Genomic DNA, 111,202 nt, shown 5'->3' with positions numbered 1-111,202 from the left:
GCAGGCTGGCACGAGCGCAGGCTCGCCGGAATTGCCGGCGGCGATCAGCACGTTGCGGATGAAGCGGTCGCGGCCGATGCGTTTGACGGGCGATCCGGAAAAGAGCCCGCGGAAGCCCGCATCGTCGAGTTCGATGAGATCGACAAGCGCCGGCGCCTTCAGGTCGTCCCGCGCCTTGAGCTTGGCTTCGGACGCCTCCTGCGCGAACTTGTTCCATGGGCAGACGGCCAGGCAATCGTCGCAGCCATAGATGCGGTTGCCCATCTTTGCGCGCAATTCGCGCGGGATCGGGCCCTTGTGCTCGATGGTGAGATAGGAGATGCAGCGCCGTGCATCGAGCTGGTAGGGCGCGGGGAAGGCGTCCGTCGGACAGACGTCGAGGCAGGCCCGGCAGGAGCCGCAATGGTCCGTCTCGGGCCGGTCGGCCGGGATTTCGGCGGTGGTGAAGATCGAGCCGAGGAAGAGCCAGGAGCCCATCTCGCGGCTGACCAGATTTGTGTGCTTGCCCTGCCAGCCGATCCCCGCCGCTTCCGCCAGTGGCTTTTCCATCACCGGGGCGGTGTCGACGAATACCTTCACATCGTCCCCGCATTTTGCAGCGAGCTTGCCGGCGATCTGTTTCAGCTTGCCCTTGACGACGTCGTGATAGTCCCGGTTCCGCGCATAGACGGAGATCGCCGCCCGGTCCTTCGCCTGCAGGACGGCGAGCGGATCTTCATCCGGCCCGTAGTTCATGCCCAGCATGACGATGGAGCGCACCGCGGGCCATAGCGCCCGCGGCCGGGCGCGGCGCATGGCCGTTTCCTCCATCCAGCCCATCGTGCCGTGACGCCCTTCGCGCAGGAAATGCGCGAGCCGCCCCGGTGCCGCCGGCGCGGCATCGGGCGTGGTGAAGCCCACCACGTTAAAGCCCAGCGCGCGCGCCTCCCGCTCAACGAACGCGCGTAGCCGTTCCGATTCGGCTCGCGCGGCACGCATCAGAAGTCCAGGTCCGCGTAGTGCGAGGCGGGCGAGAGCCCCCGCACGCGGTCAGCAAGAAGGGAACGGAAGGAGGGCCGCGACTTCATGCGGCTGTACCACTCGCGCGCCGCCTCGAACTCGCGCCAGTCGATCTCGCCCATATAGTCGAGGATGGAGAGTGCGGCGGCGGCGGCCGTATCGGCATAGGAAAGGCGCGGTCCCGCGAGCCAGTCGCGCGTGGCGGCGAGCCAGTTTGTGTATTTCAGGTGCTGGCGCACATTGCCACGGGCGGCGCGGATCGCCGCCGAATCGGGCGCGCTGCCTGCCTCGCCGCCCATCAGCGGCTTCAGAACGCGCTCTCGCACCAGGTGGCGCGTGACGTCCGAATCCATCTTCACCAGATACCAGTCGACCAGCCGCCGGATCTCGGCCCGTGCGATGGAATTTTCCGCCATCAGCCGCCTGTCGCGCTGGAACGCTCCGCGGGTCTCGTCGAGATATTCGCCGATCACCGTCGCGCCGACGATGACATGGTCGCTTTCGGCCAGAAGCACGGGGATGGTGCCCGCCGGATTGAGCGCCAGAAACTCCTTGCGCTTCGCCCAGGGGCGCTCCTCGATGAGCGCGATCTCCTCGCCATATTCCCCGAAGGCCAGGCGCACGAACCGGCAGGAAGCATATAGCGGATGGTGGAACAGCGTCAGCATAACACAGTTTGTGATCACCAAAGGCTCTGGCCATTCGCGGGCCGGAACGATAATCCTCGACAAGCCTGATTCCCAGGCCCTCCACCCGAGCTATAGGTGGAGACGACGTGCCTGACAAGCAAGCTCGCCCGGGGAGATGTCGTGCCGGAACAAACCATTGCGGAAGCGCTCCTTCTCGGCGTCTTGGAAGGATTGACCGAGTTCATTCCCGTCTCCTCCACTGGCCATATCCTGCTGGCTGGCCATTTTCTTGGCTTCCAGTCGACAGGCAAGGCCTTCGAGATCCTCATCCAGCTCGGCGCGATCCTGGCGATCCTGAGCGTCTATGCCGCACGCCTTTGGAAAATGGCGGTGGATCTGCCGCGCGACCCGGCCACGCGGCGCTTCGTCATGGGCGTCCTGCTGGCCTTCCTGCCCGCGGCCGTGATCGGCGTCCTGGCCTACAAGATCATCAAGACCGTCCTGTTCGAGACCCCCACCTTGATCTGCATCATGCTCATCCTGGGCGGCGTGGTGCTTCTATGGGTGGATCGCTGGGCGAAAAAGCCGGTCTATACGGACATCACCCACTTTCCCCTGGCGATGTATTTCAAGATCGGGCTTTTCCAGTGCCTGTCGATGATCCCCGGCACCTCGCGCTCCGGATCCACCATCGTCGGCGGCCTGCTCCTGGGGGCGGACAAGCGCGCGGCGGCGGAGTTTTCCTTCTTTTTGGCCATGCCCACCATGGCCGGTGCCTTCGCCTACGATCTCTACAAGAACTACGCCCTGCTCACCGCCGCCGACGTCAAGATCATCGCCGTCGGCTTCATCGCCGCCTTCATCGCCGCGGTGATCGTCGTGCGCTCGCTGCTCGGCTATGTCTCCCGGCGCGGCTACGCATTGTTCGGCTGGTGGCGGATCCTCGTTGGCATGGTGGGGCTCGTCGCGCTGCTGCTGCTCGGCTAGCGGCGCACCGCCATCAGGAGGCCCTTTTCGGCTGGCTAAAGGCCAATCCTGGTCCATGGTCGAGGTGATGATCTTGTTATTCAGGCAAACCTTTATTGCAGGTGGGGACGCACGGCGCAGGCTCAAACGGTTCGGCATCTATGGCGGCTTCCTTGTGCTTTCCTGTTTGGCCTATCTCGGTCTCCTGCAGCTGACGGGCAATTTCCACACCGTGATTGCCGGGGAACTCTACCGTTCCGCCCAGCCGAGCGCGCACGCCATTGCGGAATACCGGGAACGGTATGGCATTCGCACCATCGTCAATCTGCGTGGCGAGAGCGATTCCGCATGGTACACCGATGAAATGTCCACGGCCGCGCGACTGGGAATCACGCATATCGATTTTCCCATGTCCGCCTCCCGGCAGGTCTCGCTCGAGCAGGCCGACGCGCTGGTCGCGACCTTGCGAAACGCACCCAAGCCGATCCTGATCCATTGCAAGGCGGGCGCGGACCGCACCGGCCTCGCGATCGTTATCTACCTTCAGCAACTTGCCGGTGTGGATGAGGAAGCGGCTGAGTGGCAGCTTTCGCCCTTGTTCGGGCATGTCGGCATTCCCTGGCTCTCTCCCACCTATGCGATGGACGAGAGCTGGGAGTCGCTCGAGGAGACCTATGTCTATGCCGCAAACCGCTGACTGCGACCGGATTTGAGCCACAGCCCAAGCGCTATCAGAGGGTCAGCAGGCCGCGCCGCACCAGGTCGACCGCGAGAAGCGTCAACCCGATCCTGAACCAGCGGCGGAAGCTTTGTTCGGGCAGCTTTTCCAGAAGCCGGCTGCCGTAGACCGTCCCGAGATAGCCCGAGGCGATCATGGCCAGCACAAGCGGCAGCCAGCGTGCGAAGGCGAAGCCGGCGATGGCGAAGGCGATCACCTTCAGTACGTGCTGTACGGTCATGCCGGCCGCGTGGGTGGCGATCAGCGCCTTGCGGTCGTCGGGTATGATCTGCGCGAAGAACGCCGACAGCAGCGGCCCAGTGGCGCCGACGAACATCGTGGCGAGCGCGAGGACGGCACTGCCCACGGCCATCCCGGCATGGCCGAGCCGCGCAGCACCGGGAAACTTCATCCAGGTGACGACGATCACGAACAGCCCCAGCACCAGTTTCAGCACCGCGTCGGGCAATTGCACCACGAAATACGCACCCGTCGCCGCGCCGACGAGGCTTCCCGCGATGAAGGGCAGCGCGATGCCATGCCGGATATGTGCCCGCTGATGCCAGGCGCGGCCCGTGTTTGAACCGAGCTGCACGGCGCCGTGCACGGGAATGAGGGCGGCGACGGGCAGGAAAAGGCCGAGCAGCGTCAACATGGCCACCCCGCCGCCGATACCGAAGGCTGCCGTCAGGGCGGAGGTGAAGAAACTGGCGAGGATAAGCAACAAGGCCGCCGGAAAGCCGAGGCCGTCCGGCAGAAGGTTGGTGACGATATCCAAACGCCGCCCGCCCTCACATCTGCGGCAATGTGAACTGCCCCGCCGGGCGGTAGGTCCAGAGATAGGTGGGCAGGATGGCCTGGATCGCGTGGCGCGCGATGCCGAGCCCTTCCAGGGTGAGGCCCTTGTCTGCAGCCTCCGCCGAGACGACATTGTCCACCTCGAGCATGCGCACCTGGTCGAGAGTCAGGAGCGGCTTGGGCAGAAGGCCGAGCACGCGCGCCTGCAGCCGCGCGATCGGCCAGGGAACGGAGACGAGCAGCCGCTTACGGTTGATCACCTCCAGCATCTCTTCCATGCACTGGCGGAAGGTCAGCACCTGCGGCCCGCCGAGTTCGTAGATCGCGCCGCCCTTCAGATCGCCGTCCACGGCGCGCGCATGCGCCTCGGCGACGTCGCTGACGTAGACGGGCTGGAATTTGGTGTGCCCGCCGCCGATGAGCGGGAGGACCGGCGAGAAGCGGGCCATATTGGCAAAGCGGTTGAAGAACGTGTCCTCGGGCCCGAAGATGATGGAGGGGCGCAGGATGACGGCATTCTTCACCGTCTCCAGCACCGCCTGCTCGCCTTCGGCCTTGGTGCGCCCGTAGGCGGAAGGGGAATCGAGGTCCGCACCGATGGCGGAGCCCTGGGTGAGACCGGCACCGGCGGCGCGCGCGGCCTCCGCGATGGCGCGGGCGCCGAAGCTTTGCACTGCGTCGAAACGCTGGCGTCCCGACTCGTGCAGGATGCCGACCAGGTTGATGACGTGATCCGCACCCTCGACCGCGCGGTCGACCGACCAGCGATAGCGCAGATTGGCCTGCACGGTGTGCACCTGGCCCATATTGCCGAGCGGAAGCACGTGGACGGCCGTATGCGGGTTGCGGCAGGCCACGCGAACGCGGTAGCCCCGACGCGTGAGCGCCTGTACGACGTGGCGGCCCAGGAAGCCGGAGCCACCGAAGACGGTGACGAGCTTGGGTTTCTGGCTGATGGTGGCCATTCTTGCGCCTCGGTCTCCGATTATGCTCTTCTCCCGGGCTTCATAATCGCCTTTCGCGCCAAAGGCAAAGGGCGGGGGACATTGGCCGCCATCCCCAGCCCGCAAGAGCGGTGAAACTTGGAAAAAGGCGTTGGAACGCCTATATCTTAGGACTAACGGCCGCTGATTCGCGGCAGACCAAAAGCCTTTTTCAAGGCGCCTCCTGTACGAAAGCGTTTGATGAGCGACACGCCCGAAATTCTCCCCGGCGAAGCGACCGAATACGGCGCCGAATCCATCAAGGTTCTCAAGGGCCTGGATGCGGTCCGCAAGCGCCCCGGCATGTATATCGGCGACACCGACGACGGTTCCGGCCTGCATCACATGGTCTACGAGGTGGTGGACAACGCCATCGACGAGGCTCTGGCCGGACACGCCACGCGGGTTACTGTCGCGCTCAACCCCGACGGCTCCTGCACGGTCACCGACAACGGCCGCGGCATCCCGACCGACGTGCATACGGAGGAAGGCGTTTCGGCGGCGGAGGTCATTATGACCCAGCTCCACGCCGGCGGAAAGTTCGACCAGAATTCCTATAAAGTCTCAGGCGGCCTGCACGGCGTCGGCGTTTCGGTGGTCAACGCGCTGTCGAGCTGGCTGAAGCTGAAGGTCCGCCGCAAGGGCCAGATCCACGAGATGAGCTTCACCCACGGCGTACCGGATGGGCCGTTGGCCGTCACCGGCGATGCGGGTGAGGAGACCGGCACCGAGGTGTCCTTCCTGCCCTCGACCGAAACCTTCACCATGACCGAGTTCAACTACGGTACGCTGGAGCACCGCCTGCGCGAGCTCGCCTTCCTCAATTCCGGCGTGCGCATTCTCCTGACGGACCGCCGGCATGCCGACGTGAAGGAGGAGGAATTCCTCTATGACGGCGGCATCATCGAATTCGTCAAATATCTGGACCGGGCGAAGAAGCCGCTGATCGACGAGCCCATCGCCATTCTCGGCGAGCGGGACGGGATAACGGTCGAGCTCGCCATGTGGTGGAACGAGTCCTATCACGAGAACGTGCTCGCCTTCACCAACAACATCCCGCAGCGCGACGGCGGCACGCACATGGCCGGCTTCCGCGGCGCGCTGACGCGCCAGGTCACCTCCTATGCGGATGTCTCCGGCCTGATGAAGAAGGAGAAGGTCTCGCTCACGGGCGACGACTGCCGCGAGGGGCTGACGGCGGTCCTTTCCGTCAAGGTTCCGGATCCGAAATTTTCATCGCAGACCAAGGACAAGCTGGTCTCCTCCGAGGTCCGCCCCGTGGTCGAAAGCCTCGTCAACGAGGCGCTTGGTACATGGCTGGAGGAGCATCCGGCAGAGGCCAAGGTGCTGGTCGGCAAGGTGGTGGAAGCGGCTGCCGCGCGCGAGGCCGCGCGCAAGGCGCGCGAATTGACCCGGCGCAAGGGTGCGCTCGACATCACCTCGTTGCCCGGAAAGCTCGCCGATTGCCAGGAGCGGGATCCCGCGAAGTCCGAGATCTTTATCGTCGAGGGTGATTCGGCCGGCGGCTCGGCCAAATCCGGCCGCTCGCGCAAGAACCAGGCGATCCTGCCGCTCCGGGGCAAGATCCTCAACGTGGAGCGCGCGCGCTTCGATCGCATGCTGTCTTCCGACATGATCGGCACGCTGATCACGGCGCTCGGCACCGGCATCGGCAAGGACGAGTTCAATCCCGAGAAGCTGCGCTACCACAAGATCATCATCATGACGGACGCCGACGTCGACGGCGCCCACATCCGCACGTTGCTTCTCACCTTCTTCTTCCGCCAGATGCCGGAACTGATCGAGCGCGGGCACCTCTATATCGCCCAGCCGCCGCTTTATAAGGTCACGCGCGGCAAGTCGGTGCAGTACATCAAGGATGAGGCGGCGTTCGAGGAGTTCCTGATCGACACCGGCCTCGAGCAGGCTTCGCTGGAACTTTCCACAGGCGAGGTGCGCTCCGGCCACGACCTGAAGCAGGTGATCGAGGACGCGCGCGCCGTGCGCTCGCTGATCAACGGTCTCCATACGCGCTACAATCGCGCGGTGGTGGAGCAGGCGGCCATTGCCGGCGCGCTCAACGCTGCGGTGCTGGCCGACCCCGCGCGCGCGAGCGCGGCGGCTGACCACGTGGCAAACCGCCTGGACATGATCTCCGAAGAGACCGAGCGCGGGTGGCAGGGTCGGTTGAACACGTCCAATGACGGCACGGGGGGATATCTCTTCGAGCGAACCGTACGCGGTGTTCGCGATGTCGTCGTTCTGGATGCGGCGCTCATCGGCTCCGCCGACGCGCGCGCCATCGACCGTCACATTCCACGCCTGCAGGAGATCTTCGAAAAGCGACCGGTGCTGAAGCGCAACGACAAGTCCGAGTTCGTCTCGGGGCCGCTATCGCTGCTCGAAGCCATCTTCGCCACCGGCCGCAAGGGCTTGACCATGCAGCGCTACAAGGGGCTCGGCGAGATGAATGCCGAGCAGCTCTGGGAGACCACGCTGGACCCCGAGGCCCGTTCGCTGCTGCAGGTCAAGGTGAACGACGCCACCGATGCCGATTCCCTTTTCTCGCGCCTGATGGGCGACGAGGTGGAGCCGCGGCGCGAATTTATCCAGGACAACGCCCTCTCGGTCGCCAACCTGGACGTCTAGACCGCACCATCGGGGAGGGAACAAGGGCCGCGCCGCCGTCGTTCGTCCGGCAACACCGGAGAACGACGGAGCTTCCAGATGGCACATGATGAAGAGCGCGTGTGGGAACTGGTCGAGAAGATCGGCATCTGCATGCTGATAAGCCGCGACGGCACCGACCTGCGCGCGCGGCCGATGGCCGCCTATTTTGATCGCGATGCCCATTTGCTTTATTTTCTCACTGACGCAGAAAGCCACAAGGAAGAGGAGATCGCCCGGGATCCCCATGTGGCGCTCGCCTTCGCCGATACCAGTGACCAGAACTATCTGTCGATTTCAGGGACGGCCGAGGTCTCCAACGATCGCGACCGCATCCGGCAGCTCTGGTCGACACCGGCCAAGGCCTGGTGGGACAATCCCGACGACCCATCGATCCGCGTCCTCAAGATCACGCCCAAGGACGCGCAATATTGGGAAGGTCCGGGAACGGTAGTGAGCTATATCAAGATGGCCGCCGCGGCGGTGTCCTCTGCGAGACCCGACATGGGCGAGAACCGCAAGGTGAACCTGTAGAGCACGAGGCTGGGCGAGCGGTCGCTCCCCGTTGTCGTCAGGTGCGCGGGGAGGAGCGGATACGCACGGAAAAGATGCAGTCACTCGGTATCGCCGTCGCTCGCCTTCTTTCTCTTCCATCTCTTCAGCAGCGTGAAAGCCACTGGTGCCGCCGCGACAACCAGCGTGATACGGACCATGTGATGCACGGCGACGTACGCGATTTCCGCGTTCATGGCCAACGCCACGAGACTCATCTCGGCAAGCCCGCCCGGCGCGTAGGCGAGAAGCACCTGCTCCAGGCTTTGGCCGAACCAGGCATGGAACGAGACGGCGAACAGCATGGTGATCGACAGCATTATCAGCGTCGCGCCGAGACTGAGCAGGATGGAACGCCCGATGAGGCCGGGACGGACGCCGACGAAGCGGCAGCCGACGATGGTGCCGAGAAAGATCTGTGCCACGACGATCAGCTCGCTCGGCGGCGGCGAGTGGGTGACACCTCCCAGATGGATGAACGCGCTCACCAGCATCGGACCGACCAAAGTCGGGGCCGGTAGCCGCAGTTTCAGCCCGAGAAAGAAGCCGACCACGCCGGCTGCCGCCAGCACGAAGAGATCCGTCGCTGGAATCACCGAGAAGGGTGTGCCCGCCGATGCGCGGCCGGCGGGATCATAGTCCACCGTCAGCCGGAACCATGCCGCCATCAGGAAGACCACGATGATGATCCGGCTGGCATGCGCGAGCGCGATCCGCCGATCGTCGCCCCCCATATCCCTGCCGATGAAGGTCATTTCGTTGAGCCCGCCCGGCGTGCCGGCGAAATAGGCCGTTACGGGGTCGAAACGGCCGACATAGCGGTAATAGGGAATGACGAAGAGGGCGGAGACGAAGAGATAGACGGCGAGCATCCCGAGCGACAGCAGCCAGTCTCCGAGATGATTGAGTATGGCCGGCGAGAAGCCCGACCCCAGCATCACCCCGATCACCACCACCACATAGGGGCGGACGGGGGCGGGCGGCGCGATTGGCAGGCGAAGGAGGGCGGCGACCGTAACGAAGACGATGGGACCCAGCATCCACGGCAGCGGCAGCGTCAGCCAGTTGAAGATGATCCCGCCCACCGTGCTGATGCCCAGTGCCAGCGCGATCCGCGGCAGGCTGACGGCGCGTTGCACCGCCTTGCGCCACCTGCTCGCCTCGCTGCTGTCGCTACGCTTCTGCATCCGCTCTCAGCGTTCGAGGCTGCTGACCGGCGGCTCCGGCTTCACGCCCACGAGCGGCTTAAGGGTTCGTGCCCCGTTCACTTCCCACCGCCGGTGCGCGGCCAGCCGCAGGAAAGTCTTGCAGAGGTCGGTGCGCGGCGCACAGGCCCGCACGTCGAAAAGATGTTCGTGAGGGCTGAAGGGCGCATTGCGATTCGTCATGCCGGCTATTTTTCGTTGTTTTCCCCCGATCGCAAGTCCTGTTTGGGCGTCCCGTTCTTCTGCCCCGTCTGATCTGCGCGGGGCATGGTCTCCAGCACGATGGCGCGCCGGTCCGCTCAGGCGTTGCCGATCAGCATGCCCGCGCCGAAGACGAGCGCGCCGCCCAGCACCACCTGGAAGATCGCGCGGCTCCAGGGTGTTTCCATATAGCGCTTCTGGATGTAGGCGATTGCCCACAGCTCGAAGAAGACGATGACGATGGCGATCGTCGTCGCCGTCCAGAAGTACGGGATCAAATAGGGCAGGGCGTGTCCCAGCCCGCCCAGCGTGGTCATGATCCCGGTGGTCAGCCCCCGCTTGACCGGCGAGCCGCGGCCGGAGATGACGCCGTCGTCCGAGGCCACTTCGGTGAAGCCCATGGAAATGCCAGCACCGATCGACGCCGCCAGTCCCACCAGGAAGGTCTGCCAGGTGTTGCCCGTGGCAAAGGCCGCGGCGAAGATGGGCGCCAGCGTGGAGACGGAGCCGTCCATCAGCCCGGCGAGCCCCGGCTGTACATAGGTGAGGATGAACTGGCGCCGTTCCGTGTGCTCCTCTTCCTGGCGTGCGTCTTCGCCCAGGTGCTTTTCCGAAAGGTGCTCGGTCACGGATTCGTGCTTCTGCTCCGCCGCCGCGAGATCGCCGAGCAGCTTGCGCGTGGCCGCGTCGCCGGCGCGTTTCGCCGCCTCGGTGTAGAAACGCTGCGCTTCCTCCTCCATGGTCGCGGCCTGCGCGCGCACGTGGTCGAGCCCCAGCGGCCGCACCAGCCAGTCCGGCCGGCGCTGGTAATAGCCGCGCACATGCTCGCGGCGGATAAGCGGAATGCGCTCGCCGAAGCGTTTCCTGTGCAGCGCGATCAGCGATGCGCGGTGGCTGTCCTCCTCTTCCGCCATCTCCTCGAACATCGCCGCCGAATGGGGATAGTCCTCGCGCAGGCCGTCGGCATAGGCGCGGTAAATGCGCGCGTCGTCTTCCTCCGAGGAAATCGCGAGCGCCAGCACCTCTTGCTCGGAAAGAGACGAAAAGGCGCGGCGGTTGAAACCGAAAAGGCGATTGAACATGATGCGGAGGGTCCAGTTAGTTTAGAATAATTCTAAATTATGGCCTCGCCTGAAACGCGTCAAGGATATCGGGACAGCCTCAATCCAGCGTCTGCCTGAAGCGCATCAGCGCGATCGCGGCATAGGCGAAGATGAACAGCGCCAGGATGCCGGTTTCCAGCGCCACCGCCGGCAGTTCGGCGCCCTTCAGCATGATGGCGCGGATGATGCGCAAGAAGTGTGTAAGCGGAAAGATCTCGCCGAGCCACTGCGCCCACTGCGGCATGCCGCGGAAGGGGAACATGAAGCCGGAAAGCAGGATGGAAGGCAGGAAAAAGAAGAAGGTGAGTTGCAGCGCCTGCATCTGGGTGCGCGCGACGGTGGAGATCGTATAGCCGAGCAGCACCAGCGCCAGCACGAAGATCAGGATGGCCGAAAGCAGCAATCCCATGCCGCCCATGAACGGCACGTCGAAGAGAAGCCGCGCCGCGCCGAGCACGACGATCACCTGCACCGCGCCGACTGCGAGATAGGGCAGGATCTTGCCCAGCATGATCTCGAGCGGGCTCGCCGGCATGGCGAGCAGGTTTTCCATCGTCCCGCGTTCGCGCTCGCGGGTGAGCGCGATGGAGGTCATCATGACCATGGTCATCTGCAGGATGACGCCGAGCAGCCCTGGTACGATGTTGTATTGCGAGATGCCCTCGGGGTTGTAGCGGCGGTGGACGACCACCTCTAGCCCGCTTGCCTGGTCCTTCCCGGTCGCCACGCCGCGCTCGCGCAGGAGCGCCTGGCTTGCCACCGTGTCGAGTGTCGAAATGGCGCCGCTGGCCACCGAGGGATCGGTGGCGTCCGCCTCGATCAGGATCTGCGCGCGCTGGCCGCGGTCCACCTTGCGTGCAAAGTCGGAGGGGATGGTGACGACGAAGACGACGTCTCCCCCGGTGATCAGCGCTTCCGCTTCGGCTGCGCTGTCCACGATGTGGTCGAAGCGGTAATAGCCGGTCAATTCCAGCGCCGAAACCATGGCGCGGGTGTAGTGATCCTGGCTCATCGTCACGAGTGCGGCCGGCAAGGCCTTCGGGTCGTTGTTGATGGCATAGCCGAACAGCACGAGCTGCATCAGCGGCACGCCGAGCATCATGCCGAAGGTGATGCGGTCGCGCCGCATCTGGATGAACTCCTTGAGAAGCATCGCGCCGAGCCGGCCGATCGAAAAGAACCTGCTCATCCCATATTGTCCGTCGCGTTGGCCATGAACTGGATGAAGACGTCCTCCAGGCTGGTCTCGCCACGGGTTACAGAGACGCCCGGCCGGCGGGAGATCTCATCCAGCGCGCTCCTGAGAGGCCGTTCGTCCGAGCCCACCACGTGCAGCGTCGCCCCGAAGGGCGCCACCTGCTCCACGCCCGGCAGGCCGGCAATTTCCCGGGCTATGCGCTCGAGCCCCGGCCCCTCGACGATGAAGGTCGTCAGCCCCGCATCGCGCACCACGTCGGCAACCGTGCCGCTCGCCAGCATCTTGCCGTAGGAGATGTAGGAGATGCGGTGGCAGCGCTCCGCCTCGTCCATGTAGTGGGTGGAGACGAGCACGGTCAGTCCGTCGGCGGCAAGCCGGTGTATCTCGTCCCAGAAGTCGCGCCGTGCCTTGGGATCGACGCCCGCCGTCGGCTCGTCGAGAAGCAGAAGCTTCGGCTTGTGCATGATGCAGGCCGCCAGGGCCAGCCGCTGCTTCCAGCCGCCCGAAAGCGTGCCGGCGAGTTGGTGACGGCGCGTCGTCAGGCCGAGCTCTTCCAGTGTCCTGTCCACGTGTGTCGTGATGGGTTTCAGACGGTAGAGCCGCGCCACGAAGGCGAGGTTCTCGGCAATCGTCAGATCCTCGTAGAAGGAGAAACGCTGCGTCATGTACCCGACCTCGCGCTTGATCTGCAGCTGCTCGGTCCTGAGATCATGACCCAGCACCTGGCCGCTGCCCTCGTCCGCCGTCAGAAGGCCGCACATGAGGCGGATCGTCGTCGTCTTGCCCGAGCCGTTGGGGCCCAGAAAGCCGACGATCTCGCCGGGATCCACGGTCATCGACACATGGTCGACGACCGTCTTGTCGCCGAAGCGCTTGACGAGGCCTTGGACGTCGATGGCATGCATTGTCCGGTTTCCTCGGTGTGACGGCGGCGCAGGCGGCAGCCGCCGGTCACGTTTCCTCTTTGAGCAAAATCACATCCACGATCTGGCCCGGCTGCAGCCGGTCGGCCGCTTCGCCCTCCGGTCTGGCTTCGATCAGGAAGACGAGCTTCTGCCGCGTCTCCAGGGAATAGATCACCGGCGGCGTGAACTCGGGGTCTGGGGAGACGTAGGAGACGCGGGCGCGCAGCCCCGCCGGGCAGCCGTCGCAGCGCACCGCGAGCAGCGAGCCGACCTCGACGGCGGAGAAGGCGGGTTCCGGCAAATAGAGTTTCAGCTTCACCGCCCCGTCCGGCAGCATGGAGATGACCGGGGCCGACGGCCCCGCGACGTCACCGGCCGTGCGCACCACATCGTCGATGCGGCCGGCGGCCGGTGCCTTGATCTCGCGTTCCGAAAGCCGCCAACGTGCCTCCTCCAGTACCGCCTCGGCCTGGTCGCGCCGCTTTTCGGCGGCGTCGATTTCCTGCGGGCGGGCAGGCAGTCGCGCGACGGCGAGGTTGGCCTGCGCCTCGCCCACCCGCGCCTCTGCCAGCGTCAGATCGGTTTGCGCCTTGTCGAGTTCTGCCCGGGTGGCGATGCCGCGCTGGTTGAGGTCCTGCGTGCGTGCCAGCACGCGCTCAGCTTCCGCCGCCTGCGCCTCGGCCGAGGCGAGGACCGCTTCGAGGACGGCGATCTCCTCCGGCCGCTTGCCCTCTTTCAGATTGGCAAGCTGGGCCTCCGCCTCGGCGAGCGCGGCCTTGGCCTGAGCAACGGCGATCTGCGCGTCCGTCCTTTCCATCATCGCCACCGTCTCGCCTTCGCTGACGCGGGCGCCGCGGCGCGTTGTGACGGAGCGCACCTGGCCCGTTTCGGTCGGCGCGAGCAGCACATATTCCCCTTCGACATAGCCGACCGCCAGGGGCTTCGGCGCCGCGCAGGCGGCGAAAAGCGCGGCGGCGAAGGGAATGGCGCAAAGCATGCTCATGACGTCCCGCGCCTCCGCGCATTGATGATGGTGGAAAGATTGCCGAGGGCGACCTCGACGATGGCCGCCGCTTCCCGCTGCCCGATGTCGCGCCATTCCATGCGCCGGCGTACCGCTTCGCGGGCGATACGGAAGTAGATGACCTGGCCGATCAGCGTGAAGACGGTGATCCTGGTGCGCTCGCTTTCGGCCGGCTCGCCGGTCGCCGCCTCCCAAAGCACGCAGAGCCGCTTGTGCACGGGCTCGAACACGCCCGCGTAGATCGTGTCGAGTGCCGCCGTCGGCTGGGACAGCTCCCGCATGACGAACTGGGCCACGTCCTCCGCCTCCGGCCGCTGGACGATGAAACGCACCATCGCCTCCACCACCTGCCGCAGCACGGTTGCCGACGCTTCCGGCGAGGCCAGCCGGGCATCCGGCGCCGCCGTATCGTCCAGCGCCACTTGGGCGATGCCCGAGATCGTCTCCACGATATAGTCCGCGCAGGCGTTGCGCAGTCCTTCCTTGCCGCCGAAATGGTAGGCAATGGAGCCGATATTGGCACCGGCCTCGGCGGCGATCTCGCGCGTGGACGTGGCCTCGAAGCCCTTATGTCCGAACAGCCGGAGCCCGGCGCGAACCAGGGTTTCGCGCGTTCGCTCCGCGCCGCTGGGGCGGCCCTTTGCCTTTTGTGCTGACTGGTGCGGTCGTTCGATCATGGAGCATGTATTAATCAATCGATTGATTAAATGCAAGGGCGTCGTTTTCCCTGAGGAAAAGACCCCAAGCGCCGGGACCGGTCCACATATATCCGGTAAGCCGATCCGCGAGGGCGTGGCGCGGAAATGGTGCGGCCGCTCCCCAGGTGCCGGATCTTGTGGCCGACGTCCGAAGGCAGTATGCGGCCGGGCGCGCCGGCGTTATTATCCGGGCTGCAATTTTCGCGGAGCAGAGCTTATGAACGGGGTCACCGTCGTCGATCATCCTCTTGTCCAGCACAAGCTGACGATCATGCGCGACAAGGAAACCTCGACTGCGGGGTTTAGGACGCTGTTGCGCGAGATCTCGCTGCTTCTGTGCTACGAGGTTACGCGCGACCTGGAATTGACCACGCGCACCATCGAGACGCCGCTTGCCACGATGCAGGCGCCGACACTGGAAGGCAAGAAGCTGGTCTTCGCCTCCGTCCTGCGCGCCGGCAACGGTCTGCTCGACGGCATGCTGGATCTCGTTCCCGCCGCCCGGGTCGCCCATGTCGGTCTTTACCGCGATCACGAGACACTGGAGGCGGTCGAATATTTCTTCAAGGCGCCGGGCGACCTGGGAAACCGGCTCGTCATCGTCGTCGACCCCATGCTGGCGACGGCCAACTCGGCCATCGCGGCCGTCGAGAAGCTGAAATCCCAGGGCGCTACGAATCTTCGCTTCCTGTGCCTGCTTGCCGCGCCGGAAGGCATCGAGCGTTTCTGCGCCGCCCATCCCGACGTCCCGGTCTTCACCGCTTCCATCGACGAGCGGTTGGACGAGAACGGCTATATCCTGCCCGGGCTGGGGGACGCCGGCGACCGCATGTACGGCACGAAATAACCGTTACCTTTCGCTAACCATTTCGTGATGCATCGGGACCGCCTTAAGGCCGCGGTGAGGCTTCACAGGCAATTTGGCATCGGAAACGGAACGACCGATGCTGCGCAACTTTGTTCTTCTCGGGCTCGTCGCGGGCGCTTTCGCCTCGATCCCCCTGATTTACGAGCAGAACCAGGACGCGGTCCTGGCTGCGCTGCGCGGGCTGCTTGACGAACAGGCCCGCCAGGAGAACGCTGTGCCTGCTGCCGCCGCGCCACCAACGCCCCGGAAGACGGCGGTCCTGTCGGGCGGCAAGGTGCGGATCCCTGCCGACGAGCGCGGGCACTACCGGGCGACGTTCAGGCTGAACGGCCGGCAAATGGATGCCCTGGTCGACACCGGCGCGACCTTCGTCGCTCTGAACACCGCTGCCGCCCGCCGGATCGGGTTGCGGCTTTCGCCATCCGATTTCCGCTATCGGGTGGAGACCGCCAACGGAACGGCCGCCGCCGCCCGCGCCGTCATCGACAGCCTCGAGATCGGTCATATCCGGATGCGGGAGATTCCCGCCGTCGTGCTCGAGGATACCGCTTTGCGCGGCACGCTGATCGGCATGAGTTTCCTCGGCCGCCTCGCCCGCTTCGAGATGGAAGACGGGGAACTGCTCCTGGAGCAATGACCGCCTATCGTCGATATCATCCGTCGGGCGCGACCTTGCGCAGGACCGTCGGACGCCGGCGCGGCTTGTCCGGCACGATGGTGAAGGTGCCGCGAACGGCGGTGACGGCCGTATCCGCTTGAGCGCGCGTGCGCGCGTGGACGACCGCCAGCGCTTCCCCGCGCGCCACGGCGCTGCCGACGGGCAGGATTTGTTCGAGACCCACGGCGTGGTCGATGCCGTCCTCGGGTTTGCGGCGCCCGCCGCCGAGCTCGACCACGGCGATGCCGAGGGCCCGCGTGTCCACCTTGCCGACGAAGCCGTCCCGGTCGGCCGTGACGGCGACCTGCACGGGCACGCGCGGCAGGTGTTCGCGCGCTTTCTCCGTGAAGTCGGCGGGGCCGCCGAGGGCGTGCACCATCCTGCCGAAACACACCGCCGCCTGGCCGCTGTCGAGCGCGGTGCGCGTGCGGTCGTAGGCCTCACGGGTGGAGGTGGCGATCCCGGCCGAAAGCAGCATCTCGGCGGCGAGCGCCAGCGTGACCTCTTCGAGCCGCCGGTCGCGCGACCGTCCGGTGAGGAAATCCACCGCGTTCAGGACCTCGACGGCGTTGCCGGCGCAGGAGGCGAGCGGCTCGTTCATGTCGGTGATCAGCGCACTGGCCGACAATCCGGCGCCGTTCGCCACCGCGACCAGGCTATCGGCCAGCCGCCGCGCTTCCCGCGGGCTGGCCATGAAGGCGCCGTTGCCGGACTTGACGTCGAGCACCAGCGACTTGAGCCCCGCCGCCAGCTTCTTCGACAGGATGGAGGCGGTGATCAGCGGGATCGATTCCACCGTGCCGGTGACGTCGCGCACGGCGTAGAAGCGGCCGTCCGCCGGCGCCAGCGCGCCCGTCTGGCCGATGATGGCGCAGCCGGCTTCCCGCACGGACCTGGCGAACAGTGCCCCGTCCGGCTGACTTTGGTAGCCGGGGATCGAGTCCATCTTGTCGAGCGTGCCGCCCGTGTGCCCCAGTCCGCGCCCGGAGATCATCGGCACATAGGCGCCGCAGGCGGCCACGATCGGCGCCAGCATCAGCGAGACGTTGTCGCCGACGCCGCCGGTGGAGTGCTTGTCGGTGACGGGTCCGGGCAGTGACGACCAGTTGAGCACCTCGCCGGAGTCGCGCATCGCCAGCGTCAGTGCGACGGTCTCCTCCCGCTGCATCCCGTTCAGGAAGACAGCCATGGCGAGGGCGGCGACCTGCCCCTCACTCCAGGCACCGGAAGCCAGCCCGGCGGCGAAGTCGGCGATCTCGGCCCCGGAAAGTATTTCGCCGTCGCGCTTCCTGCGGATGATTTCCTGCGGCAGCGGCATGGTCACGATACCGGGAAATGTGTGTGCCCTTGGGCGTGAAGGAGCATTGTCCGGTCAATCCCGCTATGCATCCACCAGCCCCTCCGCGAACAGGCACCGTAGCACCCTGGCAAGCTTCTCCCCGCCCACCGGCGCCATGTCCTTCGTCTCCTCGTGGGAGAGCTCGCCCACCGCCATGCCGGCGCCGAGATTGGTGATCACCGAGCAGGCGGCCACCTTGAGGCCGAGAAAACGCGCCAGGATCACTTCCGGCACGGTCGACATGCCGACGGCATCGGCACCGAGCGTGCGCGCCATGCGGATCTCGGCGGGCGTTTCGAAGCTGGGACCGGAAAACCACATGTAGACGCCCTTGTGGAGACTCACGCCGGCCTTTTCAGCCGCCCGTTCGAGCGCGGTCCTCAGACCCGCGTCATAGGCCTCGCTCATCCCCACGAAGCGGCGGTCCGTCTCCTCTCCGATCAGCGGGTTCATGCCGGAAAAATTGATATGGTCTTCGATCAGCATCACCGAGCCGGGCGGCATGTCCGCCGTCAGCGCGCCGGCGGCGTTGGTGAGGACCAGATGCTCGACGCCGATCCCCGCCAGAGCCTCGAGCGCCGGGCGCATGGCGGCGGCATCGCCCCGCTCGTAATAGTGGGCACGCCCGGAGAGCATGAGCACCGGCCGGCCCTCCATGTATCCGGCGACGAGCGCGCCGGCATGGCCGGTTACGCCGCTTTGCGGAAAGCCGGGCAATTGCGCGTAAGGGATGCGCACCGGCTTTTCCACCGCATCGACCAGGCCGCCGAGCCCGGAACCCAGCACCAGTGCGACCCGGGGAGCAAACCCCTCCAGCCGCTCCGTCAGGAGGTCCACGGCTTCCTTCACCGGTTCGCCTCCAGATCGAAGGCGCGCGGGAAGACCGTCGCGAACGGCACCGTCTCCACCACGCCGCCGATGTCGCACAGATGCAGCCTGGCATCCGCGGTGACGAATTCCGCCAGCCTCTGCCGGCACCCCCCGCAGGGCATGATCTTCGGCATCTTTTCCGCCACTACGGCGATTTCCGCAACCTTGCCGCCGCCCGCCATGATCATGTGGCCGAGCGCCGTGGTCTCGGCGCACCAGCCTTCCGGGTAGGAAGCGTTCTCGATATTGCACCCGGCATGGATCGCGCCCGTCTCGGTGCGCAGTGCCGCCCCCACGGGAAAGCGGGAATAGGGCGCGTAGGCGCGGTCCATGGCGTTCCTTGCGGCCTGAAAGAGGGCTTCGGTGTCCATCAGCGTTCCTTCACATAAGGCACGCCGCCGGCGCGCGGCGGGATGGCCCGCCCGATGAAGCCGGCGAGCAGCACGACGGTCAGGATGTAGGGCAGAGCCTGGATGAGTTGCACCGGCACCTGTCCGATGAGCGGCAGCGGCGTGCCCTGGATGCGGATGGCGAGGGCGTCGAGAAAACCGAACAGCAGGCAGGCGAACATGACCGGCACCGGGCGCCACTTGGCGAAGATGAGGGCGGCAAGCGCGATGAAGCCGCGTCCCGCGGTCATGTCCTTAACGAAGCCGGCGTTCTGCGCCAGGGCCAGATAGGTGCCCGCAAGTCCGGTCAGGACACCCGTGCAGATGACCGCGCGATAGCGCAGCCAGGCGACCGAAATGCCTGCCGTGTCCACCGCCGCCGGATTCTCCCCGACCGCCCTCAGCCGCAGCCCGAAACGGGTGCGGAAAAGCGCCCACCATGTGAACGGCACGAGGAGGAAGGCGATATAGACGAGCAGCGAATGGCCGGACAGGAGGTCGGAATAGATCGGCCCCAAGACCGGCACGCTGCTCACCGCCTCCGCGAAAGGCAGGTGAAGGGCGCCGAAGCGCCCTTCCGCCCCGAGAAGCGGTGTACGGCCGCCCTGGGAGAACCAGGCCTGGCCGAGGATCACCGTGGAACCGGCGGCAATGAAATTGATCGCCACGCCGGAGACGATCTGGTTGCCGCGATGGGTGATGGAGGCGAAGCCGTGCACGAGAGCGAAGAAGACGGAGACCAGGACCGCCGCAACAAGACCGGCCCAGGCCGAGCCGGAGACCGCCGCCGCCGCGCCCGCGGCGAAGGCTCCGGCCAGCATCTTGCCCTCGAGCCCGATGTCGAAAACGCCGGAGCGCTCGGAATAAAGGCCGGCAAGGGCTGCAAAGAGCAGCGGCACGGACAGCCGCACGGTGGAATCGAGCAGGAGAACGAGCGTGTTGAAGGTCTCCATCAGGCGCGTTCCCCTTCCTTGACGGCCGCGGGGTCGTCCCCGCGCTCGAAACGCGCAAAGAGCGCCCGCAGGCTCGGCCGGAACATGTGTTCCAGCGCCCCGGCGAACAGGATCACAAGCCCCTGGATGATGACGATCATGTCGCGCGAGATGCCGGGCATCTCGAAGGAAAGCTCCGCGCCGCCCTGGTAGAGCATGCCGAAGAGGATCGCCGCCGGCACGATGCCGGCCGGATGGGAACGTCCCATCAGCGCCACGGCGATGCCGACGAATCCGGCGCCGGTGACGAAATCGATCTGCAGGCGATAGAGCTCGCCCATCACCGGATTGAGCGCCATCATGCCGGCCAGCGCGCCGGAGATCAGCATGGTGAGAATGATGATGCGCACCTCGCTCACCCCGCCATAGCGCGCGGCCCTAGGGCTGTGGCCGCGCATCCGGATCTCGTATCCGAGCCGCGTGCGCCAGATGAGCAGCCAGACGAAAAACGCCGCGGCGAGCGCCAGAAGGAAGGACAGGTTGAACGGGGAGGAGCGCACCGAAAGCCCCAGCGCTTCCAGAAGCCAGTTGAGCTTCGGCAACTGCCCGCCTTCCAGAAACGCGCGTGTTTGCGGTGTCTGGCTGGCGGCCGGCCTGAGCACATTGACCAGGAGATAGACCATCAGGCTGGCGGCGATGAAATTGAACATGATCGTCGTGATGACGATGTGCGAGCCGCGCCTGGCCTGGAGATAGGCGGGAATGAGCGCCCAGGCGCCGCCGAAGAGGGCTGCGCCGAGTATGGCCAGCGGAAAGGTCAACCACCAGGGCAGGATGCCGTCGAAGGCGAGGCAGGCGAGCGCCACGCCCAGCCCGCCGACATAGGCCTGCCCCTCGCCGCCGATGTTGAACAGGCTGCAGTGAAAGGCGACGGCCACGGCAAGCCCGGTGAAGATGAAGCTCGTCGCGTAGTAGAGCGTATAGGCGATGGCCTGGCCGCGCCCGACCGCCCCGTCGATGAGAATGACCGCCGCGCGCAGCGGGTTCTCGCCGATCATGAGCACGACGAGCCCGGAGACGAGGAAGGCGACGAAGAGATTAATCAGCGGGATGAGGCCGTAGTCGGCCCAGGCGGGCAGCTTGGCGTAGGGGGTGCTCATTCCGCTGCTTCCTTCTCCGCAACGCCCGCCATCAGCAGGCCGAGCTCGTTCTCGCCGGCGTCGGGCCCGCGCTCGCCGACGACGCGCCCGCCGCACATCACGATGATCCGGTCGGAAAGCGAGCGGATCTCGTCGAGCTCGACCGAGACGAGAAGCACCGCCTTTCCCTGGTCCCGCATATCGATGAGCCGGCGATGGATGAACTCGATCGCCCCGACATCCACGCCGCGTGTCGGCTGACCGACAATGAGCACCTGCGGATCCTGCTCCATTTCGCGCGACAGCACGATCTTCTGCTGGTTGCCGCCGGAAAAGTTGGCGGTCTTGAGCCGCGCATCGGCCGGGCGGATATCGTATTTGGCGATCTTGTCCTCGGCGTCGCGGCGGACGGCCTCGACATCGAGAAGGGGTCCCTTTCGGTATTTGTCCTGCCGGTGATAGCCTAAGATAGCGTTCTCGCTCTCCTCGAAGGGCAGGACGAGGCCCATATGGTGCCGGTCTTCCGGCACATGCGCCATGCCGCGCCGGCGCAGGTCCGCCGGATCGGCCGCGCCGGTCAGGTCCACCGGCCGACCGGCCAACGCTACCGTTCCGGAAACGGCCGTGCGGATGCCGGTGATGGTTTCCAGAAGCTCCGACTGGCCGTTGCCGGCCACTCCGGCGATGCCGACGATCTCGCCCGCGCGCACGTCGAAGGAAACATCCTCGACCATGGTGACCCCGCGCGCGTCCTTCACCGTCAGGTCCTTGACCGAAAGAAGCACCTCGCCCGGCCTGGCGGGGCCCTTCTCGACGCGCAGGAGAACACGGCGGCCGACCATCAGCTCCGCCAGTTCTTCCACGGTGGTCTCCCCGGTCGGCCGCGTTGCGACCAGCGCGCCCTGGCGCATTACGGAGACATTGTCGGTGACCGCCATGATCTCACGCAGCTTGTGCGTGATCAGCACGATCGTCTTCCCCTCATCCTTGAGCTGGCGCAGGATGCGGAAGAGATGGTCGGCCTCCGCCGGGGTCAGCACGCCGGTCGGCTCGTCGAGGATCAGAATCTCGGCGCCGCGGAACAGCGCCTTCAGGATCTCCACCCGCTGCTGCAGGCCGACCGACAGGTTCTCGACCACCGCGTCCGGATCGACCTCCAGCCCGTAATCGCGCTCCAGCCGCTCCAGCTCCGAGCGCGCCTTGGCGATGGAGGTCTTCAGGAGCGGCTCGCCCTCCGCGCCGAGGATGATGTTTTCGAGCACCGTGAAATTGTGCACCAGCATGAAGTGCTGATGCACCATGCCGATGCCGCGGCGGATGGCATCGCTCGCGGAAAGGATCTCGGCACGCTCGCCCTTGACGTAGATTTCGCCGCGGTCGGCCTTGTAGAAGCCGTAGAGGATCGACATCAGCGTCGATTTGCCGGCGCCGTTCTCGCCGATGATGCCGTGGATGGTTCCCGGCGCGATGTTCAGGTCGATATCGCGGTTGGCGCGCACCGAGCCGAAGCTCTTTGTGATGCCCTTGAGTTCGATCGCGGCTTTGGCCATGCGCAGGCCCATTTCCCCGAGTTTTTTATCGTTTGGTCAAATCGGTACCACGCGGATTTCCGCCTGCCAACCGGCTCCAGCTTACACTCGACAAAGCCTGGGGGAATTGTCAATTTTCAAGCGAGGCTGCGCCGTGCATCCATTCGGGCGCGCAACGGTGCTGTAAGGTTTCGAATCCGGCACCGTGCTTTCGGCCGACTGCTGTATTCAAGGAGATCGCGAGATGAACGAGGACAGGCTGGAGGCGCTCGAAATCCTGGCGGCCGAACAGGAAAAGATGATCGAGGAGCTGTCGGCCCAGTTCGCCCACCAGTGGGCGGCGATAGACCGGCTCCAGAAGAGGCTCGATGCCTTGACTGAGCGGTTCCTGGCGCTGGAGGAGCGGGCCGCGCCCGACACCCCGGTGACGAAACCGCCGCATTGGTAGGCGACCGGTGCCGCGGTCAGAAGCGAAGGCGTGCCATGGTGAGGACGTCCACGTACTCCCCGTCTGTGAAACCCGCCTTTACATGCTTGCCTTCCACCTCGAAGCCGTGGCGGCGGTAGAGCCGGATAGCCGGTTCATTCCCGGCATAGACGGTGAGTTCAATACGCTTCAGGCCGCGCCAGTTGTCCGCGACATCCAGCAAGGCCTGGAGGATGGCTGAACCGATTCCGCGCCCGACGAAATCATCCGCCACGCCCATGACGATGTCGCCAACATGCGCCATCCGTGCCCGTTTGCGGGTCATCAGGCTGCCGTGGCCCACGATATGGTCGTCCACTTCTGCAACCAACCAGGTATTCTCCCCTATCGAACCGGCAATCCGTTTTTCCCAGTATTCGACTGGTTCGAACGGTGAGCATAGTGTCCCGTGCCGGTAACCCGGCATGTTCGCGATACGACAAAGCGCGGCAGCATCGCTCGAACGGATTGCGCGGAGATTGGGGGCAAGGCGGTCAGATCCGATAGGCGGCATGGTCGGTGTCCCCGACGGTTTCAAATTTTCAAAACCCGAACTCTGCCTCTATCGAGAAACGTCCGCAAACCGATTCTACACCTCTCCGCTCTGATCGGATGGACCGGCGGTGAACAAGAAGGCCGGCAACCCTGCAGGTCCGCTTGTCAGCCTCGTTCGGCGGCACCCTTACCCGAGATGCGATTCTCCCGGCGAAGCCTGAGACGAAAAGGCCCCGCGTACCTGAGGCACGCGGGGCCGTTGTCTTCGCGCAGCAGTATCGGAGGGCCTAGTCCTCCTTGTTCTCCTGCTGCTTCAGCGCGGCGCCCAGGATGTCGCCCAGCGAGGCGCCGGAGTCGGTGGAGCCGTACTGGGCCACCGCTTCCTTCTCCTCGGCGATCTCCAGCGCCTTGATCGAGACGTTGAGCCGGCGCGTCTTCTTGTCGAACTGGGTGACGCGGGCGTCGACCTTCTGGCCTACCGCGAAGCGCTCGGGGCGCTGTTCGGCACGGTCGCGCGAAAGGTCGGCGCGCTTTATGAAGGTGTCGAGATCGTGCTCGACCAGCCGCACGTCGAGGCCGGCATCCTTGACGCCGGTGACCTCGCAGGTGACGACCGCACCCTTGCGCAGGTCGCCGGAGGCGACCGCCTCGCCGACGGCATCACGGCCGAGCTGCTTGATGCCCAGCGAGATACGCTCCTTCTCGACATCGACGTCGAGCACCTGGGCCTGCACCGTATCGCCACGGTGATACTCCTCGATCACCTGCTCGCCCGGACGCGTCCAGTCGAGGTCGGACAGGTGCACCATGCCGTCCACGTCGCCGTCCAGCCCGATGAACAGGCCGAACTCGGTCTTGTTCTTGACCTCGCCCTCGACCTGGCTGCCGACGGGATGGCTGCGGGCGAACGCCTCCCACGGGTTCTCCAGCGTCTGCTTGAGGCCGAGCGAGATGCGGCGCTTGACCGGATCGACCTCGAGCACGACCACCTCGACCTCCTGCGTGGTGGACAGGATCTTGCCGGGGTGCACGTTCTTCTTGGTCCACGACATCTCGGAGACGTGGATGAGACCCTCGATGCCCGGCTCCAGCTCCACGAAGGCGCCGTAGTCGGTGATGTTGGTCACGCGGCCGGTCACCTTCTTGCCCAGCGGGTACTTGCCGCCGATGCCTTCCCAAGGGTCGGCCTCGAGCTGCTTCATGCCGAGCGAGATGCGGTGCGTCTCCTGGTTGATGCGGATGATCTGCACCTTCACCGTCTGGCCGATATTGAGGATCTCGGTCGGATGGTTGACGCGGCGCCATGCCATGTCGGTGACGTGCAGCAGGCCGTCGATGCCGCCGAGGTCGACGAACGCACCGTAGTCGGTGATGTTCTTGACCACGCCCTCGACCACCTGGCCTTCCTCGAGGTTCTGCACGATCTCCGAGCGCTGCTCGGCGCGGCTCTCCTCGAGCACGGTGCGGCGCGAGACGACGATGTTGCCGCGGCGCTTGTCCATCTTGAGGATCTCGAAGGGCTGCGGCGTGTGCATGAGCGGCGAGACGTCGCGGATCGGACGGATATCCACCTGGCTGCGCGGCAGGAAGGCGACGGCCCCGTCCAGATCGACGGTGAAGCCGCCCTTGACCTGGTTGAAGATGACGCCCTCGACGCGCTCGCCGTTGTTGAACTTCTCTTCCAGCTTGATCCAGCTTTCCTCGCGGCGGGCCTTCTCCCGGGAAAGCATGGCCTCGCCCAGCGCGTTCTCCACGCGCTCGACATAGACCTCGACCTCGTCGCCCGGCTTCAATTCGCCGTCCTTGGCCCTGGCGCCGAACTCCTTGAGCGGCACCCGGCCCTCGACCTTCAGGCCGACATCGATGATGGCCATGTCCTTTTCGATGGCCGTGACAGTACCCTTGACGACACTGCCCTCGGCGACGTCGCGCTCGGTGAACGATTGTTCGAGAAGGCTCGCGAAATCGTCGCGAGACGGATTGAGTTGTGACATTGATGCTCCTGAAAAGGCCCCTTTACGGGGCAGGCGCCGGTGGTTCGCGTTGCGTCAAGCCTGCCGTGCATCCGGGCTGTCAGGCCCAGGCCGCCTTCAAGCGGCAGATCCGGCGCAAGGGGATGCTGGCAGGCCGGTTCATTTATCCATGCAACCAAACGGGCCACAGTCACCAGTCTGGTTGCATACAAGCCAAAAAGCGCCTTTCGCCTCCCCGCGGGAGCCGTCAGCGCTTCTCAGTCCGCGTTTCTCCTGGCAAGCACCCCGTCGATAAGCGCGGTGGCCGCCTGAAACGCGGACTCTATATCCATTTCGCTGGTGTCTAGCAAGTGCGCATCCGCCGCCGGCTTCAGCGGACTGTCGGCGCGGCCCATGTCGCGCGCGTCGCGCCGTTCCACATCGGCCAGCACGTCGGCGTATTCGGCCGTGCCGCCGCCGTCGACGATCTCACGCCAGCGGCGCTCTGCGCGCACCGCCGCACTTGCCGTGACGTAAAGCTTTACATCCGCATCCGGGCAGACAACCGTTCCAATGTCGCGACCGTCGAGCACGGCGCCGGGCGGACGGCGTGCGAATTCACGCTGCTTTTCGACAAGCGCGCGGCGCACCGCGGGCATCACCGCCACCTTGGAGGCGGCCTCGCCCACCTCGTGGGTCGAAAGGACAGTGCGGTCGAGCGCGCCGGGATCAAGTGAACGCGCGGCCCTCTCGGCCAGCGCCTCGTCATCGAGGGGTTCGCCCGCGTCGGCAAGCGCCTTGGCGACCGCGCGGTAGGTGAGGCCGGTGTCCAGATGGTTCAAGCCGTAGTGGGCGGCGATCCGGCGCGCCAGCGTCCCCTTGCCGGAGGCGGCCGGACCGTCGAGCGCGATGGTCAGTCCTGAAGCCCCGCTCACGTCACACCTTTCGGAGTTTCGATCCCTGCGCCCATGCCGGTCATCAGGTCCATGAATTCCGGGAAGCTGGTGGCGATCATCGTCTGGTCGTCGATGGTGACCGGCTTCTCCGTGGCAAGCCCCAGCACCAGGAAGGCCATGGCGATACGATGGTCGAGATGGGTCTCGACCTCGCCGCCGCCAAGGCCCTTGCCCTCCGGCCGGCCGCGCACGGCCAGGAAGTCCTCGCCCTCCGTGCAATCGACGCCGTTGGCTTTTAGGCCGGCGGCGACGGCCGCAAGGCGGTCCGATTCCTTCACCCGCAGCTCCTCCAGCCCCTGCATCAGGGTTTCCCCTTCGGCGAAGGAGGCTGCCACCGCGAGCACCGGATATTCGTCGATCATGAAGGGCGCGCGCTCGGCCGGCACCGTGACGCCTTTCAATTCAGAGGCGCGCACGCGCAGGTCCGCGACTTCCTCCCCGCCAGCCGAGCGGCGGTTTTCCAGCGCGATGTCGGCACCCATCTGCTGCAGCGTCAGGATCAGCCCCGTGCGGCTGGGGTTCATCAGCACGTTCTCGATCGTCACGTCCGAGCCCGGCACGATCAGCGCCGCCACCAGCGGGAAAGCGGCCGAAGACGGGTCGCCCGGCACGGCGATCTCCTGTCCCGTCAATGTGCCCTGGCCCTCGAGGCGGATGTAGCGGGCGCCCTGGCTGTCCGTTTCCACCTCGATCGCGGCGCCGAAGCCGGCCAGCATCTTTTCCGTATGGTCGCGCGTCATCACCGGCTCGACGACGGTGGTCACGCCCGGCGTGTTGAGCCCGGCCAGAAGCACGGCGGACTTCACCTGCGCAGACGGCATGGGCACGCGGTAGGTGATCGGCGCGGCATGTTTCGGTCCGCGCAGGATGATGGGCAGCCGGTCGCCCTCCCGTGCTTCCAGCACCTGCGCGCCCATCTGCCGCAGCGGGTCGAGCACGCGCGCCATCGGGCGCTTGGAAAGGGAGGCATCGCCGATGAAGCGCGTCGTCATGTCGTAGGTGCCCACGAGGCCCATAGTGAGGCGCGAGCCCGTCCCCGCATTGCCGAAATCGAGCGGCGCTTGCGGCTCCAGAAGACAGCCGTTGCCCGTGCCCTGGATCACCCACGCCGGCCCGTCGCGGGCGATCGCCGCCCCCATCGCCTTCATCGCCTCGCCCGTACGCAGCACGTCTTCGCCCTCGAGGAGGCCGGTGACGCGCGTTTCGCCCGCCGCGAGCCCGCCGAACATCAGGGCGCGGTGGGAGATGGATTTGTCTCCCGGCACGTGCACTTTGCCTGAAAGCGCGGATGATTTGCGGCTGAGCGCGGGTCGGCGGAGCGTGTTGTCGGTCATGGCGTCTCTTCCCTGGGCGGATGGACGTGCCTCTAGCATGCGCGCAGAGCCTGGTCATCCCCTGCCGCGGCCCCGCTTCGGGCGGCGCGAAAAACCGGTTGCAACCGGGCCCTCAATAGGCTTTGACAGGCACGCGATCTGTGGTTATGGGACCCGAAAATTATGGCACGGGGTCGCTTCCGGTTTCGGTCCGCCTCCGGACCCCGGCGGTCGGACCGGTACTTGAGAGACGAGAGGCAAGACGTTGGCTAAACCCGAACTCGGCACAAAACGCATTTGCCCGGAGACGGGCCGCAAATTCTACGATCTCAACAGGGATCCGATCGTATCGCCCTATACGGGGCAGTCCTATCCCCGCAGCTATTTCGAATCGACGGCGGAGATCATCGAAGAGGAAGAGGCCGTCGAGGACAAGGAGCTGAGCGAGGACGGACCGGAGGTCGTCTCGCTGGAGGACGCGGACGAAGAGACGAAGTCCGGCAGCACGGATCTGCCGGATGTCGACGAGGAAGACGTCGATCTCGGCGGCGAGACGGACGATACCTTCCTTGAAGAGGAGGAGGAAGGCGACGACGACGTGAAGGACATTATCGGCGTCTCGGATGACGACGACGAACGCTGATTTCCGTCGCGTCGGTGCGCCGATCGAGACGCGTGATCATGGGGCTTGATTCTGCCATCGGTCGGGTTTAGAAGCCGCGAGCACGTTCGGCGAAAGCCGAAAGACCTCTTCGCCGGAAACGGCATCGGCTCGTCGAGCCGTAGTGTGGGGCCATAGCTCAGTTGGGAGAGCGCTTGAATGGCATTCAAGAGGTCAGGGGTTCGACTCCCCTTGGCTCCACCATCACTTCCCGATGCCTGATCCGATAAGCACTTTTCTGAAACCGCCGCCGTCGGCTGGAGCACGTCCTTCAAGCGAGATCTGAGCGGAATTTTAGAGGGGGCTATGGCGCGCCACCCCTCGGTTGGTACCGCTCGGCTGCGGGACGGAGCCGGGTTCCCCGCCGGGCGAGCAGTGCAACGCAACCAGGTGTGTTCCTCCACGACGGCTCCTCGCCACCCGGTTTTTCAAAAAACATGCTCCGAGCGGGACGCGCGAAACGGCTCCGGGTGCGCGGCGGCGCAGCCGTGGCGTCGATTTCAATCGATGATGCTCCTATCGAATTTGTTAACCCTAATTTGACGTTTCACTGATCATTGTCGGTCCTGGGCAAGCGGTGCATCCGCAAGAGGGGCAAATGAACAGATCCCGCATAATCATTCTGGGCGTGGCCATCGCGGCTGCGATCGGAGCGGGCTACATGGCCAAGAATCTGTCGTCCGCCCCGCAGGAGGTGGTGGTCAGGGCCGATCCGGTCGAGCCGCAGATCGAACTGGCAGAGGTGCTTGTTCTCGCGCAGGAGGTGCCGATGGGCCAAATGCTCGGCAATTCCCTGCGCTGGCAGGCCTGGCCGGCCGAATCGGTCGACGAGAGCTTCATCACCCGCGCCGCCGAGCCGGAGGCCATGGAGGAACTGAAGAACTCGGTGGCGCGACTGACGCTGAATTCGGGCGAGCCGCTCCGGCGCACCAAGCTCATCGGCGAGGGCCAGAGTTTCATGTCGGCGATCCTGCCCCCCGGCAAGCGTGCCGTGGCCACCCGGATCGCCGCCGACACCTCTGCCGGCGGCTTCATCCTGCCCAATGATCGTGTCGACGTGATCATGACGCGGCGCAGCCAGAACGCCGCGACCGCCGATGGTTTCATTACCGAAACGATCCTTGAAAACATTCGCGTCCTGGCGATCGACCAGGCCATTCAGGAAGATGAGGAGGGTCGGCGCGTCAAGGTCGGCGAGACGGCCACGCTCGAGCTGACGCCCGATCAGGCGGAGGTAATCACGGCCGCCCAGCAGATGGCCGACCGGCTGACCCTTGCCCTGCGCTCCGTGGCCGACGGCCATGCAGGGACGGGCATCGACGGCCGCCACCTCGTCAACGGCGGCGGGCGCGGCAACAGCATAAGGCTGATCAAGTCCGGCGAGCTCTCGATCGTGGGAACGCGCAAATGAAATCGGAACAGCCACCATTCACCCACGCCGGCTCGAACCGGCAACGCCACATCGTCTTCTTCGTCTTGCTCGGCCTGCTCGCCGCGACGGCCCTGACGGTCGTTCTCCCGTCCGGAGTTGCGGCTGCCGCCTCCGGCGACATGGTCCGCATAAACCAGAATGCCGGTTCGCAGCGCATCAAGCTGGGGCTCAACAAGTCGCTTGTGGTCGACCTCCCGCGCGATGCCTATGACATTCTCGTCGCCAACCCCGCCGTGGCCGACGCCGTCACCCGCACGGCGCGGCGTATCTACCTCTTCGGCAAGCAGGTCGGCGAGACCAACATCTTCGTCTTCGGCCCTAACGGGGAGCAGATCGCCAGCCTGGACATCGCGGTGGAGCGCGACGTTGCCGGGCTCGAGAAGCATCTGAAGCGCTACATCCCCAATTCCGACATCGACGTCGAACTGATCAACGACAATGTGGTGCTCACCGGCACGGTGCAGACGCCGCTCGACGCCTCGCGCGCCGCCCAGCTCGCCCAGATCTTCGTGACCGGCGGCGAGGCGACCACCGGCCAGTACGCCCAGACGGCGGCCGCGCCCACGGACGGGGGCGGCGTCGCAATCAACAATCCCGACAGCGAGCGCCAGCAAAGCCGCATCGTCAACATGCTGCAGATCATCGGCGAGGACCAGGTGACGCTCAAGGTCACCGTCGCAGAGGTGAGCCGCTCGGTGATGAAGCAGCTCGGCGTCAACCTGATCGGCTCCGGCAGCATCGACGGGATCAGCTGGGGCGCCATCAGCGAGAGTTCCTATGGCCTCGGCAAGCCGCTTTCGGCCTCCGCCTTTTCGCTGGCCGGGTCGACGCTTGCCGGATACCTCAATGCCATGGAGCAGGCGGGGGTGATGAAGACACTCGCCGAGCCGACGCTCACCGCCATTTCCGGAGAAAAGGCGACGTTCAAGGTCGGCGGCGAATTCAACCTCGTGACGGGACGCTCGAGCGCGGTTTCCGAAGACAATGAAACGGGTCAGCTCACCTACGACGTCGCGCGCATAGAATACGGCATCGGCCTCGAGTTCCAGCCGACCGTGCTTTCGCCCGGCCGCATCAGCTTGAAGATGCGGACGTCCGTTTCCGAGCCCACCACGCAAGGGGCGACCACGCTGGAAGGCTCCGTACGCGACGGGCTTCCGGGAACGACCATGCTCTCCATCCGCAAGCGTCTCGCCGACACGACGGTCGAGCTACCTTCCGGCGGCTCCATGATGATCGCCGGTCTCGTGCAGGATGATGTGCGCCAAGCGATCAACGGCCTGCCCGGCCTGTCGAAGATCCCGGTTCTCGGCACGCTCTTCCGCAGCCGCGATTTCGTGCGCAACGAGACGGAGCTGGTGATCATCGTCACGCCCTACCTGTCGCGGCCGACCCAGCGCAACGCACTGTCCAGGCCCGACGACAATTTCAACCCCCCGAGCGACGGCGCCGGCATCTTCCTGGGCCGCGTCAACCGTGTCTACGGGACCATGAAGACGGATCTGCCGGACGGGCGCTATCACGGCGTCGTCGGCTACATCTACAAGTGATCGGAGGCCGGTTGTCATGTTCGATCCGCGTGCAGGAAATCGGTTTCTCACACCGCTCGCCGCCGTCGCCGCGCTCGTCGTCCTTGCAAGCTGCGCCAACCGCGACTCGGTGACGGTGGGCGCAATCCCCGACGACTACCGCACGCGCCACCCCATCGTCGTCCAGGAGGCGGACGAAGTGCTCGACCTGCCCGTCGGCGCCGCGCCCTACCGCATGACCGGGCAGCAGAAGGCGGCCATCGAGGGCTTTCTGGACCGCTACGGCGACAGCGGTGGCGCGGTCGTGTCGATGCTGGTCCCCTCAGGGTCGGCGAACGCAGCCGCCGCCCGGGAGGTCTCGAGGGACTTCGCCGCGGTCCTCCACGACAACGGCGTGCCGAGGGGCGCCGTCCAGATCCTGTCCTACCGCGCGCACGGCGCCGGCACGGCACCCATCCGCCTGTCCTATCCGCTGGTGAAGGCGACCGTCGGTACGTGCGGGCGCTGGCCGAAGGATCTCCTCGAAACCCACGAAAACCGGAACTATGCGAACTTCGGCTGTTCCTACCAGAACAATCTGGCCGCGCAGGTGGCCAACCCGGCCGATTTCCTCGGGCCCCGCAAGGTGACGCCGATCGATGCGGAGAACCGGGATTCGGCCATCGGTGACTACAAGGACCGCAATGTCGCCGACGACTTCTGGGTGCGGTCGGAAGTTGAATACTAGGCATGGAGAGCATCTGGACATGACCGGCCTTGCCTATCAGACCGAGCACGGGACGTCCGCGGCGGCAGAGGATGTCACGGCGCTGCAGTCGTTGCGTCCCGTACCGCGCATCTCCATCCAGGCCTTTTGCGAGACCGACGCCGTTGCGAGCCCCATCGAGCGCGCCGGCGAAGACCGCCGCATGGCCAAGGCCCATCTGAAGGTGCGCATGGGCGGCATTCCGACCGCGCTGGAGTTCTATCAGTCCGCGGCCACGCCCAATCTCGTCATCCTGGAATCGCGCGCCGAGCCGCGCGAGCTGCTTGCCTCGCTCGACTCGCTCGCCGACGTCTGCGACCCGAGTACCAGGGTGGTGGTCGTCGGCCATTACAACGACGTCTGGCTCTACCGCGAGCTGATCCGCACCGGCATCTCCGAATATGTGGTGGCGCCGATTTCCATGGCCGACATTGTCGGCGTCATCGCCGGCATCTTCATCGATCCCGACGCCGAGCCGGTCGGACGCTCGATCGCTTTCGTCGGCGCCAAGGGCGGAGTCGGTTCCTCGACACTCGCCCACAATCTGGCCTGGGCCATGTCGAGCCTGTTCGAGAGCGAGGTGGTGGTCGCCGATCTCGATCTGCCCTTCGGCACGGCGAACATCAATTTCGACCAGGATCCGGCCCAGGGGATCGCCGAGGCCGTGTTCTCGCCCGAACGCATCGACGAGGTCTATCTCGACCGGCTGCTGGCGCAATGCGCCGAGCGCCTTTCGCTGCTGGCCGCGCCGTCGACGCTCGACCGCGTCTACGATTTCGACGGCGAGGCCTTTGCGCAGATCATCGACACCGCCCAGCGCAGCGCGCCGCTGGTGGTGCTCGACGTGCCCCATCTGTGGACGGGCTGGGCGAAGACGACGCTGGCGCGCGCCGACGACGTCGTGATCACCGCCACGCCGGAACTCGCCAACCTGCGCAACACCAAGAACCTCGTCGACACCTTGAAGAAGCTGAGGCCGAACGACGAGCCCCCCAAGCTGGTCGTCAACCAGGCCAATGTGCCGAAGCGGCCCGAGATCAGCGCCGACGATTTCTCCGAGCCGCTGGGGCTGACCCCGCTCGCGGTGATCCCGTTCGAGCCGCAGCTTTTCGGCAATGCCGCCAACAACGGGCGCATGCTGGGCGAGATGGACCAGGGCCACGCCGTTGTGGAGATCATCAACGAACTCGCCCACGTGCTGACCGGTCGGCGCGAGGTGAGGCCGAAGAAAAAGCCCGGCCTCGCCGGACTGATCGAGCGCTTGAACCTGAAGAAGTGAAGCGGACGGGAAATGTTCGGTAGAAGAGGCTCCAACACGACGTTCGGCGACGCTCGAGAAACGGTCGCCCCGGCGCCCGCCGGCGAGGCGGCGCGCGGGCCGGAACGTGAGGCGCGGTCCGCGGCGGCGCCGGCTGCCCTGGCGCCGGTGGACGCGATCCTGCCACGCGCGCCGGAGCCTGCGCCGCCGCCCGCCGCGCGCGCGCCGAGGGAGCGCAACGACAGCTACTACAATACCAAGAGCCAGGTCTTCTCCGCGCTGATCGACACGATCGACTTGTCCCAGCTCGCCAAGCTCGACGCCGACACGGCGCGCGAGGAGATCCGCGATATCGTCAACGACATCATCGCCATCAAGAACTTCGCGATGTCGATCTCCGAGCAGGAGGAACTGCTGGAGGACATCTGCAACGACGTTCTCGGTTTCGGCCCGCTGGAGCCGCTGTTGGCGCGCGACGAGATCGCCGACATCATGGTGAACGGGGCGCGCAACGTCTATATTGAGGTGAACGGCAAGGTCGAGCAGACCAATGTCCGCTTCCGTGACAACCAGCAGCTCCTGAACATCTGCCAGAGGATCGTTAGCCAGGTCGGCCGGCGCGTGGACGAGTCGAGCCCCATCTGCGATGCGCGCCTGCCCGACGGCTCGCGCGTCAACGTTATCGCGCCGCCGCTGGCGCTTGAGGGGCCGTCGCTGACCATCCGCAAGTTCAAGAAGGACAAGCTCACCCTCGACCAGCTGGTGCGCTACGGCTCCATTTCGCAGGAGGGGGCCGAGGTCTTGAAGATCATCGGTCGCGTGCGCTGCAACGTGGTCATCTCCGGCGGCACGGGCTCGGGCAAGACGACGCTGCTCAACTGCCTGACCAACTACATCGACCGCGACGAGCGCGTCATCACCTGCGAGGATTCGGCCGAGCTGCAGCTCCAACAGCCACATGTCGTGCGTCTGGAAACGCGCCCGCCCAATCTGGAGGGCGAGGGCGAGGTCACCATGCGCGACCTGGTGCGCAACTGCCTGCGCATGCGCCCGGAGCGCATCATCGTCGGCGAGGTGCGCGGGGCGGAGGTCTTCGATCTTCTGCAGGCGATGAACACCGGTCATGACGGCTCCATGGGCACCATCCACTCCAACAGTCCGCGCGAGTGCCTGAACCGCATGGAATCGATGGTCGCCATGGGCGGCTTCACCCTGCCGCAAAGGACCGTGCGCGAGATCATCGTCGGTTCCGTGGATGTCATCATCCAGGCCGCGCGCCTGCGTGACGGCACGCGCCGCATCACCCACATCACCGAGGTGGTGGGCATGGAGGGCGACGTGATCGTCACACAGGACCTCGTCCTCTACGACATCGAAGGCGAGGACGCAGCAGGCCGCATCCTCGGCCGGCACCGGTCCACCGGTATCGGCCGCCCCGCCTTCTGGGAGCGCGCCCGCTACTATGGCGAGGAGGCGCGGCTGGCGGCGGCCCTCGAGGCCATGGAAAATGGGGCCGGTTGATGTTCGGGGTCGATCCGGCCGTGCTCGGCTTCGTCGCGCTCGCCGCCTGCAGCGCGGTCGCGGTCGCCTATGTTTTTCTTTTCGACACCATCACGAACGAAAAGAAGGCGGGCAAGCGGCTGGAAACCGTCAAGCGGGCCGAAACCGACCGGACGGTCGTGAAGGCGTCGCGCGACCGCATGGCCGAGGCGGCAAAGCGGCGCAAATCGATCCAGGAATCGCTGAAGGAGCTGGAATCGAAGCAGAAGGACCGCCATCGCTACACGACGCGGCCGCCGTTGAAGGTGCAGTTGCGCCAGGCGGGCCTCGAAATGTCCGTCGAGCGGTTTTACCTGCTGTCCGGCCTGTGCGGGCTGGTGCTCACTCTTCTGGTGTTCCTCTCCGGCGCGCCGATCCTGACGCTGCCGGGCGCGCTTCTGGTCGGCGCCCTGGGCTTGCCGCGCTGGTTCGTCGCCCTCAGGCGCAAGCGCCGCGTGAAGGCCTTTCTGGACGAGTTTCCCAATGCGCTCGACGTGATCGTCCGGGCAGTGAAATCGGGCCTGCCGCTCAATGATTCGGTGCGCATGATCGCCAGCGAGGCGCGTGAGCCCGTGCGCACCGAGTTCCGGCGCATGGTCGAGGCGCAGCAGCTCGGGCTTTCGAATGCCGAGGCCGCGCTGCGTATGGCCGAAACCATGCCCTGCCCGGAAGCCAATTTCTTCGGCATCGTCATCCAGATCCAGAGCCAGGCCGGCGGCAACCTGTCGGAGGCGCTCGGCAACCTCTCGCGCGTTCTGCGCGACCGCAAGAAGATGAAGGCGAAGGTGAAGGCGCTCTCCATGGAGGCCCGCGCCTCCGCCGTGATCATCGGCGCGCTGCCGGTCATCGTGGCCGTGCTCGTCCATCTGACGAGCCCCGATTACATCCGGCCGCTTTTCACCACCGCGTCGGGACACATCATTCTCGGCGCTTCGGCCATCTGGATGAGCATCGGCATTTTCGTCATGCGCCAGATGATCAATTTCGAGGTGTAGAATGGCGGAGAACGTCGTCGCGACGATCACCGATCCGAGCTTTCTGATCGCGCTCCTGGTGGCGGTCGCCGTCTTTGCCGCCATCTTCACGCTGCTGCCCGTCTCCGGCGGCGACGTGCTGCGTGCGCGCATGAAGGCCGTTGCGCTGGAGCGGGAGGAACTCAGGGCCAGCCAGCGCGCGCGGCTGGCGGCGGAAGCCGAGCGCCGGCGGCGCGGCGGGCTGCGCCAGGAGCAGTCCGCCGGCATGCGCGATATCGTCGAGCGCCTGGACCTGCGCCGCGCGCTCGCCGACGAGGCGACGGTGAACAAGCTGCGCACGGCGGGTTTCCGCGGGGAGAACCCGCTGACGAAGTTCCTCTTTTTCCGCCTCGTCCTGCCGCTCTTCGGCCTGGCCCTCACCGTCTTCTACATTTATGGCATGGGCGGACTTGCCGAGCAGCCGCTCTTCATCAAGCTCTTCGCCTGCATTCTCGGGGCTTATGCCGGCTTTTACGCACCGGTGCTCTACATCTCCAATAAAGCCGCCAAGCGCAAGCAGTCCATCCAGATCGCCTGGCCGGACGCGCTCGACCTTCTCCTCATCTGCGTGGAATCGGGAATGTCCATGGAGGCGGCCTTCCGCCGGGTCGCGGACGAGATCGGCAGCCAGTCGGTGGCCCTGGCGGAGGAGTTCGTGCTCACCAATGCCGAACTCTCCTTTCTCCAGGAGCGCAGACAGGCCTATGAGAACCTGGCCAGCCGCACCGGCCTGGATTCGGTGAAAAGCGTGATGCAGGCTCTGATCCAGGCCGAGCGCTATGGCACGCCCGTCAGCAATGCCCTGCGTGTGCTCGCCGACGAAAGCCGGCAGATGCGCATGAACGAGGCAGAGAAAAAGGCTGCCGCCCTGCCGCCGAAGCTGACGGTGCCGATGGTTCTGTTTTTCCTGCCCGTGCTCTTCGCCGTCATTCTCGGACCGGTCGGCATCCAACTCGTCGAGGACGGTCTGTTGGGGAATTGAAAGGCGCCGGAACTCGTCCTTTCAAACAATCCTCACGCCGTCTCCGCGCAGGCGGCGCAGTCGCCGCGGATCTCGATGGTCGTCTTGGCGGGCTTGAAACGGTGCGTGCGCACCCATGTGCCCAGCCGCTCCTGCACCGCCGCATCGCAGAATTCATCCACCTTTCCGCATTTTTCGCAGATCGCGAAAGCGATCATCTCGTGGCCGTGCTCGTGCGGCTGACAGCAGGCGACGAAGGCGTTGATGCTCTCCAGTCGATGGACGAGGCCGAAGTCCTGAAGTTTCTCAAGCGCGCGATAGACCTGCAACGGCGCGCGGAACCCCTCCTCGCGTAAGCGGTCGAGAATCGTATAAGCGCTGAGCGGCCCGTCGGCCGCATCCAGCGCCCTGAGCACGAGGGACTGGTTTTTCGTCAGTTCGGGACGCGGATTCATGATGATTGTCCTGTTTCGCGCGCACCGTAGGGTAGCTTGGCGAGGCTGAAAAGGAAGAGGACCAGCGCCGCCACGACGATCGACGGCCCGGAGGGCGTGTCGAACCGCAGAGATGCCGAAAGCCCGCCGACGACCGCCAGCGCGCCGGCGAAGGACGCCGCCACGGCCATGGTTTCAGGCGTGCCGGCAAAACGCCGGGCGGCGGCGGCCGGGATGATCAGCAGCGACGTGATCAAAAGAATGCCGACGATCTTCATGGCTATGGCGATGACCGCGGCCATCAGGAGCATGAAGATGAAGCGCGCGCGCTCCGGCCGCAGGCCCTCGGCCTCGGCGATCTCGGTGTTGACGGTGGCTGCCAGCAGCGGCCGCCAAAGCCAGGCCAGGACGACAAGCACCAGCGCGCCGCCGCCGTAGATCACGGCGATGTCGGCGCGCGAGACGGCCAGGATGTCGCCGAACAGAAAGCCCATCAGGTCAATTCGGATCCAGCTCATGAAGGCCACCATGACGAGGCCGAGTGCGAGGGTGGAATGCGACAGGATGCCGAGCAGCGCGTCGGTCGACAGCGTACCCTGCCTTTGCAGGAACAACAGGGCGATGGAGGCCAGCGCGGCGACGATGAAGACCCCGGCCATCAGGTTGATCTCGAACAGGAAGGCGAGCGCCACGCCGAGGAGCGCCGAGTGGGCCATGGTGTCGCCGAAATAGGCCATGCGCCGCCAGACCACGAAGCACCCGAGCGGCCCGACCGTCAGCGCCAGTCCCACCCCGGCGACCAGCGCGCGTGTGAAGAAGTCATCCAGCACCGTGCTTCTCCCCGGCGGCTTTCTCGTGGGCCGGCGTGTCGCCGTGTCCGTCACAGCCGTCGGTGATGGTGCCGTCGGCCCGCCGCACACGTCCGTCGGCCAGATGGGTGTGGTCGTGGTGGTGGCGGTAGATCGCCAGCGTCTCGCCCGCGCGTGCCCCGAACAGGCGGACATATTCCGGGCTCCTCAGCACGTTCTCCGGCGTGCCCCGGCAGCACACGTGGCCGTTGAGGCAGATCACCGTGTCCGTTTCCGCCATCACCACATGCAGGTCGTGGGAAATCAGAAGAATGCCGCAGCCGGTGCGGTCGCGGATGTCGCTGATGAGCTGGTAAAGGGCGATCTCGCCGGAAAAGTCCACCCCCTGCACTGGCTCGTCGAGCACCAGGAGGTCCGGCTTGCGCGCCAGGGCGCGGGCGAGCAGCGCGCGCTGGAACTCGCCGCCCGAGAGCTTCTGCACCTCGGCACCCGCCAGATGGGCGATGCCGGCCGCCTCAAGGGCCGTATCCACGTCCGCGCGGCCGAGGTGGCCCGTCAGCCGCATCAGGCGCTCCACGCTCAACGGCAGCGTCCAGTCCACCGTCACCTTCTGCGGCACGTATCCGACCTTCAGCCCCGGGGTGCGCCGCACCTCGCCTTCGTCGGGCTTCAAAACGCCGAGGGCGGTCTTGACGGTGGTGCTCTTGCCCGAGCCGTTGGGGCCGATCAGCGTGACGATCTCGCCGCGCCGGACACTCAAATCCACGCCGCGGACCAGCCAGCGTCCGTCGCGCCGGATGCCGACATTGTGCATTTCCACCAGGGTGGCCGTGTCTTGCGCTGGAGCCTGCAACATTCATCCCGTGCCTTCTTGCCAACGCATATGGCACACGTTATAGCGTTACGCAATCTGAATGTAATATCATAACATTTGTACACCTGAGACGAGGGATCGCAAGATGATGAAACGCCGCCCGCTGCTTGCCGCTTCGGCACTGGCCACGCTCCTGTGCGCCGAGGCCGCCGCCGCCGAGAACGTCGTCGCCTCGATCAAGCCTGTCCACTCCCTGGTGGCCGCTGTGATGGAGGGCGCAGGCACGCCGGAGCTTCTGGTCAAGGGCGCCGGCTCCCCCCACACATATGCCATGCGGCCGTCCGAGGCCGGCATGCTGGAAGATGCACAGGTGGTCTTCTGGGTCGGTCCCGGACTCGAGATCTTCCTGGACGACGCTCTGGATTCCCTGGCCGCCGACGCGCGCGTGGTCGCCCTTGCCGAGGCCCCGGGCGTGACCCTGCTCGACCAGCGCGAGGGCGGCCCCTTCGAGGCGCACAGCCACGACGACCATGACGGCCATGATCGCCATCAGGACGAGCATGCTCACGCGGAAGGAGAGGAGCACCACGCGCATGAGGACGAGCACGGCGATCATGCCGGCCACGACCACCATGATGACGGGCATGCCCACGCGGGAGAGGAGGAGCATCACGCGGCGCACGGCGATCACGATGAGGACCACGCGCATGAGGATGAGCATGGCGGTCATGCCGGTCACGACCACGCCCATGGCGGGTTCGACCTGCACCTCTGGCTCGATCCCGAGAATGCCCGCGAGATGACGAGGCAGATCGCCGCGACGCTCGCCCAGGCGGATCCGGACAATGCGGCGATCTACGAACGCAACGCCGATGCCCTCGACGCCCGCTTCGACGCGCTGATCGCCGAGACGAACGAAAAGCTCGCCGACGTTCGCCACAAGCCGTTCGTGGTCTTCCACGATGCCTACCAGTATTTCGAGCAGCGCTTCGACATTCCCGCCGCCGGCTCGATCACCGTCAGCCCGGACGCGCTGCCCGGCGCGCGCCGGCTCGGCGAAATCCGGGACAAGATCACCGAGCTCGGCGCGGCCTGCGTCTTCTCCGAGCCGCAGTTCGAGCCGAAGCTCGTCAACGTTGTGACGGAGGGAACCAACGCCCATTCCGGCGTTCTCGATCCGCTGGGCGCCGAAATCGAGGACGGGCCGGAACTCTATTTCACCCTCGTCGGCAATATGGCCGATTCACTCTCCGGCTGTCTGTCGGACGGCGCATAGCGCATCCTCGATCCTTGGCGGCGTCGTCCCCGCCGACTCCCGACCGGCCGCGATGGCCGGTCTTTTTCGGCGCAGAATAGTAATGTTATTACATATGGAGGTATCAGGATGAGAAAGAACCGAGGGGCACTGTCCGGCATCGGGCTGGCGGCTGTCCTGGCGCTCGGCCCCGCCCAGGCTGCCGATGGGGCCGAGAATGTCTGGCGACTTTTCGTCGCCGATCGCAACGAGCCCGTCATGCATGTGCTCGACGCGGCGAGCGGCGAGACGATCGAAAGCTTCACGCTCGAGAGCCAGGGCCGGCTTTATGCCAGCGAGAGCGGCGAGACAGTTTTCGCCGTCCAGGCCGACGGCAACGTCGCGGCCGCGTTTTCGACCGGTATCGCAGAGGACGACCACGGAGATCACGCCGATCTCGACGTCACCGCGCCCAAGGCGCTCGATGCGAAGATCGCCGGCGAAAAGCCCGTTCATTTCGTCGCCCATCACGGGGAGATCGCGATCTTTTTCGACGGTGAGGGCGTGGCACGGGTCGTCAGGGAAGCCGAACTTGCCGCCGGCGGCATGCAGCAGCGTCTGGTCGAGACCGCCGATCCGCACCATGGCATCGCCATCCCCATGGGCGCTTACACCATCGTCTCGGTACCCGACGGAGAGGATCCGTCGAGGCTGCCCGTCGGCGTGCGCGTGCTGGACGCCGATGGGCAGCCTGTCGGAGAAATCGCCGAATGTCCGGGGCTTCACGGGGAGGCCGCCTCAGGACGCGTCGTCGCCATCGCCTGCGACACCGGCCTCCTCATCGTCCGCGCACCGGGCGGCACGCCGGAAATCGACCATCTCGCCTATGACGCGTCGCTCCCCGAGGACGCCAAGGTATCAACGCTCGTCGGCGGCAGGGGGCTTCAATATTTCCTGGGAAATTTCGGCAGCTCGGCCGTCGTGCTCATCGATCCGGAGGACGAGACTCCCTTCCGGCTGATCGAATTGCCGCTGCGGCGCGTGCACTTCGCCGTCGATCCCGTGCAGGCGAAATTCGCTTATGCCCTTACCGAGGACGGCCGCCTGCACCAGATCGACGTGCTGGCCGGCGAAATCGTCAAGTCGGCCGCCGTCACCGAGCCCTATTCCATGGACGGGCACTGGAACGATCCGCGCCCGCGCATCGCGGTGGCGGGGGACGAGGTGATCGTCACCGATCCGCTGAACGGCGTCCTTCACGCGCTGGATACGCGCTCCCTCGAAGAGACCCGGGAAATCCCGCTGGCGGGAGCGCCTTATGAGATCGTCGCCGTCGGCGGCTCGGGCGCGGTCCACGATTGAAAAAGGGTTTGCCCTGCGGCGCTAGCGCCGCAGGGCCTTTGCTCAGTGCCGGGCGAGCCAGTCGTCGACCTCTCGCTCGGCGTCTTCCTTTGCCTTCCCGTAGCGCTCCTGGATGCGCCCGACCAGTTCTTCGCGGTTCCCGGCGACGACGTCGAGGTCGTCATCCGTCAGCTTGCCCCATTGCTGCTGGGCCTGACCCTTGAATTGCTTCCAATTGCCTTTGACCTGTTCCCAGTTCATGCGCGTTGCTCCATTGTTCACTGTGTCCAGCAACGCTTTGGTCCGCACGGCGGTTCCGGAGGATGCGGACAGATTGAACAGGTGCCCGCAAGGACATAGTTATACCGGCAAATGGATATCCCGGCAGAGACCTCGCCCGCCTCCTTCCGGCCGCCGGCGCCCAGCCCGCGGCAGAAGCCGCCTTCGACCCTGCAGATGATGCGGATCGTCTACCGCAATCCGCTGGAACTGTGGGGCGAGCCGTCCTACAACGAGCCTTGGATCTCCATCTCCGGCGGCATCGGCGGTCCGCTGCTGATCGCCAACGATCCCGGCCTGATCCGCCACGTGCTGGTGGACAACGCGAAAAACTACAAAATGGCGCGTGTGCGCCAGAAGATCCTGCGCCCCATCCTGCGCGACGGGCTTCTGACGGCGGAAGGGGATGTCTGGCGCCGTTCGCGCAAGGCGATGGCGCCCGTCTTCACGCCGCGCCATATCGCCGGCTTCGCCCGCCCTATGCTGGTGCAGGCGGAGGCATTCGCGAAGCGCTACGAAGAGAAGATCGGCGGCACGGTCGACGTCTCGCGCGACATGACCATGCTCACCTTCGACATCCTTGCCGAGACGCTGTTTTCCGGCGAGGTCGCCGGGGAGCCGGACGGTTTCGCCCGCCAGGTGGACCGGCTTTTCGAGACGATGGGCCGCGTCGACCCGCTGGATCTCCTCGGCGCGCCCGACTGGCTGCCGCGCATCACGCGAATCCTCGGCCGCAATTCGCTCGCCTTCTTCCGCGACATCGTCGCGCGCACCATGGAAATGCGGAAGGAGAAGCTGGCACGCGAGGGCGCGGCGCCGGAGGATTTCCTGACCCTGCTCCTCAGAGCCGAAGGGCCGGACGGGCTGACGCGCCAGGAGATCTCCGACAATATCATCACCTTCATCGGCGCCGGCCACGAGACCACGGCCCGTGCGCTCGGCTGGACGTTCTATTGCCTTGCGAACCTGCCGGAAGAGCGCGCGCGCATCGAGGCGGAGATCGATGCCGTGCTTGCCGCCGAACCCGACCCGGTGAAGTGGCTGGATTCGATGCCGCGCGCCCGCGCCGCTTTCGAGGAGGCGATGCGGCTCTACCCGCCCGCACCTTCCATCAATCGTGAGGCGGTCGAGGCCGACGCCTATGCGGATCTGGAGATTCCCCGGGGCATGCAGGTGCTCGTCATGCCCTGGACGGTGCACCGCCACCGCAAGCTGTGGGACGATCCGGAAGCCTACCGCCCCGCCCGCTTTCATCCCGAAAACCGCGAGGCGATCGGCCGCTTCCAGTATCTCCCCTTCGGCGCCGGCCCGCGCGTTTGCATCGGTGCCGGTTTCGCCATGCAGGAAGCCGTGATCGCCATGGCGGTGCTCATGTCGCGCTACCGCTTCGACCTTTTGCCCGAAACGAATCCATGGCCGGTGCAGAAGCTTACGACACAACCGCAAGGTGGCCTGCCCATGCGGGTGAGCCGGCGGTAAGGCGATCAGTGACAGGGCGTGTAGATATTCTCGACATGCACCGGCCAGCGCCGCGGCAGCACCGCTATCAGATCATAGCGCACGCTCAGCCGCCCGAAATCGGGCTGGCGCGCAAGCCAGAGGTCGGCCGCCCCGTCGATGCGCTTCTGCGCAAACGGTCCCACGGCTTCCATCGCCTGTTCGAGTGTCGGCCGCGCCTTCACCTCGACGATGGCAATAAGCCGGCCGCGCCGGGCGATCAGGTCGATCTCGCCGAGCGGCGTGCGGAAACGGCGCGCCACGATGCGGTAGCCCTTCAGCATCAGCGCCAGCGCGGCGAGCCATTCGCCACGATGGCCTTTCCTATAGGCGCGTCGCCGCTTCTCGAGTGCGTCAGCCATCGTCGCCGGCCTTCTTGAGCGCCAGCAGCCGCTGATAGAGGTCGGATTTCTTCGTCCCGGTCATGCGCGCCGCCTCGCCGGCCGCCTTGGACGCCGCCATCTCGGTGGAGAGCGCCAGGAGCAGACGGTCGGTCTCGTCGGCGTCCCTGGGCACTTCCAGCGGCGGGGCCACGCACACCACCACCTCGCCGCGCGGCGCGCCGGCGGCCTCGTAATGGGCGGCAAGTTCGACGAGCGTTCCCCGTCGAACCTCCTCGAAGGCCTTGGTCAACTCACGTGCCACCACGGCTTCCCGGTCACCGAGCATTTCGGCCATTGCGGCAAGGCTCGCCGCCAGCCGGCGTGGCGATTCGAAGAAGACGAGTAGGGAGGAAACCGTGGCGAGTGCTTCCAGGCGGCTTTTGCGTTGCCCCGCTTTGGTAGATAAAAAGCCGGCAAATAAAAATGAATCCGTCGGAAGCCCGGATGCCGTCAGCGCCGCCAGCACGGCGGAAGGGCCGGGCACCGGCACCACGCGCACGCCCTTTTCCTGCGCCGCCCGTACGAGCCGGAAGCCGGGATCGGAGACGAGCGGGGTGCCGGCGTCGCTGGCGAGCGCGACACTTTTGCCTTCCGCGATCGCGGCGATCAGCCCCGGTGCGGCCTGGGCTTCGTTATGTTCGTGATAGGCCGTCATGCGCCGGCGGATGCCGTAGCGCTCCAGAAGCACGCGGGTGACCCGCGTGTCCTCGCAGGCCAGGATGTCGGCGGCGGCGAGCGTTTCCAGCGCGCGCAGCGTGATGTCGGAGAGATTGCCGATCGGCGTGGCGACAAGATAGAGCGCCGGCTCAAGCGGCGGCGCCGCGATCTCTGCGCCGCCGATCACGAAACGCCCCTGCCTGCCGGATTCCTCGATTTTCACGCCTCACCTTCTTTGCGGCAATTGCGCACCGCGCACCCAACGTCTTTGACATGGCGGACGGGCGGTTGCAAATTCCGCGCCTTCGGATGCGAAGACAGGGGCGGACAGGTGAGCTTTTTCAAGGGCGGGTTCTTTGCACGGGCGGTCTCGGCCCTCCTCCTGGCGGTTTTTCTGACCGCGTGCGGCATGCAGCACGTCCCGTCCGGGTTGCCCGTGCCGCAGCCGGGCATCGATCCCGGATCCGGGCTGCCGCAGGCCGTGCAGGGTGAAACTATCGGCAATGGCGAGACACGGCTTGCGCTTCTCCTGCCGCTCAGCGGTGAAGGCAACGGCGCCCGCGTGGCGGCCGAACTGAGAAACGCCGCGCAGATGGCGGTGGACGACGCCGGCGCCGATTCGCTCCAGATCGTCGTCAAGGATACGGCGGGAACGGAAGCCGGCGCCGCTGCCGCCGCACAAAGCGCGGCGGCCGAAGGTGCCGCACTGGTGCTGGGGCCGCTCTTTGCGCCCAATGTGCGGCAGGTCGCCTCGGTCCTCTCCCCCCGGCGTATCCCGGTCATGGCCTTTTCATCGGACCGAAGGGTGGCCGCGCCCGGCGTCTACCTCAATTCCTATCTGCCCGGCGGGCTTGTCGATCGGATCCTGACCTATGCCGTCGGGCAGGGATTTACGAAAGTGGTCGCCATCGTGCCGAACGGCGCGGCCGGCGACCTTGCCGAGACGGAGGCGCGCCGCACCTTGCAGGGCCATGGCGGCGAACTGGTGGCGCTCGCCCGATACGACTATGACGGCGCCTCGCTCCAGGCAGCGGTGCGGGAGGTGGCGGTGGCGGTCGATCAGGCGGACGCCGTCTTCCTGCCCGACGGCGGCGACGCTCCCGGCGCCGTCGCGTCCACGCTCACGTCCCTGGGCGTCGATCTTTCGGGCAAGAAGCTGCTCGGCACCGGGCAGTGGGCAAGCGCCGACCTTTCCGATCCGTCCCTTCAGGGCGCCTGGTTCGCCGACACCGACCACGCGCGGCTGGAGGCATACAAGCGCAAATACGCGCAACGCTTCGGCGCCGAGCCGTCCGTCACCTCGGCGCTCGCCTATGATGCGGTCATTCTCGCGGCACGACTGGCCCGACAAGGCGGTGCGGCTGCGTTCACCCCTGCCAATCTGCAGGTCGCAACCGGTTATGCCGGCTATACTGGCACCTTTCGCTTCCGCGCCGACGGCACGACGGAACGCAATTATGCGGTCTACGAGGTGGCCGACGGCCAAGCCCGTCTCTTGAGCCCCGCATCGGGGAACTTCGCCGGGTTCTGAAGGCGCTCGGACGGAAGGAAAACCCCGGCGTCACCGCGCAAGGTCGGCCACCAGCGCGTCGAGCACCGCCATGCCCGCCGGGGTCGCCCTCAGGCGGGAATTGCCGACCGGCGCCACCAGCCCTTCCTCGCGCAGGAGCGCCACGCGTTCGGGCGCCAGCGCGCGGCCGGAAAGCTGTGCATAACGTTCAAGGTCGATCCCTTCGGCAAGCCGCAGTCCCATCAGCAGGAACTCGTCCGCCTCTTCCGTGCGCGACAGCACCTCGCCGCCCGTCACGCCGGTGTTCTTCCGTTCCACCAGGTCCAGCCAGGTTTCCGGATGCCTCTCGGTGAAGGTGACGACGCGCCGGCCGTTCTCGACGAAGCGCCCGTGCGCCCCCGGCCCTGCGCCGACATATTCCCCGTAGCGCCAGTAGATCAGGTTGTGCCGGCTCTCCGCTCCCGGCCGGGCGTGGTTGGAGATTTCGTAGGCCGGCAGGCCGCTGGCCGCCGTCACCTCCTGGGTCGCCTCGTAGAGGTCGGCGGCGCGGTCCGCATCCGGTACCGCCAGCCTGCCCGCCTTGTGCAGCGCATAGAACGGCGTGCCGTCCTCGAGGGTGAGCTGATAGAGCGACAGGTGGTCGGCCGCATGGCCGATGGCGCCCTCGAGCTCCGCCCGCCAGGCCTCGACGGTCTGCCCGGGCCGCGCATAGATGAGGTCGAAGGACAGGCGCGGAAAGATCTCGCGGGCAAGGCGCACGGCGGCAAGCGCCTCCTCGACCGTATGCAGCCGTCCGAGGAAGCGCAGGTCGCGGTCGTCCAAGGCCTGCACGCCGAGCGAGACGCGGTCGACCCCGGCGGCGCGATAGCCGCGGAAGCGCTCCGCCTCCACCGAGGAGGGGTTGGCCTCCAGGGTGATTTCCACGCCGTCCGGCACGGTCCAGTGCCCCGCCACCGCTTCGAGGATCGCGCCGACCGTTTCCGGCGCCATCAGGGACGGTGTGCCGCCGCCGAGAAAGATGCTGGAGACGGTGCGCGGGCCGGTGCGTTCGCGCATGGCGGCAAGCTCGCGCCGAAAGGCGGCGGCGAAGCGCTGTTGGTCCACCGGCTGGTGGCGCACATGGCTGTTGAAGTCGCAGTAGGGGCACTTGGCCGCGCAGAACGGCCAGTGCACGTAGACGCCGAAGCCGGGACCGTCCGCCAGGCCCGGTGTCATACAACCCCCAGCCGCGCCCGGGCGAAGCTCCTGAACGCCCGCGCGCGATGCGACAGCGCCTCTGCGTGCCCCGGCTTCCAGCCATGTTTTTCCTCGGCGGTCATTTCGCCGAAAGTCCGTTCACGACCGTCAGGCTGGAAGACAGGATCGTAGCCGAAGCCGAGGTTCCCGCGCGGCGGCCAGATGAGGTGGCCTGGCGCCTCGCCGCGGTAGTATTCCGCCTCGCCATCGGGAAAGCACAGGCACAGGACCGCGACGAAACGCGCCCGCCGTTGATCAGGCGTCGACGCGCCCTTTTCCCGTAGAAGCGTTTCGACCTTCTCCATCGCGACGTAAAAATCGCGGCTGCCGTCGGAAAGGGTTGCCCAGTCGGCCGTGTGGACGCCCGGCCGGCCGTCCAGCGCCTCGGCGCACATGCCCGAATCGTCGGAAAGGGCCGGCAGCCCGGTCGCCTTGGCGGCGGCGAACGCCTTGATATAGGCGTTTTCCTCGAAGGTGGTGCCGGTCTCCTCCGGCTCCGGCAGACCCAGCTCCCCGGCCGAATGCACCTCGTAGCCGAAGGGCGCCAGGAGCCCGTCGAACTCGCCGAGCTTGCCCGCATTGTGGCTGGCCAGAACGAATCTCCTGCCGTCGATCGCTCTCACGAGATCCCCCAGATGCGCGGTTCGGCGAATTCCAGGGAGTTGCCGAACGGGTCACGAAAATAGATGGAACGGCCCCCTTTCGGCCATTCGAAATCGGCCTCGATAGCGATGCCTTGCGCCTCGAGATGCTTTCTCCAGGCTTCGATCTCCTCGGCGCCGGCCGAAAAGCACAGGTGCCCCGGACCGCGCGCGCCGTGCGGCGGCACCGGAAGCCGCGCATCGGGCGGCGGCGGAATTTCCGTAGCATCGGGGTCGAACAGAAGGACCACCGCATTCCCGCAGCGGAAGAAGACGTGCCGCCCTTCGACCTTCGTTATGCGCTCCAGGCCGAGTATATCGCCGTAGAAGCGCTCGGCCTCCTCAAGGTCGCTCACATAAAGCGCCGCTTCGAGTATGCCCGCCGGCTTCATCGCAAATGCCTCTAGGAAACCGCCATCTTCTGCAGTTCGACCAGCCGGGTAACGCCCTTGCGGGCAAGTCCCAGGAGTTGCATGAACTCGTCCTCCGAGAACGGCGTCCCCTCGGCCGTTCCCTGGATCTCGACGATGCCGCCCTTGCCGGTCATTACGAAATTGGCGTCCGTCTCCGCCGCCGAATCCTCGGCATAATCGAGGTCGAGCACCGGCTGGCCGCCGAAAATCCCGCAGGAGACCGCAGCCACGTGGTCCTTGAGGACGCGTTCGAGCGTGATCATCTGCCGCGTCTGCATCCAGGACAGGCAATCGTGGAGCGCGATGAAGCCCCCGGTGATCGCCGCCGTGCGCGTGCCGCCGTCGGCCTGGAGCACGTCGCAATCGACCGTGATCTGCATTTCGCCCAACGCCTGCAGATCGACAACCGAGCGCAGGCTGCGGCCCACCAGGCGCTGGATCTCCAGCGTGCGGCCGCCCTGTTTTCCGGATGCCGCCTCGCGGCGCATGCGATCGCCCGTCGAGCGTGGCAGCATGCCGTATTCCGCCGTTACCCAGCCCTTGCCCGAGTTGCGCAGCCAGGAGGGCACCCTTTCTTCCAGGCTGGCGGTGCACAGGACCTGCGTGTCGCCGAACCTGACGAGGCAAGAACCCTCCGCATGCCTGGAGATGCCGCGTTCGAAGCTCACGGCGCGCATTTCGTCGGGTTGCCGTCGTGATGGTCGCATGGGTGTCGCTCTCCGGCTTTTGGCTTGATGGCTGGTCGCTCGTGCGCGGCTTTTAGCTTTCCAGGCGGCGCGACGCAAAGGAAAACGGGAATGGGCATGGGTCGTCGCGGCAGTTGTGTTCGTCCCGCCCCTGCTTATATTTCGGGAAGGAGGCAGAGACGCATGACCAAGCCTGTCACGGATCAGAACCTTCAATCCATGGATGCGCGATCGCGCGACATCTTCCGTCTTCTCGTCGAGACCTATCTGCGCGAGGGCGAGCCGGTCGGCTCGCGCAATCTCTCGCGCCTTTTGTCCACACAGCTTTCGCCGGCCACCGTGCGCAACGTGATGAGCGACCTTGAACAGTTGGGTCTCATCTACGCTCCGCATATCTCGTCGGGCCGCCTGCCGACCCAGCAGGGGCTGCGCTTCTTCGTCGACGCCTTCATGGAGATCGGTGACCTGTCGGAAGAAGAACGGCAGGTGATCGAGGCGCAGGTCAGGGCCGCCGGCAAGGGCCAGTCGCTCGAACACATGTTGACCGAAGCCAGCCAGATGCTTTCCGGCCTCTCCCGTGGCGCCGGTGTTGTGCTGGCGGCCAAGACCGAGGCGCCGCTGAAGCATATCGAATTCATCCAGCTCGAACCGACCAAGGCGCTCGCGGTGCTGGTCTCGCAGAACGGAGAGGTGGAGAACCGTGTTCTCGACCTGCCGGCCGGCGTGACCGCTTCGCAGCTCGTCGAGGCCTCGAACTTCCTGAACGCGCATATTCGCGGGCGCACGCTCGCCGAGGCGCGCAACGAGGTCGAGCGGCTCAAGGAGGAGACCCGCGCCGCCCTCGATTCGCTGTCCCAGTCGCTGGTCGAGCAGGGCCTGGCGGTTTGGGCCGGTCAGGACAGCGACGTACCTGCGCGACTGATCGTGCGCGGCCGGGCGAACCTGCTCGAAAACGTCACCGCCCAGGCCGATATCGAGCTCCTGCGCCATCTTTTCCAGGACCTGGAGACCAAGGAGGGCCTGATCCAGCTTCTGGAGTTGGCCGAGGAAGGGCACGGCGTGCGCATTTTCATCGGCTCGGAGAACAAGCTCTTTTCACTCTCCGGCTCGTCGCTGATTGTTGCGCCCTATCACGACCAGGAATCGCGGGTCATCGGCGCGCTCGGCATCATCGGCCCGACGCGGCTCAACTATGCGCGCATCGTGCCGATGGTCGACTATACGGCCCAGCTCGTGGGCCGGCTTTTGCGTTAAGCACGGGGGAGAGGACGTGTTCGGCCTGATTGGAAAGATGCGCGCCCAGCCGGGCAGGCGCGAGGCGCTCATCGCGCTTCTGCTCGACTCCAGCGGAGAGATGCCCGGCTGCCTCAGCTATGTGATCGCCGGCGACGAGCAGGACGAGGACGCGATCTGGATCACGGAGGTCTGGGAGAGCGAAGAAAGCCACAAGGCCTCGCTGTCCCTGCCCCGGGTGCGGGCCGCGATCGAGGAGGCCCGGCCCCTGATCGCCGGCTTCGAAACGCATATCCGCACCGTTCCCATGGGCGGGACGGGACTTCCGCACGCGTCCCGCGGTTCGTAGCAGCCCCTTGATTTTACGGTCCCGAACCTCGATATCCGGCCCGACTATCGCAAGGATAACCGCAAGACGGACAGGCAATGAGTACACACCCCAAGGACGACAACGCACCGCAGAACGCAAACCCCGAGGAAGAGGTTGTCCAGGCTACCGAGGCCGAGGCGGCGCCCGCGGAGGGCGAGGGCAACGAGGCCGGCGTGTCGGAAGAGGATGTCCTCGTGCGCCTAGCCCAGGAGAACGAAGAATTGAAAGAGCGCGCGATGCGGCTAGCCGCGGAAATGGAGAATCTCCGCAAGCGCACCCAGCGCGACGTCGTCGACGCCCGCAATTTCGGCATCGCCAACTTCGCCCGCGACATGCTGACGGTCTCGGACAATCTCCAGCGCGCGCTCGAAGCGGTGCCGGCGGAAGCCCGCGAGAATGCGGAGCCCGGCCTCAAGGCGCTGATAGAGGGCGTCGAGATGACCGAGCGCGCCATGCTGTCGACGCTCGAGCGCCACGGCGTCAAGCGCATCGACCCCCAGGGCGAAAAATTCGACCCGCATTTCCACCAGGCCATGTTCGAGGTCCCGAATCCGGAGGTTCCGGCCAACACGGTGGTGCAGGTGGTGCAGACCGGCTATGTGATCGCAGATCGCGTTCTGCGGCCGGCCATGGTAGGTGTTGCCAAAGGCGGCCCGAAGGGGGAGGCCGCAAATGACCAGCCTGCCAACGGCGAAGACGGTGTTGCCGACACCAATGCCCGAGATTCCGCGTCTTAAGCAGGACCGCAGGTGTTGGCCGCTTTCGGCCAACGTGTGATCGCCCGGGATGACGGCGGGAGGCGACCGTGGCTCAACCTGTCCAGTTCTGGTTGTTCCAGAGAGCAATTCCAGGAAAAGTGGAAGCCGGTTTTCCGTCCGGAATTGCGTGGAATCAAATGGTTAGTTCAATTCACCGTTTCCGCGAAACGGTGAACTGAACTAAAGCAGCCCCGCTTGCTGGGCCGTGTCCTTGAGGCTCGTCTGCAGGCGCGGGCCGATCTGTCCGATGACCTGCGCGGCCGCCAGAGAGCCCAGTCGGGCACAGTCCGCCAGGCCCCGCCCCCGGGTATAGCCGTAGAGGAAGCCGGCGGCGTAAAGGTCGCCGGCGCCGGTGGTGTCGACCACATTGCTCACCGGCATCGCATCCACCGCCACTTTTTCTTCGCGTGTCATTGCGATCGATCCGTTCTCCGAGCGGGTGACGATGGCAAGCCGGCAGTCGGCGCGGATGGCCTCCAGCGCCGTCTCGAAGGAGGCGGTCTGGTAGAGCGACATCAGCTCGTGCTCGTTGGCGAAGACGATGTCCACCGTGCCCGAGCGCATCAGCTCCAGGAACTCCTGGCGATAACGGTCGACGCAGAAGGAGTCGGACAGCGACATGGAAACCTCGCGGCCGGCGGCATGGGCGATCTCGGCCGTCGTGCGGATGGCCTCCTTCGCCCGCGGCGGGTCCCACAGATAGCCCTCGAAATAGGTGACCTTGGCGGCGCGCGCCTTGTCCTCCTCGACATCCTCGGGGCCAAGCTCCACGCAGGCGCCGAGATAGGTGTTCATGGAGCGCTCGCCGTCGGCGGTGACGAAGATCATCGAACGCGCGGTCGGCGGATGGCCCATGAGCGGCCGCGTATCGAAGGCCACTCCCTGGGCGCGGATGTCGTGGGCATAGACCTCGCCCAGATGATCGTTCGAAACCTTGCCGAAGAAGGCCGCCGTGCCGCCCAGCCCGGCCACGCCCGCCGCCGTGTTCCCGGCGCTGCCACCCGAAGTCTCGACGGCAGGGCCCATCCGCTCGTAAAGAAGCGCGGAGCGCTCGACGTCGATCAGGTTCATCGCACCCTTGATGATGTCGTTGTCGACGAGAAACGCTTCGTCGCAGCGGGCGATGATGTCCACGATGGCGTTGCCGATACAAAGCACGTCGAAATCAGGCATGAATATCTCCGATCTGGGCCGGACGGCCGAAGGCAGGATGGGTTTCGGGGGGTTTATCGTTTTGGCCGCACTTTTGCAAAGTCGGGAAGGAGCCCCGCAGCCGGGCAGGCATGCCACAGTACGTAAAAAAGTGCCGCCGTGGCGGAGGGGAAGCCACGGCGGCCTTGCAGTATGTGCGGCAGCCGGAGAGGGGGTAGGCTGCCGCCATATGTCCGGTTCAGGCGGGGGACGGGCCATTCCCGGACTCGGCGGAATATTGCCGATCCCCCATATTTTGTTCGCGAAAACGACTATTCAAGGGCCGGAAGATTACACCTTCGTAATATTTCCGTTACCTCTTGCGGTCGCGTCATGATGTGGCGGCAAGCCGATTTCGCCGAATGTCTAAAGGATGGACAGCGCAGACGCAGCGCGCTACCCGTTTGGCCCATGAAAAAAGGCGATCATCTTTTCCTTGTCGACGGCTCGGGCTACATCTTTCGGGCCTATCATGCCCTCCCCCCCCTGGCCCGCAAATCCGACGGACTGCCGGTCGGCGCCGTGTCGGGCTTCTGCAATATGCTGTGGAAGCTCCTGCGCAATGCGCGCGATACGGATGTCGGCGTCACGCCGACCCATTTCGCCGTCATCTTCGATTATTCCTCCAAGACATTCCGCAACGAGCTCTATCCCGAGTACAAGGCCAACCGCACCGAGCCGCCGGAAGATCTGATCCCGCAATTCGGCCTGATCCGCGAGGCAACGCGGGCCTTCGACCTGCCCTGCATCGAGATGGAGGGCTTCGAGGCCGACGATCTCATCGCCACCTATGCGCGGCTGGCGGTGGAGGCGGGCGGCGATGCCACCATCATCTCCTCCGACAAGGATCTGATGCAGCTCGTGGGGCCGTGCGTGGCCATGTACGATCCCATGAAGGACCGCGAGATCCGCGTGCCCGAAGTGATCGAGAAATTCGGAGTGCCGCCGGCGAAGATGATCGACCTGCAGGCACTGACGGGAGACACGATCGACAACGTGCCCGGCGTACCCGGAATCGGGCCGAAGACGGCGGCGCAGCTTCTCGAAGAATATGGCGATCTCGACACGCTGCTTTCCCGCGCGCACGAGATCAAGCAGAACAAGCGGCGCGAGAACCTGATTACGCATGCCGACAATGCGCGCATCTCGCGCGAGCTCGTGCGGCTGAAGAACGATGTGCCCGTGGATTCGCCGCTCGATTCCCTGGCGCTCAACCCGCCGGACGGGCCGAAGCTGATCGCCTTTCTGAAGACGATGGAATTCTCCTCGCTCACCCGGCGCGTGGCCGAGGCGACCGGTACCGATGCGGGCGAGGTCGAGCCTGCTCCCGTCGCGGTGGAGGCGGGCGGCGCCGTGCACGGACCGGACCTTACCGTGCCTGCCTCCGGGACCGAGGAGCCGGGCGCCGAGGGCGAGGTGGCGCCCGACAGGACCGACGGCGCCGATACGCCGCAGACGCTAGCCAAGAAGCTGGCCGAGGCGGCGGCGGCCGAGCCGATCGACCATTCCGGCTATGTCTGCATTCGCGATCTGGAGACGCTGAACCATTGGGTCGACGAGGCGCGCGATACCGGCCTTCTCGCCTTCGATACCGAGACCTCCTCGCTCGATCCGATGCAGGCGGAGCTGTGCGGTTTTTCGCTTGCCACAGCGCCCGGCCGGGCGGCCTACGTGCCGTTGAATCACAAGAGCGGCAACAGCGACCTTCTGGGCGGCGGGCTTCTCGATGGGCAGATCGAACAGGAGGCGGCACTCGCCGTGCTGCGGCCGCTCCTGCAGGACCCTTCGGTGTTGAAGATCGGCCAGAACCTCAAGTTCGACTGGCTGCTGCTTTACAGGCACGGCATCGACGTGGCGCCTTACGACGACACCATGCTTATCTCCTACGTGCTGGAAGCGGGTATCCAGGCGCACGGCATGGATGCGCTTTCGGAGCGCTGGCTGGGCCACACGCCGCTCTCCTACAAGGACCTGACGGGCTCCGGCCGATCGAAGGTGACCTTCGACATGGTCGACCTCGAGCGTGCCACGACCTATGCCGCCGAGGACGCCGACATCACGCTCCGGCTCTGGAAGGTGCTCAAGCCGCGGCTGGCGGCGAATGGACTCGTCTCCGTCTACGAGCGGCTGGAGCGGCCGATGATTTCGGTCATCGGCCGGATGGAGCACCGCGGCATAACGGTCGACCGGCAGATCCTTTCCCGCATGTCCGGCGATTTTGCGCAGACGGCGGCAGCCATGGAGGAGGAGATATACGAACTCGCCGGCGGCCGCTTCACCATCGGCTCGCCCAAGCAGCTGGGCGAAATCCTCTTCGGGCGGATGGGCCTTCCCGGCGGGGCGAAGACCAAGTCCGGCCAGTGGTCGACCTCCGCGCAGGTGCTCGAGGAACTCGCCGCCGCCGGGCACGAGCTGCCGCGCAAGATCGTCGACTGGCGCCAAGTCACCAAGCTGAAGTCCACCTACACGGACGCGCTCCCCGGCTACATCCATCCCGAGACGGGGCGCGTTCACACTTCCTATTCCCTTGCCTCCACGACGACCGGGCGACTATCCTCCTCCGAGCCCAACCTGCAGAATATCCCGGTGCGGACGCTGGAGGGGCGCAAGATCCGCACGGCCTTCATCGCCGCCGCCGGCCGCAAGCTGATCTCCGCGGACTACAGCCAGATCGAGCTCAGAGTGCTCGCCCACGTGGCCGACATCCCCCAATTGAAGCAGGCCTTCGCCGACGGGCTCGACATCCACGCCATGACCGCCTCGGAAATGTTCGGCGTGCCGGTGGAAGGCATGCCCGGCGAGGTGCGCCGGCGCGCCAAGGCCATCAATTTCGGCATCATCTACGGGATATCGGCGTTCGGACTCGCAAACCAGCTCGCTATCCCGCGCGAGGAGGCCGGCGCCTACATCAAGCGCTATTTCGAGCGCTTTCCAGGGATCCGGGACTACATGGACCGCACCAAGGCCTACTGCCGAGAGAAGGGCTATGTCGAGACGATCTTCGGCCGCCGCGCGCACTATACCGAGATCCGCTCGTCCAACCCCTCCGTGCGCGCCTTCAACGAGCGCGCCGCCATCAATGCGCCGATCCAGGGCTCGGCGGCCGACATCATCCGCCGCGCCATGGCCCGCATGGACGCAGCACTCGCCGACGCCGGGCTCGGCAATGTGGATATGCTCCTGCAGGTGCACGACGAGCTGGTCTTCGAAGCGCCGGAGGAGGCGGTGGAAGCGGCGATCCCCGTCATCCGCACGGTGATGGAGGGCGCGGCCTGGCCCGCCCGCGCCCTGTCGGTGCCGCTGAAGGTGGACGCGCGCGCCGCCGACAATTGGGAAGAGGCGCACTGAGGTGGACCGGAGCCGTGCTCCCAAGTGAGGCGAGCGGCAAAAATAACCGCGTCATCCCGGGCAAGCGGCATAAGCCGCGCCGAGCCGGGACCCATTGAGTTGGCTCGGCCGGTCTCCGCAGACGGTGCAGCGTCGCCGAAACACGCCAGGATGAGGACGGAGCCGTGCGCTACGACGTTCTTCCAATGGGTCCCGGATAAGCCTACGGCTTTCCGGGATGACACCCTTCGAGCGCTGCAGTTGTTTCAACCAGCTCTGCTTACGCTGCATCCTTCCACTTGATCGAGCAGCCCATGGAGGGAATCTGGTCCTGAGGCCCCTTGCCCGTCTCCGCCACCTGGACCATCGCCTCGTAAAGGTCGCGCCTCAAATCCCCCGCACCTTCCTCCTTGCGGGAGGCGTCCAGGCGACCGCGGTACTGCAGCTTCAGATCGGCGTTGAAGCCGAAGAAGTCCGGCGTGCACACGGCGTCGTAGGCGCGTGCCACGCTCTGGTCCGCGTCGTGGAGGTAGGGGAAGGTGAAGCCGTGCTCGCGGGCGAATGCCGCCATGTTGTCGAAGGAGTCCTCGGGGTAGGTCTCGGCATCGTTCGCATTGATGGCGACGAAGCCGATGCCGTGCGCCTTGAGATCGTTTGCATCGCGCACAATGCGGCGGATCACGGCCTTCACATACGGACAGTGATTGCAGATGAAGGCCACGACCAGCCCGTTCGGTCCGGCCTGGTCGAAGATCCTGTGCTGCTTGCCGTCCGTGCCGGGCAGGGTGGCGTCCACCGCCGGCCATCCGAATTCGCAAACGGGCGGAACTGCTGCCATCGTTCTTTCCTCCGTTTTCTCTTCAGTCGCTTGTTCGCGGCACTTGGTCAAGCCTCAGGTGCTTGCCGCCGCCTCCCGCAGGGCGGCGATGTTCCGTGCATAGGCGGTCTCGCCTTCGCCCCTGAACAATGCCGAACCGGCGACCAGCACATTGGCGCCGGCTTCCACCATGGCGCCTGCGCTTTCCGTCGATACCCCGCCGTCCACCTGAATGTCGATCGGCCGGTCGCCGACCATGGCCCGGATGCGGCGGATCTTTTCGAGCGTTGCCGGGATGAACGCCTGGCCGCCGAAGCCCGGATTGACCGTCATGACCAGGATCAGGTCGACCGTATCCAGCACATACTCGACCGCACTCTCCGGCGTCGCGGGATTGAGCGAGACGCCGGCCCTCTTGCCGAGCTTGCGGATGGCCTGCAGCGAACGGTGAAGATGCGGCCCGGCCTCGGCGTGAACGGTGATGTTGTCGCAGCCGGCTTCCGCGAAGGCGGCGATATAGGGGTCGGCAGGTGCGATCATCAGATGGCAGTCGAAGGGCTTGTCGGTACGGTCGCGAATCGCCTTCACCACCGGAGGGCCGAAGGTGATGTTGGGGACGAAATGCCCGTCCATTACGTCGAGATGGATCCAGTCCGCGCCCGCCGCCGCAACCGTGGCGACCTCCTCGCCCAGGCGCGAGAAATCGGCGGCGAGGATGGAGGGGGCGATGAGCGGCTGGCGCGCGGGCATGCGGTTTCCTCTGTTGCGTTGGGAAGGTGCGCCGTCGCAGCTCGTGGTACGATACGCACGTCATCCCGCCCTCGCTCTAACCGCTGCCCCGAGACTTGTCGAGACGTCTCAAAGCCGCGTCACCATGCGGTGCGACGGCGGGTGGATCATGCTGACCAGCGTGATCGGGCGCTCGCGCAGCCAGGTGATGCGCTCGCCCACGAAGACCGGCTCGCCGGCGCGCAGTTGCAGCACGGCCGCCTCCTCCGGGCCCGCGGCCGCGGCGCGGAAGGTGAACTCGGCCTCGGTGAAGGGTGCGTTCTCCACCAGCCATTCGTTGGGGCTGACCGTCTCGAAATCGGCCGTTCGCGCACCCGGCACGGCGTCGAGATTGATCCAGCGGTCCTCGAGCTGGTAGGGCGCGTTGTCGGCCAGATGCAGGCAGCGCACACGAAGCAGCGGCACGCCATCGTCGAGCCCGAGGCGCGCACGCACGATCTCCGGCGGGGAGGGCTCCTCGCGGCTCAGGAGCCGGTATCGGTACGTTGCCCCCCGTCCCTCGATCTCCTGGCGCACCAGTGGGATGACGAAGCGGGCTTCGCGCACCGGGTGCAGCGCAACGCGCGTGCCGGCGCGGCGGCGGCGCTCGACAAGGCCGGCGCGGGCCAGTTCCTGGAGCGCGCGGTTGACGGTCGCCCTTGCGGCGCCGAACTCGCGTGCCAGCGCTTCCTCGCCGGGAATGAGTGCGCCGGGCGGCCAGCGCCGCTCGGCGATACGCCGCGCCATTTCGTCACGGAGCGTGCGGAAGGAGCTGCGCGCGCTCATAAGCCTACGACGATCTTCTCAAGGCGTGCCCGGTAGCGCCCGGCGATCGCCTCCCGCGCCACATGGCGGCCGCCCTGCACGCTGTGGCGCCCCGCCGACCAGAGGTCCGTCACCGCCTCGTTGCCGCCGGCGAAGATCCAGCCGTCGAGGATCGCGTCACCCGATGCCAGGCCGGCGAAGGCGGCGGGGTCGAGGGCAACGAGGTCCGCCCACCTGCCGGTCTCCAATGCGCCGCTCTCCCGCCCGAGCGCCCGGGCGCCGCCGGCCAGTGCCGTATCGTAAAGGGCGCGGCCGCAGGAGGCGCCGGGTTCGGCCAGAACGGTGCGCGCCCGGTCCTTCAGCCGCTGCGAATATTCGAGCTGACGCAGCTCTTCGGGCACCGAAATGCGCACGTTGGAATCGCTGCCCACGCCGAGCATTCCGCCTGCCCGGCGGAAGGCGGAGCCGTTGAAGACGCCGTCGCCGAGATTGGCCTCGGTGATGGGGCAGAGGCCGGCCACGGCGCCGGTACGCGCGAGCTCTCTCGTCTCCACCGCGTTCATGTGCGTGGCGTGGATCAGGCACCAGCGCCGGTCCACCACCGCCTCACCCAGCAGATATTCCACCGGCCGTGCACCGAAGGCGGCGAGGATTTCTTCGACCTCCGGTCCCTGCTCGGCGATGTGGATGTGGAAGGGTGCTTCCGGCCGCAGAGCCGAGACCGTGCGGATCTCCTCTGCCGTGGCGGCGCGCAGGGAATGGGCTGCCGCGCCGAGCACGGTATCGGCGGGCAGGTGCGCCAGGTGCCCCTGTGCGCCGGCCATAAGCCTTTCGAAAGCCGCCATATCGTTGCCGAAGCGCAATTGTCCATCCGCCAGCGGGCGCCGGTCGGCGCCGCCGTAGCGGTAAAGCACCGGCAGGAGCGTCAGGCCGATGCCGGTCTCTCCGGCCGCGTCGGCGATGCGTGCGGCAAGCTCGGCAATATCGGCATGGGCGCCGCCGCCCGGCTGGTGGTGCAGGTAATGGAACTCCGCAACGGCACAAAAGCCGGCCTCCTGCATTTCCATGAAAGCAAAGGCGGCGATGGCCTCGATGTCTTCGGGCGAGAGCCGGTCGAGAAAGCGGTACATGGTCTGCCGCCATGTCCAGAAGCTGTCCCGGCCCTTCTGCCCGCGGCGCTCGGCAAGGCCCGCCATGGCACGCTGGAAGGTATGGCTGTGCAGATTGCTCAAGGCCGGCAGGAGCACGGGCACGCGGTATGCCGAGGCCGGCGCCGCGCCCGCCTCGACCGCGGCAATGCGCCCGTCGGCGCCGATCGTCACGCGCACGTCGTCCTGCCAGCCTGCGGGCGTGAGCGCGGTTCGGGCGAAAATCTCTTGCATGGCGCCACCGTCCTGATCTACAAATCAATTTGTATATACATAATCGGCAAAAGTCTAGACAAAGCCATGAGTGTCCCCAGTCGATGAAGCACAGTGTTCTCACACAAGCGAAGCTTGCCACCATGGCGCCCTCGGGCGCGCCGTACGGGCTGGTTGAGGACGCCGCCATCGCCATCGAGGATGGGCGCATCCGGTGGGCCGGACCGCGCGAAGATCTTCCCGCAAAGTGGGTCCGCGCCGAGCAGACGGGCCTTCGCGGGCGGCTCGTCACCCCGGCCCTCATCGACTGCCACACCCATCTCATTCATGGCGGCAACCGTGCCCGTGAATTCGAAATGCGGCTCGAGGGCGCCAGCTATGCGGAGATCGCGCGGGCGGGCGGCGGCATCGTTTCCACCGTGGCCGCCACGCGGGCCGAAGACGAAGAGGCGCTCGTGCGGGGAGCGCTCCCGCGGCTCGATGCGCTTGTGGCGGAGGGCGTGGCGACGATTGAGATCAAGTCCGGCTACGGGCTGACGGTCGCGGACGAACTGAAGATGCTGCGCGCCGCGCGAGGGCTGGGCGAGGCACGCCGCGTGCGGGTGAAGACCAGCTATCTTGCCGCCCACGCCGTGCCGCCGGAATATAAGGGAAGACCGGACGCCTATATCGACGAGGTGGTTTTGCCCGGGATGGACGCCGCGCATGCGGCCGGACTGGCGGATGCGGTCGATGGGTTCTGCGAGGGCATCGCCTTCTCGCCGGAGCAGATGGCACGCGTGTTCGAACACGCGCGCGCGCTCGGCTTGCCGGTGAAGCTCCATGCCGAGCAGCTTTCCAACCTCGGCGGTGCCAAGCTTGCCGCGAGCCATGGCGCGCTCTCGGCGGACCATCTGGAATATCTCGACTTGGACGGTGTTGCCGCCATGGCGGCGGCCGGCACCGTGGCGGTGCTTCTGCCGGGAGCGTTCTACACGCTGCGTGAGACGCAACTGCCGCCCGTCGAGGCGCTGCGCGCGGCGGGCGTGCCGATTGCGGTAGCCACCGACTGCAACCCCGGCTCCTCGCCGCTCGTCTCCCTGCTTCTGGCCATGAACATGGCCTGCACGCTCTTCCGCCTCACGCCCGAGGAAGCGCTCGCCGGCGCCACGCGCGAGGCCGCCCGCGCCCTGGGCCACGGCGCGGAGATCGGCACCGTCGAGCCCGGCAAGCGCGCCGAACTCGCCGTCTGGGACGTCGAGCATCCGGCCGAGCTTGCCTACCGGATCGGCTTCAATCCTCTTCACCGTCTCATCATCGGAGACGCCGAATGATCCCTTCACCGGCCGCAGTCATGGGGGCGCAACCGCAATGACACTGACCCTCACCCCGGGTACCGTCTCGATCCACACGCTGGAGCAGCTCTGGCGCGAGGGTCCGGCAGTGCGCCTCGACCCCGCCTGTCACCCGGCAATCGAAGCCAGCGCAAAGCGCATCGCCGAAGTGGCCGGCGGCGCGGCCGTCTATGGCGTCAACACCGGCTTCGGCAAGCTTGCTAATGTGCGCATCCCGGCCGGCGACGTGACAACCCTGCAGCGCAATCTGATCCTTTCCCATTGCTGCGGCGTCGGTGCGCCGCTGGAGGAAGGGATCGTCCGTCTGGTCATGGCGCTGAAGCTCATGTCGCTCGGCCGCGGTGCATCGGGCGTGCGGATGGAGACCGTACGGCTCCTCGAAGGAATGCTGGCGCACGGCGTCATTCCCGTCATCCCGGAAAAGGGCTCCGTCGGCGCCTCGGGCGACCTCGCGCCGCTCGCCCATATGGCCGCGGCGATGATCGGCGAGGGCGAGGCTTGGGTCGCGGGCGAACGCTTGCCGGCTAAGGCGGCGCTGGAGAAGGCTGGTCTCGCGCCGATTGTCCTGCAGGCCAAGGAGGGTCTGGCGCTGATCAACGGCACCCAGGTCTCGACCGCGCTGGCGCTCGCCGGCCTGTTCCGCGCCCATCGCGCGGCGCGCGCGGCGGTCATAACAGGCGCCTTGTCGACCGATGCCGCAATGGGTTCCTCCGCCCCCTTTCATCCGGAGATCCACACCCTGCGCGGCCACCAGGGCCAGATCGACACGGCGACGGCGTTGTGGCGGCTGCTCGACGGCTCGGAGATCCGCGAGAGCCATCGCGAGGGCGACGAGCGCGTGCAGGACCCCTACTGCATCCGTTGCCAGCCGCAGGTGGACGGCGCCTGCCTCGACATACTGCGCCAGGCCGCTAGCACGCTCGAAATCGAGGCCAACGCCGTGACCGACAATCCTCTGGTGCTGTCGGACGGGTCGGTTGTTTCCGGCGGCAACTTCCACGCCGAGCCGGTGGCGCTCGCCGCCGACCAGATCGCGCTTGCCATCTGCGAGATCGGCGCCATCGCCCAGCGGCGCATCGCGCTTTTGGTCGACCCGGCGCTCTCCTTCGGCCTCCCGGCGTTTCTCGCCAAGAAGCCGGGGCTCAATTCCGGTCTGATGATCGCCGAGGTGACCTCCGCCGCGCTGATGTCGGAGAACAAGCAGATGGCGCATCCCGCTTCGGTCGATTCCACCCCCACCTCGGCCAACCAGGAGGATCACGTCTCCATGGCCTGCCATGGCGCGCGCCGGCTTCTGGCGATGAGCGAGAATCTTTTCGGCATCGTCGCCATCGAGGCCGTCACCGCGGCGCAGGGCATCGACCTGCGTGCGCCGCTCAAGTCCAGCGAGGAGCTGATGAAGGCGCATGGGGCGATCCGCTCCGCCGTGCCGGCACTGGAGGTCGACCGTTTCATGGCGCCCGATCTGGAAGCGGCAATCGAACTCGTACGCTCGGGCCGGCTCAACACCAGCGTCTCGCCCGGGATCCTGCCGGAACTGAGGAGTGCAGCATGAACCCCGTCGAAGTCGCCCGGGGCGATTCCCCCGTCATCCTGGCGTTCCCCCACACGGGCACCCACGTGCCGGAAGACATATGGGAGCGGTTGAACGCCGAGGGGCGCAAGCTGCGCGACACGGACTGGCATGTCGACAGGCTCTATGCGGGCCTCCTGCCTGCGGCGACCATCGTGCGTGCGACCTTCCACCGCTATTGCATCGATGCCAATCGCGACCCGTCGGGCAGGACGCTCTATCCGGGCCAGAACACGACCGCCCTGATCCCGCAAACCGATTTCGACAACCAGCCGATCTGGGAGGACGAAGGAGGGATCGGCGAGACGGAATCGGTAACACGCCTCTCCGCCTTCCACGGGCCCTATCATGCCGCGCTCGTGGCGGAGATCGAGCGGGTGAAGGCGCTGCACGGCGTGGTGATTCTCTACGACTGTCACTCGATCCGCTCCCGTTGCCCTTTCCTGTTCGAGGGGCGCCTGCCGGACCTCAACATCGGCACCGACAACGGGCTCACCTGTGCTCCGGAGATCGAAGAGGCCGCGCGCGAAATCTGCAGCGCGGCGGACGGCTACAGCATGGTTGTCAACGGGCGCTTCCGCGGCGGCTGGACGACGCGCTTCTACGGCCAGCCGATGGAGAACGTCCACGCCATCCAGATGGAGCTTGTGCAATCCGCCTATCTGGCGAGCGAGAGCGAACCCTTCGCCTACGACGCCGGGAAGGCTGAGCGGCTGCGCCCGCACCTGCGCGCGCTTCTTGAGCGTCTGGAGCAGATCGCCTTTTCCATGAAGAAGGACCAGGATTGATGACCGACCCGCGCCACAACATTCGCGAGGTGAAGGCGCCGCGCGGCCCGGAGCTGAACGCCAGGAGCTGGCTCACCGAAGCGCCGCTCCGCATGCTGATGAACAATCTCGACGCCGAGGTGGCGGAGAACCCGAACGAGCTCGTGGTCTATGGCGGCATCGGGCGGGCGGCGCGCACCTGGGATGATTTCGACCGCATCGTTGCGACGCTCAAGGATCTCGGCGAAGACGAGACGCTGCTCGTCCAGTCGGGCAAGCCGGTGGGCGTCTTCCGAACCCACGCGGACGCCCCGCGCGTGCTCATCGCCAACTCCAACCTCGTGCCGCACTGGGCCAACTGGGACCACTTCCACAAGCTCGACCGTGCCGGGCTGATGATGTACGGCCAGATGACCGCCGGCTCCTGGATCTATATCGGCAGCCAAGGCATCGTGCAGGGTACCTACGAGACCTTCGCCGAGGCCGGCCGCCAGCATTATGGCGGCGACCTCGAGGGACGCTGGATCCTGACCGCCGGGCTCGGCGGCATGGGCGGCGCCCAGCCGCTCGCGGCGGCCATGGCGGGCGCCTGCTGCCTGGCGGTCGAATGCGATGAGACCCGCATCGATTTCCGCCTGCGCACCCGCTATCTCGACGAGAAGGCGGAAAGTCTCGACGAGGCGCTGGCGATGATCGAGCGCTGGACGAAAGCCGGAGAGGCGAAATCGGTCGGCCTCCTGGGCAATGCGGCGGAGATCTTTCCCGAACTGGTAAGAAGAGGCGTGGCGCCCGACATCGTCACCGACCAGACCTCCGCGCACGACCCGCTCAACGGCTATCTGCCCGAGGGCTGGTCGCTGGCCGAATGGCGCGAGAAGCGCGAGAGCGATCCGAAGGCGGTCGAGAAGGCGGCGCGGGCCTCCATGCGCCGGCATGTGGAGGCGATGGTGGCCTTCTGGAACGCCGGCGTGCCGACGGTTGATTACGGCAACAATATCCGCCAGGTGGCAAAGGAAGAGGGGCTGGAAAACGCCTTCGCCTTTCCGGGTTTCGTGCCGGCCTATATCCGCCCGCTCTTCTGCCGCGGTGTCGGCCCCTTCCGCTGGGCCGCCCTTTCCGGCGACCCGGAGGACATCTACCGCACTGACGAGAAGGTGAAGGAGCTTCTTCCCGACAACGATCACCTCCACCGCTGGCTCGACATGGCGCGCGAGCGCATCGCGTTCCAGGGGCTGCCCGCCCGCATCTGCTGGGTAGGGCTCGGCGACCGGCACCGGCTGGGCCTCGCCTTCAACGAGATGGTCGCGAAAGGCGAATTAAAGGCGCCGGTGGTGATCGGCCGCGATCACCTCGATTCGGGCTCCGTCGCCTCGCCAAATCGCGAGACGGAGGCGATGAAGGACGGCTCCGACGCCGTTTCCGACTGGCCGCTCTTGAACGCCCTCCTGAACTGCGCCTCCGGTGCCACCTGGGTGTCGATCCACCACGGTGGCGGGGTCGGCATGGGCTTTTCCCAGCATGCCGGCGTGGTGATCTGCGCCGACGGCACGGAAGGCGCGGCAAGGCGCATCGAGCGAGTGCTGTGGAATGACCCGGCGACTGGCGTCATGCGCCACGCCGATGCCGGTTACGACATCGCGCTCGAATGCGCCCGCGAGAAGGGGCTGCGCCTGCCGGCGATCCTGGGCAACTGAGCGCGCTCGGAACCGGAAGAGCGCTGTCTGCATTGATCCCGGCCGCGGGATGCGTGAAAATGCATCCCACGTCAGGCCGGGCCCGGCATTTCAGCGGGGTTCGTCTTTCTGTCATGCAAATCGCCTATTGGGTCGCGATCTGCGAGGAAACGAATCATGCGCTATGCCATCTATTTCACGCCGGACAAGCACGACCCGCTGGGCCGCGTGGCCGAGCGCTGGCTGGGCCGCAGCGCATTCGGCCGCGAGGTGCCGCCGCCTTCCGGTATCGGCGCGTTTTCCGCCGCCGAGATCGCCTTTCACACCGCCGCGCCCCGCCGCTACGGCTTCCATGCGACGTTGAAAGCGCCCTTCCACCTGGCCGAGGGCAAAACCGAGGATGCACTGATCGGCGCACTGGCCGCATTCGCCGAAAGCCGCGAACCGGTCTGCATCGAGCGGCTGGCGCTGGCACGGCTCGACGGCTTCTTTGCCCTGGTGCCGGCCGAGCCCTCGGCCGAACTCGATCGGCTGGCCGCCGATGTCGTGCGCGAATTCGAGCCTTTCCGCGCGCCGCTCGAGCCGGAGGAAATCGAGCGGCGGAGTCCGGACAACCTGACGCCGGAACAGCTTAAAAATCTCCATCAATGGGGCTATCCTCACGTTTTCGACGCGTTTCGATTCCACATGACACTGACGGGGCGCGTGCCGGCGGCGGAGGCTCAGCGGATGGAGCGTGCAATCGACTTCTTCTTCGGTCCGCTCCTCCTGGAGCCGCTGGAGATCGGCTCCCTGGCGCTGTTCGCCGAACCGGAGCTTGGCGCGCCGTTCCACGTGAAGTCCTTTCACGCCCTCGGCGGCGCAAGGGAGAGAAAGTCTGCCTGAGTAATGCATGAAATCGTTCTGAAGAATGCCCGCATCGTTCTAGCCGATGAGGTGATCGAGGGCAGCCTGGTGGTGCGCGACGGCCGGATCGCCGAGATCGCGGCAGGTCCGGCGCGGACCGGCGAGGATCTCGAAGGCGATTACCTCATTCCGGGGCTGGTGGAGCTGCATACGGACCATCTGGAGCGACACTATGCGCCGCGGCCGAAGGTGCGGTGGCATCCGGTCGCCTCCGTGCTCGCGCACGATGCGCAGATCGCCACGTCCGGGATTACGACCGTATTCGACGCCCTGCGCGTCGGCATGGATGGCGAGGGCGACGTGCAGACACAGGAAATGCGCAGCCTCGCCGACGCGATCGAGGAGAGCGCCGCCGCCGGCCGCCTGCGCGCCGAACATTTCCTGCATCTGCGCTGCGAGGTTTCCGTTCCCGACTGCCTTTCCGGCTTCGCGCTGTTCGACGGCGACGACTACGTCAAGCTTGCATCGCTGATGGACCATTCGCCCGGCCAGCGCCAGTTCACCGATCTTCAGTCCTACGCGGTGTACTACCAGGCCAAGACGAAACTGTCGGACGATGCGTTTCGTCTCTATTGCGCACGGCGCCAGGAGGAGTCGCAGCAAAACTCCGCGCCCAACCGCCGCGCCGTCTCGGCCGCCTGCCAAGAGCGCGGCATCATTCTCGCCAGTCATGACGACGCCACGCTTGAGCACGTGGATGAGGCGGCGATGGACGGCGTGCGCGTGGCCGAGTTCCCGACCACCGCCGCGGCGGCGAAGGCTTCCAAGGCGGCGGGAATGGCGGTGCTGATGGGTGCGCCGAACCTCGTGCGGGGCGGCTCGCATTCGGGCAACGTCTCGGCGCGGGAATTGGCCGAAAACGGCAGTCTCGACATCCTTTCCTCCGATTACGTCCCTTTCAGCCTCATTCAGGCCGCCTTCCTCCTGGGCGAGACGGTCGAGAGCATCGGGCTGCCGCGGGCGATCGCCAAGGTGTCCAAAAATCCCGCCGCCGCCGTCGGACTCGACGACCGGGGCGTGATCGAAGAGGGCCGGCGCGCCGATCTCGTGCGCGTGCGGCCGGACGGAGGCGTTCCCGTGGTGCGCACCGTGTGGCGCCAGGGCGCGCGCGTGGCGTAGATGATCTCCGAAACCATCGAGCGCACGCAGGAAGAAACGCCCTTTCCCATAAGGCATGGGGTGTTCGTGGCGGTTGCCGGGCCTTCAGGCGCCGGCAAGGATTCTTTGATCGACTATGCGAGACCCCGGCTGGGCGCGCTCGCGGCCGACATCGTCTTTGCCCGCCGTATCATCACGCGACCGCCCGAAGCCGGTGGCGAGGCACATGATGCGATGGACGCCGAAGCGTTCGAGCGGGCGCGGGCGGAAGGCCGCTTCGCGCTAAGCTGGCGCGCGCATGGGCTCGGCTATGCGCTTCCGGCAAGCGTGGACGCGACGATGCATGCCGGCGGTGTCGTGGTGGCCAACGTCTCGCGCGCCGTCGTCCCGGACATCAAGGTGCGATACGCCCACGTCGCGCCGGTCCTGATTACCGCGACGCCCGAGGTGCTGGCAGAGCGCCTGGCCCGGCGCGGGCGCGAGACGCGCGAAGAGGTGCTGGCGCGGCTGGCGCGCGGTACCGACAGCGGCCTTCTGATCGACGATGCGATAACGATCGACAATTCCGGTCCCCTGGAGGTCGCCGGCGAACGCTTCCTGGGCGTGCTGCGCCGGGCGGCCGCCTGGAGCGACATCGGCGGCATGGATTGAACTGATTTTCCAATAATTAAACCGCTCGGTTGACTATCTTCATGGATCGGGTATTCTCAACCACATGGTTGAGCAACGTCCCGCCACACTCGATGCCGTTTTTCATGCGCTGTCCGATTCCACGCGGCGCGCCATGCTGCGCGAGCTTTCGCAGGGAGAACGCACCGTCAGCGCGCTTGCCGCTCCCTTTTCCATGTCGCTCGCCGGCGCGTCGAAGCATGTGAAGGTGCTGGAGGGGGCGGGTCTGGTGCGCCGCCGCGTGGAGGGGCGCACCCACTACTGCCGGCTGGAGGCTGCGCGGCTTGCCGAGGCGGAAGCCTGGCTGCGCTACTACGAGCGCTTCTGGACGCGCCGGCTCGACACGCTGGAAGCATTGCTCATCGAGGACGAGCGGCAGCGGCGGAAGAACCACACGGAATAAGCCTGTTACGGGAGAGATCCAATGAACGTGCCTGATCCGGATGCCTATGGCGTCACAACGGCCACCGATACCGTCTGCTTCGAGCGGCTGCTTCCGGGCCCGATCGAACGCGTCTGGGCCTACCTTACAGAGCCCGAAAAGCGCAAGCAGTGGCTTGCCGGCGGCGAGATGGAGCTGAAGGCCGGAGGTGAGGCGAATCTTCTCTTCAAGCACTCCGAGTTCACGGACGAGCCGGCACCCGAACAATATGCCGAGATGAACACGAAGGGCTTTTCCTCGCAGCATCGCATTCTCGACATCGACCCACCGCGGATGCTCGCCATGACGTGGCCGGGAGAGGACGCGCATGAAAGCGAGGTCGTTTTCGAGCTCTTTCCGGAAGGCGAGAAGGTGCTTCTGGTGGTTACCCATAAAAGGCTCGCCGACCGCGGCGAGATGGCCAACGTCGCCAGCGGCTGGCATGCGCATCTGGGCGTCCTCGCCACCGTGCTTGAGGGTGGCCGGGCCAAGCGCTTCTGGTCGCGTATTCCGGAACTGGAAGCGGATTATCAGAAGCGTTTTGCCCAGGATTGAAGGTTTCAAGCCACAGGCCGGCGGGAGAGAGCGTCCATGGATGAAAAGGGATACTGCCTCGATGAGCGGGCCGTGCGGTTCGAACGCATGCTGCCCGGCCCTGTGGAGCGCATCTGGGCGCATCTCACCGAATCCGATCTGTTGCCGGTCTGGTTCGGCGGCGAGGGAATGGCCTATCGGATCGCGCCGCGCGAGGGCGGCGCGATGCGGCTTGCCGACGGCCATATTCGCGGCGTTGTCACTCGGTGGAAGCCGCCCCACCTGCTCTCCTACACATGGAACGTCTTCGACGGCGACGAAACCGAATCCGCCCACCCCGAGTCCAATGTGACGTTTGCCTTGGAGGAGAGGGGCGACGAGGTCCTGCTCATCCTCACCCACCGCCCGATCCAGCCCGCCTTCGAAGGGCGGACGCTGATGGGCTGGCACACGTTTCTCGACCTCCTGTCCCAAATGCTCGCCGGCAGGGCGGTGGAGAAACGCGAGACCGCGATGCGGCGGAACGCCGGCCTCTATGACGTGAAACTGCCCTCGGAATGAGAACGTAAGAACGCTTGCAAGGAGGAAGCCATGAAGCCCGCATTCAACGGTGGCCGCAACATCGCCATGAAAGTGCCGCCGCACCAGTATGAGGCAACCGTTGCCTTTTACCGCGACGTTCTGGGCCTCGAACCGATCGAACACCACCAGCCGGCGGTCGGCTTCAAGTTCGGTATGAACCAGCTCTGGATCGACCGCGCTCCGGGAATGAGCCAGGCGGAGCTTTGGCTCGAGGTCGTGACGGACGATATCGGTGCCGCCGAGGAGCATCTGCGTCAGGCGGGTATAGCACGCTGTGACGAGATCGAAGATCTTGGCGAAGGCTTTGCCGGCTTCTGGATCTCCAGCCCGGCCTCGATCATCCACCTTATCGATCTGAAGTCCGGTGCCTGGTGAGTGGTGCAACAGCGGAACACGATAAGCGAAAGGAAGAGACGATGATCCGATGCAACCTCTCCTCCGTGGTGGTTCTCGACCAGCAGAAGGCCGAGGATTTCTATGTGGGCGTTCTCGGCTTCAAGAAGAAGCATGACTTCCCCGCCGGCGGCGCGCGCTGGCTCACCGTTGTTGCGGCCGACGGCTCAGGCGCCGAACTGGCACTTGAGCCGGCCGGCTACGATTTCGCCAAGGCCTACCAGAAGGCGCTTTATGAGCACGGGATTCCCTTCACCTCGCTCGGCTGCGACGATGTGCAGGCGGAGTATGAACGGCTGACGGCAAAAGGCGTCAAATTCCGCGGCCAACCGCAGAAACATGCCGATTTTCCGACAACGGCCATTTTCGAGGACACCTGCGGCAACCTGATCATGCTGCACGAGGCATAGGCTATCGCGCTTTCAGGGTGCAGTCGCCCCAAGTCGCTCCGCGACCAAAGTCGCCAGTCTTTCGGCGACTTTCTCCTTGCTCGTCTCCGGCCATTCCTCAACACCGGTTTTGGAGACGATTTTCACGTGGTTGCGCGCGCCGCCCATGACGCCGCGCGCGCCGATACCGCTGTCGTGCGAAACGTCGTTTGCGACGATGATGTCGGCACCCTTCTTCTCGAGCTTGACGCGGGCGTTCTGCTCGAGATCGTCCGTTTCGGCTGCAAAGCCGACGACCAGCGCCGGGCGCTGCTTGTGATGGCCGATGCCGGCCAGGATGTCCGGGTTTTCGACAAGCTCCAGCGCGGGTGCATTCTCCCCCTTGCGCTTCTTGATCTTGTCGCCCTTCTCATTGGCCGGCCGCCAGTCGGCGACAGCCGCCACGAAGATGCCTGCATCCGCCGGCAAGAGCGCTTCGACGGCGTCGCGCATCTGCCGCGCGCTCTCGACATGAATGGTCGTCACGCCTTGCGGGTCGGAGATCGACACCGGTCCCGACACGAGTTGCACATCGGCGCCGAGCCGCGCCAGGGCCGCGGCGATGGCATGCCCTTGCCTGCCCGATGAGCGATTGGCGATGTAGCGCACGGGATCGACGGCCTCGTGTGTCGGCCCGGAGGTGACGATGATCCGGCGGCCGGTGAGCGGCCCGGAGGGGCCGGCGAAATGATCCTCGATCGCCGCAACGATCTCCAGCGGCTCGGCCATGCGCCCCTCGCCCGCCTCGCCGCCCTCGGCCATCTCGCCGCTGTTCGGCCCGACGAAGCGGATGCCGTCCCCGGTGAGCGTGTCGCGGTTGCGCCCCGTGGCCGGATGCGCCCACATTTTCGGGTTCATGGCGGGCGCCATCAGAACCGGCTTGTCCGTCGCAAGCAGCACCGTGGAAGCAAGGTCGTTGGCGAGACCCGTGGCGAGCTTCGCCATCAGATCCGCCGTCGCCGGGGCGACCACAACCAGATCCGCCTCGCGCGAAAGACGGATATGGCCGACGTCGTGCTCGTCCTGTCGGTCGAAGAGGTCGGTGAAGACGTGATCGGCCGAAAGCGCGCCGACAGAAAGCGGCGTGATGAAGGTCTGCGCGGCCCCGGTCATCACGCAGCGGACGGTGGCGCCGCGCTCGCGCAGGCGGCGGATGAGGTCGAGGCACTTGTAGGCCGCGATGCCGCCGCCGATGATGAGAAGGATGCGTTTTCCCGAAAGGCTCACGGAGGCCTCCTCAGGCCGGTTTCACGACGGGCTCCCCATCCGTATGGACGAAATCGTCGCTCTTGAAAAGCAATGGCGACCTGCGCCCCGCCGCCGCGCATGATCAGAACAACTGCCACATGATAACGAAAACCGCGGCAGCGATGACCCACAGCGCGACGCGCCCGAAGCGCGTGTGCCGCGCTCCGGCGCGGCCGATGGCTTCCGCCGTTTCCGTGTCGAGGCGCAGGCCGTGCGCGGCCATGGACTCGATTTCGCGTGACAGGCGCTCCGTGCGGGCGGCCAGTTCCGGCACCTGGCGGACGAGTGCAACCAGTGCGTTGAGCCCGTCACGCGCGTCCGTCACCATGCCGCGCGGGCCGAGATTGGCCTTGATATACTCGGAGACCACGGGCTCCGACGCCTTCCACATGTTGAAATGCGGATCGAGCGTGCGCGACACGCCCTCTACCACCACCATAGTCTTCTGCAAGAGCAGGAGCTCGGGCCGGGTCTGCATGTCGAAGAGCTCTGTCACCTCGAACAAAAGTGTCAGAAGCCGGGCCATGGAGATCGTTTCGGCGGGCTGACCGTGGATCGGCTCGCCGATCGCCCGCAGGGCCTGGGCGAAGGCGGCGACGTCGTGATGCGCCGGCACGTAACCGGCCTCGAAATGCACTTCGGCCACCCGGCGAAAGTCACGCGTGATGAAGCCGTAGAGGATCTCGGCAAGGAAGCGCCGCTCCTTCTTGCCGACACGGCCCATGATGCCGAAATCGACGGCGACGATGGTGCCGTCGCGCTCGACGAAAAGATTGCCTGGGTGCATGTCGGCATGGAAGAAGCCGTCGCGCAGCGTGTGCCGCAGGAAGGTCTGGATCAGCGTGACCGCAAGCCCCTCCAGATCGTGGCCAGCAATCCGCAGCGCCTCGATGTTCGACATCTTGGTGCCGTCGATCCATTCGAGCGTCAGGACATCGCGGCCCGTCCGGCGCCAGTCGACCCACGGCACGCGAAAACCCGGGTCGTCCTTGGTGTTTTCGTGAAGCTCGGAGATGGCGGCGGCCTCCAGCCGCAGGTCCATCTCGATCTTCGTCGTCTGGGCGAGCGTTTCCGTCACCTGCACCGGCCTCAGGCGCCGTGCGGCGGGGATGAAGCGCTCCTGCAGCCGGGCGGCCAGGAAATAGCTTTCCAGGTCGTTGTAGAAACGGCGGCGCACGCCGGGGCGGATGATCTTCACCGCCACGCGCTGCATCTCGCCTTCGCGCAGGATCTTGGCCTCGTGCACCTGGGCGATGGAGGCGGCGGCCACGGGCGCGCCGAACCCGGTATAGAGCTTCTCCACCGGCGCGCCGAGCGAGGCTTCGACGGCCGCGCGCGCCTGCCATTCGGGGAAGGTCTCCATCCGGTCCTGCAGGCTCGCCAGATCGAGCGCCATCTCGTGCCCGACCACATCCGGACGGGTGGCCAGGAACTGGCCAAGCTTAACATAGGAGGGGCCGAGCCGGTCGACGGCGATCGCCAGCCGCTCCGGGCGATCGCGCGCGCCCGCCCGCCTGCGCGAGATGAGCTTGGCGAGGCGCCAGCCGAACCGCGGCATGCCCTCGAGCTGGTCCACCGGCAGGGCGGCAATGACGCCTTCACGCAACAGGATCCAGCCCGCGCGGACGAGGCGGAGATATGCGCCGATCGTGCTCATCCGCGCGTCAGATCTTCCAGCCGGAATGGAGCGCGGCGATCCCGCCCGAATAATCGCGCCAGGTGACGCGCGAGAAGCCGGCCGTCCGCATCATCTCGGCGAAGTTTTCCTGGTTGGGGAACTTACGGATCGATTCGACGAGATAGCGGTAGGGCTCGTCGTCGCCGGCGACCATTCTTCCGATGCGCGGAATGGCGTTGAAGGACCACGCGTCATAGGCCTTGTCGAGGAAGGGCATGCGCACGTCGGAGAACTCCAGGCACAAAAAGCGCCCGCCGGGCCGCAGCACGCGGAATGCCTCGGAAAGCGCCGCCGCGATCTGCGGCACGTTGCGGATGCCGAAGGCGATCGTATAGGCATCAAAGGTGGCGTCGGGAAAGGGCAGATCTTCCGCATTCGCCTCGATGAAGTTCAGGTTGGCGCCAATGCCGCGCTTTTCGGCACGGTCCCGGCCGACAGCCAGCATCGAGCCGTTGATGTCGAGCACCGTGGCATCGGCTTGGTAATTTGAAGCCTCGACGATGCGGAAGGCGATATCGCCCGTGCCGCCGGCAACGTCCAGCGCCTTGAAGCCCGGCCGCCGCGGCGGCGCGAGCCAGGTCACCATCGCATCCTTCCAGACGCGGTGGAGCCCGCCCGACATGAGGTCGTTCATCAGGTCGTAGCGCTCGGCGACACGGTGGAACACGTCGTTGACGAGTCCCTGTTTCTCGCCCTCGCCGACGCGGCGAAAACCGAAGGCCGTCTCCATTCCGCCCGAAATCGTGGTGCGCTCGTCCGACATTGCTCTCCCTCGAAAAACGGCGCGACCATAGCCGATCACTCGTATGGGCGCCATTGCCAATAGCAGCGATGTAGGGCTGCGTTCCGAAAGCCGGATGCAAAAAGGCACCCCCTGGGAAGTGGAGGAGGGCTTTTGGACGTTTCGCCGCAGTCAGCGATCCGGCATGAGGACCTGTAGGTCGGTCTCGGACAGGGTCTCCACCGTTTTGGTTGCCTTGTCGTAGACGCAGACGACGAACTGGCGCCCGTCGGCGTATCGGGACCGGCCGGTTACAACCGCAATGCCGTAACTCTCCGTTCCGAAAGGGTCGACCCAGGCGGTCTTGTCCTCAAGCGTGGTGGTTGCGGCAAAGCATTTGCCTTCGATATCGGCCTTGAACGCCTCCCACGCTTCGGGGGAGGCGGCGGAAGCGGCGGAAGCGGCGGAAGCGGCGAGAAGAAACAAGGAAGTGGCAGCAATACGCAACGCCATGAAAAAGGCTCCATCCCGAACCGGACGGAGCCTTTTCCATTACGATGGCCGATCTGTGGCGGCCGGCCCCGGCCGACTCAGGCCGAAGGCTGCTTCGTCTTCCTGAGATAGGGCAGGACCGTCTCGAACGAGCCGAAACGCTGGGTCGCGTCCTCGTTGGAAACGGCGGGCGTGATGATCACGTCCTCGCCCAGCTTCCAGTTGGCCGGCGTGGCCACCTGGTGCTTTGCGGTGAGCTGGATCGAATCGATGGCGCGCAGGATCTCGTCGAAATTGCGCCCGGTCGTCATCGGGTAGGTCAGGACCAGCTTGATCTTCTTGTCCGGGCCGATCACGTAGACTGTGCGCACGGTCGCGTTGTCGGCCGGCGTGCGCCCCTCGGACGAGTCGCCGGCATCCGCCGGCAGCATGTCGTAGAGCTTGGCGATCTTCAGCTCCCTGTCGCCGATCAGCGGATACTCGACCGCGAATCCGGTCGCCTTCTGGATATCCTCCTTCCAGCGCTCGTGGTCCTGGACCGGGTCGACCGAGATGCCGATGATCTTGGCGTTGCGCTTTTTGAACTCGTCTTCGAGCCCCGCCATCGCACCCAGCTCGGTGGTGCAGACCGGGGTGAAGTTCTTCGGGTGGCTGAAGAGCACGGCCCAGCCGTCGCCGATCCACTCATGGAAGTTGATCGTGCCGTGTGTGGTCTCGGCCGTGAAATCCGGCGCGGTATCATTGATGCGAAGGCCCATGGCTTCTCTCCCTGCTTGAAGCGGCTTTCCACTAGGATAGGTGCGGTCCACTTTTTTATTGAGCACTGAAATGGGCGTGATGGGACCGGCAAAGGAAAACTATACCACAGCGAAGGGGGAGAATGAGACGGGTTTTTACTTGGAACCCTATGCCGGGACCGTGGCAACGGCGCCGGCTGAAAAATCCGACCATGGGACGCACGCGGCGATCTCGCCTCGTGGCGCGCGCAGCCACACCGCGCAATGCGCCCGCATGGTCATAAAGCCTACGCCAAACACACGCGCTCTACGCAGGAACAAGCATTGCCAGGCTAGAGGCCGGGCCGGACATTTTCAATTGCAAAGGCGGAGTTTCCACAACCTTTGATTGTCTAGGCCGCCTCGCGCACCTGATAGTCCTTGACGGCGGTGAAACGGATGGCCGGCCAGCGCTCGGCTTCGTAATTGAGGCCGAACTGGTGCGGTGCGAGGAAGACCGGATCTTCGTCCAGGTCGCGGGCGATGTCGCCGCGATGGGCGGCGATGAAGCGTTCCAGCTCGCTGCGGTCGTCGGCCGCGATCCAGCGGCAGACGGAAAAGCGCGCCGCCTCGAAATCGACCGGCAGGGTGTATTCGTTCTTCAGCCGCTCCCTCAGCACGTCGATTTGCAGGGCGCCGACGACGCCGACGATGGCCGGCGAGCCGTCCTCCGGCGTGAAGAGCTGCACCACGCCTTCCTCCGCCATCTGCTGCAGGGCTTCCTTCAGCTTCTTCGCCTTCATCGCGTCGGAAAGCCGCACGCGGCGCAGGATCTCCGGAGCGAAGTTCGGCACGCCCCGGAAGAGAAGCTCCTCGCCCTCGGTCAGCGTATCGCCGATCCTCAGCGTTCCGTGATTGGGAATGCCCACCACGTCGCCGGCGAAGGCCTCGTCGGCGGTGATCCGGCTCTTGGCGAAGAAGAACTGCGGGGCGGAAAGGCTGATGGGCTTGCCGGTGCGCACCAGCTTCGCCTTCATGCCCCGCTCGAGCTTGCCCGAGCATACGCGCACGAAGGCGATGCGGTCGCGGTGATTGGGGTCCATGTTGGCCTGGATCTTGAAGACGAAGGAGGTCATCTTCTCCTCCGTCGCCTCGACCTTGCGCGCATCGGCATCCTGGGCGCGCGGCGCCGGCCCGATGGCCCCCAGCGCCTCGATCAGGTCGCGCACGCCAAAATTCCTGAGTGCCGAGCCGAAATAGACCGGCGTGAGGTGCCCCTCGCGGAAGGCGGCGAGGTCGAAGGGTCTGCAGGCCTCCCGCGCCAACAGCATCTCCTCGACGAAGGCCTCGCGCTCGTGCTCCGGCAAGAGCCCCGAAACGGCATCGGCTTCCGGCCCGTTGACGGGCATGGGACGCACGTCCGCATCGGAATGGCGAATGGTGTTGTCGGCCAGGTGGTAGGTTCCCGAAAAGCTCCTGCCGCGGCCGATCGGCCAGGTGACAGGCGCGGTGTCAAGCGCCAGCTTCTCCTCGATCTCGTCGAGGATCTCGAAGGGGTCGCGGCTTTCCCGGTCGAGCTTGTTGACGAAGGTGATGATAGGAATGTCGCGCAGGCGGCACACCTCGAAGAGCTTCAGCGTGCGCGGCTCGATGCCCTTGGCGGCATCGATCACCATGACGGCCGAATCCACCGCCGTCAGCGTGCGGTAGGTGTCGTCCGCGAAATCCTCGTGGCCGGGTGTGTCGAGCAGGTTGAAGACATGGTCGCCATATTCGAAGGTCATCACCGAGGTGACGACCGAGATGCCGCGCTCGCGCTCGATCTTCATCCAGTCGGAACGCGAATGCACGCGGTTCTTCTTCGCCTTGACCTCGCCGGCGAGCTGGATGGCGCCGCCGAACAGAAGCAGCTTTTCCGTCAGCGTCGTCTTGCCCGCGTCCGGGTGCGAAATGATCGCGAAGGTGCGGCGGCGCGCCACCGCGTCGGCGATTTTATCGGCCATGTCCTGAAGTCCTTTTGACGGCCGGGCTCTTAGCAGCCATGGCCGCCGCTGTCGAATGTAAATCGGGCTGTATATAGGGAGCTTGCGGGCGCATTTCAGCCCAGATTGACTATTACATTAGTTTCTACTAATCATTAGTAATGACTAATGATATTGCGCAGCTGACCGCGCTGGCCGACCCTACCCGCCGGGCTGTCTTCGAACTGGTTGCAGAGCGGCCACGCTCGGTGGCGGAGATCAAACGGGCCCTGCCGGTCACCCAGTCGGCGGTCTCGCAGCATCTCAGGGTGTTGAGGGAAGCGCAGCTCGTCCGCGCCGAGCCCAAGGGCGCCAGCAACATCTATCACATCGATCCCGATGGGCTGGCGCACCTTCGCGCGGAGCTCGATCGGTTTTGGAGCAAGACGCTGGCGGCCTACAGGACGGCCGTCGAGGACCCCCCCGGAGGAGGAGGCACAATGAACAAGCGTGCAGCAGAGACGTCCGTGAAAAAGTCCATCGCGGTCGAGGCGCCGGTCGAGCGCGCATTCAAGGTCTTCACCGAGGAGTTCGGCCGTTTCAAACCCGCCGAGCACAATCTGCTCGCCGTTCCGATCGCCGAGACGGTCTTCGAGCCTTGGGTCGGTGGCTATCTCTATGACCGCGGCGTCGACGGCAGCGAATGCCGCTGGGCGCGCGTTCTGGCCTACGAACCGCCCAATCGGGTGCTGCTCAGCTGGAACATCAATCCGCAATGGCAGATCGAGACCGACCCGGACAGGACCAGTGAGTGGGAGGTGCGGTTTACCGCAGAGGCGGCACATCGCACCCGCGTCGAGATCGAGCATCGAAACCTGGAACGCCATGACGAGGGCTGGGAAGGCGTGCGCGACGGTGTTGCCGACGATCAAGGATGGCCGCTGTACCTGCAGCGTTTCGCCGACCTTTTGGCCCGCCAGGGCTGAAGGCCGCATGTCGGCGGCTGGGAATCAGGCGGGGTAGTGTGTGCCTCCACTCTCAGGGCGGGTGCCGTCCGCCAATCCGACTTCAATTCATCAAGTTCTGATGAAAGGCGTTGAAAAACACCGTGGCGGAAGGCGGCGGAATTGACGCCTCTGCCTACCGGCGCCAGATAGGAGCCATGGTGAACCCCTCCGCCTCCATGCCGGTCTTCGGCCCTACGCTCGGCATCGTGCGCCTGCCGCATGCCGAGGGGCTGCCGCTGCCGGCCTACGAATCCGCCGCCGCGGCGGGCATGGATCTGCGCGCGGCCCTTCCCGAGGATCGGCAGGTGATCCTGCTTCCCGGCAGGCGCGCGCTCGTTCCCACCGGCTTTGTGATGGAGATCCCGGAAGGTTTCGAGGGGCAGGTGCGGCCGCGCTCGGGGCTGGCGCTGCGCCACGGGATCACCTGTCTCAACACCCCCGGCACCATCGATGCCGATTATCGCGGGGAACTGCAGGTCCTGCTGATCAATCTGGGCGAGGAGGACTTCGCGGTGACACGCGGCATGCGAATAGCTCAGCTCATCATTGCGCCGGTCGTTCGCGCGGTACTGGAGGAGCGGCGGCATCCCGGCGAGACGGCGCGCGGCAATGGTGGCTTCGGATCGACCGGCAGCGTCTGAGGCGGCTTCGCGCGGGTGACGGCATGCGCGCGATGCGCCCTTGACATCGCCGCCGCCCGCGCGCCTCATCGGCTCGTCTGAAAATTTCGATGGAACGGAACCATGCGCGACATCGGCTCGATTTTCCGTGCACTTCACGAGGACGAAGGTGTCTTCGTCCTCCCCAATCCCTGGGACGTCGGCACGGCCAGGCTGCTTGCCGCGGCCGGCTTCAAGGCCCTGGCGACCACCAGTGCGGGCTACGCGTTCTCGCGCGGCCTGCCCGACGGCGGCGTGCATTTCGAGGAACGCATGGACCATTGCCGGGAGATCGTCGCGGCCACGCCTCTTCCTGTCTCGGCCGATCTGGAGCACGGCAAGGGCGAGAGCCCGGACAGCGCTGCCGAGACGGTCTTCGCCGCGGAGGCGGCGGGGCTTGCCGGCTGTTCGATCGAGGACGCGACCGGCGACCCGGCCCGGCCCATCTATGATTTCTCGCTGGCGGTGGAGCGCGTCGCCGCGGCGGCAGAAGCGGCGCGCTCGCTGAAACGCGACTTCGTCTTCACCGCGCGGGCGGAAAACTTCCTGTGGGGCCGCGCAGATCTCGAAGACACGATTGCCCGGCTGCAGGCCTTCGAGAAGGCGGGCGCCGACGTGCTTTATGCACCGGGGCTGAGCGAGCTCGACCAGGTGCGCGCCGTCTGTACCGCCGCCGGCAAGCCGGTGAACGTACTGGCGACGGCCGATTTCTCCGTCTCCGCACTGGCCGAAGCCGGCGCCAAGCGCATCTCGCTCGGCTCCAAGCTCACCAATCTTGCCTTCGGCGCGGTCGAGCGCGCCGCCCGGGAGATGCTGGAAGAAGGCACATTCACCTTCGCCCAGGAGGTGATGCCGTTCGCGCGGCTGCAGGCGATGTTCTCCGAGAGGGGGTAGCGGCCGTCTCGAATCCTGTTTCGCCCGGCGACACTTGCCGCTATTGTGCCGGCTGAGCCGCGCGGCCGGGCTTTTGTTCCGTGTCGCGGGAGCCGATATCCAGTCCTTTCCAGGGCGCTGAAAAAAGCAAGCGGAGGAGCAATGTTGCACATGAAACGGAACATCCTGGTCGCCGGCGCGGTGGCGTTCGGCCTCGGCCTCAACGCGGCCGCGGCGAACGCGCAGGAATTCATCAACGTGCTGACCGGCGGCACCTCGGGCGTCTACTACCCGCTCGGCGTGGCGTTGTCGAAGGTCTATGGCGACAACATCGAGGGCGTGCGCACGCAGGTGCAGTCCACCAAGGCGTCCGTGGAGAACCTGAACCTGCTCCAGCAGGGCCGGGGCGAGATCGCCTTCGCGCTGGGCGACTCCGTCAAGTCCGCCTGGGAGGCGGACGAGGAAGCCGGCTTCCCGCAGCAGCTCGACAAGCTGCGCGGCATCGCCGCCATCTATCCCAACTACATCCAGATCGTCGCTTCCGAGGAATCGGGCATCGAGACCTTCGAGGACCTGAAGGGCAAGCGCCTGTCCGTGGGCGCGCCGGCCTCCGGCACGGAGCTCAACGCACGGCGCATCTTCGATGCCATGGGCATGAGCTATGACGACCTCGCCCAGACCGAATACCTGCCCTTCGGCGAATCGGTCGAACTGATCAAGAACCGGCAGCTCGACGCCACCTTGCAGTCGGCCGGGCTCGGCGTCGCCTCGATCAAGGACCTGGCGCTGTCTGTCCCGGTGACCATGGTCGCTGTGCCGGAGGAGGTGGCCGAGACCCTCGGCGCGCCCTTCATCTCGGCGACGATTCCCGCCGGCACCTATGAGGGCCAGGAACAGGATGTGCCGACATTGGCCATCACCAACATCCTCGTCACGCATTCCGACGTCTCCGAGGAAGTTGCTTACGAGATGACGAAGCAGCTCTTCGAGAATCTCGACGAGCTGACCGCCGCCCATTCCGCCGCCAGGGCGATCTCGGCGGAGAACGGACCGCAAGGGGTTCCCGTGCCGCTCCATCCGGGTGCGGAGCGCTACTACAAGGAGCAGGGCCTGCTCTAGACATTCCGCCCGAAACGGTGCCGCACCCCGCCGGACGGGGTGCGGTCCAAGGCCGCGAAAGCGGCAACGGGATGTGCGGAATCAAGGGCAGCGCGCGAACTGTCCACCGAAATGAAAACCACAAATCCGGGGAACGCGTGAATGACGAGCCGCGCCGCCAGCGCAGAGCCCGCCGGAAAGACGGCGGCTGACCTCCAGGACCCCACGCACCGCGACTTCCAGCCCTCGTTCGAGGGCCGGCTGCTCATGTGGATCGCGGTGGTGTTCTCGCTCTACCAGATCGTCACCGCGGCCCATCTGGTGACCTTGCCGAGCCAGGTGGTGCGCGCCTTCCACGTCGGCTTCCTCATGCTGCTCGTCTTCCCGCTCGTCGCCTCCTCGCAAGGCGCCGGGCGCGCCGTGAAGGTGCTGGCCTGGGGGCTTGCGCTGGCGGGGCTGTCGGTCGCGGTCTATCAGTATGTCGAATACGAGCCGCTCATCCTGCGCGCCGGCATGCCGCTGACGCGCGATCTGGTCTTCGGCGTTGTTGCGCTCTTCACCGTCTTCGCCGCCGCTTACGTGCTGATGGGCCCGGCCTTGCCGATCATTTCCGGGATCTTTCTCGCCTATTGCTTCCTGGGCCAGTACCTGCCGGCGCCGCTCAACCATCGCGGCTACGACGTATCGCAGGTCATCGACCACATGGCCTACGGCACGGAAGGCATCTACGGCATTCCGACCTATGTGTCGGCCACCTACATCTTCCTCTTCATCCTGTTCGGCTCGTTCCTCGAGCGGGCCGGCATGATCAAGCTCTTCACCGACGTGTCGCTAGGCATGGTCGGCCATGCGCGCGGCGGCGCGGCCAAGGTGTCGGTCATTTCCTCGGGTCTGATGGGGACGATATCCGGCTCCGGTGTCGCCAATGTCGTGACCACGGGTCAGTTCACGATTCCCCTGATGAAGCGCTTCGGCTATCGGGCCGCCTTCGCCGGCGGGGTGGAATCCACCTCCTCCATGGGAGGGCAGCTCATGCCGCCGGTCATGGGCGCGGTGGCCTTCATCATGGCCGAGACCCTGGGCATCGAATATTACGAGGTGGTCCAGGCGGCGATCATCCCGGCGCTGCTTTACTTCGGCTCCGCCTTCTGGATGGTGCATCTGGAGGCCGGCAAATACGGCCTGCACGGCCTCCCGAACGACGAGTTGCCGTCCCCCGTGCGGGCGCTGCGCGAGCGCTGGTATCTCCTGCTGCCGCTCGCCGTGCTGGTCTACCTCCTCTTTACCGGCTACACGCCGCTTTTCGCCGGGACGATCGGCCTGTCCCTCACGGTTCTGTTGATCCTCGGCGGCTCCGTGGCGCTCGGCCTGCCGAACCAGGTGCTGCGCATCATCTTCTGGGTCGGGCTCGGGCTGGTTGCCGCCAGCTTCTTCCGCTACGGCATCAATGCCATCGTCATCGCAGCCCTGTTGCTGATCATTGCCAATATCTTCGTCGAGGGTGGGCGCAGGACGCTCGACGTCTGCCGCGCCTCGCTGGCCGAGGGCGCCAAGACCGCACTTCCCGTCGGCGTGGCCTGCGCGATCGTCGGCATCATCATCGGCACCATGACGCTGACGGGCGCGGCCAACACCTTCGGCCAGTTCATCGTCTCGGTGGGCGAGACGAGCCTGTTCCTGTCGCTGGTGCTCACCATGATCACCTGCATCATCTTAGGCATGGGCATCCCCACCATTCCCAACTACATCATCACCTCCTCGATCGCCGGGCCGGCGCTGCTTGCGCTCGGCGTGCCGCTCCTGGTCAGCCACATGTTCGTCTTCTATTTCGGCATTCTCGCCGATCTGACACCGCCCGTGGCGCTCGCCTGTTTCGCGGCCGGGCCGATCGCCCGCGAAAGCGGGCTGAAGATCTCCATGGAGGCGATCAAGATCGCCGCCGCCGGCTTCATCATCCCGTTCATGGCCGTTTACACCCCCGCCCTCATGCTCCAGGACGGCGGTCCGCTGGCGGAGACGATCGGCTATGTGCCGGCGGTCGCCTATATCGTCTTCAAGACGTCCCTGGCGATCGCGTTGTGGGGTGCGGCGGTCATCGGCTATCTGCGCCGGCCGCTCGCCGTATGGGAGCGGTGCCTGGGCACGGCCGCCGCCTTCACGCTGATCGTCGCGCTGCCGATCACCGACGAGATCGGCTTCGGCCTTGCCGCGCTCTTCTTTGCGGCGAATTTTTTCTTCAAGCGCGCGGTCGCGGCAGGGCCGCCCGGGCGGAGCACGGGCGACGCGGCCGAATGAGCCTTTGCGTTCTCGCCGCCGGCCGGACGGCGGTCCTCGCCGCCGAGATTTTCACGCTGTCCTGGACCCATTCGGTCGAAAAGGTGGAGTGGCGGGAGATGTGGCGGGTCTCGCCCGCGGGCCTGCGGATCCTCGAGGCGCGGGTGAAGGGCTCCGGCGCAGGCATGGAGCCGCCGCCGGATGCCCGCTTCGAGAACGGATGGTGGGTTTATGTGCCGTCGCTCAGGACCGTGCCGGAACTGCGCCTTGCCGCCTCCGGCGCGACTGGCGGCGGCTGGCGCCTTTGCGCCGGCGGCTCATGCCGTGGGCTCGGCACCGAGCCCGGCGAGCCCGTGGTGCTGAAACCCTGCCGCTAACCCCCTCAGGCGTGTGCCGAGCGGTTATCGCCGTCGCGCCTGGCGCAGGCAGGGCCGGGCCCGCGCATGTAGTGGCGCTCGGGATGATAGCGGGGTGCGAAGAAGGTGCGGATAACCTTCGCGCAACCGATGAACAGTTTGAGCAATCCCATGGGCCCACGTCCTGACCATTTCCGGCGGTCTGCGGAGATTCTGCCGAAGGAGCATGAATTTCCGGTGAACGCCCGTTTCCACGTTCAACGGAAAACAGGCCTCCATGGCGGAAAATGGGAGTCTTCCGGGCGAGTCTGTGGCAGCATGTCCCCACCGCTCTCCTGTTGCCGAAAAGTCACGGAATCGGGGGCCGAAAAGATCGCTGGCGGCGCCCAGACCCATGGAACAGACCCATTGACGCCGAGTTAGGACGGGGCGGACCGGACAGGGCGGACCCTGTGCTCCGGCCGTCACCGCAGAAGAAGGGATAAGGCGATGGGTTTACTTTCCAAGGACATCAAATCGATGGACGATCTTTTCGTCCACACGCTCCGCGACATCTATTACGCCGAGAACCAGATCATCAAGGCGCTGCCGAAGATGATCGACAAGGCCAGCAACCCGCAGCTCAAGCAGGGGCTGGAAAAGCACCTGCAGGAGACCGAGGGCCACGTGCGGAACCTGGATGAGGTGTTCCGCATGATGGACCTGGAGGCCAAGGGTGTGGACTGTCCCGCCATGGACGGCATCATCGAGGAGGCCAACGAGGTGGCCGGCGAGGTCGAGGACAAGAAGGTGCTCGATGCTGCGATCATCGCTGCCGCCCAGGCGGTGGAGCATTACGAGATCACGCGCTACGGCACGCTGATCACCTGGGCACAGGAACTCGGCCGCAAGGATTGCGCGGAGGTGATGAAGCGCAACCTGGCGGACGAGAAGGCGACCGACGATAAGCTGACGCAACTTGCCGAGCAAAGGGTGAATCTCGAAGCCACCCAGTAGGCCGGCGCGACTTTCCGTGTGCATTGCCTCTCCGCCCCACGCCGCCGCGCTTCGCCGGACGGAGAGGCGCCTCCCTGCTTACCCGCTCCGACAAATGTTTTCGCTGGACAATGTCGGCGGCAGGTGACGTTTAATCGTCTTTCTGCATGGGTTTCCGCTGCGGGATCTTTGCCTGCGGGGAGGGTGGATGCGCTGGCAGTGGTCGGAAAAGAAGGTTTTGGGCATCGCGCTGGCTCTCTGCGCGGTACTTTTCGTGATCGGCTGGTTGACGCGGAAAGACCCGTCGGAGGCGCCATACCTGACGATTACCGGCGGCGGTTTCGTCTTTAATTACCGCGATGCGGAGGTCTTTTACGGGTTCTCGGCGCAGGTGACGCGGCCGCTGGCCAGCGGGTCGATCATCGAGGCACATTTCGAGGACCCGGCCGGCGGGGCGCCTTTCATCGTCATGGAGCGGGTGAGCACCATGACCGACCGTTATTCCTTGCGCTCGCCCGCGCTCGGCAAGGTCGAGGCCGGAAAGCCCTACAAGGTGGCGATCAGGGTGCTCGACCGGGAGGGCGAAACGCTTCTTTGGCGGACTGAACGCAGCTACCAAAGCCGGATCGGCGACAGCGCGCTTCCCGATGCGCCACTGACCGTCGGGCCAGGTTACCATCGGCCCGAGGGGCTCGCCGGTAAAGGCGCTGCCGGCAATTGATGGGCGGCGCTCCGCCGGCCTACATCGTCGCCGTATAGTAGAAGATGTGCCGTCCGACCTTACCGGTCCGTTCCAGCTTCTCCGCCCACCAGGGGGTGACGAAATCGGCGTGGTAGTGGGTGGAACGCGCCAGCGGGCTCCGGCTGTAGCATGTCCGCTTGCAGGTGAACGTACGTACGGCAATGTGCTCGGCCGCATCGAAGGCACTGGGTTCCTTGATCCTGTCGGGAACGCCGTCGCAGGCGAAGGAGAACTGGCAGGCGTTTTTCATGTGTTCGTTCTGGTAGACGACGCCGCAGACCGTGTCTGGATAAAAGGCGCTTTCGACGCGGTTCAGAACGACCCTGGCGACCGCTCTCTGGCCGGCCGCCGGCTCCCCCCTGGCTTCGAAATAAATCGCCTTGGCCAGGCAGCCGACCTCCTTCAGATAGCTGCGATAGACCGGCTTCTCCTCCGCCGCGCCGTCGGGCGGCTTCGCCAGCGCGGTGCCGGAAGCGGATGGAAATGCGACGCAAAAAATACCCATGGCAAGCGCGAGGCTTGCAATCGATCGGATCATGTCCCCAACCCGTTTGCTTTGTTTGAGCGGGCTTTTGTCCGAACAATGGGGCGTCAACTTGAAAAGGATTGGGCAAGAAAGAGGCCATTGCTCCGGCTTTGCCGAGCGGGCAAGGACGTGGGAACGGAAGGCACCCTGTTGAGGACGCTTGTAGCCGCCGAGGGAGGGAAAGTCGGCGGGATCGGCGTTCCCGGTTTATACCGAAGTGGCGGAGAGAGAGGGATTCGAACCCTCGATACGGTTTCCCGTATACACGCGTTCCAGGCGTGCGCCTTCAACCACTCGGCCACCTCTCCGCATGCGGCATTGTCGCCAAGACCGCATGGGGCATCGCCATGCCCGGGGCTCATCTAGTCGAATTGTCGGCAAATGCCAAGACCTCACGGGCATTCACGTTTTCGCGTCGCGCCGCGCCGCGGCGATTGCCATCGGTGCCGCCCGCGCCTATCTCATGGGGAGCCATCGCCCACGGGTCCGACCATGCGTTTTGTCCTGCGCCTGCTTTCGATGCTTTCCCTCGCGGTCGCCGTTATCATGGCGGTGGTCGACGCAACGCGCACGGTTGCCGTGGAGGCGCTGACCTTCACGCCTCTCGGTGAAAGCTGGCGGGCGGTCTCGCCCGAGACGTATCGATCGGTCGGCGACGCCGTCATCGACGTTCATCCCTGGCTGTGGGATCCGGTGGCGACCGCGATCCTTTCGTTGCCGGGCTGGGCCGTGTTCGCCGCGCTCGCGCTCGTTTTCTACGCCGCCGGCCACCGGCGACCGCGACACGGGACTTATGCTTCCATTCCCCGCTAGGCCCGATCGTGCGGTTTGCGCAGTTCACAGAAAACCGGTTCCCATGTTTGCGGGAACTGCTCGAAGAGGAAGGAGAGATCGATGTTCCTCCAGATGTCGGAAAAGAAGCTGCGGATGCCCTCGCCCGAAGAGGCGCTGCCCGGCCGGGATGAACCGATCCGCACGGCCGCGCATCACTTCGTCAGCGGTCGTCCGCTCAAGGGCCCCTATCCGGAAGGCACCGAACAGGTGTTGTTCGGCATGGGCTGCTTCTGGGGCGCGGAGCGTCTGTTCTGGCAGGTTGAGGGCGTGTGGGTCACCGCCGTCGGCTATGCCGGCGGCCTGACGCCCAACCCCACCTATCGGGAAACCACGACCGGACTGACCGGCCATGCCGAGGTGGTCCTGGTGGTCTACGACCCACAGGCCGTATCCTTTTCGACGCTTTTGAAGCTGTTCTGGGAAGGCCATGACCCGACCCAGGGCATGCGCCAGGGCAATGACGTGGGCACGACCTACCGCTCGGCGATCTATGCCACCACGGATGCACAGCTTGCCGAGGCGCGCGCCTCGCGCGATGCCTATGCCGAGGCGCTGCGGGCGGCGGGCGCCGACCCCGTCACGACGGAGATCGGGCCGGCGCCGGACTTCTATTTCGCCGAAGCCGAGCATCAGCAGTATCTGGCCAAGAATCCCGGCGGCTACTGCGGTTTGAAGGGCACCGGCGTGACCTGTCCGGTGGCCGGCGGCGCGGCGGCCTAGGGCCGCTGAACCGGTCCTTCTCCGGGCGCGCAGAGGGCGGGGACCGGCGCCATTTTCCGCGTGAAATTTCCCGTTGCCCGTGCAAAGGTGAGCGCGGGCAGGGTCAAGCCTGCCGGGCGGGCGGCGCCGTTTCTGCAACCGGCCCGCCTCAAAATCTGAAGAAACCGACAGGGTGTGGATCACATGAAGCGTATCGTTCTCGGCCTTGTGGCTGCAACTGCGATGGCGACGACGGCCGTTGCCCAGGAGGAGTTCGCGCCGGCGCTGCTTTATGATCTGGGCGGCAAGTTCGACAAGTCGTTCAATGAGATGGCCTATATGGGCGCGGAGCGGTTCAAGGAAGAATCGGGCGTCGAGTACGTCGAGTTCGAGATTTCCAACGACGCCCAGCGCGAGCAGGCGCTGCGCCGCTTCGCCGAACGCGGCCGCAATCCTATCGTCATGGCCGGCTTCACCTGGGTCGAGTTCCTCGACAAGGTGGCACCGGACTATCCGGACGTAAGCTTCACCATCATCGATGATCGTGTGGACCAGCCGAATGTGCGCTCCATCACCTTCAAGGAGCAGGAAGGATCCTATCTCGTCGGCATGCTGGCGGCCATGGCTTCCCAAACCGGGACGGTCGGCTTCGTCGGCGGCATGCAGGTGCCGCTCATCGGTAAGTTCGAGTGCGGGTATGTGGGCGGCGTCAAGGCCGCGGATCCGGAAGCCCGGGTGATCCGCAATTATACGGGCGATACGCCGGCGGCCTGGAACGACCCGACCAAGGGTGGCGAGATCACACGCACGCAGATCGACCAGGGCGCGGACGTCATCTATCACGCCGCCGGCGGCACGGGCGTCGGCGTCCTGCAGGCGGCGGCGGATGCCGGCAAGCTCGGCATCGGCGTGGATTCCAATCAGAACTACCTGCACCCGGGCCATGTGCTGACCTCCATGGTCAAGGGCGTGGACGTGGCCGTCTACAACGCTTTCATGGATGCCATGAACGGGGAGTTCACCTATGGCGCGCAGGACCTCGGGCTTGCCGAGGATGCCGTCGGCTATGCGGTCGACGAGCATAATGAGGACCTCATCACCGAGGAGATGAGGACCGCCGTCGAGGAGGCGAAGGCCGACATCATCGCCGGCGAGATCGAAGTTCACAACTACCTGGAAGACAACAGCTGCCCGTACTGGTAAGCGACACCTTGAAGGGCGGAAAGGGGCCGTCTGCGGCCCCTTTCATATGTTCGGACACCGCGGCCGCACCAATGCGGTCGGCCGACCAAGTTGAGGAATACGGGACATGAACGATATCGCGCCGGTGCTGGAGCATCTCGACGGTGCGCTGGACGACAGTCTCGAGAGGCTTTTCGGCTTGCTGGCGATTCCGTCGATCTCGACGGATCCCGCCTATGCGCAGGCCTGCCGCGAGGCGGCCGAATGGCTGGTGGCGGATCTGCGTTCGATCGGCTTTGCCGCCGATCTGCGCGAGACGCCGGGCCACCCGATGGTCGTTGCCCATCACGAGGGAGAGGGGCCGCACGTGCTCTTCTACGGCCACTACGACGTGCAGCCGGTCGACCCGCTGGGGCTGTGGGAGAGCGATCCCTTCGCGCCGGCCTTGAAGGAAGTCGAGCCTGGCCGCAAGGTCATCACCGGACGCGGCACGTCCGACGACAAGGGCCAGCTCATGACCTTCGTCGAGGCCTGCCGCGCCTACAAGGCCGTCAACGGCAAGCTGCCCTGCCGGGTCACGATCCTCTTCGAGGGCGAGGAGGAATCGGGATCGCCTTCCCTGAAACCCTTCCTGAAGGCCCATGCCGAGGAGCTGAAGGCGGATGTCGCGCTGGTCTGCGACACCACCATGTGGAACCGCGAAACACCCGCCATCTGCGTCGGCCTGCGCGGTCTCGTCGGCGAGGAAGTGAAGGTCAGGGCGGCCGATCGCGACCTGCATTCGGGATTCTTCGGTGGCGTGGCCGCCAATCCGATCCGCATCCTCGCCAAGGCTCTGGCCGACCTGCACGACGAGGACGGCCGCGTCACCATTCCAGGCTTTTATGAAGGGGTGGAGGAGACCCCGCCGGAGGTGCTCGAAAGCTGGAACAAGCTCGGTGAGACGGCCGAAAGCATGCTCGCCCCGATGGGGCTTTCCGTGCCCGCCGGCGAGAAGGGGCGCAGCGCGCTGGAGCTCGTCTGGGCGCGGCCGACGGCGGAATTCAACGGCATCATCGGCGGCTATACGGGCGAGGGGTTCAAGACGGTCATCCCGGCCGAGGCGTCGGCCAAGGTCTCTTTCCGCCTTGTCCACGAGCAGGACCCGGACCGGATCCGCGAAGCCTTCCGCGCCTTCGTGCGCGAGCGCATTCCGGCCGATTGCACGGTCGAATTCGCCCCGCACGGCGGTTCCAAGGCCATCCAGCTTTCCTACGATTCGCCGCTCGTCACCACCGCCCAGGGCGCGCTCTCGGAAGAGTGGGACAAGCCGGCGGTCACCATCGCCATGGGCGGCTCCATTCCCATTGTCGGCGACTTCCAGACGCTGCTCGGCATGGATTCGCTGCTGGTCGGCTTCGGCCTTTCGGACGACCGCATTCATTCACCCAACGAGAAATACGAGCTCAGCTCCTTCCACAAGGGGCAGCGCTCCTGGGCGCGCATCCTGGCTGCGCTCGCACGCGGATAGGATTCATGACGATCAGATTTCATCAGTACGACCTGCCCGATCTTTCCCGCTACGATGTCGAGGCGGTCGCCATCGACACCGAAACGCTGGGCCTGAAGCCGCACCGCGACCGGCTGTGCGTCGTACAGCTTTCACCGGGCGACGGCACCGCCGACGTGGTGCAGATCGCCGCCGGTCAGAATCAGGCGCCGAACCTCACCGCGCTGCTCGGCGACAACCGCATCACCAAGCTCTTTCACTACGCCCGTTTCGACATCGCCGTGCTCTACCATGCCTTCGGCGTCATGGCCGAGCCGCTCTTCTGCACCAAGATCGCCTCCCGCCTCACCCGCACCTATACGGACCGCCACGGCCTGAAGGAGCTGTGCGGCGAGCTGATCGGCGTCACCCTGTCGAAGGCGCAGCAGTCTTCGGACTGGGCGGCCGAAAAGCTGACGCCGGAACAGCTCGAATACGCCGCCTCGGACGTGCTCTATCTCCATCAGCTGCGCGATGCGCTCATGGGCCGGCTTGAGCGGGAGAACCGCTTGCGCGAGGCGCAGGCGTGCTTCGCGTTTCTGCCCACCCGCGCCCGGCTCGACCTGATGGGCTGGGAGGACCAGGATATCTTCTCCCACAGTTGAGGCGCGGGGTTCTGCTCTCCCCCGTCATCCCGGCCGAGCCGCGAAGCCGCGCCGAGCCGGGATCCATTGAGAGGCGCGGCCGCTCTCCACACAAAGCGCTGCCGGCACGAACATAGCCGGACGAGAACCGGGCCGTGCTCGATGATCTTCTGGCCAATGGGCCTCGGATAAGCCTTCGGCTTTCCGGGTGACGGCACTGTTGTAGCCACGTGGCAAATCTTTCACATGCGACTGCCCTGGGGCCAGAGGGGCCGACGGAGTGCCGATTTGGCGGGGAACTAACCGGCCGCCATCCGTGCCGGTTGCGCCCCGGTGCCCGTCCGTTCGATCCGCGCCCAGGCCGGCCGTTCGAAGAGGAACCGGCCGTAACCCGTCCACTGAACGAGGCCGTAGAGCACCACCGGCCCGGCCACGCCGGCGAGCGTGACCATGAGTGAGACGAGGCCCACATCGGCGATGATTCCCGTCTTCAGAAGCAGGACGCGTGTCGTCGCCATGGGCAGGAAGAAGGCCAGATAGACGACGATCGAATGTCCGCCCAGCCAGGTCAGCCACCGCATCGGCCGTACGGGCGACAGGAGGGCCGCCGCGCCGACGATGAACATGGCACCGGCGAGCCCGAGCAGGAGCGAGACGAGCGGCAGCTCCGAAAACCCGCCGGTGGCGCCGGAATAGCCGGCTTCCGGCTGCAGCCAGGCGGCCAGGCTCTCCGGCACCGGCGTGAAAACGAGGAACCCGTGCAGCGGCGCCCATAGGAGTGCCAGCCCGGCGAAGGCGCCCGGATGCGCACGCACCCATGCAGCAAAGGCGAAGAACCGGGCGGCAAAGGCATAGCCGGCGAAGAAGAAGACGTAGCGCCCGCAGAACTCGTCCACGATGACCGAGCCCGTGTGGACCGGCAGCGCTTCGAGCAGGGCCGCCCCGAGAAAGACGAGCCAGAGCGGCAGCCGTTTGACGAGCCGCGTGAAGACGAAGAAGACCGGCAGGAGATAGATGAACCAGAGCGTGCCGAAGGGGTCGACATAGGCGCGCAGATAGGCCTCGAGGGCCGTCCCCCAGCCGGCTTCCGTGGCCATTCCCGGCGCCTTGAAGGCGAACTGGATGGTCAGCCACAGCACGTAGAAATAGGCGAAATGCACTACCTTGCGGTCGAGATAGCGCCGCCAGGGACGGTCGATCACCAAACCGAGGAAGAGACCCGAAATGAGGAAGAAGTCCGGCATGCGGAAAGGCCGGGCGAAGGCGACCACCTGATGCATGAAGCCCTCCCGGCCTGCCGCCAGCTCGACGCCGAGCGTCGAGTGCATCATGACCACCATGATGATGCAAAGCCCCTTCGCCGCGTCCACCCACTCGACGCGCTGCCGTGTGCTTCCGTTGGATTGTACCTGCAAGCCGCAACCCCCTGTTCCGTGACTTGAGGATAGCCGCCGCTTACCAGCGAACGGTTAATGCGCGGTGGGCCGCGGTGGAAAACGCTTAACGGCCCCTTAAACCGCCGCCATTAGCGTGCACCGCACGGTCGGGCGCTTGAATAGGCGCGAAGACGAGGACCTTGTGGGGCATGGCCAAACGGAAGCAGAAGAAGCGCATCGAGCCGACTTTCGGCACGCCCGCTTCGGCGCGCAAGCGCACGGGTTCGGCCGGCCAGTCGGACCGCGTGCTGCCGCCGGCGCGCCGCAGGAAACGCACGTCGAAGCGGAAGGGCTCGCGCCGCCGCGCGGGCGGGCGGGGCTTTTTCCGCCTTCTGCGCGGCCTCGCCTACTGGTCGCTGGTGCTCATGCTGTGGGCCGGCATCGCCGGCGTGGGGATTGCCGCCTTCTACGGTGCGAAGATGCCGGCCGCCACGACCTGGAGCATTCCCAACCGGCCGCCCAATGTGAAGATCGTTTCCGTCGACGGCAAGCTCATCGCCAATCGCGGCATGACGGGTGGCGAGGCGGTCGGCCTGCACGAGATGTCGCCCCATATCCCGCAGGCGGTCATCGCCATCGAGGACCGGCGCTTCTATTCCCATTGGGGCGTGGACCCCATCGGCCTCACCCGCGCCATGGTGGAAAACCTCGCCGAGGGGCGGATCACCCAGGGCGGGTCCACCATCACCCAGCAATTGGCCAAGAACCTGTTCCTGGAGCCCGACCGCACCATCGAGCGCAAGGTGCAGGAAGTGCTGCTCGCCCTGTGGCTGGAGCACAGGCACACCAAGGCGCAGATCCTCGAGATGTATCTGAACCGCGTCTATTTCGGCTCCGGCGCCTATGGCGTCGAGGCTGCATCGAGACGCTACTTCAACAAACCCGCGCGCGATGTCACCCTCTCCGAGGCTGCCTTGCTTGCCGGGCTTCTCAAGGCGCCGTCGCGGCTTTCTCCGGCGCGCGACCCGCAGGCGGCCGAGGAACGGGCGCAGGTGGTGCTCTCGGCCATGCGCGCGCAGGGCATGATCGGCGACAGCCAGCTTGCCGCGGCCATCAGTGCGCCGGCCACGCGCGCTGCCGCCTACTGGACCGGTTCCGAGCACTATGTCGCCGACCGTGTGATGGAGGAACTGCCCCGCCTCATCGGCAATATCGAGCAGGATGTGGTGGTCGTCACCACCGTCGACCTGCGCCTGCAGAAGACGGCCGAGCGCTCCATCCGCCAGCTGATCGAGGAAAAGGGTGAGAGCCTCGACGTCAGCCAGGGCGCCCTCGTGTCGATCGACGGTTCGGGCGCCGTCAGGGCCATGGTCGGCGGCTATGATTACGCCAACAGCCAGTTCGACCGCGCCTCCGAAGCGCGACGCCAGCCAGGCTCCGCCTTCAAGCCCTTCGTCTACATGGCCGCGCTGGAGCAGGGCCGCACGCCCGAGAGCGTGCGCAACGACGCGCCGGTGAAGATCGGCAACTGGTCGCCCGACAACTACAAGGGCAAGTATTACGGCCGGGTCACGCTGGCCGAGGCGCTTGCCCGCTCGCTGAACTCTGTCGCCGCCCAGCTGGCTGTGGAGGTCGGCCCCGGGAGTGTGGTCGAGGTGGCGCATCGCATGGGCATCGAATCGAAGCTTTCGGCCAATGCCTCCATCGCGCTCGGCACCTCCGAGGTAACGCCTCTGGAGCTGACCGCGGCCTATGTGCCCTTCGCCAATGGCGGACACCGCCCCGAGGTCCATTTCGTCAGCCGCGTCAGCACCACGTCCGGCCGGCTGCTTTACGAACACCAGAACGGCAGCGTTCCGCGCGTGGCTTCGCCCCGCGTCGTCGGCATGATGAACGCGATGATGGCCGACACCATCGAATACGGTTCCGCCAGGGCCGCCGATTTCGGCTGGCCGGCGGCCGGCAAGACGGGCACGACCCAGAACTCGCGAGATGCCTGGTTCGTCGGCTACACCGCGAATCTCGCTACCGGGGTGTGGTTCGGCAATGACGACGCCCGCCCGACCAAGGCCACCGGGAGCTCTCTGCCCGCCCTTGCCTGGCACGAATTCATGAGCGCTGCGCACAAGGGCGTGCCCGTTGCCCGATTGCCGGGGGAATGGCGCTCCGGGCGCGAGGCGCCGCCTGTCCCGCGCAACGCGGTCGCCGGCTCGACACCGCAGCCGGTGCCGGCCGCCTCCGATGGCCGACCGGTTCCTCCGGCCGATGTCGGCGGCCCACGCCAGCGCGGCTCGCTGACGATCCTCGACATCATCCTGGGAAATTGAACGTCTTTCAAGAACGCTCGCAATCCAGCCGTCTTGCCATTACATAGGCAGAACCTGATGGAGACCGCCGTGAGCGAGATTGATGAGAGAAAGACCCTGGTCCTGACTGGGGCGAGCCGGGGGATCGGCCATGCGGCCGTCAAGCGCTTCTCGCGCGAGGGCTGGCGTGTCATCACCTGCTCGCGGCACCCATTCTCCGAAGACTGCCCGTGGCCGGCGGGGCCGGAGGATCACATTCAGCTCGACCTGTCGGACCAGGAGGGCGTGGGCATCGCCATCGGCGAAATCCGCCATCGGTTGGCCGCCAATGGCGGACGGCTCGATGCGCTGGTCAACAATGCCGCCATTTCGCCGAAGCTCGACGGCGGCGGCCGCATGAACTCCATCGACACGCCCATGCACGTCTGGCGCGACGTCTTTCAGGTGAATTTCTTCGCCCCCATCATGCTGGCGCGCGGTCTGTTCAAGGAGTTGACGACGGCCAAGGGCTCCATCGTCAACGTGACCTCGATCGTCGGCAGCCGCGTTCATCCCTTCGCCGGTACCGCCTATGCCACCTCCAAGGCCGCGCTGGCGGCGCTGACGCGCGAGATGGCGGCGGATTTCGGCCCGCACGGCATCCGCGTCAACGCCATCGCGCCGGGGGAGATCGAGACCTCGATCCTCTCGCCGGGAACCGACAGGCTGATCGAATCCATCCCGCTGCGCCGCCTCGGCCAGACGGCGGAAGTGGCCGACACGATCTTCTTCCTCTGTTCGGACAATTCGTCCTATGTGACCGGCGCGGAAGTCCACATCAATGGCGGCCAGCACGTCTGATTGCGGCCGGTTTCGGGGCGCCGGATAAGCCTTCGGCTTACCAGACCCGCGAACCGCCCTGGACGGGGAAAGTCGGCGCGCCGCCGACCGTCAGCGCTTTCTCGATGTCGAAAACCGTGTGGTTGGTGAGCGTCTTCGGCACCTCATCCGCCACCCGTGCCTCGACCTCCTTGTGCAGCACCTTGCGCAATGCGCCGAGCACGACGGGCGGGGCGACGAGAATGATCTTCTCGAACCGGCCTCGGTGAGCCATCTGATAGAGCCGCTCGGCGATCTCGTCGGCGAAGCGCTCCTTCTCGATCCGGTGCCAGTCCGTCTCTTCAAAGCCGCTCTTGTGGACGTTTGCGGCGTCGCGATAGCGGCCCGGCTGGTCCGTGCCCTGCTCGCGGGTGGGCGGATTGTCGTCGTGCATCTCGCGCATCACCTCCAGGTTCGGATATTCGGCATCGCCTTCGTTGCGCAGGAAAAGCGCCTTTTCCCCATCGGCAACCATTACCCAGATGCCGTGCTCGAGCCGGACGTCCGCCATCGCTTTTCTCCGTTTTCTCTGTTCCATCCCACAAACGCCGGGAATGAACCGACGTTCCACGCGCGCGCCGCGGCACTTCGCGCGCCGCGGGGATGATTTTTCCCTCCCCGGAGCGGGGAGCGCAAAAGCGATTGCCGCCGCGACGTTCGGGCGCGAGTGCGTTTCTTCTGAAACGTGAAGCTGGTAGGCAAAATCCGAGACCCTAACCGGGAGACCGAGTGCCCATGTCCGAAGAGACGGCGAAGCTGAATGCATTCCCCGTTTTCCTGCGCGTCGAAGGCCGCCGTGTGGTGGTCGTCGGCGGCGGCGAGGAGGCGCTTGCCAAGGCGCGGCTTCTGGCGCAGTCGAGCGCCGCGCTCGTCGTCGTGGCGCCCCTGCCCGAGCCCGACTTGGCCGTCTGGGCGGCCGCCAACGGGGTGAAGCTCGAACTCGCCGCCTACCGGCCGGAGCATCTGGATGGCGCGGCGATGGTTTTCGCCGCCACGGGCGACGAAACGCTCGATGCCGCCATCGTGGCCGACGCGCGGGCCCGCGCCATTCCTGCCAACGCGGTCGACCGCCCCGAGCATTGCGATTTCTATACCCCGGCGCTGGTCAATCGCGCGCCCGTCGCCATCGCCATCGGCACCGAGGGTGCCGGGCCGGTACTTGCGCAGATGATCCGCGCGCGGATCGACCAGATGTTCTCGCCGTCCCTTGGCCGTCTGGCGGAGCTTGCCGCTTCCTACCGGGACGTGGTTGAAAGGAAGGTGCCGAAAGGTCCGGCGCGCCGCCGTTTCTGGAAATCCTTCTTCACCGGCGGCCCCGCCCGCGCCCTCGACAGGGACGACGGCCCGCGTGCCGCGTCCGCCGCGGATGCGCTGCTCAAGACCCGGGGAACGGAACTTGGCCATGTCGCGCTCGTCGGCGCTGGACCGGGTGCGCAGGATCTCCTGACCCTTCGCGCCCAGCGCCTCCTGATGGAAGCGGATGTCATCATCCATGACGCGCTGGTGCCCGAGACGGTGGTTGCCATGGGCCGGCGCGACGCCGAGCGCATCGCCGCGGGCAAGCGCAAGGGCTGCCATTCCAAGACTCAAGGTGAGATCAATGCGCTCCTGGTGGAACTCGGCCGTGCCGGAAAGCGCGTGGTGCGGCTCAAGTCCGGCGATCCGCTTATCTTCGGCCGCGCCGGCGAGGAGATGGCAGCGCTTCGCGATGCCGGCATTTCCTACGAGCTTGTTCCAGGTGTGACCGCCGCGTTCGCCGCCGCGGCCGATTTCGAGCTGCCGCTCACCCTGCGCGGCGTCGCCTCCTCGCTGGTCTTCACCACCGGGCACGACCTCAAGGGCCATGCCCTTCCCGACTGGGCCAAGCTTGCCGTCTCCGGCGCGACAGTGGCCGTCTACATGGGCCGTTCCACCGCCGCCGAGGTTGCCGGAAGGCTGCAGGAGGCCGGGCTGTCGCCGGACACGGCCGTCGCCGTCGTCGAGAATGCCAGCTTTTCGAAGCGCCGGCTCTTTCACGGCACGCTCTCCGACCTGCCGGCGCTCAGCGCCCGTTCGGACCTGACCGGCCCGGTGCTGACCGTCATCGGAGACGCGGTGGCCGGCGCCAATTTCGCGCTCTCGCAACCGCTTGCCGCCCGGCGCGATGCCGATGTGCCGCCCGCCAACGCAGACAGGAAGTGACGCCATGAAGCTCTTGACGGCAAACAGGCTGTCCGACGGAGAAGCGGTATGGCTGGCCGCCGGCGGCCGCTGGGTGGAGGATATCGCCCAGGCCGAGGTTGCCCGCGACGCGGAGACCGAGGCGCGCCTGGAAGAGACCGGTCGCGCCGCGGCCGCCCGCAACGAGGTCGTCGACGTCAACCTGATTGATGTGGAGTTCGTGGACGGCGCCGTCCGCCCCATCCGCCTGCGCGAGCGCATCCGCGCCGGCGGTCCCACCATTCACCCCGAACTCGGCAAGCAGGCGCGCAGGCCTGCCCTCGCCCCGGTCTGAAAAACGTCAGGGAACACCATGTACCGTTACGACGAATTCGACCATGCTTTCGTGAAGGCCCGCGTCGCCCAGTTCCGCGACCAGGTCGAGCGGCGGCTGTCCGGCGAATTGACGGAAGATCAGTTCAAGCCGCTCCGGCTGATGAACGGTGTCTATCTGCAGCTTCACGCCTATATGCTGAGGATCGCCATCCCCTATGGCACGCTGGCGCCCCGGCAGATGCGGATGCTGGCGCATATCGCGCGCACCTACGACAAGGGCTACGGCCACTTCACCACGCGCCAGAACCTGCAGTTCCACTGGCCGGCGCTGAAGGACGTGCCGCAGATCCTGGAGGATCTCGCCTCCGTCGAGATGCACTGCATCCAGACGTCCGGCAACTGCATTCGCAACGTGACCGCCGACCATTTCGCCGGTGCGGCCGCCGACGAGGTGGCGGACCCGCGGCCCTACGCGGAGATCCTCAGGCAATGGTCGTCGCTGCACCCGGAATTCTCCTACCTGCCGCGCAAGTTCAAGATCGCGGTCACCGGCGCCGAGCGTGACCGCGCCGCCGTCCAAGTGCATGATATCGGTCTGCATCTGAAGAAGGATTCGTCGGGCCGGCTCGGTTTCGCCGTCTATGTTGGCGGTGGGCTCGGCCGCACGCCGATGATCGCCAAGAAGATCCGCGATTTCCTGCCGGAAGAGGATCTTCTGTCATACACGACCGCCATCCTGCGCGTGTACAACCTTCACGGCCGCCGCGACAATAAGTACAAGGCGCGCATCAAGATCCTGGTGCACGAGACCGGCACGGAAGAGCTCAAGGCCCAGGTGGAGCGGGAGTTCGCGGCGCTGAAGGACAGCGAGCTGAAGCTGCCGCAGGCCGACATCCAGGCGATCGACGCCTATTTCGCGCCGCCCGCCCTGCCGGCGCGGCCCGAGGGTGACGCGGCCGTCGCAACGGCGGCTGCCGCCGACGGCGGCTTCGCTGCCTGGCTCGGGCGCAACCTGCACACGCACAAGAATCCGGACTACACTTCCGTCACCATCTCGCTGAAGGGCATCGGCGAGGTGCCGGGCGATATCTCGGCCGACCAGATGGATGCGGTGGCGGAGCTTGCCGAGCGCTACGGCTTCGACGAGATCCGCGTCAGCCACGAGCAGAACCTGGTTCTGCCCCATGTGGCGCGCGCCGATCTCAAGGCCGTTTATGACCGGCTGGTGGCGATCGGCCTTGCGACCTCCAATGCCGGCCTCGTGACGGATATCATCGCCTGCCCGGGCCTCGACTACTGCGCGCTCGCCAACGCTCGCTCGATTCCGGTGGCCCAGGAGATTGCCACCCGGTTCGCCGACCAGACGCGCCAGGAGGAGATCGGCGACCTCAAGATCAAGATCTCCGGCTGCATCAACGCCTGCGGCCACCACCATGTCGGCCATATCGGCATATTGGGCGTGGAGAAGAAGGGCGCCGAGCTCTATCAGGTCACGCTCGGCGGTTCCGGCGACGAGAACACCTCGATCGGCGACATCGTCGGCCGCGGCTTCGGCCCGGACGAGATCACCGACGCGGTGGAGACGATCGTCGAAACCTATCTTGCGCACCGCCTGGACAAGGATGAGGCTTTCCTCACCACCTACCGCCGGCTCGGCGCCGCGCCATTCAAGGAGGCCCTTTATGGTCGCGAAGCCAGGGCCGCTTGAGTCCGAAATGCCTAAGGCCGAGCTGGAAGCGCTGGAGCTTGCCGCCTCGCTGGAGGGACGCTACGGCCATCTGGAGGCCGAGGCGATCATCGAGGTTGCCGTGGAACGCTTTCGCGGGGCCGGCGGGATCGCAACCGTCTCCTCCTTCGGGGCCGACTCGGCGGCACTCCTGCATATGGTCGCGCGTCTCGACAGTTCCCTGCCGGTGCTGTTCCTCGACACCGGCCAGCATTTCGGCGAGACGCTGGACTACCGCGACCAGCTCGCCGACGATCTGGGCCTGACGAACCTGCGCATCGTGCACCCCCGGCGCGAAGCACTTGCCATGCGCGATCCCGACGGGGTCCTGCACAAATCGGATACGGATCTGTGCTGCGAGATCCGCAAGGTCGAGCCGATGGCGCGCGCCGTGGAGCCCTATGCGGCCTGGTTCACCGGCCGCAAGCGCTACCAGTCGGACACACGCACCGAGATGCCCGTGTTCGAGGCGGTGGGCCCGCGCATCCGCATAAACCCGCTGGCCCGCTGGACCACGGCAGACCAGGCAGCCTATATGCGCACGCACGACCTGCGGCAGAATCCGCTGGTGGCCTTCGGCTATCTCTCGATTGGCTGCTTTCCCTGCACCGAGCCGGTGAAGCCCGGCGAGGACGAGCGCAGCGGGCGCTGGGCCGGCACGGCCAAGACCGAGTGCGGCATTCACCTGCCGGGGCTCGAATCCATAACTTCGGCGGCCTGAGGAACGGACCATGAGCGCGAACGAACAGACCCCGAGCCCGCGGCTGTGGACCGAAGACGGTTTTTGCGAGAACACGTGGATGCGCTCTGAGGAGGGCGCGGCGCTGCCCGAGACCGGTCATGTCATCCTGCCGCTCGCCGCCTTCCTTGCGCTCGATCCGGCGGTTCGCGAGGCCGCACTTTCGCGGTTGGGCGTCGAAGTGCTGCCGGGCGTGGGGATCGAGGATCTTCTGCCCTTCCTCGACCGGCTGCCGCTGATCGCGCTCGTCTTCCCCGCCTTCAATGACGGGCGCAGCTATTCGAAGGCCGAGCTTCTGCGTGCCCGCCACGCCTATCGCGGCGATCTGCGCGCCACCGGTGACGTGCTGATCGACCAGATCGCGCATATGCTGCGCTGCGGCTTCTCCAGTTTCGAGATCACCCATCCCACGACGCTCGCCCGTCTCGAAGCGGGCGAGCGGGGCGGCATTCCGCTTCACTATCAGCCCGCGGCGGCCACGGCCCAGCCGGGGAATTATGCCTGGCGCCGCCTGGCGGGGTAGAATCCGGCCTCCTTGACTCGCAAAATCCGACCTGCGGCACTATTTCTCGGGTGAAGGGGTGTATTGCGCGCGAATTTGGGTATAATTCGCGCCTCTCCCGAGTCGTCCATGCTGGCGGCTTTGCCGCCTTAGCGCCGGCCGCGGTGCCCGCGTGGAATTCGATCTTGAACAACGCCAACTCGAAAGAAGGAAGAACATTGCAGGTCATCGTTCGCGACAACAATGTCGATCAGGCTCTCAAGGTGCTCAAGAAGAAGATGCAGCGCGAGGGCGTTTTTCGCGAGATGAAGTCTCGCCGCTCCTACGAAAAGCCTTCCGAAAAGCGCGCCCGGCAGCGCGCCGAGGCCGTGCGTCGCGCTCGCAAGCTGGCGCGCAAGCAGGCACAGCGCGAGGGCCTTCTGCCCAAGAAGCGCCGCGCCGCTTGATCGCACCCTTCCGGCCCGTGATCGCCGGTCATTTTCATTAGAGTCTTTTTGCGCCGGGCATTGCCCGGCGCTCGTGTGTGCAGCGTCGAGGAGAGGCGCGACTCAACGCCTTCGCGTGCCCGGGCGACGCCGTTTGGTCGGAACGTCGGCTGCGTTGTCCTCCGCCTTGTGCAGCTTGCCGAGAAGCTCAAGAAACTCCGTCGGCAGCTCGCTTTTCACTTCGAGACCCGGCAGTCGGCGAAGAAATCGAATATTCTCCGCCTCGCGAATCTGACGGCGGATCGAACGCGCTGCCTCCGTTCTCTTTTCAAGTCTCGGCAGCATTGTTTTCGTTTGATCCTTGTTTGTTTCTACTTGCCGGAACAACGAAAGGAGCGGAATATCGTTCCGAAACAATGTTTAAGCGGCGGACTCCCGCTTCAGTTTGGTAAAATTTGCGTAAAATTTAAGGCCTGCACACCCCGTATTTCTCTCATGAAAACGACAGGACCGGGTGACCGAGCACGGAGAAGTCCGGTTCCACCCCGAGACCGGGGCCCTCGGGTGCCTTCATGGCGCCATTGACGCGCCCGGGCGCGTGCCGGGCGATTTTCCTGGTGCCGTAGGAGTTGAAGTCGGTCGCCGAAAGCAGGAAGTCCGAAGGCGTCGACTGGGCGAGATGGGCGATGGCCGCCGTGGTGATGTCTCCGCCCCACGTATCCTCGATCGTCATCGCCACCCCATGAGCCATGCATACGTCGCGCATGGCGCGCGCTTTGGTGAGTCCGCCCACCTTGGAGATCTTCAGGTTGACGGCGTCCATCGCGTCTTCGGCAAGCCCCCGCACCAGCACCTCGAGACCGGTGATGCTCTCGTCCATGACGAAGGGCTTCGCCGTGCGCCGGCGGATCGACAGGCATTCGTCATAGGTCCGGCAGGGCTGTTCGATGTAGACGTCAAGGTCCGCCACCGCATCGACCACCCGCGCCGCCTCGTGCCGTGTCCAGCCGGTATTGGCATCGGCAACCAGCACGTCGCTTGCATCCAGGATGTCGCGGCAGGCGCGGATGCGGGAAATGTCCTCGTCGGCGTCGCCGCCGACCTTGAGCTGGAACTTGGTGTAGCCTTCCGCCTTGTAGCCGGCGATCTTTTTCGCCATCGTCTCCGGCGCTTCCTGGGAAATGGCGCGGTAAAGGCGCACCTCCTCCTGCGCCACGCCGCCCAGGAGCTTGACGAGCGGCATTCCGGCGGCCTTGCCGAGCAGGTCCCAGCAGGCCATGTCCAGCGGCGCCTTCACGTAAGGGTGGCCGTTGAGGGCGGCGTCCATGGCCCGGTTCACCGTCCCGATGTCGGTCGGGTCGAGCCCGATCAGCGCCGGCGCGATCTCCTGCAGCCCGGCACGCACGCCAGCGGCATAGGCCGGCAGATAGGCCGGGCCGAGCGGGCAGCACTCGCCGTAGCCGGCCAGGCCGCTGTCGGTCTCGATCGCCACCACGGTGGAATCGAACACCTCGACGAAGTTGCCGTTCGACCAGGCATAGCGGCCCTCCTTTAGCGGAAGGTCGACCTGGTAGGCGCGGATGCCGGTGATCTTCAAGGGCCAATCTCCGTTTCGAACGCGACCGCGTCTTCTGCGTGCGGTGATCACGAAATGGTCAGCGAAGCAATATCAGGTTCCTGTGTTGCTGTCCCCGCACTAGGTTTCGACATGTCTATAGACTTGCGGAAAGGAGATGGGAGATGAAGCTGACACGACGCGCGGCGATGATCACCGGCATGACGGGACTGGCGATGCTCGGTACCCGCATTTCCCGCGGCTTTGCCCAGGAGGAAGGGGGTGACACGGTTTCGCTTGGCGAAGGCGGATTGACCGTTTACCCCGTCAGCCACGCTTCCGTGGTGCTGGAGGCGGGTGACACGGTAATCTATGTCGATCCGGTGGGTGGCGCGGGCCCCTATGAAGGCTTCCCCGAACCCGATCTCATCCTGATCACGCACGAACATTCGGATCACTACGAGCCCGAAACGCTCGAGGCGCTGGTTGCCGACGAAACGCAGATGATCACCAACCCGGCAGTCTTCGACATGCTGCCCGACAGCCTGCGCGACAGCGCTTCCCAGCTCGCCAATGGCGAGAGCACAGAGGTGGCCGGGATCGGGATCGAGGCCATCCCCGCCTACAACACCACCGAGGACCGCCTGCAATATCACCCCGAAGGCCGCGACAACGGCTATGTGCTCTCGCTGATGGGTGGCCGGGTCTATATCGCCGGGGATACCGAGGACATTCCCGAAATGCGGGCGCTGGAAGACATCGACCTCGCCTTCGTGCCCATGAACCTGCCCTACACCATGACGGTGGAGCAGGCGGCAAGCGCGGTGGCGGAATTTGCGCCGACGGTCGTCTATCCCTACCACTATCGCGGCAGCGACGTGGAGCGCTTCAAGAGCCTCGTGGAGGAGGAAAGCAACGATATAGAGGTGCGGCTCGCCGGGTGGTACGACGGTTGAACGACGGGCCGGCGCGCGCCCCGTGTCAGCCGCCGTCTTACTTCCGGGCATCCTCGCGGGCGATCTGCGCCCAGCTGTCGTTTTGGGCCAGAATGGCGCGCAGATAGGCGATATTGGCCCGGGCTTGCTCGGGTGAAAGCTCCTGCGCGGCGATCTGCTCGGCCTCCGCGAAACGGCCCTGCAGGCCGACGGCCAGCGCCAGGTTCTGGCGCACGCGGCTGTCCGCCCCGGGAGCCGCCGCCGCCCGGCGCATATGCGTCTCGGCCGTCTTCGGGTCGCCCGCCAGGAGGTAGGACATGCCGAGATTGGACAGGACGGAGGGTTCCTCCGGCTCGATCCCGAGGGCCTGGCGATAGAGGGCGCGCGCCTCCTCGGGCTTGCCCAGCTGGTCGAGGATGGCGCCTTCGGCCGAAAGCAGCCGCCAGTCGGGATACTCAGGCGTCTGTGCGCGCCGCACGGCGTCGAGCGCCGGCTCCAGCTCGCCGGCCGCCGCCAGCGCCTTGCCGTAGGCGGCCAGCACCTCGCGGTCCTGGGGATGCTCGATCGCCAGCTTGCGCATGACGGCGAGCGACTGGTCCGTGCGCCCGCTCATCTGAAGGATGCTCGCATAGCGCAGCGCCACCGTCTTGTCCTTCGGATCGCGGCTGTAGGCCTCACCGAGCCTTACGGCCGCGCTGGCCAGCTCGTCGCTCGACATCCGCGCAAGGGTGCCGCTCCGCTCCACCGACCCGGTGGTCACGCCGTCCACCTTGCGGCCGCTGCTGGCGCAGCCCGCCGCGGCGACGGTGGCCAGGGCCAGAACCGCAGAGATGGCGATCCTGCTGCTTCTGCGCGGCGTTGTTCGGATTGAGTCTCGGCTGAACATGCGCACCCCCTCTGCCCGCTAGGCTGGCCTGCCTCTTTGGCCTTCCCTGGCCGAGAAGTATTCTGTTAACCCTAATGGAGCGTTAAACCGTTCGATTTTCAGGAAAGCCGTCATGCCGCTTACGCTAACCGCCCGCCGGGACACCACTTCGCTGCCCGTCTATCTCGCCGCCGGACCTGATCTGGAAGAGACCGGGGCGGACGCGACGGCCTGCGCCTGGGCGCGTGCGAACGGATTCGAAGGCGGGGAAGGGCACTTCCTTTCCATCCCCGGCACAAACGGCGCACTCGCCGGCGCCTTCTTCGGCATCGGCAGGGCGCCGGCGCCGCTGGCGCTCGGCAAGCTCGCCCGCGTCCTGCCGCGGGGGAGCTGGCATCTCGCGACACCGCCGCGCGATCCAGGGTTGGCGGCGATCGCCCTCAAGCTGGGGTCCTACGCCTTTACCCGCTACGGTGCAAAGCCGACGCCCGAATTGCGTTTTGCCGCGCCCGAGGGCGCCGACCACGCGGCGACCGACCGGATCGCCGAAGGCGTCTTTCTCGGCCGCGATCTCATCAACACGCCCGCCAACGACATGGGACCGGAGGCCCTGGAGGAGGCCGTGCGCACGCTGGCGAAGGCCCATGGTGCAGAGGTCCGCGCCACGGCGGGCGAGGCGTTGCTTGCCGAGAACCTGCCGATGATCCATACCGTCGGCAGGGCGGGTGCCGAGGCGCCGCGCCTGATCGACCTGCGCTGGGGCGAACAGGACGCGCCGAGGGTGACGCTGGTGGGCAAGGGCGTGTGCTTCGACACGGGCGGGCTCGACATCAAGCCGGCGAGCGGCATGCTTTTGATGAAGAAGGATATGGGCGGAGCGGCCAGTGTGCTGGGCCTTGCCGCCATGGTGATGGCGGCAGGGTTGCCCGTGCGCCTGCGGGTCCTGGTCCCGGCCGTGGAGAACGCCATCGCCGGCAACGCCTTCCGTCCGGGCGACATTCTCAAGAGCCGCAAGGGCATCACCGTGGAAATCGGCAACACGGATGCCGAGGGGCGGCTGGTGCTGGCCGACGCCATGGCGCTCGCCGACGAGGAGGCGCCGGAACTGATGATCGATATGGCCACGTTGACGGGTGCAGCGCGCGTGGCGCTCGGGCCGGACCTGCCACCCTTCTACACGCGGGACGAGGCGCTCGCCGCCGCCCTTGCCGAAGCGGCGGAGACGGCGGCCGATCCGCTCTGGCGTATGCCGCTGTGGCAGGCTTACGCGGAGAAGCTGCGCTCCAAGGTGGCCGACATCAACAACGTCACCGCCGACAGCTTTGCTGGCTCTATCACCGCCGCGCTCTTCCTGGCGCGTTTCGTGGAGAAGGCGGGCAGTTGGGCGCATTTCGACATCTATGGCTGGAACCCCGCCGAGGAACCCGCCTGTCCGATAGGCGGCGAGGCGCAGGGCATTCGCGCCATCGAGGCCGTCTTGCGCCGGCGATTTGCGTGACCGTTGCAAAAAGCGCGGAACCCGGCAATGATACGGGCCCGAAACGATCACGGGTGGTGCCGATGCCGGTCGTCCTGCGCCCGAGCCAGGCGCTCAGATTGTGGCAGCAGGTTTGTCTGGCCGAGGTCGGTGCCGGCATGCCGGACCTGACGGAGCGGCAATTGGCCATCCTGCTGACCATCTATCTCGATCCACCGCCGCACACGGTGCGCGGCCTGGCGGAGAAGCTGAAAGTGACGAAGCCCGTCATTACCCGCGCCCTCGACACGATGGGATCGCTCAAGCTCGTCAGCCGCCACCGTGACGCGCGCGACCGGCGCAACGTGTTGATCCGCCGTACGGTGGAGGGCGCTCTTTTCGTGGAGCGCTTCGGGGACGTAGTGGTGGAAAAGGCCGGAGACCTGTCGCTATGAGCACGCTTGATCGCCGCCTCAACGCTTTCCGTCCGGATCTTGCTGATGCGAGGCTGAAAGGACAGGTGGAGGCCGCCCGCTTCGTATCCGGCACGCCGGCGGCGGTTTCGGTGCCGGTGGCGGATGTGCATTCCGTTCCGGATGCAGCAAGCGGCGTGGATACGCAGTTCCTTTGCGGCGACACCGTTCTCGTTTTCGAGGAGCGGGACGGCTGGGCCTGGACCCAGGCGGACCGCGACGGCTATGTCGGCTACGTCCGGCAGGAGGCGATCGCGCCCGGCATATCCGAACCGACCCATGTCGTGTGCGTCCAGCGCAGCTTCGTCTATCCGACGGCGGAACTGAAGAGCCCGCCTCTCACCGCCCACAGCATGGGCGCGCGGCTCGCCGTCACGGGCGAGACGGAAGAGCGGGGCACGCGCTATGCCCTGCTTGCCTCGGGCGGGGCGATGATCGCCCGACACCTCCGCCCCCTCGGCCGGCCCGCCGTCGATTTCGTTTCGGTCGCGGAAGAATTCCTGCATGCCCCCTATCTGTGGGGTGGGGTGAGCGGCTTCGGCATCGACTGTTCCGGTCTTGTCCAACTCGCCCTCTTCATGGCGGGCCGCGAGGTCCCGCGGGACACGGACATGCAGGCCGAGGGGCTGGGCGTGCCGGTGCGCGAAGGCGCGCCTCTCGGGCGCGGCGATCTGGTCTTTTGGCGCGGCCACGTGGCGATCATGCTCGACAGCGAGCAGGTCATCCACGCCAACGGGTTCACGATGACGGTCTCGCGGGAGCCGCTCGCCGGAGCCGTGCGCCGCATCGAACCGCTCTACGGCCCCCCCGTCGGCATCCGGCGGCTGGGATCTTAAAGCATTTTGCAGCCAAGTGGAATCACTTGGCGTGGCACAAATGCGGCGAAAACAAGCAGGTAGAGCAGCCAAGCGAACGAATGTGAGCGCACCCTGCTCTAGCGCCGCGCGCTGAACGGAAGCTGGAAAGCGCAGTTACCGGGCGGGCTCGTCGACGAATATCGTGACGACGTTGTCTTCGCCGAATTCCACGGCGACGATGTCGCGCAGCATGATCCCGCGCGAATCGATGGCATGGTAGAACATCGCGCTGCCTTCGATGGATTGGCGCAAGAGCTCGATTTCCTCCTCGTGTTCGGAGACGGCCTCTTCGATGGCGCCGTCTTCCTTGGCCCTCGGCAGGAGGACGATCTCAAGCGTGTCGAGGCTGAATGCCTTGCGCACGGCCTCTGCACCCTCGCGCGTGTTCTCGATGGCCGCCACGACACGGTCGATCTGCTCCTCGCGGGACACCTCCTCGGTCTTCACGTCGGAGCCGACGATCGCGTCGATGGCCTCTTCGCTTTCGAGGCCTTGGGCAAGCAGCGGCAGATTGGCAAGCGGCGCGAGCAGAAACATGAGCGCCACCACGAGGGGCAGCAGCTTCTCCATCGCACCCGCCGGAGCCGCCGGGCAAATCATCTGCGAAGCATTCATCCTGTTCTCCTTCACTGATCACGGTGCGAAACCGCCTCGCAACCGCAAGCAGGGTTGCACGGTTCCGCCGATATGCGTTCTTTCTGCCCATCACAGGACTATGTCAGCCTCGCGACGGCTGCGCATCACCCGGTCCGCATTGGGCAGATCATTGGTCTCGACCCAGCGCCTTGCGGCCGCAGCTTCGCGCCCGTGGCCGTGCCACCGCGCAAGCAGCCGGCGTTCCAATTCCGCGCGGGGTACGTCGAGGTAGACCTTCAGGTCGAACAACGCCCCCAATTCTCTCCAAGGCTCCTCGTCGAGCAGCAGATAGTTGCCTTCCAACAGGATCAGGCGCGTCTGCGCTTCCACCACGGCCGCTGCGGCGCGCGAAAGCTCCATGGTGCGGTCGAACACGGGGATAGCCACCCCGGCTTCGCACATGCGGATACGTTGCAGCAAGGTGCGGAAACCGGCGAAGTCGAACGTTTCCGGCGCACCCTTGCGGTCCGCAAGGCCACGTTCGCGCAGGACGGCGTCGTCGTAGTGAAAGCCGTCCATTGGCACGACGGCGACCGATTCACCGCGCTGTCGAAGCGTTTCGGCGGCAGACGCGGCCAGGGTGGATTTGCCCGAGCCAGGCGGGCCGGCAATGGCCACGATGAAACGCTGCGCATCGCCGGCTCGCTCTAGAAGAAGACCCGCAAGGTGATCCTGTTCCATCCGGGCTTCCTTCACACGCCGAGCCATGCCGAATAGTCGGAGACGAGCAGGCGGTAAGGCTCTTCGTCTTCCTCGATCGTCGAGAAGCGGTCGATGGGTTCGGCGAAGATGTTGTCCGTAAGGTCGTCATTGACGGTCGATACCTCACCGATGAGCACATCGGACCCCTCGGCCCAGAACTCGTGCCAAATGCCGGGCATGAGCGTTACGCTCTCGCCGGGGCCGAGGCGCAGAACCCCGCCCGCCTCCAGCCTCTGCATCGCCCCGTCGGTGGGCACCGTGACCGGGGCCCTGCGGTCGACCGCACCATCGGGCGCCGAGGCGTAGAGCTCGATGCACAGCGTGCCGCCGCCGCGATTGATAATGTCCTCGGCTTTGACCACGTGGCGATGCATGGGCGAGATCTGGTCGCGGCGCGAGATCATAATCTTTTCCGCGTAGAGCACGCCGCGCCCTTCCTTCAGCGCCGCCGCGTCGCCGTTGCGCGTGGTGAAGAGGAACAGCCCGCGCTTGTCGAAGTCGCCGGCGCCGTAGTCGGTGATGTCCCATCCGAGCCTGGCATGGGCGATGCCGCCGATTTTTGAGCGCCGCGCCTTCATGTCGGCCGGCGTCCAGTCGGCGAAGGGGGGCAGCACGTAGCCGAAAGAGCGGATGAAGTCCGCGCCTTCGCGCAGGATGTTGTTGACCCTCGAACGTTTCACCGCCATGCCTCCTCAGCGCGCCATACGGGGCGCGTGGTACAGTATGTGGGATGTTGCGCCAAGTCCGTTGCAGCCCTTGTCAGAACGCCTTGAACGTCAGCGTGGTGAGGGAACGGACGATGCCCGGCGCGTCGGCGATGTTGTCGTTGATGAACTTGCCGATGTCCACGCCGTCCTCGATATAGACCTTGAGCAGGAGATCGTATTCGCCGCTGGTGGAGTAGAGCTCCGACGCGATCTCACGTTTGTAAAGCTCGTCGGCCACCTCGTAGGTCTTGCCTGGCTGGCAACGCAACTGAACGAAGACGGGTCTCATGGTTTCCTTTCGGCAGGCTTGGGGCGTCGGCGAACTGGAAGGTCCGCCTATCCTGCCTTCCTGTCAACAGGTTCGGTACCGCCGGCTGCTTTTCCCGACCGCCCCGGATATGGCGGCGCAGACGCCCCGGCGCAACACCCCGTCGAGTCCTTGTCGGCAGGGTGAATACCACGTCGACCCGATGCCGGGTGGGCTTTGCAACGCCGCCCGTTCTGAAGCATAGTCGCCGCCATGAGCGAGAACGTCGGAGACACGCAGGACTACGAGACCATGCTGCGCCGGGAGGGTGTGCGAATCACCCGGCCGCGGCAGGTGATCCTGCGCATCCTTTCCGAGACGGAGGATCATCCCGACGCGATGGAGATCTTCAGTCGCGCTTCGGAGATCGACCCCAGCATCTCGCTTTCCACCGTATACCGCACGATGAAGCTGCTCGAGGAGATGGGCGCCATCCATCGGCATGCTTTCGAAGGGGGGCGCGCCCGCTTCGAGCAGGCCGGCGGCGGTCACCACGACCACCTCATCGATATCGATACCGGCGACGTGATCGAGTTCCATTCACGCAAGATCGAGGCGCTGCAGGATGAAATCGCCCGCTCGCTCGGCTATGACATCGTGCATCACAGGCTGGAACTCTACGGCAGGAAGCGGCGCCGGCGCTGAGGCGGAAAAGACAAACGATAAGAAGCCCTCGGGGCACACACGAAACGGATACAAGCATGAAAGAAGCTGACATCGGCCTGATCGGCCTCGGGGTGATGGGCGCAAACCTGGCGCTCAATATCGCGGAAAAGGGCTTTCGCGTTGCCGTCCACAACCGCACCACGGCCCGCATCGACACCTTCATGCGCGAGGCGGGCGGGCTGGCGGAAAACATCGTGCCGTGCGAGACGATGGAGGCCCTGACCGAGGCCATCGCCCGGCCTCGGCCGATCATCCTGATGGTGCAGGCGGGAGAGGCGGTGGACCAGCAGATTGCCGCGCTGCGGCCGCTGCTTGCCCGCGAGGACATCATCATCGACGCCGGCAACGCCAATTTCCGCGATACCAGGCGGCGCATGGCCGCGCTGGCCGAAGGCGGACCGCAGTTTCTCGGCGTGGGGGTCTCGGGCGGCGAGGAGGGCGCGCGCCACGGGCCGTCGATCATGGTCGGCGGGAGTGCGGCGGCCTACCGCCGCATTGAGCCTATCCTCCAAGCGATCGCCGCCCGTCACGAGGGCGAGGACTGCCAGGCCTGGCTCGGGCCCGACGGCGCAGGGCATTTCGTCAAGACCATCCACAACGGCATCGAATATGCCGACATGCAGATGATCGCCGAGATCTACGGGATTCTGCGCGATGCGCACGGACTCCCGGCAGGCGAAATCGCGCCGGTCTTCGCCGGGTGGAACGAGGGCCGGCTCAACTCCTATCTGATCGAGATCACGGCAGCCGTGCTTGCCGCGCAGGATCCGGCCTCCGGCCGGCCGATGGTGGACGTGATCCTCGACCGCGCCGGCCAGAAGGGCACGGGACGCTGGTCGGCCATCGAGGCACAGACGCTGGGCATCCCCGCCACGGCCATCGAGGCGGCCGTTGCCGCGCGCAGCCTGTCGGCCATGAAGGAAGAGCGTGATGCCGCACAGAAGCGCTTCGGCGTGCCGTCGCCGGCGGCCGGTCCGGCCTCCGGCGATGTTCTGGCCATCCTCGAGCAGGCGCTCTTCGCCGGCAAGATCGTCGCCTATGCGCAGGGCTTCTCGGTCATGGCCGCGGCCTCGCGCGAGTTCGGCTGGAACCTGCCGCTCGGCACGGTGGCGCGCATCTGGCGCGCCGGCTGCATCATCCGCTCGCAGTTCCTGGGCGAGATCGCCGAGGCCTTCGACAACGCGCCGGAGACCGGGAACCTGTTGATGACCGGCGCCTTCATGCCGCTGATCGAGGCCGCGCATCCGCATCTGCGCCGCGTGGTGGCGCGCAGCGCGGAGGCGGGTCTGCCGGTGCCGGCGCTCTCGGCCGCACTTGCCCATTTCGACCAGTTCCGGCGCGGCCAGGGCACGGCCAACCTCATCCAGGCGCAACGCGACTTCTTCGGCGCGCACGGGTTCGAAAGGATCGATGCGGAGGGAACGCACCACGGCGATTGGCCACCGCTCAGATAGGCGCGGCTTTCCTGCGATCGGTCATAGGAGCGGTGTCGCATATGGAACGGGTCAGGGCATGGATTCTCGGATCCAGCCCGAGGATACGAAGGGCCGGACGATTTCCGCTAGCCCCGCACATTTGCATTTCGCCGCGAACTCTCAACCTTCATGTCTGGACGTCGATACCCACCAGCATCGGTGAGTCATCGACCGTGCAAGCGCTGCAGGTTGCACCGGTGGCTTCTGAAGCCTATTTCCTGCGCGTCGCCGTCATGCTCCGATGTGAAAGGCTCCCATGATCTTCGATGCAGCGCGCGCTGCCGCCGGGCAGCTCTTCGCCCCCGCTTTCCGGGCCGCCTTTTTCAAGTCATTGGGGCTGACGCTCCTCCTCCTCGCCGGTTTCTGGTTTGGCCTGAAGGAACTCTTCGAGGCTTTCGCCATGCCCTGGCTCGACC

General features: G+C 65.9%; 115 protein-coding genes, 2 tRNA genes and 1 pseudogene (2 of these 118 running past the window's edge). 64 read left to right on the top strand and 54 right to left on the bottom strand.

Features of this window, described 5'->3' with window-relative positions:
- Positions 1-978: the 5' portion of a tRNA epoxyqueuosine(34) reductase QueG gene (gene queG / locus SIN08_RS08630; RefSeq protein WP_322451159.1), read on the bottom strand. It extends 183 nt beyond the left edge of the window; 978 of the gene's 1,161 nt are visible here — the first part of the coding sequence; it begins with the start codon at positions 976-978; its stop codon lies off the left edge, out of view.
- On the bottom strand, positions 978-1,667 hold the full coding sequence (locus SIN08_RS08625) for a glutathione S-transferase family protein (RefSeq protein ID WP_322451158.1): 690 nt from the start codon (positions 1,665-1,667) through the stop codon (positions 978-980). The genes queG and SIN08_RS08625 overlap by 1 nt, the downstream gene beginning before the upstream one ends.
- A gap of 141 nt (positions 1,668-1,808) precedes the next feature.
- On the opposite strand from SIN08_RS08625, the gene SIN08_RS08620 reads away from it, so the two are divergent.
- A complete protein-coding gene (locus SIN08_RS08620; protein ID WP_322451157.1) occupies positions 1,809-2,615 on the top strand; it encodes an undecaprenyl-diphosphate phosphatase in 807 nt (268 codons plus the stop codon).
- Positions 2,616-2,751: 136 nt separating this feature from the next.
- The gene (locus SIN08_RS08615) at positions 2,752-3,291 is read left to right on the top strand and encodes a dual specificity protein phosphatase family protein (protein ID WP_322451280.1); all 540 of its coding nucleotides are present in this window, start codon (positions 2,752-2,754) and stop codon (positions 3,289-3,291) included.
- A 34-nt stretch (positions 3,292-3,325) separates the two neighbouring features.
- On the opposite strand, the gene SIN08_RS08610 is transcribed toward SIN08_RS08615, so the two are convergent.
- Together SIN08_RS08610 and SIN08_RS08605 are read right to left on the bottom strand one after the other, a co-directional pair.
- Positions 3,326-4,090: a sulfite exporter TauE/SafE family protein gene (locus tag SIN08_RS08610; protein WP_322451156.1), complete on the bottom strand. Its 765-nt coding sequence runs from the start codon at positions 4,088-4,090 to the stop codon at positions 3,326-3,328.
- A gap of 13 nt (positions 4,091-4,103) precedes the next feature.
- A complete protein-coding gene (locus tag SIN08_RS08605) occupies positions 4,104-5,075 on the bottom strand; it encodes a complex I NDUFA9 subunit family protein (protein ID WP_322451155.1) in 972 nt (323 codons plus the stop codon).
- 219 nt (positions 5,076-5,294) lie between these two features.
- Between SIN08_RS08605 and gyrB the strand changes: the two genes are divergently transcribed.
- Together gyrB and SIN08_RS08595 are read left to right on the top strand one after the other, a co-directional pair.
- Positions 5,295-7,742, top strand: a complete 2,448-nt coding sequence (gene gyrB, locus SIN08_RS08600) for a DNA topoisomerase (ATP-hydrolyzing) subunit B (protein WP_322451154.1) — start codon at positions 5,295-5,297, stop codon at positions 7,740-7,742.
- A 78-nt stretch (positions 7,743-7,820) separates the two neighbouring features.
- A complete protein-coding gene (locus tag SIN08_RS08595) occupies positions 7,821-8,294 on the top strand; it encodes a pyridoxamine 5'-phosphate oxidase family protein (protein ID WP_322451153.1) in 474 nt (157 codons plus the stop codon).
- A gap of 80 nt (positions 8,295-8,374) precedes the next feature.
- Here SIN08_RS08595 and SIN08_RS08590 read toward each other — a convergent pair whose 3' ends face one another.
- From SIN08_RS08590 to SIN08_RS08560, 7 genes are all read right to left on the bottom strand, one after another.
- Positions 8,375-9,499 carry an AbrB family transcriptional regulator gene (locus SIN08_RS08590; protein ID WP_322451152.1) on the bottom strand — a complete coding sequence of 375 codons (1,125 nt, stop codon included), beginning with the start codon at positions 9,497-9,499 and terminating at the stop codon, positions 8,375-8,377.
- A 6-nt stretch (positions 9,500-9,505) separates the two neighbouring features.
- Positions 9,506-9,700 carry a hypothetical protein gene (locus tag SIN08_RS08585; protein WP_322451151.1) on the bottom strand — a complete coding sequence of 65 codons (195 nt, stop codon included), beginning with the start codon at positions 9,698-9,700 and terminating at the stop codon, positions 9,506-9,508.
- A 116-nt stretch (positions 9,701-9,816) separates the two neighbouring features.
- Positions 9,817-10,800 (bottom strand): iron exporter MbfA, encoded by a 984-nt coding sequence (gene mbfA, locus SIN08_RS08580; protein WP_322451150.1) that lies wholly within the window; start codon positions 10,798-10,800, stop codon positions 9,817-9,819.
- Between the two features lie 79 nt (positions 10,801-10,879).
- Complete coding sequence (locus SIN08_RS08575; protein WP_322451149.1) at positions 10,880-12,010, bottom strand: ABC transporter permease; 1,131 nt, start codon at positions 12,008-12,010, stop codon at positions 10,880-10,882.
- Positions 12,007-12,924: an ABC transporter ATP-binding protein gene (locus SIN08_RS08570; RefSeq protein ID WP_322451148.1), complete on the bottom strand. Its 918-nt coding sequence runs from the start codon at positions 12,922-12,924 to the stop codon at positions 12,007-12,009. The genes SIN08_RS08575 and SIN08_RS08570 overlap by 4 nt, the downstream gene beginning before the upstream one ends.
- A 46-nt stretch (positions 12,925-12,970) precedes the next feature.
- On the bottom strand, positions 12,971-13,927 hold the full coding sequence (locus SIN08_RS08565) for an HlyD family secretion protein (protein ID WP_322451147.1): 957 nt from the start codon (positions 13,925-13,927) through the stop codon (positions 12,971-12,973).
- On the bottom strand, positions 13,924-14,625 hold the full coding sequence (locus tag SIN08_RS08560; protein WP_322451146.1) for a CerR family C-terminal domain-containing protein: 702 nt from the start codon (positions 14,623-14,625) through the stop codon (positions 13,924-13,926). Before SIN08_RS08560 ends, SIN08_RS08565 begins: the two co-directional genes overlap by 4 nt.
- 238 nt (positions 14,626-14,863) lie before the next feature.
- On the opposite strand from SIN08_RS08560, the gene upp reads away from it, so the two are divergent.
- Positions 14,864-15,493 (top strand): uracil phosphoribosyltransferase, encoded by a 630-nt coding sequence (gene upp, locus SIN08_RS08555; protein ID WP_322451145.1) that lies wholly within the window; start codon positions 14,864-14,866, stop codon positions 15,491-15,493.
- A 97-nt stretch (positions 15,494-15,590) separates the two neighbouring features.
- A complete protein-coding gene (locus SIN08_RS08550; protein WP_322451144.1) occupies positions 15,591-16,151 on the top strand; it encodes a TIGR02281 family clan AA aspartic protease in 561 nt (186 codons plus the stop codon).
- A gap of 16 nt (positions 16,152-16,167) precedes the next feature.
- On the opposite strand, the gene deoA is transcribed toward SIN08_RS08550, so the two are convergent.
- From deoA to SIN08_RS08520, 6 genes are all read right to left on the bottom strand, one after another.
- Positions 16,168-17,490, bottom strand: a complete 1,323-nt coding sequence (gene deoA / locus SIN08_RS08545; protein ID WP_322451143.1) for a thymidine phosphorylase — start codon at positions 17,488-17,490, stop codon at positions 16,168-16,170.
- A 63-nt stretch (positions 17,491-17,553) separates the two neighbouring features.
- Positions 17,554-18,360, bottom strand: coding sequence for a purine-nucleoside phosphorylase (locus SIN08_RS08540; protein ID WP_322451142.1), 807 nt, complete (start codon positions 18,358-18,360; stop codon positions 17,554-17,556).
- Positions 18,357-18,752, bottom strand: a complete 396-nt coding sequence (locus SIN08_RS08535; RefSeq protein WP_322451141.1) for a cytidine deaminase — start codon at positions 18,750-18,752, stop codon at positions 18,357-18,359. Before SIN08_RS08535 ends, SIN08_RS08540 begins: the two co-directional genes overlap by 4 nt.
- Positions 18,752-19,723: an ABC transporter permease gene (locus SIN08_RS08530; protein WP_322451140.1), complete on the bottom strand. Its 972-nt coding sequence runs from the start codon at positions 19,721-19,723 to the stop codon at positions 18,752-18,754. Before SIN08_RS08530 ends, SIN08_RS08535 begins: the two co-directional genes overlap by 1 nt.
- Positions 19,723-20,862, bottom strand: coding sequence for an ABC transporter permease (locus tag SIN08_RS08525; RefSeq protein ID WP_322451139.1), 1,140 nt, complete (start codon positions 20,860-20,862; stop codon positions 19,723-19,725). The genes SIN08_RS08530 and SIN08_RS08525 overlap by 1 nt, the downstream gene beginning before the upstream one ends.
- On the bottom strand, positions 20,859-22,391 hold the full coding sequence (locus SIN08_RS08520) for an ABC transporter ATP-binding protein (protein ID WP_322451138.1): 1,533 nt from the start codon (positions 22,389-22,391) through the stop codon (positions 20,859-20,861). The genes SIN08_RS08525 and SIN08_RS08520 overlap by 4 nt, the downstream gene beginning before the upstream one ends.
- Positions 22,392-22,614: 223 nt before the next feature.
- Between SIN08_RS08520 and SIN08_RS08515 the strand changes: the two genes are divergently transcribed.
- Positions 22,615-22,818, top strand: a complete 204-nt coding sequence (locus SIN08_RS08515; RefSeq protein WP_322451137.1) for a SlyX family protein — start codon at positions 22,615-22,617, stop codon at positions 22,816-22,818.
- Positions 22,819-22,834: 16 nt separating this feature from the next.
- On the opposite strand, the gene SIN08_RS08510 is transcribed toward SIN08_RS08515, so the two are convergent.
- The 4 genes from SIN08_RS08510 to aroA all read right to left on the bottom strand — a co-directional run bounded on the left by SIN08_RS08510 (position 22,835) and on the right by aroA (position 27,573).
- Positions 22,835-23,350 carry a GNAT family N-acetyltransferase gene (locus SIN08_RS08510; protein WP_322451136.1) on the bottom strand — a complete coding sequence of 172 codons (516 nt, stop codon included), beginning with the start codon at positions 23,348-23,350 and terminating at the stop codon, positions 22,835-22,837.
- Positions 23,351-23,618: 268 nt separating this feature from the next.
- Entirely contained in the window at positions 23,619-25,325 is a 1,707-nt protein-coding gene (rpsA, locus tag SIN08_RS08505; RefSeq protein WP_322451135.1) for a 30S ribosomal protein S1, read from the bottom strand.
- Positions 25,326-25,561: 236 nt separating this feature from the next.
- Entirely contained in the window at positions 25,562-26,218 is a 657-nt protein-coding gene (gene cmk / locus SIN08_RS08500; RefSeq protein ID WP_322451134.1) for a (d)CMP kinase, read from the bottom strand.
- Positions 26,215-27,573 carry a 3-phosphoshikimate 1-carboxyvinyltransferase gene (aroA, locus tag SIN08_RS08495; protein WP_322451133.1) on the bottom strand — a complete coding sequence of 453 codons (1,359 nt, stop codon included), beginning with the start codon at positions 27,571-27,573 and terminating at the stop codon, positions 26,215-26,217. Before aroA ends, cmk begins: the two co-directional genes overlap by 4 nt.
- Before the next feature lie 244 nt (positions 27,574-27,817).
- Here aroA and SIN08_RS08490 point away from each other — a divergent pair, with 244 nt between their 5' ends.
- From SIN08_RS08490 to SIN08_RS08450, 9 genes are all read left to right on the top strand, one after another.
- Positions 27,818-28,195, top strand: a complete 378-nt coding sequence (locus SIN08_RS08490) for a TIGR02300 family protein (RefSeq protein WP_322451132.1) — start codon at positions 27,818-27,820, stop codon at positions 28,193-28,195.
- A gap of 146 nt (positions 28,196-28,341) precedes the next feature.
- Positions 28,342-28,417: transfer RNA gene (locus tag SIN08_RS08485), tRNA-Ala, on the top strand.
- A gap of 394 nt (positions 28,418-28,811) precedes the next feature.
- Complete coding sequence (gene cpaB / locus SIN08_RS08480) at positions 28,812-29,624, top strand: Flp pilus assembly protein CpaB (RefSeq protein ID WP_322451131.1); 813 nt, start codon at positions 28,812-28,814, stop codon at positions 29,622-29,624.
- A gap of 140 nt (positions 29,625-29,764) precedes the next feature.
- On the top strand, positions 29,765-31,195 hold the full coding sequence (locus SIN08_RS08475) for a type II and III secretion system protein family protein (protein WP_322451279.1): 1,431 nt from the start codon (positions 29,765-29,767) through the stop codon (positions 31,193-31,195).
- A 16-nt stretch (positions 31,196-31,211) separates the two neighbouring features.
- Complete coding sequence (locus tag SIN08_RS08470; RefSeq protein ID WP_322451130.1) at positions 31,212-31,901, top strand: CpaD family pilus assembly lipoprotein; 690 nt, start codon at positions 31,212-31,214, stop codon at positions 31,899-31,901.
- Positions 31,902-31,920: 19 nt separating this feature from the next.
- Complete coding sequence (locus tag SIN08_RS08465; RefSeq protein WP_322451129.1) at positions 31,921-33,198, top strand: CpaE family protein; 1,278 nt, start codon at positions 31,921-31,923, stop codon at positions 33,196-33,198.
- Positions 33,199-33,210: 12 nt separating this feature from the next.
- A complete protein-coding gene (locus tag SIN08_RS08460; RefSeq protein ID WP_322451128.1) occupies positions 33,211-34,698 on the top strand; it encodes a CpaF family protein in 1,488 nt (495 codons plus the stop codon).
- The gene (locus SIN08_RS08455; RefSeq protein ID WP_322451127.1) at positions 34,698-35,711 is read left to right on the top strand and encodes a type II secretion system F family protein; all 1,014 of its coding nucleotides are present in this window, start codon (positions 34,698-34,700) and stop codon (positions 35,709-35,711) included. Before SIN08_RS08460 ends, SIN08_RS08455 begins: the two co-directional genes overlap by 1 nt.
- A gap of 1 nt (position 35,712) precedes the next feature.
- The gene (locus tag SIN08_RS08450; RefSeq protein WP_322451126.1) at positions 35,713-36,711 is read left to right on the top strand and encodes a type II secretion system F family protein; all 999 of its coding nucleotides are present in this window, start codon (positions 35,713-35,715) and stop codon (positions 36,709-36,711) included.
- A gap of 32 nt (positions 36,712-36,743) precedes the next feature.
- Here the strand turns inward: SIN08_RS08450 and SIN08_RS08445 are convergent, their stop codons facing one another.
- From SIN08_RS08445 to SIN08_RS08435, 3 genes are read right to left on the bottom strand one after another with little or no spacing between them, the layout of a single operon-like run.
- Entirely contained in the window at positions 36,744-37,145 is a 402-nt protein-coding gene (locus SIN08_RS08445; protein ID WP_322451125.1) for a Fur family transcriptional regulator, read from the bottom strand.
- Positions 37,142-37,954, bottom strand: coding sequence for a zinc ABC transporter permease subunit ZnuB (gene znuB / locus SIN08_RS08440; protein ID WP_322451124.1), 813 nt, complete (start codon positions 37,952-37,954; stop codon positions 37,142-37,144). The genes SIN08_RS08445 and znuB overlap by 4 nt, the downstream gene beginning before the upstream one ends.
- A complete protein-coding gene (locus SIN08_RS08435) occupies positions 37,944-38,789 on the bottom strand; it encodes a metal ABC transporter ATP-binding protein (RefSeq protein WP_322451123.1) in 846 nt (281 codons plus the stop codon). Before SIN08_RS08435 ends, znuB begins: the two co-directional genes overlap by 11 nt.
- 103 nt (positions 38,790-38,892) lie before the next feature.
- Between SIN08_RS08435 and SIN08_RS08430 the strand changes: the two genes are divergently transcribed.
- Together SIN08_RS08430 and aztD are read left to right on the top strand one after the other, a co-directional pair.
- Positions 38,893-40,023 carry a zinc ABC transporter substrate-binding protein gene (locus tag SIN08_RS08430; RefSeq protein WP_322451122.1) on the top strand — a complete coding sequence of 377 codons (1,131 nt, stop codon included), beginning with the start codon at positions 38,893-38,895 and terminating at the stop codon, positions 40,021-40,023.
- A 108-nt stretch (positions 40,024-40,131) separates the two neighbouring features.
- A complete protein-coding gene (gene aztD / locus SIN08_RS08425) occupies positions 40,132-41,343 on the top strand; it encodes a zinc metallochaperone AztD (RefSeq protein WP_322451121.1) in 1,212 nt (403 codons plus the stop codon).
- A gap of 42 nt (positions 41,344-41,385) precedes the next feature.
- On the opposite strand, the gene SIN08_RS08420 is transcribed toward aztD, so the two are convergent.
- Positions 41,386-41,583 carry a CsbD family protein gene (locus SIN08_RS08420; protein WP_322451120.1) on the bottom strand — a complete coding sequence of 66 codons (198 nt, stop codon included), beginning with the start codon at positions 41,581-41,583 and terminating at the stop codon, positions 41,386-41,388.
- A gap of 111 nt (positions 41,584-41,694) precedes the next feature.
- On the opposite strand from SIN08_RS08420, the gene SIN08_RS08415 reads away from it, so the two are divergent.
- Positions 41,695-43,080 carry a cytochrome P450 gene (locus SIN08_RS08415; RefSeq protein WP_322451119.1) on the top strand — a complete coding sequence of 462 codons (1,386 nt, stop codon included), beginning with the start codon at positions 41,695-41,697 and terminating at the stop codon, positions 43,078-43,080.
- Between the two features lie 5 nt (positions 43,081-43,085).
- Here SIN08_RS08415 and SIN08_RS08410 read toward each other — a convergent pair whose 3' ends face one another.
- Positions 43,086-43,460, bottom strand: coding sequence for a YraN family protein (locus SIN08_RS08410; RefSeq protein WP_322451118.1), 375 nt, complete (start codon positions 43,458-43,460; stop codon positions 43,086-43,088).
- Entirely contained in the window at positions 43,453-44,355 is a 903-nt protein-coding gene (gene rsmI / locus SIN08_RS08405; protein WP_416208041.1) for a 16S rRNA (cytidine(1402)-2'-O)-methyltransferase, read from the bottom strand. Before rsmI ends, SIN08_RS08410 begins: the two co-directional genes overlap by 8 nt.
- Positions 44,356-44,469: 114 nt before the next feature.
- On the opposite strand from rsmI, the gene SIN08_RS08400 reads away from it, so the two are divergent.
- Positions 44,470-45,669, top strand: a complete 1,200-nt coding sequence (locus SIN08_RS08400; protein WP_322451116.1) for a penicillin-binding protein activator — start codon at positions 44,470-44,472, stop codon at positions 45,667-45,669.
- Between the two features lie 30 nt (positions 45,670-45,699).
- Here SIN08_RS08400 and hemW read toward each other — a convergent pair whose 3' ends face one another.
- From hemW to rph, 4 genes are read right to left on the bottom strand one after another with little or no spacing between them, the layout of a single operon-like run.
- A complete protein-coding gene (gene hemW, locus SIN08_RS08395) occupies positions 45,700-46,863 on the bottom strand; it encodes a radical SAM family heme chaperone HemW (protein WP_322451115.1) in 1,164 nt (387 codons plus the stop codon).
- Positions 46,860-47,507 (bottom strand): non-canonical purine NTP pyrophosphatase, encoded by a 648-nt coding sequence (locus SIN08_RS08390; protein WP_322451114.1) that lies wholly within the window; start codon positions 47,505-47,507, stop codon positions 46,860-46,862. Before SIN08_RS08390 ends, hemW begins: the two co-directional genes overlap by 4 nt.
- Complete coding sequence (locus SIN08_RS08385; RefSeq protein WP_322451113.1) at positions 47,504-47,917, bottom strand: VOC family protein; 414 nt, start codon at positions 47,915-47,917, stop codon at positions 47,504-47,506. Before SIN08_RS08385 ends, SIN08_RS08390 begins: the two co-directional genes overlap by 4 nt.
- 11 nt (positions 47,918-47,928) lie before the next feature.
- Positions 47,929-48,645, bottom strand: coding sequence for a ribonuclease PH (gene rph / locus SIN08_RS08380; protein ID WP_322451112.1), 717 nt, complete (start codon positions 48,643-48,645; stop codon positions 47,929-47,931).
- Positions 48,646-48,807: 162 nt separating this feature from the next.
- Here rph and hrcA point away from each other — a divergent pair, with 162 nt between their 5' ends.
- The 3 genes from hrcA to grpE all read left to right on the top strand — a co-directional run bounded on the left by hrcA (position 48,808) and on the right by grpE (position 50,964).
- The gene (gene hrcA / locus SIN08_RS08375; protein WP_322451111.1) at positions 48,808-49,878 is read left to right on the top strand and encodes a heat-inducible transcriptional repressor HrcA; all 1,071 of its coding nucleotides are present in this window, start codon (positions 48,808-48,810) and stop codon (positions 49,876-49,878) included.
- Positions 49,879-49,894: 16 nt separating this feature from the next.
- Positions 49,895-50,206, top strand: coding sequence for a putative quinol monooxygenase (locus SIN08_RS08370; RefSeq protein ID WP_322451110.1), 312 nt, complete (start codon positions 49,895-49,897; stop codon positions 50,204-50,206).
- A 77-nt stretch (positions 50,207-50,283) separates the two neighbouring features.
- Entirely contained in the window at positions 50,284-50,964 is a 681-nt protein-coding gene (gene grpE, locus SIN08_RS08365; protein ID WP_322451109.1) for a nucleotide exchange factor GrpE, read from the top strand.
- Between the two features lie 201 nt (positions 50,965-51,165).
- Here grpE and SIN08_RS08360 read toward each other — a convergent pair whose 3' ends face one another.
- Complete coding sequence (locus SIN08_RS08360; protein ID WP_322451108.1) at positions 51,166-52,158, bottom strand: adenosine kinase; 993 nt, start codon at positions 52,156-52,158, stop codon at positions 51,166-51,168.
- Positions 52,159-52,587: 429 nt separating this feature from the next.
- On the opposite strand from SIN08_RS08360, the gene polA reads away from it, so the two are divergent.
- Positions 52,588-55,524, top strand: coding sequence for a DNA polymerase I (gene polA / locus SIN08_RS08355; protein ID WP_322451107.1), 2,937 nt, complete (start codon positions 52,588-52,590; stop codon positions 55,522-55,524).
- Between the two features lie 259 nt (positions 55,525-55,783).
- Here polA and SIN08_RS08350 read toward each other — a convergent pair whose 3' ends face one another.
- The 4 genes from SIN08_RS08350 to SIN08_RS08335 form a co-directional block, all read right to left on the bottom strand.
- Positions 55,784-56,341, bottom strand: a complete 558-nt coding sequence (locus SIN08_RS08350) for a thioredoxin family protein (RefSeq protein ID WP_322451106.1) — start codon at positions 56,339-56,341, stop codon at positions 55,784-55,786.
- 54 nt (positions 56,342-56,395) lie between these two features.
- Positions 56,396-57,070 (bottom strand): ribulose-phosphate 3-epimerase, encoded by a 675-nt coding sequence (gene rpe / locus SIN08_RS08345; RefSeq protein ID WP_322451105.1) that lies wholly within the window; start codon positions 57,068-57,070, stop codon positions 56,396-56,398.
- A 108-nt stretch (positions 57,071-57,178) separates the two neighbouring features.
- Positions 57,179-57,874, bottom strand: a complete 696-nt coding sequence (locus SIN08_RS08340) for a GntR family transcriptional regulator (RefSeq protein ID WP_322451104.1) — start codon at positions 57,872-57,874, stop codon at positions 57,179-57,181.
- Positions 57,871-59,235: a formimidoylglutamate deiminase gene (locus tag SIN08_RS08335; protein ID WP_322451103.1), complete on the bottom strand. Its 1,365-nt coding sequence runs from the start codon at positions 59,233-59,235 to the stop codon at positions 57,871-57,873. The genes SIN08_RS08340 and SIN08_RS08335 overlap by 4 nt, the downstream gene beginning before the upstream one ends.
- An 83-nt stretch (positions 59,236-59,318) precedes the next feature.
- Between SIN08_RS08335 and hutI the strand changes: the two genes are divergently transcribed.
- The 12 genes from hutI (at position 59,319) to SIN08_RS08275 (ending at position 69,574) form a co-directional block, all read left to right on the top strand.
- On the top strand, positions 59,319-60,527 hold the full coding sequence (gene hutI, locus SIN08_RS08330) for an imidazolonepropionase (protein ID WP_322451102.1): 1,209 nt from the start codon (positions 59,319-59,321) through the stop codon (positions 60,525-60,527).
- Between the two features lie 37 nt (positions 60,528-60,564).
- Positions 60,565-62,103, top strand: coding sequence for a histidine ammonia-lyase (gene hutH, locus SIN08_RS08325; RefSeq protein WP_322451101.1), 1,539 nt, complete (start codon positions 60,565-60,567; stop codon positions 62,101-62,103).
- Positions 62,100-62,909, top strand: coding sequence for an N-formylglutamate deformylase (hutG, locus tag SIN08_RS08320; RefSeq protein WP_322451100.1), 810 nt, complete (start codon positions 62,100-62,102; stop codon positions 62,907-62,909). The genes hutH and hutG overlap by 4 nt, the downstream gene beginning before the upstream one ends.
- A complete protein-coding gene (gene hutU, locus SIN08_RS08315) occupies positions 62,909-64,582 on the top strand; it encodes a urocanate hydratase (RefSeq protein ID WP_322451099.1) in 1,674 nt (557 codons plus the stop codon). Before hutG ends, hutU begins: the two co-directional genes overlap by 1 nt.
- Positions 64,583-64,738: 156 nt before the next feature.
- Positions 64,739-65,446 (top strand): DUF1045 domain-containing protein, encoded by a 708-nt coding sequence (locus tag SIN08_RS08310; RefSeq protein WP_322451098.1) that lies wholly within the window; start codon positions 64,739-64,741, stop codon positions 65,444-65,446.
- 3 nt (positions 65,447-65,449) lie between these two features.
- The gene (locus SIN08_RS08305; RefSeq protein WP_322451097.1) at positions 65,450-66,586 is read left to right on the top strand and encodes an alpha-D-ribose 1-methylphosphonate 5-triphosphate diphosphatase; all 1,137 of its coding nucleotides are present in this window, start codon (positions 65,450-65,452) and stop codon (positions 66,584-66,586) included.
- Entirely contained in the window at positions 66,587-67,216 is a 630-nt protein-coding gene (gene phnN / locus SIN08_RS08300) for a phosphonate metabolism protein/1,5-bisphosphokinase (PRPP-forming) PhnN (RefSeq protein ID WP_322451096.1), read from the top strand.
- Positions 67,217-67,280: 64 nt separating this feature from the next.
- Positions 67,281-67,637 (top strand): metalloregulator ArsR/SmtB family transcription factor, encoded by a 357-nt coding sequence (locus SIN08_RS08295; protein WP_322451095.1) that lies wholly within the window; start codon positions 67,281-67,283, stop codon positions 67,635-67,637.
- 21 nt (positions 67,638-67,658) lie between these two features.
- The gene (locus SIN08_RS08290; RefSeq protein WP_322451094.1) at positions 67,659-68,210 is read left to right on the top strand and encodes an SRPBCC family protein; all 552 of its coding nucleotides are present in this window, start codon (positions 67,659-67,661) and stop codon (positions 68,208-68,210) included.
- Positions 68,211-68,246: 36 nt separating this feature from the next.
- Entirely contained in the window at positions 68,247-68,750 is a 504-nt protein-coding gene (locus tag SIN08_RS08285) for an SRPBCC domain-containing protein (RefSeq protein WP_322451093.1), read from the top strand.
- A gap of 30 nt (positions 68,751-68,780) precedes the next feature.
- Entirely contained in the window at positions 68,781-69,146 is a 366-nt protein-coding gene (locus SIN08_RS08280; RefSeq protein WP_322451092.1) for a hypothetical protein, read from the top strand.
- Positions 69,147-69,187: 41 nt separating this feature from the next.
- Complete coding sequence (locus SIN08_RS08275; RefSeq protein WP_322451091.1) at positions 69,188-69,574, top strand: VOC family protein; 387 nt, start codon at positions 69,188-69,190, stop codon at positions 69,572-69,574.
- Positions 69,575-69,586: 12 nt separating this feature from the next.
- Here the strand turns inward: SIN08_RS08275 and coaBC are convergent, their stop codons facing one another.
- From coaBC to SIN08_RS08245, 6 genes are all read right to left on the bottom strand, one after another.
- The gene (coaBC, locus tag SIN08_RS08270) at positions 69,587-70,819 is read right to left on the bottom strand and encodes a bifunctional phosphopantothenoylcysteine decarboxylase/phosphopantothenate--cysteine ligase CoaBC (RefSeq protein WP_322451090.1); all 1,233 of its coding nucleotides are present in this window, start codon (positions 70,817-70,819) and stop codon (positions 69,587-69,589) included.
- 103 nt (positions 70,820-70,922) lie between these two features.
- A complete protein-coding gene (gene ubiB, locus SIN08_RS08265) occupies positions 70,923-72,497 on the bottom strand; it encodes a 2-polyprenylphenol 6-hydroxylase (protein WP_322451089.1) in 1,575 nt (524 codons plus the stop codon).
- Positions 72,498-72,504: 7 nt separating this feature from the next.
- The gene (ubiE, locus tag SIN08_RS08260; RefSeq protein ID WP_322451088.1) at positions 72,505-73,281 is read right to left on the bottom strand and encodes a bifunctional demethylmenaquinone methyltransferase/2-methoxy-6-polyprenyl-1,4-benzoquinol methylase UbiE; all 777 of its coding nucleotides are present in this window, start codon (positions 73,279-73,281) and stop codon (positions 72,505-72,507) included.
- A 150-nt stretch (positions 73,282-73,431) separates the two neighbouring features.
- The gene (locus tag SIN08_RS08255; RefSeq protein ID WP_322451087.1) at positions 73,432-73,752 is read right to left on the bottom strand and encodes a hypothetical protein; all 321 of its coding nucleotides are present in this window, start codon (positions 73,750-73,752) and stop codon (positions 73,432-73,434) included.
- A gap of 77 nt (positions 73,753-73,829) precedes the next feature.
- Entirely contained in the window at positions 73,830-74,489 is a 660-nt protein-coding gene (locus SIN08_RS08250) for a peroxiredoxin (protein ID WP_322451086.1), read from the bottom strand.
- Positions 74,490-74,860: 371 nt separating this feature from the next.
- The gene (locus SIN08_RS08245; protein WP_322451085.1) at positions 74,861-76,450 is read right to left on the bottom strand and encodes a peptide chain release factor 3; all 1,590 of its coding nucleotides are present in this window, start codon (positions 76,448-76,450) and stop codon (positions 74,861-74,863) included.
- 140 nt (positions 76,451-76,590) lie between these two features.
- Between SIN08_RS08245 and SIN08_RS08240 the strand changes: the two are divergent.
- From SIN08_RS08240 to SIN08_RS08210, 6 genes and pseudogenes are all read left to right on the top strand, one after another.
- Positions 76,591-76,884: pseudogene (locus tag SIN08_RS08240) on the top strand (ArsR/SmtB family transcription factor); the annotation flags it as partial.
- A gap of 686 nt (positions 76,885-77,570) precedes the next feature.
- Positions 77,571-78,056: a dUTP diphosphatase gene (gene dut, locus SIN08_RS08230; RefSeq protein ID WP_322451277.1), complete on the top strand. Its 486-nt coding sequence runs from the start codon at positions 77,571-77,573 to the stop codon at positions 78,054-78,056.
- 102 nt (positions 78,057-78,158) lie between these two features.
- Positions 78,159-78,968 carry an isocitrate lyase/phosphoenolpyruvate mutase family protein gene (locus SIN08_RS08225; RefSeq protein WP_322451084.1) on the top strand — a complete coding sequence of 270 codons (810 nt, stop codon included), beginning with the start codon at positions 78,159-78,161 and terminating at the stop codon, positions 78,966-78,968.
- A gap of 141 nt (positions 78,969-79,109) precedes the next feature.
- Positions 79,110-80,066, top strand: a complete 957-nt coding sequence (locus SIN08_RS08220) for a TAXI family TRAP transporter solute-binding subunit (RefSeq protein ID WP_322451083.1) — start codon at positions 79,110-79,112, stop codon at positions 80,064-80,066.
- 141 nt (positions 80,067-80,207) lie between these two features.
- Positions 80,208-82,340, top strand: a complete 2,133-nt coding sequence (locus tag SIN08_RS08215; protein ID WP_416208034.1) for a TRAP transporter permease — start codon at positions 80,208-80,210, stop codon at positions 82,338-82,340.
- Complete coding sequence (locus SIN08_RS08210; protein WP_322451082.1) at positions 82,337-82,696, top strand: DUF1850 domain-containing protein; 360 nt, start codon at positions 82,337-82,339, stop codon at positions 82,694-82,696. Before SIN08_RS08215 ends, SIN08_RS08210 begins: the two co-directional genes overlap by 4 nt.
- Before the next feature lie 5 nt (positions 82,697-82,701).
- Here SIN08_RS08210 and SIN08_RS08205 read toward each other — a convergent pair whose 3' ends face one another.
- Positions 82,702-82,848, bottom strand: a complete 147-nt coding sequence (locus SIN08_RS08205; protein ID WP_322451081.1) for a hypothetical protein — start codon at positions 82,846-82,848, stop codon at positions 82,702-82,704.
- A gap of 316 nt (positions 82,849-83,164) precedes the next feature.
- On the opposite strand from SIN08_RS08205, the gene SIN08_RS08200 reads away from it, so the two are divergent.
- Both SIN08_RS08200 and SIN08_RS08195 read left to right on the top strand, forming a co-directional pair.
- Positions 83,165-83,671, top strand: coding sequence for a ferritin-like domain-containing protein (locus tag SIN08_RS08200; RefSeq protein WP_322451080.1), 507 nt, complete (start codon positions 83,165-83,167; stop codon positions 83,669-83,671).
- Between the two features lie 217 nt (positions 83,672-83,888).
- Entirely contained in the window at positions 83,889-84,371 is a 483-nt protein-coding gene (locus SIN08_RS08195; protein ID WP_322451079.1) for a hypothetical protein, read from the top strand.
- Between the two features lie 19 nt (positions 84,372-84,390).
- On the opposite strand, the gene SIN08_RS08190 is transcribed toward SIN08_RS08195, so the two are convergent.
- Together SIN08_RS08190 and SIN08_RS08185 are read right to left on the bottom strand one after the other, a co-directional pair.
- Complete coding sequence (locus SIN08_RS08190) at positions 84,391-84,930, bottom strand: cell wall hydrolase (protein WP_322451078.1); 540 nt, start codon at positions 84,928-84,930, stop codon at positions 84,391-84,393.
- A 206-nt stretch (positions 84,931-85,136) separates the two neighbouring features.
- Positions 85,137-85,226, bottom strand: a tRNA-Ser gene (locus tag SIN08_RS08185).
- A 184-nt stretch (positions 85,227-85,410) separates the two neighbouring features.
- Here SIN08_RS08185 and SIN08_RS08180 point away from each other — a divergent pair.
- The 5 genes from SIN08_RS08180 to SIN08_RS08160 all read left to right on the top strand — a co-directional run bounded on the left by SIN08_RS08180 (position 85,411) and on the right by SIN08_RS08160 (position 89,766).
- The gene (locus SIN08_RS08180; RefSeq protein ID WP_322451077.1) at positions 85,411-85,731 is read left to right on the top strand and encodes a hypothetical protein; all 321 of its coding nucleotides are present in this window, start codon (positions 85,411-85,413) and stop codon (positions 85,729-85,731) included.
- Between the two features lie 81 nt (positions 85,732-85,812).
- Positions 85,813-86,472: a peptide-methionine (S)-S-oxide reductase MsrA gene (msrA, locus tag SIN08_RS08175; RefSeq protein ID WP_322451076.1), complete on the top strand. Its 660-nt coding sequence runs from the start codon at positions 85,813-85,815 to the stop codon at positions 86,470-86,472.
- Between the two features lie 183 nt (positions 86,473-86,655).
- Positions 86,656-87,654, top strand: a complete 999-nt coding sequence (locus SIN08_RS08170) for a BMP family ABC transporter substrate-binding protein (protein WP_322451075.1) — start codon at positions 86,656-86,658, stop codon at positions 87,652-87,654.
- Positions 87,655-87,760: 106 nt separating this feature from the next.
- The gene (locus SIN08_RS08165) at positions 87,761-89,143 is read left to right on the top strand and encodes a dipeptidase (protein ID WP_322451074.1); all 1,383 of its coding nucleotides are present in this window, start codon (positions 87,761-87,763) and stop codon (positions 89,141-89,143) included.
- A 5-nt stretch (positions 89,144-89,148) separates the two neighbouring features.
- Positions 89,149-89,766, top strand: coding sequence for a ribonuclease D (locus SIN08_RS08160; protein WP_322451073.1), 618 nt, complete (start codon positions 89,149-89,151; stop codon positions 89,764-89,766).
- Positions 89,767-90,044: 278 nt separating this feature from the next.
- Here the strand turns inward: SIN08_RS08160 and SIN08_RS08155 are convergent, their stop codons facing one another.
- Positions 90,045-91,160, bottom strand: a complete 1,116-nt coding sequence (locus SIN08_RS08155) for an acyltransferase family protein (RefSeq protein WP_322451072.1) — start codon at positions 91,158-91,160, stop codon at positions 90,045-90,047.
- A gap of 170 nt (positions 91,161-91,330) precedes the next feature.
- Between SIN08_RS08155 and SIN08_RS08150 the strand changes: the two genes are divergently transcribed.
- Together SIN08_RS08150 and SIN08_RS08145 are read left to right on the top strand one after the other, a co-directional pair.
- Positions 91,331-93,448 (top strand): transglycosylase domain-containing protein, encoded by a 2,118-nt coding sequence (locus tag SIN08_RS08150; protein WP_322451071.1) that lies wholly within the window; start codon positions 91,331-91,333, stop codon positions 93,446-93,448.
- A 69-nt stretch (positions 93,449-93,517) separates the two neighbouring features.
- Positions 93,518-94,267, top strand: coding sequence for an SDR family oxidoreductase (locus SIN08_RS08145; protein ID WP_322451070.1), 750 nt, complete (start codon positions 93,518-93,520; stop codon positions 94,265-94,267).
- Between the two features lie 37 nt (positions 94,268-94,304).
- Here SIN08_RS08145 and SIN08_RS08140 read toward each other — a convergent pair whose 3' ends face one another.
- On the bottom strand, positions 94,305-94,796 hold the full coding sequence (locus SIN08_RS08140) for a host attachment family protein (RefSeq protein WP_322451069.1): 492 nt from the start codon (positions 94,794-94,796) through the stop codon (positions 94,305-94,307).
- 224 nt (positions 94,797-95,020) lie between these two features.
- On the opposite strand from SIN08_RS08140, the gene cysG reads away from it, so the two are divergent.
- The 6 genes from cysG (at position 95,021) to rpsU (ending at position 100,173) form a co-directional block, all read left to right on the top strand.
- On the top strand, positions 95,021-96,466 hold the full coding sequence (gene cysG / locus SIN08_RS08135) for a siroheme synthase CysG (protein WP_322451068.1): 1,446 nt from the start codon (positions 95,021-95,023) through the stop codon (positions 96,464-96,466).
- Between the two features lie 4 nt (positions 96,467-96,470).
- On the top strand, positions 96,471-96,779 hold the full coding sequence (locus tag SIN08_RS08130; RefSeq protein ID WP_322451067.1) for a DUF2849 domain-containing protein: 309 nt from the start codon (positions 96,471-96,473) through the stop codon (positions 96,777-96,779).
- 18 nt (positions 96,780-96,797) lie between these two features.
- Entirely contained in the window at positions 96,798-98,468 is a 1,671-nt protein-coding gene (locus SIN08_RS08125; RefSeq protein WP_322451066.1) for a nitrite/sulfite reductase, read from the top strand.
- A complete protein-coding gene (locus SIN08_RS08120; protein WP_322451065.1) occupies positions 98,443-99,207 on the top strand; it encodes a phosphoadenylyl-sulfate reductase in 765 nt (254 codons plus the stop codon). Before SIN08_RS08125 ends, SIN08_RS08120 begins: the two co-directional genes overlap by 26 nt.
- Before the next feature lie 10 nt (positions 99,208-99,217).
- Positions 99,218-99,748 carry a DUF934 domain-containing protein gene (locus tag SIN08_RS08115; RefSeq protein WP_322451064.1) on the top strand — a complete coding sequence of 177 codons (531 nt, stop codon included), beginning with the start codon at positions 99,218-99,220 and terminating at the stop codon, positions 99,746-99,748.
- 197 nt (positions 99,749-99,945) lie between these two features.
- Positions 99,946-100,173, top strand: coding sequence for a 30S ribosomal protein S21 (rpsU, locus tag SIN08_RS08110; protein WP_007010888.1), 228 nt, complete (start codon positions 99,946-99,948; stop codon positions 100,171-100,173).
- Between the two features lie 102 nt (positions 100,174-100,275).
- Here rpsU and SIN08_RS08105 read toward each other — a convergent pair whose 3' ends face one another.
- Both SIN08_RS08105 and SIN08_RS08100 read right to left on the bottom strand, forming a co-directional pair.
- Positions 100,276-100,569, bottom strand: a complete 294-nt coding sequence (locus SIN08_RS08105; RefSeq protein WP_322451063.1) for a hypothetical protein — start codon at positions 100,567-100,569, stop codon at positions 100,276-100,278.
- A gap of 76 nt (positions 100,570-100,645) precedes the next feature.
- On the bottom strand, positions 100,646-101,749 hold the full coding sequence (locus tag SIN08_RS08100; protein ID WP_322451062.1) for a cis-3-hydroxy-L-proline dehydratase: 1,104 nt from the start codon (positions 101,747-101,749) through the stop codon (positions 100,646-100,648).
- 143 nt (positions 101,750-101,892) lie between these two features.
- On the opposite strand from SIN08_RS08100, the gene SIN08_RS08095 reads away from it, so the two are divergent.
- Positions 101,893-102,663 (top strand): MBL fold metallo-hydrolase, encoded by a 771-nt coding sequence (locus tag SIN08_RS08095; RefSeq protein WP_322451061.1) that lies wholly within the window; start codon positions 101,893-101,895, stop codon positions 102,661-102,663.
- Between the two features lie 37 nt (positions 102,664-102,700).
- Here SIN08_RS08095 and SIN08_RS08090 read toward each other — a convergent pair whose 3' ends face one another.
- Positions 102,701-103,528 carry a tetratricopeptide repeat protein gene (locus tag SIN08_RS08090; protein ID WP_322451060.1) on the bottom strand — a complete coding sequence of 276 codons (828 nt, stop codon included), beginning with the start codon at positions 103,526-103,528 and terminating at the stop codon, positions 102,701-102,703.
- Between the two features lie 112 nt (positions 103,529-103,640).
- Here SIN08_RS08090 and SIN08_RS08085 point away from each other — a divergent pair, with 112 nt between their 5' ends.
- The 3 genes from SIN08_RS08085 (at position 103,641) to SIN08_RS08075 (ending at position 106,272) form a co-directional block, all read left to right on the top strand.
- Positions 103,641-105,005: a leucyl aminopeptidase family protein gene (locus SIN08_RS08085; protein ID WP_322451059.1), complete on the top strand. Its 1,365-nt coding sequence runs from the start codon at positions 103,641-103,643 to the stop codon at positions 105,003-105,005.
- 62 nt (positions 105,006-105,067) lie between these two features.
- Positions 105,068-105,418, top strand: coding sequence for a MarR family transcriptional regulator (locus SIN08_RS08080; RefSeq protein ID WP_322451058.1), 351 nt, complete (start codon positions 105,068-105,070; stop codon positions 105,416-105,418).
- On the top strand, positions 105,415-106,272 hold the full coding sequence (locus tag SIN08_RS08075; protein ID WP_322451057.1) for an NlpC/P60 family protein: 858 nt from the start codon (positions 105,415-105,417) through the stop codon (positions 106,270-106,272). Before SIN08_RS08080 ends, SIN08_RS08075 begins: the two co-directional genes overlap by 4 nt.
- Before the next feature lie 135 nt (positions 106,273-106,407).
- Here SIN08_RS08075 and SIN08_RS08070 read toward each other — a convergent pair whose 3' ends face one another.
- The 4 genes from SIN08_RS08070 to SIN08_RS08055 form a co-directional block, all read right to left on the bottom strand.
- Positions 106,408-106,908, bottom strand: coding sequence for a hypothetical protein (locus SIN08_RS08070; RefSeq protein WP_322451056.1), 501 nt, complete (start codon positions 106,906-106,908; stop codon positions 106,408-106,410).
- 90 nt (positions 106,909-106,998) lie between these two features.
- On the bottom strand, positions 106,999-107,610 hold the full coding sequence (locus tag SIN08_RS08065) for a nucleoside triphosphate hydrolase (RefSeq protein WP_322451055.1): 612 nt from the start codon (positions 107,608-107,610) through the stop codon (positions 106,999-107,001).
- An 11-nt stretch (positions 107,611-107,621) separates the two neighbouring features.
- Positions 107,622-108,311 carry a D-lyxose/D-mannose family sugar isomerase gene (locus SIN08_RS08060; RefSeq protein WP_322451054.1) on the bottom strand — a complete coding sequence of 230 codons (690 nt, stop codon included), beginning with the start codon at positions 108,309-108,311 and terminating at the stop codon, positions 107,622-107,624.
- Between the two features lie 79 nt (positions 108,312-108,390).
- Positions 108,391-108,627, bottom strand: a complete 237-nt coding sequence (locus SIN08_RS08055) for an Lrp/AsnC ligand binding domain-containing protein (RefSeq protein WP_322451053.1) — start codon at positions 108,625-108,627, stop codon at positions 108,391-108,393.
- Between the two features lie 231 nt (positions 108,628-108,858).
- Here SIN08_RS08055 and SIN08_RS08050 point away from each other — a divergent pair, with 231 nt between their 5' ends.
- The 3 genes from SIN08_RS08050 to SIN08_RS08040 form a co-directional block, all read left to right on the top strand.
- On the top strand, positions 108,859-109,290 hold the full coding sequence (locus tag SIN08_RS08050; RefSeq protein WP_322451052.1) for a Fur family transcriptional regulator: 432 nt from the start codon (positions 108,859-108,861) through the stop codon (positions 109,288-109,290).
- 56 nt (positions 109,291-109,346) lie between these two features.
- Complete coding sequence (gene gndA, locus SIN08_RS08045; RefSeq protein WP_322451051.1) at positions 109,347-110,765, top strand: NADP-dependent phosphogluconate dehydrogenase; 1,419 nt, start codon at positions 109,347-109,349, stop codon at positions 110,763-110,765.
- 277 nt (positions 110,766-111,042) lie between these two features.
- A protein-coding gene (locus SIN08_RS08040; protein ID WP_322451050.1) for a sulfate transporter family protein crosses the window boundary here: on the top strand, positions 111,043-111,202 show its 5' portion. The gene runs 581 nt beyond the window's last position; the window shows 160 of its 741 coding nt (coding positions 1-160); the start codon lies at positions 111,043-111,045; the stop codon falls past the right edge of the window.

The sequence above is a fragment of the Chelativorans sp. M5D2P16 genome, assembly GCF_034427935.1.
GTDB lineage: Bacteria > Pseudomonadota > Alphaproteobacteria > Rhizobiales > Rhizobiaceae > Chelativorans.
This window is presented reverse-complemented; position numbering and strand designations above follow the sequence as displayed.

Coding starts and splice junctions, on each gene's coding strand:
- deoA (WP_322451143.1), bottom strand. CDS start 17,490: ATGCCGCTGCCGCAGGAAATCATCCGCAGGAAGCGCGACGGCGAAATA.
- gndA (WP_322451051.1), top strand. CDS start 109,347: ATGAAAGAAGCTGACATCGGCCTGATCGGCCTCGGGGTGATGGGCGCA.
- SIN08_RS08080 (WP_322451058.1), top strand. CDS start 105,068: ATGCCGGTCGTCCTGCGCCCGAGCCAGGCGCTCAGATTGTGGCAGCAG.
- SIN08_RS08570 (WP_322451148.1), bottom strand. CDS start 12,924: ATGCATGCCATCGACGTCCAAGGCCTCGTCAAGCGCTTCGGCGACAAG.
- SIN08_RS08290 (WP_322451094.1), top strand. CDS start 67,659: ATGAACGTGCCTGATCCGGATGCCTATGGCGTCACAACGGCCACCGAT.
- hutH (WP_322451101.1), top strand. CDS start 60,565: ATGACACTGACCCTCACCCCGGGTACCGTCTCGATCCACACGCTGGAG.
- SIN08_RS08475 (WP_322451279.1), top strand. CDS start 29,765: ATGGTCCGCATAAACCAGAATGCCGGTTCGCAGCGCATCAAGCTGGGG.
- SIN08_RS08085 (WP_322451059.1), top strand. CDS start 103,641: ATGCCGCTTACGCTAACCGCCCGCCGGGACACCACTTCGCTGCCCGTC.
- dut (WP_322451277.1), top strand. CDS start 77,571: ATGGTGAACCCCTCCGCCTCCATGCCGGTCTTCGGCCCTACGCTCGGC.
- SIN08_RS08165 (WP_322451074.1), top strand. CDS start 87,761: ATGAACGATATCGCGCCGGTGCTGGAGCATCTCGACGGTGCGCTGGAC.
- SIN08_RS08125 (WP_322451066.1), top strand. CDS start 96,798: ATGTACCGTTACGACGAATTCGACCATGCTTTCGTGAAGGCCCGCGTC.
- SIN08_RS08455 (WP_322451127.1), top strand. CDS start 34,698: ATGTTCGGGGTCGATCCGGCCGTGCTCGGCTTCGTCGCGCTCGCCGCC.
- SIN08_RS08150 (WP_322451071.1), top strand. CDS start 91,331: ATGGCCAAACGGAAGCAGAAGAAGCGCATCGAGCCGACTTTCGGCACG.
- SIN08_RS08340 (WP_322451104.1), bottom strand. CDS start 57,874: ATGAGCGCGCGCAGCTCCTTCCGCACGCTCCGTGACGAAATGGCGCGG.
- rpsA (WP_322451135.1), bottom strand. CDS start 25,325: ATGTCACAACTCAATCCGTCTCGCGACGATTTCGCGAGCCTTCTCGAA.
- SIN08_RS08535 (WP_322451141.1), bottom strand. CDS start 18,752: ATGGACACCGAAGCCCTCTTTCAGGCCGCAAGGAACGCCATGGACCGC.
- SIN08_RS08520 (WP_322451138.1), bottom strand. CDS start 22,391: ATGGCCAAAGCCGCGATCGAACTCAAGGGCATCACAAAGAGCTTCGGC.
- SIN08_RS08410 (WP_322451118.1), bottom strand. CDS start 43,460: ATGGCTGACGCACTCGAGAAGCGGCGACGCGCCTATAGGAAAGGCCAT.
- SIN08_RS08120 (WP_322451065.1), top strand. CDS start 98,443: ATGGTCGCGAAGCCAGGGCCGCTTGAGTCCGAAATGCCTAAGGCCGAG.
- SIN08_RS08225 (WP_322451084.1), top strand. CDS start 78,159: ATGCGCGACATCGGCTCGATTTTCCGTGCACTTCACGAGGACGAAGGT.
- SIN08_RS08050 (WP_322451052.1), top strand. CDS start 108,859: ATGAGCGAGAACGTCGGAGACACGCAGGACTACGAGACCATGCTGCGC.
- SIN08_RS08220 (WP_322451083.1), top strand. CDS start 79,110: ATGTTGCACATGAAACGGAACATCCTGGTCGCCGGCGCGGTGGCGTTC.
- phnN (WP_322451096.1), top strand. CDS start 66,587: ATGATCTCCGAAACCATCGAGCGCACGCAGGAAGAAACGCCCTTTCCC.
- SIN08_RS08295 (WP_322451095.1), top strand. CDS start 67,281: ATGGTTGAGCAACGTCCCGCCACACTCGATGCCGTTTTTCATGCGCTG.
- SIN08_RS08200 (WP_322451080.1), top strand. CDS start 83,165: ATGGGTTTACTTTCCAAGGACATCAAATCGATGGACGATCTTTTCGTC.
- SIN08_RS08460 (WP_322451128.1), top strand. CDS start 33,211: ATGTTCGGTAGAAGAGGCTCCAACACGACGTTCGGCGACGCTCGAGAA.
- SIN08_RS08280 (WP_322451092.1), top strand. CDS start 68,781: ATGAAGCCCGCATTCAACGGTGGCCGCAACATCGCCATGAAAGTGCCG.
- SIN08_RS08190 (WP_322451078.1), bottom strand. CDS start 84,930: ATGATCCGATCGATTGCAAGCCTCGCGCTTGCCATGGGTATTTTTTGC.
- SIN08_RS08430 (WP_322451122.1), top strand. CDS start 38,893: ATGATGAAACGCCGCCCGCTGCTTGCCGCTTCGGCACTGGCCACGCTC.
- hutU (WP_322451099.1), top strand. CDS start 62,909: ATGACCGACCCGCGCCACAACATTCGCGAGGTGAAGGCGCCGCGCGGC.
- SIN08_RS08565 (WP_322451147.1), bottom strand. CDS start 13,927: ATGAGCATGCTTTGCGCCATTCCCTTCGCCGCCGCGCTTTTCGCCGCC.
- SIN08_RS08420 (WP_322451120.1), bottom strand. CDS start 41,583: ATGAACTGGGAACAGGTCAAAGGCAATTGGAAGCAATTCAAGGGTCAG.
- grpE (WP_322451109.1), top strand. CDS start 50,284: ATGAGTACACACCCCAAGGACGACAACGCACCGCAGAACGCAAACCCC.
- SIN08_RS08385 (WP_322451113.1), bottom strand. CDS start 47,917: ATGAAGCCGGCGGGCATACTCGAAGCGGCGCTTTATGTGAGCGACCTT.
- SIN08_RS08510 (WP_322451136.1), bottom strand. CDS start 23,350: ATGCCGCCTATCGGATCTGACCGCCTTGCCCCCAATCTCCGCGCAATC.
- SIN08_RS08605 (WP_322451155.1), bottom strand. CDS start 5,075: ATGGCCACCATCAGCCAGAAACCCAAGCTCGTCACCGTCTTCGGTGGC.
- msrA (WP_322451076.1), top strand. CDS start 85,813: ATGTTCCTCCAGATGTCGGAAAAGAAGCTGCGGATGCCCTCGCCCGAA.
- SIN08_RS08585 (WP_322451151.1), bottom strand. CDS start 9,700: ATGACGAATCGCAATGCGCCCTTCAGCCCTCACGAACATCTTTTCGAC.
- SIN08_RS08255 (WP_322451087.1), bottom strand. CDS start 73,752: ATGGCGTTGCGTATTGCTGCCACTTCCTTGTTTCTTCTCGCCGCTTCC.
- SIN08_RS08160 (WP_322451073.1), top strand. CDS start 89,149: ATGACGATCAGATTTCATCAGTACGACCTGCCCGATCTTTCCCGCTAC.
- hutG (WP_322451100.1), top strand. CDS start 62,100: ATGAACCCCGTCGAAGTCGCCCGGGGCGATTCCCCCGTCATCCTGGCG.
- SIN08_RS08055 (WP_322451053.1), bottom strand. CDS start 108,627: ATGAGACCCGTCTTCGTTCAGTTGCGTTGCCAGCCAGGCAAGACCTAC.
- SIN08_RS08450 (WP_322451126.1), top strand. CDS start 35,713: ATGGCGGAGAACGTCGTCGCGACGATCACCGATCCGAGCTTTCTGATC.
- SIN08_RS08625 (WP_322451158.1), bottom strand. CDS start 1,667: ATGCTGACGCTGTTCCACCATCCGCTATATGCTTCCTGCCGGTTCGTG.
- polA (WP_322451107.1), top strand. CDS start 52,588: ATGAAAAAAGGCGATCATCTTTTCCTTGTCGACGGCTCGGGCTACATC.
- SIN08_RS08180 (WP_322451077.1), top strand. CDS start 85,411: ATGCGTTTTGTCCTGCGCCTGCTTTCGATGCTTTCCCTCGCGGTCGCC.
- SIN08_RS08595 (WP_322451153.1), top strand. CDS start 7,821: ATGGCACATGATGAAGAGCGCGTGTGGGAACTGGTCGAGAAGATCGGC.
- SIN08_RS08445 (WP_322451125.1), bottom strand. CDS start 37,145: ATGAATCCGCGTCCCGAACTGACGAAAAACCAGTCCCTCGTGCTCAGG.
- SIN08_RS08095 (WP_322451061.1), top strand. CDS start 101,893: ATGAAGCTGACACGACGCGCGGCGATGATCACCGGCATGACGGGACTG.
- SIN08_RS08575 (WP_322451149.1), bottom strand. CDS start 12,010: ATGAGCAGGTTCTTTTCGATCGGCCGGCTCGGCGCGATGCTTCTCAAG.
- SIN08_RS08210 (WP_322451082.1), top strand. CDS start 82,337: ATGAGCCTTTGCGTTCTCGCCGCCGGCCGGACGGCGGTCCTCGCCGCC.
- gyrB (WP_322451154.1), top strand. CDS start 5,295: ATGAGCGACACGCCCGAAATTCTCCCCGGCGAAGCGACCGAATACGGC.
- rph (WP_322451112.1), bottom strand. CDS start 48,645: ATGCGACCATCACGACGGCAACCCGACGAAATGCGCGCCGTGAGCTTC.
- ubiE (WP_322451088.1), bottom strand. CDS start 73,281: ATGTCGGACGAGCGCACCACGATTTCGGGCGGAATGGAGACGGCCTTC.
- SIN08_RS08075 (WP_322451057.1), top strand. CDS start 105,415: ATGAGCACGCTTGATCGCCGCCTCAACGCTTTCCGTCCGGATCTTGCT.
- SIN08_RS08305 (WP_322451097.1), top strand. CDS start 65,450: ATGCATGAAATCGTTCTGAAGAATGCCCGCATCGTTCTAGCCGATGAG.
- ubiB (WP_322451089.1), bottom strand. CDS start 72,497: ATGAGCACGATCGGCGCATATCTCCGCCTCGTCCGCGCGGGCTGGATC.
- SIN08_RS08465 (WP_322451129.1), top strand. CDS start 31,921: ATGACCGGCCTTGCCTATCAGACCGAGCACGGGACGTCCGCGGCGGCA.
- upp (WP_322451145.1), top strand. CDS start 14,864: ATGAACGGGGTCACCGTCGTCGATCATCCTCTTGTCCAGCACAAGCTG.
- SIN08_RS08435 (WP_322451123.1), bottom strand. CDS start 38,789: ATGTTGCAGGCTCCAGCGCAAGACACGGCCACCCTGGTGGAAATGCAC.
- SIN08_RS08115 (WP_322451064.1), top strand. CDS start 99,218: ATGAGCGCGAACGAACAGACCCCGAGCCCGCGGCTGTGGACCGAAGAC.
- SIN08_RS08470 (WP_322451130.1), top strand. CDS start 31,212: ATGTTCGATCCGCGTGCAGGAAATCGGTTTCTCACACCGCTCGCCGCC.
- SIN08_RS08250 (WP_322451086.1), bottom strand. CDS start 74,489: ATGGGCCTTCGCATCAATGATACCGCGCCGGATTTCACGGCCGAGACC.
- mbfA (WP_322451150.1), bottom strand. CDS start 10,800: ATGTTCAATCGCCTTTTCGGTTTCAACCGCCGCGCCTTTTCGTCTCTT.
- SIN08_RS08275 (WP_322451091.1), top strand. CDS start 69,188: ATGATCCGATGCAACCTCTCCTCCGTGGTGGTTCTCGACCAGCAGAAG.
- cysG (WP_322451068.1), top strand. CDS start 95,021: ATGTCCGAAGAGACGGCGAAGCTGAATGCATTCCCCGTTTTCCTGCGC.
- SIN08_RS08515 (WP_322451137.1), top strand. CDS start 22,615: ATGAACGAGGACAGGCTGGAGGCGCTCGAAATCCTGGCGGCCGAACAG.
- SIN08_RS08140 (WP_322451069.1), bottom strand. CDS start 94,796: ATGGCGGACGTCCGGCTCGAGCACGGCATCTGGGTAATGGTTGCCGAT.
- SIN08_RS08090 (WP_322451060.1), bottom strand. CDS start 103,528: ATGTTCAGCCGAGACTCAATCCGAACAACGCCGCGCAGAAGCAGCAGG.
- SIN08_RS08525 (WP_322451139.1), bottom strand. CDS start 20,862: ATGAGCACCCCCTACGCCAAGCTGCCCGCCTGGGCCGACTACGGCCTC.
- SIN08_RS08215 (WP_416208034.1), top strand. CDS start 80,208: ATGACGAGCCGCGCCGCCAGCGCAGAGCCCGCCGGAAAGACGGCGGCT.
- SIN08_RS08415 (WP_322451119.1), top strand. CDS start 41,695: ATGGATATCCCGGCAGAGACCTCGCCCGCCTCCTTCCGGCCGCCGGCG.
- aztD (WP_322451121.1), top strand. CDS start 40,132: ATGAGAAAGAACCGAGGGGCACTGTCCGGCATCGGGCTGGCGGCTGTC.
- SIN08_RS08070 (WP_322451056.1), bottom strand. CDS start 106,908: ATGAATGCTTCGCAGATGATTTGCCCGGCGGCTCCGGCGGGTGCGATG.
- rpe (WP_322451105.1), bottom strand. CDS start 57,070: ATGCCCGCGCGCCAGCCGCTCATCGCCCCCTCCATCCTCGCCGCCGAT.
- cpaB (WP_322451131.1), top strand. CDS start 28,812: ATGAACAGATCCCGCATAATCATTCTGGGCGTGGCCATCGCGGCTGCG.
- SIN08_RS08335 (WP_322451103.1), bottom strand. CDS start 59,235: ATGCAAGAGATTTTCGCCCGAACCGCGCTCACGCCCGCAGGCTGGCAG.
- SIN08_RS08205 (WP_322451081.1), bottom strand. CDS start 82,848: ATGGGATTGCTCAAACTGTTCATCGGTTGCGCGAAGGTTATCCGCACC.
- SIN08_RS08560 (WP_322451146.1), bottom strand. CDS start 14,625: ATGATCGAACGACCGCACCAGTCAGCACAAAAGGCAAAGGGCCGCCCC.
- hemW (WP_322451115.1), bottom strand. CDS start 46,863: ATGACACCGGGCCTGGCGGACGGTCCCGGCTTCGGCGTCTACGTGCAC.
- SIN08_RS08310 (WP_322451098.1), top strand. CDS start 64,739: ATGCGCTATGCCATCTATTTCACGCCGGACAAGCACGACCCGCTGGGC.
- aroA (WP_322451133.1), bottom strand. CDS start 27,573: ATGACCGACAACACGCTCCGCCGACCCGCGCTCAGCCGCAAATCATCC.
- SIN08_RS08530 (WP_322451140.1), bottom strand. CDS start 19,723: ATGGAGACCTTCAACACGCTCGTTCTCCTGCTCGATTCCACCGTGCGG.
- SIN08_RS08590 (WP_322451152.1), bottom strand. CDS start 9,499: ATGCAGAAGCGTAGCGACAGCAGCGAGGCGAGCAGGTGGCGCAAGGCG.
- SIN08_RS08245 (WP_322451085.1), bottom strand. CDS start 76,450: ATGGCCGATAAAATCGCCGACGCGGTGGCGCGCCGCCGCACCTTCGCG.
- hrcA (WP_322451111.1), top strand. CDS start 48,808: ATGACCAAGCCTGTCACGGATCAGAACCTTCAATCCATGGATGCGCGA.
- SIN08_RS08285 (WP_322451093.1), top strand. CDS start 68,247: ATGGATGAAAAGGGATACTGCCTCGATGAGCGGGCCGTGCGGTTCGAA.
- SIN08_RS08350 (WP_322451106.1), bottom strand. CDS start 56,341: ATGGCAGCAGTTCCGCCCGTTTGCGAATTCGGATGGCCGGCGGTGGAC.
- SIN08_RS08130 (WP_322451067.1), top strand. CDS start 96,471: ATGAAGCTCTTGACGGCAAACAGGCTGTCCGACGGAGAAGCGGTATGG.
- SIN08_RS08170 (WP_322451075.1), top strand. CDS start 86,656: ATGAAGCGTATCGTTCTCGGCCTTGTGGCTGCAACTGCGATGGCGACG.
- SIN08_RS08065 (WP_322451055.1), bottom strand. CDS start 107,610: ATGGAACAGGATCACCTTGCGGGTCTTCTTCTAGAGCGAGCCGGCGAT.
- SIN08_RS08550 (WP_322451144.1), top strand. CDS start 15,591: ATGCTGCGCAACTTTGTTCTTCTCGGGCTCGTCGCGGGCGCTTTCGCC.
- SIN08_RS08360 (WP_322451108.1), bottom strand. CDS start 52,158: ATGCCTGATTTCGACGTGCTTTGTATCGGCAACGCCATCGTGGACATC.
- hutI (WP_322451102.1), top strand. CDS start 59,319: ATGAAGCACAGTGTTCTCACACAAGCGAAGCTTGCCACCATGGCGCCC.